This is a genomic window from Paraburkholderia sp. MM6662-R1 (assembly GCF_050436245.1).
In the GTDB taxonomy this organism is placed as follows: Bacteria; Pseudomonadota; Gammaproteobacteria; order Burkholderiales; family Burkholderiaceae; genus Paraburkholderia; species Paraburkholderia tuberum.
Window position 1 is genome coordinate 287,484 of record NZ_JBNDLV010000001.1, and the last position, 112,905, is coordinate 400,388.

112 protein-coding genes and 9 pseudogenes (2 of these 121 running past the window's edge) are annotated in these 112,905 nt (G+C 62.1%); 61 read left to right on the top strand and 60 right to left on the bottom strand.

The window, feature by feature from the left end; all coding sequences use genetic code 11:
* Positions 1-40: the start of a 2-oxoglutarate dehydrogenase E1 component gene (locus tag OKW39_RS01250; RefSeq protein WP_429561865.1), read on the bottom strand. 2,834 nt of this gene lie to the left of the window's left edge; only the first 40 of its 2,874 coding nucleotides appear in the window; the start codon lies at positions 38-40; its stop codon lies off the left edge, out of view.
* A 420-nt stretch (positions 41-460) separates the two neighbouring features.
* Between OKW39_RS01250 and OKW39_RS01255 the strand changes: the two genes are divergently transcribed.
* The 8 genes and pseudogenes from OKW39_RS01255 to OKW39_RS01290 all read left to right on the top strand — a co-directional run.
* On the top strand, positions 461-1,432 hold the full coding sequence (locus OKW39_RS01255) for a GlxA family transcriptional regulator (protein ID WP_090805106.1): 972 nt from the start codon (positions 461-463) through the stop codon (positions 1,430-1,432).
* A complete protein-coding gene (gene mug, locus OKW39_RS01260; protein ID WP_429334652.1) occupies positions 1,419-2,000 on the top strand; it encodes a G/U mismatch-specific DNA glycosylase in 582 nt (193 codons plus the stop codon). The genes OKW39_RS01255 and mug overlap by 14 nt, the downstream gene beginning before the upstream one ends.
* Before the next feature lie 348 nt (positions 2,001-2,348).
* Entirely contained in the window at positions 2,349-3,956 is a 1,608-nt protein-coding gene (locus OKW39_RS01265; RefSeq protein ID WP_429561866.1) for an MFS transporter, read from the top strand.
* A 12-nt stretch (positions 3,957-3,968) separates the two neighbouring features.
* Positions 3,969-5,045 (top strand): HlyD family secretion protein, encoded by a 1,077-nt coding sequence (locus OKW39_RS01270; protein ID WP_429334650.1) that lies wholly within the window; start codon positions 3,969-3,971, stop codon positions 5,043-5,045.
* A complete protein-coding gene (locus OKW39_RS01275; protein ID WP_429561867.1) occupies positions 5,042-6,565 on the top strand; it encodes an efflux transporter outer membrane subunit in 1,524 nt (507 codons plus the stop codon). The genes OKW39_RS01270 and OKW39_RS01275 overlap by 4 nt, the downstream gene beginning before the upstream one ends.
* A gap of 90 nt (positions 6,566-6,655) precedes the next feature.
* Positions 6,656-7,885, top strand: coding sequence for an MFS transporter (locus OKW39_RS01280; protein ID WP_090805793.1), 1,230 nt, complete (start codon positions 6,656-6,658; stop codon positions 7,883-7,885).
* Positions 7,886-7,933: 48 nt separating this feature from the next.
* Complete coding sequence (locus tag OKW39_RS01285; RefSeq protein ID WP_090805095.1) at positions 7,934-8,134, top strand: hypothetical protein; 201 nt, start codon at positions 7,934-7,936, stop codon at positions 8,132-8,134.
* Positions 8,135-8,255: 121 nt separating this feature from the next.
* A pseudogene (locus tag OKW39_RS01290) lies at positions 8,256-8,441 on the top strand (biosynthetic-type acetolactate synthase large subunit); the annotation flags it as partial.
* Positions 8,442-8,509: 68 nt separating this feature from the next.
* Here the strand turns inward: OKW39_RS01290 and OKW39_RS01295 are convergent.
* The 6 genes and pseudogenes from OKW39_RS01295 to OKW39_RS01320 form a co-directional block, all read right to left on the bottom strand.
* On the bottom strand, positions 8,510-8,974 hold the full coding sequence (locus OKW39_RS01295; protein ID WP_429561868.1) for a RidA family protein: 465 nt from the start codon (positions 8,972-8,974) through the stop codon (positions 8,510-8,512).
* A 141-nt stretch (positions 8,975-9,115) separates the two neighbouring features.
* A complete protein-coding gene (locus OKW39_RS01300) occupies positions 9,116-9,823 on the bottom strand; it encodes an SDR family NAD(P)-dependent oxidoreductase (protein WP_184043462.1) in 708 nt (235 codons plus the stop codon).
* Between the two features lie 153 nt (positions 9,824-9,976).
* On the bottom strand, positions 9,977-10,669 hold the full coding sequence (locus OKW39_RS01305; RefSeq protein WP_429561869.1) for an NnrU family protein: 693 nt from the start codon (positions 10,667-10,669) through the stop codon (positions 9,977-9,979).
* Between the two features lie 481 nt (positions 10,670-11,150).
* A pseudogene (locus OKW39_RS01310) lies at positions 11,151-11,282 on the bottom strand (ATP-binding protein); the annotation flags it as partial.
* A 179-nt stretch (positions 11,283-11,461) separates the two neighbouring features.
* Positions 11,462-11,872, bottom strand: a complete 411-nt coding sequence (locus OKW39_RS01315; RefSeq protein WP_429361055.1) for a hypothetical protein — start codon at positions 11,870-11,872, stop codon at positions 11,462-11,464.
* Positions 11,873-11,916: 44 nt separating this feature from the next.
* Positions 11,917-12,300, bottom strand: coding sequence for a hypothetical protein (locus OKW39_RS01320; RefSeq protein WP_429361056.1), 384 nt, complete (start codon positions 12,298-12,300; stop codon positions 11,917-11,919).
* 86 nt (positions 12,301-12,386) lie between these two features.
* Here OKW39_RS01320 and OKW39_RS01325 point away from each other — a divergent pair, with 86 nt between their 5' ends.
* Positions 12,387-13,199, top strand: coding sequence for an IclR family transcriptional regulator (locus tag OKW39_RS01325; protein ID WP_429336569.1), 813 nt, complete (start codon positions 12,387-12,389; stop codon positions 13,197-13,199).
* Positions 13,200-13,654: 455 nt separating this feature from the next.
* On the opposite strand, the gene OKW39_RS01330 is transcribed toward OKW39_RS01325, so the two are convergent.
* The 5 genes from OKW39_RS01330 to OKW39_RS01350 form a co-directional block, all read right to left on the bottom strand.
* The gene (locus tag OKW39_RS01330; protein ID WP_429561870.1) at positions 13,655-14,662 is read right to left on the bottom strand and encodes an alpha/beta fold hydrolase; all 1,008 of its coding nucleotides are present in this window, start codon (positions 14,660-14,662) and stop codon (positions 13,655-13,657) included.
* A 54-nt stretch (positions 14,663-14,716) separates the two neighbouring features.
* The gene (locus OKW39_RS01335) at positions 14,717-15,736 is read right to left on the bottom strand and encodes a Gfo/Idh/MocA family protein (protein ID WP_184003693.1); all 1,020 of its coding nucleotides are present in this window, start codon (positions 15,734-15,736) and stop codon (positions 14,717-14,719) included.
* Between the two features lie 172 nt (positions 15,737-15,908).
* Positions 15,909-16,811, bottom strand: a complete 903-nt coding sequence (locus OKW39_RS01340) for a shikimate dehydrogenase family protein (RefSeq protein ID WP_429561871.1) — start codon at positions 16,809-16,811, stop codon at positions 15,909-15,911.
* Between the two features lie 10 nt (positions 16,812-16,821).
* Positions 16,822-17,274 carry a cupin domain-containing protein gene (locus OKW39_RS01345; RefSeq protein ID WP_090805074.1) on the bottom strand — a complete coding sequence of 151 codons (453 nt, stop codon included), beginning with the start codon at positions 17,272-17,274 and terminating at the stop codon, positions 16,822-16,824.
* A 122-nt stretch (positions 17,275-17,396) separates the two neighbouring features.
* Positions 17,397-18,830, bottom strand: coding sequence for an MFS transporter (locus tag OKW39_RS01350; RefSeq protein WP_429561872.1), 1,434 nt, complete (start codon positions 18,828-18,830; stop codon positions 17,397-17,399).
* Between the two features lie 284 nt (positions 18,831-19,114).
* Here OKW39_RS01350 and OKW39_RS01355 point away from each other — a divergent pair, with 284 nt between their 5' ends.
* The 6 genes from OKW39_RS01355 (at position 19,115) to OKW39_RS01380 (ending at position 25,105) form a co-directional block, all read left to right on the top strand.
* The gene (locus tag OKW39_RS01355; protein WP_429561873.1) at positions 19,115-19,729 is read left to right on the top strand and encodes an IclR family transcriptional regulator; all 615 of its coding nucleotides are present in this window, start codon (positions 19,115-19,117) and stop codon (positions 19,727-19,729) included.
* Positions 19,726-20,538 (top strand): 2-keto-4-pentenoate hydratase, encoded by an 813-nt coding sequence (locus OKW39_RS01360; protein WP_429561874.1) that lies wholly within the window; start codon positions 19,726-19,728, stop codon positions 20,536-20,538. The genes OKW39_RS01355 and OKW39_RS01360 overlap by 4 nt, the downstream gene beginning before the upstream one ends.
* A 13-nt stretch (positions 20,539-20,551) precedes the next feature.
* Entirely contained in the window at positions 20,552-21,445 is an 894-nt protein-coding gene (locus OKW39_RS01365) for a fumarylacetoacetate hydrolase family protein (protein ID WP_429561875.1), read from the top strand.
* 28 nt (positions 21,446-21,473) lie between these two features.
* On the top strand, positions 21,474-22,169 hold the full coding sequence (locus OKW39_RS01370) for a hypothetical protein (protein WP_429561876.1): 696 nt from the start codon (positions 21,474-21,476) through the stop codon (positions 22,167-22,169).
* 96 nt (positions 22,170-22,265) lie between these two features.
* A complete protein-coding gene (locus tag OKW39_RS01375; protein ID WP_429561877.1) occupies positions 22,266-23,837 on the top strand; it encodes a UxaA family hydrolase in 1,572 nt (523 codons plus the stop codon).
* 80 nt (positions 23,838-23,917) lie between these two features.
* Positions 23,918-25,105 (top strand): fumarylacetoacetate hydrolase family protein, encoded by a 1,188-nt coding sequence (locus tag OKW39_RS01380; protein ID WP_429561878.1) that lies wholly within the window; start codon positions 23,918-23,920, stop codon positions 25,103-25,105.
* A gap of 185 nt (positions 25,106-25,290) precedes the next feature.
* Here the strand turns inward: OKW39_RS01380 and OKW39_RS01385 are convergent, their stop codons facing one another.
* Positions 25,291-26,037, bottom strand: a complete 747-nt coding sequence (locus OKW39_RS01385; protein WP_429561879.1) for an SDR family NAD(P)-dependent oxidoreductase — start codon at positions 26,035-26,037, stop codon at positions 25,291-25,293.
* Between the two features lie 176 nt (positions 26,038-26,213).
* Positions 26,214-26,339, bottom strand: a pseudogene (locus tag OKW39_RS01390) (IS30 family transposase); the annotation flags it as partial.
* Between the two features lie 79 nt (positions 26,340-26,418).
* Here OKW39_RS01390 and OKW39_RS01395 point away from each other — a divergent pair.
* The 3 genes and pseudogenes from OKW39_RS01395 to OKW39_RS01405 all read left to right on the top strand — a co-directional run bounded on the left by OKW39_RS01395 (position 26,419) and on the right by OKW39_RS01405 (position 28,313).
* A complete protein-coding gene (locus OKW39_RS01395; RefSeq protein WP_429561880.1) occupies positions 26,419-27,486 on the top strand; it encodes a diguanylate cyclase domain-containing protein in 1,068 nt (355 codons plus the stop codon).
* A gap of 27 nt (positions 27,487-27,513) precedes the next feature.
* A pseudogene (locus OKW39_RS01400) lies at positions 27,514-27,840 on the top strand (LysR family transcriptional regulator); the annotation flags it as partial.
* 122 nt (positions 27,841-27,962) lie between these two features.
* Positions 27,963-28,313, top strand: a complete 351-nt coding sequence (locus tag OKW39_RS01405; RefSeq protein ID WP_184066411.1) for an HPF/RaiA family ribosome-associated protein — start codon at positions 27,963-27,965, stop codon at positions 28,311-28,313.
* A 676-nt stretch (positions 28,314-28,989) separates the two neighbouring features.
* On the opposite strand, the gene nhaR is transcribed toward OKW39_RS01405, so the two are convergent.
* Positions 28,990-29,886, bottom strand: a complete 897-nt coding sequence (gene nhaR / locus OKW39_RS01410; RefSeq protein ID WP_429561881.1) for a transcriptional activator NhaR — start codon at positions 29,884-29,886, stop codon at positions 28,990-28,992.
* 147 nt (positions 29,887-30,033) lie between these two features.
* Here nhaR and OKW39_RS01415 point away from each other — a divergent pair, with 147 nt between their 5' ends.
* A complete protein-coding gene (locus OKW39_RS01415) occupies positions 30,034-30,525 on the top strand; it encodes a CBS domain-containing protein (RefSeq protein ID WP_429332190.1) in 492 nt (163 codons plus the stop codon).
* Positions 30,526-30,607: 82 nt separating this feature from the next.
* Complete coding sequence (locus OKW39_RS01420) at positions 30,608-31,573, top strand: Tim44 domain-containing protein (RefSeq protein WP_429561882.1); 966 nt, start codon at positions 30,608-30,610, stop codon at positions 31,571-31,573.
* Between the two features lie 568 nt (positions 31,574-32,141).
* On the opposite strand, the gene OKW39_RS01425 is transcribed toward OKW39_RS01420, so the two are convergent.
* On the bottom strand, positions 32,142-32,498 hold the full coding sequence (locus OKW39_RS01425) for a sensor histidine kinase (protein ID WP_429561883.1): 357 nt from the start codon (positions 32,496-32,498) through the stop codon (positions 32,142-32,144).
* The gene (locus OKW39_RS01430) at positions 32,488-33,366 is read right to left on the bottom strand and encodes a histidine kinase dimerization/phospho-acceptor domain-containing protein (protein ID WP_429561884.1); all 879 of its coding nucleotides are present in this window, start codon (positions 33,364-33,366) and stop codon (positions 32,488-32,490) included. Before OKW39_RS01430 ends, OKW39_RS01425 begins: the two co-directional genes overlap by 11 nt.
* 448 nt (positions 33,367-33,814) lie before the next feature.
* Between OKW39_RS01430 and OKW39_RS01435 the strand changes: the two genes are divergently transcribed.
* The 3 genes from OKW39_RS01435 to OKW39_RS01445 all read left to right on the top strand — a co-directional run bounded on the left by OKW39_RS01435 (position 33,815) and on the right by OKW39_RS01445 (position 37,604).
* A complete protein-coding gene (locus OKW39_RS01435; protein WP_090805041.1) occupies positions 33,815-34,078 on the top strand; it encodes a hypothetical protein in 264 nt (87 codons plus the stop codon).
* A gap of 703 nt (positions 34,079-34,781) precedes the next feature.
* A complete protein-coding gene (locus OKW39_RS01440) occupies positions 34,782-35,939 on the top strand; it encodes an iron-containing alcohol dehydrogenase (protein WP_429561885.1) in 1,158 nt (385 codons plus the stop codon).
* 153 nt (positions 35,940-36,092) lie between these two features.
* On the top strand, positions 36,093-37,604 hold the full coding sequence (locus OKW39_RS01445; RefSeq protein ID WP_090805035.1) for a CoA-acylating methylmalonate-semialdehyde dehydrogenase: 1,512 nt from the start codon (positions 36,093-36,095) through the stop codon (positions 37,602-37,604).
* 116 nt (positions 37,605-37,720) lie between these two features.
* Here the strand turns inward: OKW39_RS01445 and OKW39_RS01450 are convergent, their stop codons facing one another.
* From OKW39_RS01450 to gcvA, 7 genes are all read right to left on the bottom strand, one after another.
* Entirely contained in the window at positions 37,721-38,728 is a 1,008-nt protein-coding gene (locus OKW39_RS01450) for an MDR family oxidoreductase (RefSeq protein ID WP_429563436.1), read from the bottom strand.
* 145 nt (positions 38,729-38,873) lie between these two features.
* Complete coding sequence (locus tag OKW39_RS01455; protein WP_429561886.1) at positions 38,874-39,713, bottom strand: ABC transporter permease; 840 nt, start codon at positions 39,711-39,713, stop codon at positions 38,874-38,876.
* Between the two features lie 4 nt (positions 39,714-39,717).
* Positions 39,718-40,980: an ABC transporter permease gene (locus OKW39_RS01460; protein WP_429561887.1), complete on the bottom strand. Its 1,263-nt coding sequence runs from the start codon at positions 40,978-40,980 to the stop codon at positions 39,718-39,720.
* Positions 40,981-41,032: 52 nt separating this feature from the next.
* Complete coding sequence (locus OKW39_RS01465) at positions 41,033-42,070, bottom strand: polyamine ABC transporter substrate-binding protein (protein ID WP_429561888.1); 1,038 nt, start codon at positions 42,068-42,070, stop codon at positions 41,033-41,035.
* A gap of 39 nt (positions 42,071-42,109) precedes the next feature.
* Positions 42,110-43,201 carry an ABC transporter ATP-binding protein gene (locus OKW39_RS01470; RefSeq protein WP_090805787.1) on the bottom strand — a complete coding sequence of 364 codons (1,092 nt, stop codon included), beginning with the start codon at positions 43,199-43,201 and terminating at the stop codon, positions 42,110-42,112.
* A gap of 352 nt (positions 43,202-43,553) precedes the next feature.
* On the bottom strand, positions 43,554-46,052 hold the full coding sequence (locus OKW39_RS01475; protein WP_429561889.1) for a CoA transferase: 2,499 nt from the start codon (positions 46,050-46,052) through the stop codon (positions 43,554-43,556).
* A 287-nt stretch (positions 46,053-46,339) separates the two neighbouring features.
* The gene (gene gcvA, locus OKW39_RS01480; protein WP_090805019.1) at positions 46,340-47,248 is read right to left on the bottom strand and encodes a transcriptional regulator GcvA; all 909 of its coding nucleotides are present in this window, start codon (positions 47,246-47,248) and stop codon (positions 46,340-46,342) included.
* 333 nt (positions 47,249-47,581) lie between these two features.
* Here gcvA and OKW39_RS01485 point away from each other — a divergent pair, with 333 nt between their 5' ends.
* The 6 genes from OKW39_RS01485 to OKW39_RS01510 are packed head-to-tail and all read left to right on the top strand — an operon-like array spanning position 47,582 to position 52,405.
* Entirely contained in the window at positions 47,582-48,313 is a 732-nt protein-coding gene (locus OKW39_RS01485) for a succinate dehydrogenase/fumarate reductase iron-sulfur subunit (protein WP_090805017.1), read from the top strand.
* Entirely contained in the window at positions 48,310-48,642 is a 333-nt protein-coding gene (locus tag OKW39_RS01490) for a hypothetical protein (RefSeq protein ID WP_018422881.1), read from the top strand. The genes OKW39_RS01485 and OKW39_RS01490 overlap by 4 nt, the downstream gene beginning before the upstream one ends.
* Positions 48,639-49,058, top strand: coding sequence for a succinate dehydrogenase, cytochrome b556 subunit (sdhC, locus tag OKW39_RS01495; protein ID WP_090805014.1), 420 nt, complete (start codon positions 48,639-48,641; stop codon positions 49,056-49,058). Before OKW39_RS01490 ends, sdhC begins: the two co-directional genes overlap by 4 nt.
* A 29-nt stretch (positions 49,059-49,087) precedes the next feature.
* Positions 49,088-49,957 (top strand): fumarate hydratase, encoded by an 870-nt coding sequence (locus OKW39_RS01500; protein WP_184040191.1) that lies wholly within the window; start codon positions 49,088-49,090, stop codon positions 49,955-49,957.
* A gap of 46 nt (positions 49,958-50,003) precedes the next feature.
* Positions 50,004-50,615 (top strand): FumA C-terminus/TtdB family hydratase beta subunit, encoded by a 612-nt coding sequence (locus tag OKW39_RS01505; RefSeq protein WP_184043520.1) that lies wholly within the window; start codon positions 50,004-50,006, stop codon positions 50,613-50,615.
* A gap of 38 nt (positions 50,616-50,653) precedes the next feature.
* Positions 50,654-52,405 carry an L-aspartate oxidase gene (locus tag OKW39_RS01510; RefSeq protein ID WP_429561890.1) on the top strand — a complete coding sequence of 584 codons (1,752 nt, stop codon included), beginning with the start codon at positions 50,654-50,656 and terminating at the stop codon, positions 52,403-52,405.
* Here the strand turns inward: OKW39_RS01510 and OKW39_RS01515 are convergent.
* The 6 genes from OKW39_RS01515 to OKW39_RS01540 form a co-directional block, all read right to left on the bottom strand.
* Positions 52,345-53,253, bottom strand: a complete 909-nt coding sequence (locus OKW39_RS01515) for a LysR substrate-binding domain-containing protein (protein ID WP_429561891.1) — start codon at positions 53,251-53,253, stop codon at positions 52,345-52,347. The genes OKW39_RS01510 and OKW39_RS01515 overlap by 61 nt on opposite strands.
* Before the next feature lie 34 nt (positions 53,254-53,287).
* Positions 53,288-54,040 (bottom strand): sulfite exporter TauE/SafE family protein, encoded by a 753-nt coding sequence (locus OKW39_RS01520; protein WP_090805001.1) that lies wholly within the window; start codon positions 54,038-54,040, stop codon positions 53,288-53,290.
* Between the two features lie 28 nt (positions 54,041-54,068).
* The gene (locus tag OKW39_RS01525; RefSeq protein ID WP_018422888.1) at positions 54,069-54,989 is read right to left on the bottom strand and encodes an ABC transporter permease; all 921 of its coding nucleotides are present in this window, start codon (positions 54,987-54,989) and stop codon (positions 54,069-54,071) included.
* Entirely contained in the window at positions 54,982-55,791 is an 810-nt protein-coding gene (locus OKW39_RS01530; protein ID WP_244144794.1) for an ABC transporter ATP-binding protein, read from the bottom strand. The genes OKW39_RS01525 and OKW39_RS01530 overlap by 8 nt, the downstream gene beginning before the upstream one ends.
* 2 nt (positions 55,792-55,793) lie before the next feature.
* Positions 55,794-56,813, bottom strand: a complete 1,020-nt coding sequence (locus OKW39_RS01535) for an ABC transporter substrate-binding protein (protein ID WP_090804997.1) — start codon at positions 56,811-56,813, stop codon at positions 55,794-55,796.
* A gap of 477 nt (positions 56,814-57,290) precedes the next feature.
* Positions 57,291-58,076 carry a GntR family transcriptional regulator gene (locus OKW39_RS01540; RefSeq protein WP_090805784.1) on the bottom strand — a complete coding sequence of 262 codons (786 nt, stop codon included), beginning with the start codon at positions 58,074-58,076 and terminating at the stop codon, positions 57,291-57,293.
* A 254-nt stretch (positions 58,077-58,330) separates the two neighbouring features.
* On the opposite strand from OKW39_RS01540, the gene OKW39_RS01545 reads away from it, so the two are divergent.
* The 5 genes from OKW39_RS01545 (at position 58,331) to OKW39_RS01565 (ending at position 63,421) form a co-directional block, all read left to right on the top strand.
* Entirely contained in the window at positions 58,331-58,600 is a 270-nt protein-coding gene (locus tag OKW39_RS01545; RefSeq protein ID WP_429563437.1) for a UxaA family hydrolase, read from the top strand.
* Between the two features lie 83 nt (positions 58,601-58,683).
* Positions 58,684-59,859 (top strand): UxaA family hydrolase, encoded by a 1,176-nt coding sequence (locus OKW39_RS01550; protein ID WP_018422893.1) that lies wholly within the window; start codon positions 58,684-58,686, stop codon positions 59,857-59,859.
* A 231-nt stretch (positions 59,860-60,090) separates the two neighbouring features.
* Complete coding sequence (gene dctA, locus OKW39_RS01555) at positions 60,091-61,425, top strand: C4-dicarboxylate transporter DctA (RefSeq protein ID WP_429561892.1); 1,335 nt, start codon at positions 60,091-60,093, stop codon at positions 61,423-61,425.
* Positions 61,422-62,423 (top strand): hydroxyacid dehydrogenase, encoded by a 1,002-nt coding sequence (locus tag OKW39_RS01560; RefSeq protein ID WP_429561893.1) that lies wholly within the window; start codon positions 61,422-61,424, stop codon positions 62,421-62,423. The genes dctA and OKW39_RS01560 overlap by 4 nt, the downstream gene beginning before the upstream one ends.
* Positions 62,420-63,421, top strand: coding sequence for an Ldh family oxidoreductase (locus OKW39_RS01565; RefSeq protein ID WP_429561894.1), 1,002 nt, complete (start codon positions 62,420-62,422; stop codon positions 63,419-63,421). The genes OKW39_RS01560 and OKW39_RS01565 overlap by 4 nt, the downstream gene beginning before the upstream one ends.
* Positions 63,422-63,454: 33 nt before the next feature.
* On the opposite strand, the gene OKW39_RS01570 is transcribed toward OKW39_RS01565, so the two are convergent.
* Positions 63,455-64,501, bottom strand: coding sequence for a LacI family DNA-binding transcriptional regulator (locus OKW39_RS01570; RefSeq protein WP_429405879.1), 1,047 nt, complete (start codon positions 64,499-64,501; stop codon positions 63,455-63,457).
* Positions 64,502-64,699: 198 nt separating this feature from the next.
* Here OKW39_RS01570 and OKW39_RS01575 point away from each other — a divergent pair, with 198 nt between their 5' ends.
* The 7 genes from OKW39_RS01575 to OKW39_RS01605 all read left to right on the top strand — a co-directional run bounded on the left by OKW39_RS01575 (position 64,700) and on the right by OKW39_RS01605 (position 71,623).
* Positions 64,700-65,482 (top strand): ABC transporter permease, encoded by a 783-nt coding sequence (locus OKW39_RS01575; protein ID WP_429336548.1) that lies wholly within the window; start codon positions 64,700-64,702, stop codon positions 65,480-65,482.
* A gap of 18 nt (positions 65,483-65,500) precedes the next feature.
* Positions 65,501-66,388 carry an ABC transporter permease gene (locus OKW39_RS01580; protein WP_429561895.1) on the top strand — a complete coding sequence of 296 codons (888 nt, stop codon included), beginning with the start codon at positions 65,501-65,503 and terminating at the stop codon, positions 66,386-66,388.
* A 39-nt stretch (positions 66,389-66,427) separates the two neighbouring features.
* A complete protein-coding gene (locus OKW39_RS01585; protein ID WP_018422900.1) occupies positions 66,428-67,234 on the top strand; it encodes an ABC transporter ATP-binding protein in 807 nt (268 codons plus the stop codon).
* A gap of 65 nt (positions 67,235-67,299) precedes the next feature.
* Positions 67,300-68,358, top strand: coding sequence for an ABC transporter substrate-binding protein (locus OKW39_RS01590; RefSeq protein ID WP_090804983.1), 1,059 nt, complete (start codon positions 67,300-67,302; stop codon positions 68,356-68,358).
* A 100-nt stretch (positions 68,359-68,458) separates the two neighbouring features.
* Positions 68,459-69,772, top strand: coding sequence for a histidinol dehydrogenase (hisD, locus tag OKW39_RS01595; RefSeq protein ID WP_090805781.1), 1,314 nt, complete (start codon positions 68,459-68,461; stop codon positions 69,770-69,772).
* A 43-nt stretch (positions 69,773-69,815) separates the two neighbouring features.
* Positions 69,816-70,583, top strand: coding sequence for an SDR family NAD(P)-dependent oxidoreductase (locus OKW39_RS01600; protein ID WP_090804981.1), 768 nt, complete (start codon positions 69,816-69,818; stop codon positions 70,581-70,583).
* Positions 70,584-70,615: 32 nt separating this feature from the next.
* Positions 70,616-71,623: a galactitol-1-phosphate 5-dehydrogenase gene (locus OKW39_RS01605; protein ID WP_184066475.1), complete on the top strand. Its 1,008-nt coding sequence runs from the start codon at positions 70,616-70,618 to the stop codon at positions 71,621-71,623.
* Positions 71,624-71,712: 89 nt separating this feature from the next.
* On the opposite strand, the gene OKW39_RS01610 is transcribed toward OKW39_RS01605, so the two are convergent.
* From OKW39_RS01610 to OKW39_RS01640, 7 genes are all read right to left on the bottom strand, one after another.
* Positions 71,713-72,870 (bottom strand): fumarylacetoacetate hydrolase family protein, encoded by a 1,158-nt coding sequence (locus OKW39_RS01610; protein ID WP_429336544.1) that lies wholly within the window; start codon positions 72,868-72,870, stop codon positions 71,713-71,715.
* 46 nt (positions 72,871-72,916) lie between these two features.
* Positions 72,917-74,140: a glycoside hydrolase family 88 protein gene (locus tag OKW39_RS01615; RefSeq protein WP_429561896.1), complete on the bottom strand. Its 1,224-nt coding sequence runs from the start codon at positions 74,138-74,140 to the stop codon at positions 72,917-72,919.
* Positions 74,141-74,285: 145 nt separating this feature from the next.
* Positions 74,286-75,179: a helix-turn-helix domain-containing protein gene (locus OKW39_RS01620; protein WP_429561897.1), complete on the bottom strand. Its 894-nt coding sequence runs from the start codon at positions 75,177-75,179 to the stop codon at positions 74,286-74,288.
* A 162-nt stretch (positions 75,180-75,341) separates the two neighbouring features.
* Positions 75,342-75,785, bottom strand: a complete 444-nt coding sequence (locus OKW39_RS01625) for a MaoC family dehydratase (RefSeq protein ID WP_429361101.1) — start codon at positions 75,783-75,785, stop codon at positions 75,342-75,344.
* Positions 75,782-76,975 (bottom strand): CaiB/BaiF CoA transferase family protein, encoded by a 1,194-nt coding sequence (locus OKW39_RS01630; RefSeq protein WP_429561898.1) that lies wholly within the window; start codon positions 76,973-76,975, stop codon positions 75,782-75,784. The genes OKW39_RS01625 and OKW39_RS01630 overlap by 4 nt, the downstream gene beginning before the upstream one ends.
* Positions 76,976-77,019: 44 nt before the next feature.
* Entirely contained in the window at positions 77,020-78,165 is a 1,146-nt protein-coding gene (locus tag OKW39_RS01635; protein WP_429336540.1) for an acyl-CoA dehydrogenase family protein, read from the bottom strand.
* A gap of 48 nt (positions 78,166-78,213) precedes the next feature.
* Positions 78,214-78,975: a MaoC family dehydratase gene (locus OKW39_RS01640; protein WP_429561899.1), complete on the bottom strand. Its 762-nt coding sequence runs from the start codon at positions 78,973-78,975 to the stop codon at positions 78,214-78,216.
* Between OKW39_RS01640 and OKW39_RS01645 the strand changes: the two genes are divergently transcribed.
* From OKW39_RS01645 to OKW39_RS01670, 6 genes are all read left to right on the top strand, one after another.
* Complete coding sequence (locus OKW39_RS01645; RefSeq protein ID WP_429561900.1) at positions 78,966-79,997, top strand: TRAP transporter substrate-binding protein; 1,032 nt, start codon at positions 78,966-78,968, stop codon at positions 79,995-79,997. The two genes, OKW39_RS01640 and OKW39_RS01645, sit on opposite strands and share 10 nt — an antisense overlap.
* 12 nt (positions 79,998-80,009) lie before the next feature.
* Positions 80,010-80,543 (top strand): TRAP transporter small permease, encoded by a 534-nt coding sequence (locus OKW39_RS01650; RefSeq protein ID WP_429561901.1) that lies wholly within the window; start codon positions 80,010-80,012, stop codon positions 80,541-80,543.
* Between the two features lie 11 nt (positions 80,544-80,554).
* Positions 80,555-81,826 (top strand): TRAP transporter large permease, encoded by a 1,272-nt coding sequence (locus OKW39_RS01655; protein WP_090804962.1) that lies wholly within the window; start codon positions 80,555-80,557, stop codon positions 81,824-81,826.
* 20 nt (positions 81,827-81,846) lie between these two features.
* A complete protein-coding gene (locus tag OKW39_RS01660) occupies positions 81,847-82,680 on the top strand; it encodes an enoyl-CoA hydratase-related protein (RefSeq protein WP_429561902.1) in 834 nt (277 codons plus the stop codon).
* Positions 82,681-82,750: 70 nt separating this feature from the next.
* A complete protein-coding gene (locus OKW39_RS01665) occupies positions 82,751-84,097 on the top strand; it encodes a CaiB/BaiF CoA transferase family protein (RefSeq protein ID WP_429561903.1) in 1,347 nt (448 codons plus the stop codon).
* 66 nt (positions 84,098-84,163) lie between these two features.
* Positions 84,164-85,888: an FAD-binding protein gene (locus OKW39_RS01670; protein WP_429561904.1), complete on the top strand. Its 1,725-nt coding sequence runs from the start codon at positions 84,164-84,166 to the stop codon at positions 85,886-85,888.
* Between the two features lie 12 nt (positions 85,889-85,900).
* Here the strand turns inward: OKW39_RS01670 and OKW39_RS01675 are convergent, their stop codons facing one another.
* Complete coding sequence (locus tag OKW39_RS01675; protein ID WP_429561905.1) at positions 85,901-86,347, bottom strand: M24 family metallopeptidase; 447 nt, start codon at positions 86,345-86,347, stop codon at positions 85,901-85,903.
* A gap of 644 nt (positions 86,348-86,991) precedes the next feature.
* Here OKW39_RS01675 and OKW39_RS01680 point away from each other — a divergent pair.
* Positions 86,992-87,600, top strand: coding sequence for an NAD(P)H-dependent oxidoreductase (locus OKW39_RS01680; RefSeq protein WP_429561906.1), 609 nt, complete (start codon positions 86,992-86,994; stop codon positions 87,598-87,600).
* A gap of 23 nt (positions 87,601-87,623) precedes the next feature.
* The gene (locus OKW39_RS01685; RefSeq protein WP_429336532.1) at positions 87,624-87,782 is read left to right on the top strand and encodes a hypothetical protein; all 159 of its coding nucleotides are present in this window, start codon (positions 87,624-87,626) and stop codon (positions 87,780-87,782) included.
* A 153-nt stretch (positions 87,783-87,935) separates the two neighbouring features.
* Here OKW39_RS01685 and OKW39_RS01690 read toward each other — a convergent pair.
* Together OKW39_RS01690 and OKW39_RS01695 are read right to left on the bottom strand one after the other, a co-directional pair.
* A pseudogene (locus OKW39_RS01690) lies at positions 87,936-88,595 on the bottom strand (sensor histidine kinase); the annotation flags it as partial.
* Positions 88,495-89,181 carry a SagB/ThcOx family dehydrogenase gene (locus OKW39_RS01695; RefSeq protein ID WP_429561907.1) on the bottom strand — a complete coding sequence of 229 codons (687 nt, stop codon included), beginning with the start codon at positions 89,179-89,181 and terminating at the stop codon, positions 88,495-88,497. The gene OKW39_RS01695 and the pseudogene OKW39_RS01690, both read right to left, overlap by 101 nt.
* Before the next feature lie 466 nt (positions 89,182-89,647).
* Here OKW39_RS01695 and OKW39_RS01700 point away from each other — a divergent pair, with 466 nt between their 5' ends.
* Positions 89,648-91,435 (top strand): PHA/PHB synthase family protein, encoded by a 1,788-nt coding sequence (locus OKW39_RS01700; protein ID WP_429563438.1) that lies wholly within the window; start codon positions 89,648-89,650, stop codon positions 91,433-91,435.
* A gap of 118 nt (positions 91,436-91,553) precedes the next feature.
* On the opposite strand, the pseudogene OKW39_RS01705 reads toward OKW39_RS01700, so the two are convergent.
* Positions 91,554-91,667: pseudogene (locus OKW39_RS01705) on the bottom strand (AMP-binding enzyme); the annotation flags it as partial.
* A 269-nt stretch (positions 91,668-91,936) separates the two neighbouring features.
* Here OKW39_RS01705 and OKW39_RS01710 point away from each other — a divergent pair.
* Positions 91,937-92,450: pseudogene (locus tag OKW39_RS01710) on the top strand (ABC transporter permease); the annotation flags it as partial.
* A 175-nt stretch (positions 92,451-92,625) separates the two neighbouring features.
* Here OKW39_RS01710 and OKW39_RS01715 read toward each other — a convergent pair.
* From OKW39_RS01715 to OKW39_RS01730, 4 genes and pseudogenes are all read right to left on the bottom strand, one after another.
* Positions 92,626-93,111: a hypothetical protein gene (locus tag OKW39_RS01715; protein ID WP_244144785.1), complete on the bottom strand. Its 486-nt coding sequence runs from the start codon at positions 93,109-93,111 to the stop codon at positions 92,626-92,628.
* Positions 93,112-93,147: 36 nt separating this feature from the next.
* Complete coding sequence (locus OKW39_RS01720) at positions 93,148-93,522, bottom strand: DUF3564 domain-containing protein (RefSeq protein WP_090805779.1); 375 nt, start codon at positions 93,520-93,522, stop codon at positions 93,148-93,150.
* Between the two features lie 59 nt (positions 93,523-93,581).
* The gene (locus tag OKW39_RS01725) at positions 93,582-93,914 is read right to left on the bottom strand and encodes a c-type cytochrome (protein WP_429563439.1); all 333 of its coding nucleotides are present in this window, start codon (positions 93,912-93,914) and stop codon (positions 93,582-93,584) included.
* Between the two features lie 119 nt (positions 93,915-94,033).
* Positions 94,034-94,294 (bottom strand): annotated as a pseudogene (locus OKW39_RS01730) (nitroreductase family protein); the annotation flags it as partial.
* Between the two features lie 357 nt (positions 94,295-94,651).
* On the opposite strand from OKW39_RS01730, the gene OKW39_RS01735 reads away from it, so the two are divergent.
* Complete coding sequence (locus tag OKW39_RS01735; RefSeq protein WP_090804945.1) at positions 94,652-94,927, top strand: DUF1488 domain-containing protein; 276 nt, start codon at positions 94,652-94,654, stop codon at positions 94,925-94,927.
* A gap of 44 nt (positions 94,928-94,971) precedes the next feature.
* Here the strand turns inward: OKW39_RS01735 and OKW39_RS01740 are convergent.
* The 13 genes and pseudogenes from OKW39_RS01740 to OKW39_RS01800 all read right to left on the bottom strand — a co-directional run.
* A pseudogene (locus tag OKW39_RS01740) lies at positions 94,972-95,272 on the bottom strand (nitroreductase family protein); the annotation flags it as partial.
* 38 nt (positions 95,273-95,310) lie between these two features.
* Positions 95,311-96,093 carry a helix-turn-helix domain-containing protein gene (locus tag OKW39_RS01745; RefSeq protein WP_429361166.1) on the bottom strand — a complete coding sequence of 261 codons (783 nt, stop codon included), beginning with the start codon at positions 96,091-96,093 and terminating at the stop codon, positions 95,311-95,313.
* On the bottom strand, positions 96,086-96,517 hold the full coding sequence (locus OKW39_RS01750; protein ID WP_429361167.1) for a response regulator: 432 nt from the start codon (positions 96,515-96,517) through the stop codon (positions 96,086-96,088). The genes OKW39_RS01745 and OKW39_RS01750 overlap by 8 nt, the downstream gene beginning before the upstream one ends.
* A 189-nt stretch (positions 96,518-96,706) precedes the next feature.
* The gene (locus tag OKW39_RS01755; RefSeq protein WP_429561908.1) at positions 96,707-97,354 is read right to left on the bottom strand and encodes a response regulator; all 648 of its coding nucleotides are present in this window, start codon (positions 97,352-97,354) and stop codon (positions 96,707-96,709) included.
* Positions 97,351-98,724, bottom strand: coding sequence for a PAS domain-containing sensor histidine kinase (locus OKW39_RS01760; protein ID WP_429561909.1), 1,374 nt, complete (start codon positions 98,722-98,724; stop codon positions 97,351-97,353). The genes OKW39_RS01755 and OKW39_RS01760 overlap by 4 nt, the downstream gene beginning before the upstream one ends.
* A 232-nt stretch (positions 98,725-98,956) precedes the next feature.
* Positions 98,957-99,784 (bottom strand): universal stress protein, encoded by an 828-nt coding sequence (locus tag OKW39_RS01765; RefSeq protein ID WP_429361171.1) that lies wholly within the window; start codon positions 99,782-99,784, stop codon positions 98,957-98,959.
* Positions 99,781-100,287 (bottom strand): universal stress protein, encoded by a 507-nt coding sequence (locus OKW39_RS01770; RefSeq protein WP_429561910.1) that lies wholly within the window; start codon positions 100,285-100,287, stop codon positions 99,781-99,783. Before OKW39_RS01770 ends, OKW39_RS01765 begins: the two co-directional genes overlap by 4 nt.
* A 57-nt stretch (positions 100,288-100,344) precedes the next feature.
* Positions 100,345-101,181 carry a universal stress protein gene (locus tag OKW39_RS01775; protein WP_429561911.1) on the bottom strand — a complete coding sequence of 279 codons (837 nt, stop codon included), beginning with the start codon at positions 101,179-101,181 and terminating at the stop codon, positions 100,345-100,347.
* Positions 101,182-101,341: 160 nt separating this feature from the next.
* The gene (locus OKW39_RS01780) at positions 101,342-102,745 is read right to left on the bottom strand and encodes a bifunctional enoyl-CoA hydratase/phosphate acetyltransferase (protein ID WP_429561912.1); all 1,404 of its coding nucleotides are present in this window, start codon (positions 102,743-102,745) and stop codon (positions 101,342-101,344) included.
* A gap of 125 nt (positions 102,746-102,870) precedes the next feature.
* A complete protein-coding gene (locus OKW39_RS01785) occupies positions 102,871-103,110 on the bottom strand; it encodes a hypothetical protein (protein ID WP_090804932.1) in 240 nt (79 codons plus the stop codon).
* A 337-nt stretch (positions 103,111-103,447) separates the two neighbouring features.
* Positions 103,448-104,749: an NRAMP family divalent metal transporter gene (locus OKW39_RS01790; protein WP_429561913.1), complete on the bottom strand. Its 1,302-nt coding sequence runs from the start codon at positions 104,747-104,749 to the stop codon at positions 103,448-103,450.
* A gap of 12 nt (positions 104,750-104,761) precedes the next feature.
* Entirely contained in the window at positions 104,762-106,399 is a 1,638-nt protein-coding gene (locus OKW39_RS01795) for an oleate hydratase (RefSeq protein ID WP_429561914.1), read from the bottom strand.
* Positions 106,386-106,736, bottom strand: a complete 351-nt coding sequence (locus OKW39_RS01800) for a hypothetical protein (protein WP_429561915.1) — start codon at positions 106,734-106,736, stop codon at positions 106,386-106,388. The genes OKW39_RS01795 and OKW39_RS01800 overlap by 14 nt, the downstream gene beginning before the upstream one ends.
* A 5-nt stretch (positions 106,737-106,741) precedes the next feature.
* Here OKW39_RS01800 and OKW39_RS01805 point away from each other — a divergent pair, with 5 nt between their 5' ends.
* From OKW39_RS01805 to OKW39_RS01845, 9 genes are all read left to right on the top strand, one after another.
* Positions 106,742-107,221, top strand: coding sequence for a hypothetical protein (locus tag OKW39_RS01805; RefSeq protein WP_429561916.1), 480 nt, complete (start codon positions 106,742-106,744; stop codon positions 107,219-107,221).
* 57 nt (positions 107,222-107,278) lie between these two features.
* On the top strand, positions 107,279-107,749 hold the full coding sequence (locus OKW39_RS01810) for a universal stress protein (RefSeq protein WP_429561917.1): 471 nt from the start codon (positions 107,279-107,281) through the stop codon (positions 107,747-107,749).
* Positions 107,750-107,864: 115 nt separating this feature from the next.
* A complete protein-coding gene (locus tag OKW39_RS01815) occupies positions 107,865-108,611 on the top strand; it encodes a beta-ketoacyl-ACP reductase (RefSeq protein ID WP_429561918.1) in 747 nt (248 codons plus the stop codon).
* A 295-nt stretch (positions 108,612-108,906) separates the two neighbouring features.
* Entirely contained in the window at positions 108,907-109,338 is a 432-nt protein-coding gene (locus tag OKW39_RS01820; protein WP_429561919.1) for an Hsp20/alpha crystallin family protein, read from the top strand.
* Between the two features lie 74 nt (positions 109,339-109,412).
* The gene (locus tag OKW39_RS01825) at positions 109,413-110,063 is read left to right on the top strand and encodes a BON domain-containing protein (protein WP_429561920.1); all 651 of its coding nucleotides are present in this window, start codon (positions 109,413-109,415) and stop codon (positions 110,061-110,063) included.
* Positions 110,064-110,138: 75 nt separating this feature from the next.
* Positions 110,139-110,417: a UDP-glucose 4-epimerase gene (locus tag OKW39_RS01830; protein ID WP_429361188.1), complete on the top strand. Its 279-nt coding sequence runs from the start codon at positions 110,139-110,141 to the stop codon at positions 110,415-110,417.
* A 14-nt stretch (positions 110,418-110,431) separates the two neighbouring features.
* Entirely contained in the window at positions 110,432-111,127 is a 696-nt protein-coding gene (locus OKW39_RS01835) for a CBS domain-containing protein (protein WP_429561921.1), read from the top strand.
* Between the two features lie 133 nt (positions 111,128-111,260).
* A complete protein-coding gene (locus tag OKW39_RS01840; RefSeq protein WP_429561922.1) occupies positions 111,261-112,217 on the top strand; it encodes a DnaJ C-terminal domain-containing protein in 957 nt (318 codons plus the stop codon).
* Positions 112,214-112,534, top strand: coding sequence for a chaperone modulator CbpM (locus OKW39_RS01845; protein WP_090804910.1), 321 nt, complete (start codon positions 112,214-112,216; stop codon positions 112,532-112,534). The genes OKW39_RS01840 and OKW39_RS01845 overlap by 4 nt, the downstream gene beginning before the upstream one ends.
* A 33-nt stretch (positions 112,535-112,567) precedes the next feature.
* On the opposite strand, the gene OKW39_RS01850 is transcribed toward OKW39_RS01845, so the two are convergent.
* Positions 112,568-112,905, bottom strand: partial view of a hypothetical protein gene (locus tag OKW39_RS01850; protein ID WP_429561923.1) — the 3' portion only. Its footprint extends 175 nt past the window's final position; 338 of the gene's 513 nt are visible here — the last part of the coding sequence; the start codon falls outside the window, past its right edge — the gene reads right to left on this strand; it ends in the stop codon at positions 112,568-112,570.

The window sequence follows — 112,905 nt, forward strand, 5'->3', positions numbered from 1 at the left end:
TGCCCCCGAAGAGGAAAGAGCTCTGACGTTCCTTGAACATGATGAATCTGCCCTTGGTCGCTGTGCGGCCGTGAGGCGGCCACAACACATGGAGTGACGACTATCGCTGCTTGTAGTCGCCCACCGAACAGCCAGGCATCGACGCGCGTCACAAGCGCCGTCCTTGGCGGGAGACCTCCCGGCACGCCCGGGCGATATGCCCTGGCCGCGGTCGTGTAGACAGTCTAGTTAATCGATGCTGTGGCGGAAATGCGAGGATGGTTAGTTCTTCTGCCAACTAGTCGAAGTTTTGGGCCACGCCCGCGGTCCTGGCTTACCTCGTGTCGGGCATCGTTGTGGCGAGAGATTTGTTCCGCCCAGACACAATAGTTTTTCCAGCCGCTGACGGCATCAGCGGCCGATGATGCGGTAAGCTGCGCCACGGCATCGCAAACATAGTTCCCACCATGAAGGTCACGGCATGAAAGTCGCCATTGTTGTATTCGATGGTGTGCAGGCGCTGGATGTAGCGGGCCCACTCGATGTGTTTGCCGAGGCGAATACGTTTCTTCCCGAGCATCAGCGCTACGAGGTCACGCTGGTCGGACGCGAAGCGGGCACCGTGACCTGTTCGAATGGCATGCAACTGGCTGTTTCGTTTGGCTATGCCGACCGTGACATTCAATGGGACCTGCTGCTTGTCGCGGGCGGACCTCAGTTGCCCGATGCGCAGCCGTCGAATGAATTCCTGACGTGGTTGCAGAATCAGGCGCGCAGCGCGAGCCGCTTCGGCTCCGTATGCAATGGTGCATTCGTGCTCGCGCATGCGGGGCTGCTCGATGGCAAGGAGGTCACGACGCACTGGTCGGACGCGAATCGGCTGTCCAATGAATTTCCGCAAGCTAACGTGCAGCCGGATAGGATCTTCGTTCGCGACGGACGGCTTTTCACGTCAGCCGGCGTGACCGCGGGCATCGATCTGTGTCTGGCGCTCGTCGCCGAGGACTGGGGGCACGAACTCGCGGTGCGGGTCGCGAAGCGTCTGGTCGTGTATATCCAGCGCGAAGGCGGGCAGTCGCAGTACAGCCCCTATATCGGCGCGGGCAAGGACGAAGATCCGATCCTCCACAAGGTCTATCGATATGTGAGCGAGCATATTACCGAGACGCTGTCGATCGAGGAGCTTGCGAGCGCGGCCTCGGTGAGCCGCCGCACGTTGTCGCGGGTATTCGCGAAGCACGCGAAGATGACGCCCTCGGTATTCGTCGAGCAGGTGCGCGTCGATACGGCGAGAAAACTGCTCGAGGATACCGATGCTCCGCTGAAGACGGTCGCGTTCAATTGTGGCTTTCACAACGCCACGCACATGCGCACGACATTCTCGCGGCGGCTCAACGTCACGCCGAAGCAATATCGGATGCGATTCCGAGGGGAGGCGAGTGCGCAACAGTGAATTCACCGCGGAGCTGGCGGACGTGTCGTCGTTGACGAACGACGATTCGGCGCAATTCCTTCCCGACATTATTCAGCCCGGCTTGTCGATCCTCTTCTGCGGCATCAACCCGGGATTACGCGCGGCTTCGACAGGGCACCACTTTGAAGGCAGGGGCAACCGGTTCTGGAGAGTTCTCCATCTCGCCGATTTCACGGACGAGGTGTTTCGCCCCGAGAACGACCGGCAGCTGTTGAATTGTGGATATGGTCTGACCACGGCGGTCTTGCGTCCCACGGCTCGTGCGGACCAACTGTCGAAGGCGGAGATTCAAGCCGCCGCGGCGCAGTTCGAACTGAAGATTCGACACTACGCGCCGCGCTTCATCGCGTTTCTTGGCAAGGTGGCGCTCGCCGAAATGTCCGGCCAGCGTGATATCAAATGGGGCTTGCAAGCCCGTGATTTCGCCGGTGCGCGCGCATGGGTCCTGCCAAACCCAAGCGGCCTGAACCGAACGTTCAGCCTCGATGCACTCGTGAGCGCCTATCGTGAGCTCCGGTTTGCGGCGGAGCCGGCGCTTCCCGACTAGACGGCGGTTGTCGCCATACGCGCGCGTTGCCGCCGTTGCAGCGCGCTAAGCCTCGTCTCACGCTTTTGCCCGAGCCCATGCGGGTCGGCCCGTGACGAACCACGATGGTTCGTCACGATGCACGCTTTTCCGCCCATGCCGCGCGCGCGGCGCACAGCCGGTCGACTCAGCACGGCCTGGCCAATTTTCCGTACTGGATGGCCCAAAACCCGCCTAGCCGAAGCTTTAAGAAATCGCCCTGATCTCTGACAATTAAGCAATCGGTGAACAGCAACGAAGAGCGGTGAGCCGACAGCTGACTATCCACGTCGGGCAGTAGAGCTAACTAAACCAGAGCGGGTGAAACCTATGACGACTGAACCGGAAGCGCCGAGTATCCCGCGATCGCTGGAACGCAATCCTGTACGCGTGGTAGCGGCGCCGCCCCGGACGGCTCCTGCGCAGGTGACTTTTACGGCGCGTATTGCGCTCGGGCTCGTCGGCATGCTGTTCGCATCGTTGCTGGCGATCCTGAACGAGCAGGTCACCGCGGCCGCGATGGCCGATCTCCAGGGCGCGTTCCTGATCGGACATGACGACGGCACCTGGCTCACTTCGCTGTTCGAAGCAGCGAACGTCGCGACGATGGTGTTTGCGCCGTGGTTCGGCATCACGTTCACGCTGAAGCGGTTCACGATCGGCGCCGTACTCGCGACGATGTTCTTCGGCTTGCTGTGCCCGTTCGCCCCGAACCTGCCGACGCTGTACGTGTTGCGCATCCTGCAGGGAATCGCGGGCGGAAGTCTTCCGCCGATGCTGATCATCGTGGCGCTGCGCTATCTGCCGCCCAATCTCAAGCTGTATGGCCTCGCCGGCTATGCGCTGACAGCGACCTTCGGGCCGGCCCTCGGCACGCCGCTCGCCGCGTTGTGGACGGAGTTCGTCAACTGGCGCATGGCATTCTGGCAGACCGTTCCGCTCGGCGTGCTGTGCTGCATCGCGATTCAGCGGGGGCTTCCCGCGGACCCGATGAAGCTCGAGCGGTTTCGCTCGTTCGACTGGCTCGGCTTCGTGACCGGATTTCCCGCCATCGCGATGCTGGTGATCGGTCTTTTGCAGGGCGATCGTCTCGACTGGTTCGATTCGGGGTTCATTCGCGTGATGTTCGGCGCGGGGGCGCCGCTGCTCGTTGCATTTCTCGTCAACGAATGGTGTCAGCCGGTGCCGTTTTTCAAGCTTCAACTGCTTGCGCGCAGGAATTTCACGCATGGACTATCGACCTTGCTCGGCACCGTGATCCTGCTGGTGGGCATGGCGGCAATACCGGCCCAGTATCTCGCGATAGTCCATACGTACCGCCCGCTGCAGACCGCGCCGCTGTCGTTGTTTCTGGCCGTGCCGCTGTTGATCACGCTGCCGCTGACGGCCGCTTTGCTGAACACGCGCCGCGCCGATCACCGCTGGGTAATCGCCACGGGTCTCGCGCTGATGTTCGTGACCTGCGCGATGGGAAGCTTCATCACGACCGAGTGGATTCGCGACAATTTCTACCTGCTGCAATCGTTGCAGATCGTCGCGCAGCCGATGGTGATCATGTCGATCCTGATGGGCGTGACGACGGGGCTGCCGCCCACCGAGGGTCCGTTTGCTTCGGCGATGTTCAATTCCCTGAAGACGTTTTCCGCGGCGGTGGCGAGCGGGCTCATCGAAAGTGTGGGGACCGCGCGCGAGCATTTCCATTCGAGCATGCTGGTCGACCAGTTGGGCAACCGCCCACTGATGGCGAACCAGGGCGTCGGCGCGGACTACGGTCTGGGTCAGCTCGCGCACCGGATCCACGAACAGGCGGTCGTTCTGACTTCCGCCGATCTGTACCGCGTGATGGCGTGTGTCGCCGTTGCGCTTCTTCTGCTGGTTCCGGTGCTGCCGGTGCGCATCTATCCGCCGTGGAGCACGACGCCGCCTGCTTCGCATTGAGGAACGATTCCCATGTCATCGACTATGCCATCCCCATTGAAGACCTTTCGTGCTGCCGCGGTCATCGGCGTCGTCGGCCTCGCCGCATGGGGCTGTACGAGGCTGCTCGCGAGCCCGAATACCGAGTCCACCAACGACGCCTACGTCACCGCAGACTTCACGCTCGTCGCGCCGCGCGTCCCGGGCCAGATCACGGACGTACTGGTCAACGACAACGAGGACGTGAAAGCGGGCCAACTGCTCGTGCGCATCGATGACCGCGACTTTCGCGCGGCGTTGATGAGCGCCGAGGCGGAAGTGGTCGCGGCGAAGGCGTCGGTGGCGAACTTCGATGCGGAGATTACGCGGCAGCCGTCACTGGTCGAGCAGGCGCGCGCGACGCTGCGCGCCGACGACGCATCGACCGGTTTTGCGCGGGCCAACGCGTCGCGCTACCAGAATCTGTCCGACGCCGGCGCGGGGACGGCGCAGGAACAACAACGCGCTTCGAGCACGCTCGCTCAGCAGCTTGCGCAGCAGTCGCACGACCAGGCGGCTTTGCTGGCCACCGAGCAGAATCTGGACGTGCTGCGCACGCAGCGCGACAAGGCCGCGGGCGCGCTGGAACACGCCGAGGCGGTGCTCGAGCAGGCGAAGCTCAACCTCTCGTACACGGAGATCCGCGCGCCCGTCGACGGCAAAGTCGGCCGCCGTTCGGCGCGGGTCGGCGCATTCGTGACGCCCGGCGCGCCGGTCCTGGCGATCGTGCCGCTGTCGGACGCGTACGTGGTCGCCAACTTCCAGGAGAGCCAGATCAGCAATATGCGACCGGGCGAAAGCGTACGCGTGACGGTGGATAGCCTGGCCGGCGTAGTGATCCGCGGCCGTGTCGATAGCCTCGCGCCGGCGACCGGCGTCAGCTTTGCGCCGATCGCGCCCGACAACGCCACCGGCAACTTCACGAAGGTCGTGCAGCGGGTGCCCGTCAAGATCACGATCGATCGCGGCCAGGCGAGTGCATCGGCATTGAGTGTGGGCCTCTCGGTCGAAGCGGACGTCGTGGTGGGTCACAGTGGCGAAGCGACGGCCGAGGGAGCGGAAAAAGAATGAACACGAGCCAATACTCTGCGCGCGCGATCGTCGCGGCGCTTCTGACCTGTGTCGCGCTGACGGCGTGCACGGTGGGTCCGGATTTCGTACGTCCAGAGACGGCCACGCCGCAGGTCTTCGAGCGCACGCAAACCGCGCAGTCGCCGAGCCGGGCGATGGAAGCCCAGTTCGGTCCGGATTGGTGGACGCTGTTCAACGATCCGGTACTGAACCAGTTGGAAAAGCAGCTGGCCGACGCCAACCTCGACGTGGCCGCGGCCTCCGCGCGTTTGCTGCAAAGCCGGGCCGAGCGGCGCGTTGCCGGCGCCGCCGAATACCCGACGCTCGACGGCGCCGCCTCGTACAACCGCGAACGCGGCAGCGAAAACGGCATCCTGTCGCTGCTCGGCGTCACGCCGACGCAAAGTCAGCCGCAATCGGCTTCCGGCAGCGCGCCGCTCGGCGTGGCCCCGTTGCCGGGCTCGGCGGGCTCGCCCGCCTATAACCTGTATCAGGCCGGGTTCGATGCGTCGTGGGAGATCGATCTGTGGGGGCACGTGCGACGCAGCGTCGAAGCGGCGAGCGCGCTGTCCCAGGCCTCGTACGAGGACCGCAACGCGGTGCTGTTGAGCGCGCGCGCGGAACTGGCGCGCGACTATATCGAGCTGCGCCACACGCAGGATCTGCTGCAGATCGCGACACAGAACCTCGACATCGCCAACGATGTGCTGAAGCTCACGCGGGTTCGGGCGCATGAAGGCGTCACGACCGATCTCGACGTGTCGAACGCTGCCGCGCAGGTGGAAAACATCGAAAGCCTGATTCCGACGCTGGAGTCGCACTGCGAGACCACCATCAACGCGATCGGGCTGCTGCTCGGGCAGGAACCCGGTGCGCTGCGGCAGACGCTTGCCGAACCGCGCGAGGTGCCGGTGCTGCCCGCGCAGGTGCCGATCGGCTTTCCGTCCGAGCTCGTGCAGCGCCGGCCCGATATCCGCAAGGCGGAGGCGGACCTGCATGCTGCAACCGCGACCGTCGGCGTCGCGAAGGCCGATTTCTATCCACGCATCACGCTGAACGGCAGCGCGGGGTTTCAGAGTCTTCAATTGTCGAATCTCGCCAGCTGGGCGTCCGGGCAGTTCGTCGTTGGGCCTTCGATTTCGTTGCCGATATTCGAGGGAGGCCGTCTGAAGGGCACGCTTGAACTGCGTGAAGCACAACAACAGGAAGCCGCAATCGTCTACCGGCAGACGGTGCTACGCGCGTGGCGGGAAGTCGACGATTCGCTCGTCACCTACGACGCCGAACAACGCCGCCGCGATCGGCTCGCCACGGCCGTCAGCATGAACGAGCGCGCGCTAGCCGTTGCGCGGGAACGCTACAAGGCGGGCGCGCTCGACTATCTCGACGTACTGAACGTGCAGCGGCAATTGCTCGAAGCGCAGAGCAATCTGCAGAAGAGCAAAGCCACCGCCGCGACCAATCTGATCACGCTCTGTAAAGCGCTCGGAGGGGGATGGGAGTCGACCTACGGCGGATAACGGGCAACGGGCCGCTCGCCGTTCAAAACTGGAACCCGGATCGCGGCATGTCGCTGCGAATACCGGAGCGAACGAACAACAAGGAGCTGCATGCGCGACTCAACCCACTTAGCCGATAGTGCCGCCACGCCCGCATTCGCATCGCGCGGCAAGATCGTCATGATGGCGATCATCGCCGGCGCGGTGATCACCAACATTTACTGCACGCAGCCGATCCTGCCGCTGATCGCCGCGGGTCTGCGCGTCGACGTGACGACCGTCGATCTCGTCGCCGCCGCGGCACTGCTCGGTTTTTCGAGCGGGCTCGCGTTGCTGTTGCCGCTCGGCGACCGGTTCGATCGCCGCAAGCTCGTGCTGATCCAGATCGCGCTCGCCTGCGTGTTCGGCGTCGCCGCGGCCGTCGCGCCCGGCATCTGGGCGCTCGTCGCGGCGTCGTTCGGCCTCGGCATCGTGAGCTGCGTTCCGCAGCAGCTGGTGCCGTTCGCCGCCGTGATGTCGTTGCCAAGCGAGCGCGGGCGTAACGTCGGCACCGTCGTGAGCGGGATCATGGTCGGCATCCTGAGCGGCCGTACCATCGCCGGCGTGATCGGTACGGCGTATGGATGGCGCGCGGTGTACGTCGCCGAAGCGGCCTTCATGGTGCCGGTCTGGATCGCGGCCGCGGCCCTGCTGCCGCGCGGCGTGCCGTCGACGAATCTCTCCTATGGGCGCCTGCTCGCTTCGCTGTGGCCGCTCGCGAGGGACAATCGGCCGATCCGGGAATCGATGCTGATCCAGGCCTTGCTGTGGGCCTGCTTCAATGCGTTCTGGGTCAATCTCGCCGCGCTTCTCGCGAGCGGACCGTGGCATCTCGGCAGTGCATGGGCAGGCGGCTTCGGCGTGATCGGCGCGGCCGGCGCGTTCGCCGCTTCACTCGGCGGCAATGCGACCGATCGCATCGGATTCCGCAAGGTGATCGGCGCTAGTATCGGCATCGTCACGCTCGCGTATCTGCTGCTGTCGGGCGCGGCGAACTCGCTGACGCTGTTGATCGTGGGCGTGATCGTGCTCGATATCGGCGTGCAGTCCGGTCTCGTATCGAACCAGACCCGCGCGTTCGCGGTCGATCCGAAAGCGCAGGGCCGCATCAATAGTCTTTATATGACGGCCACCTTTTTCGGCGGTGCGCTCGGTGCGACGGTCAGCGGCTGGTTGATGACACGCTATTGCTGGACGGGCATCGTCGCGTTCGGTATCGCGCTCGGCATTCTCGCCGCCGCGATTCACTGGATCGGCACGCCTCGCGGGACGGTGGTCGAGGTTCAGGCGAGCCGGGATTGATCGCGAGCCGCCGCCTGGTTCGAACGTTGCTGACTGGGGAGGTGAAACATGAAGTTCTCGATGAAAACTGAAATCCGTGCAGATGATGTGACCAAGCTCGAGCATGCGATGAAGTCGGTCGATCCCGACGCGAAAGTCGAGGTCGACGTTGGCACGCAAAGCGTGAGCGTCGACTCGTGGCTGATGCCCGAGGAGTTTCTCGTCGCGTTCTACGACGACAACTACGAAGTGGCCGTCGAGGAGTGGTGACTCCAACGACGCCCGCTCGCGAATCGCGGCGGGCGGATCGCTGACGCCAGGCATGGGCCGCGGCGCGATTGCCGCCGCCATCCGAAGCCGCTTCGTCGTAACCGACCGCCGCGCCGACGAATCGCTCGCTGAACTGGAACAGAAACTCAGGGCGTTCATCGAATTCGCCGGACCGGCGTTCCTCGAAGTCATGATCGACCAGAACGCCGATGTGTTTCCCATGGTCGGGCCGGGACAAAGCTATGCGGAGATGATCACCGGGCCTTTCATCCCGTCTCGCGATCAGCGGGAGGCTGGCGGCAAGCACGTTTGGAGGCGTTTCGAGGCCCGCGCCGCCAAGCGGGAAGGGCGTGCGTCACGCCTGGCGCGCGTCGATCAGGCGGGCAGGATTTCGGCGATGACGACGATCACGACAGCGGCGTCGGCGGGACTCTGGCTATGCGAGAACGCTGAACGCGCATGTCCCGCTTTGTCGCCGAGCACGGCGGCGAACAGATCCGAAGCGCCGTCGACCACGGCAGGCTGCCCGTAGAAACCATCGGCGGAACTGACGTGCCCCTCGACGCGAACGATGTGATGCAGGCGCTCGAAACCGCCGAGATGACGCGAGATCTGCGCGAGTACGTTGAGCGCCGCGAGTTGGGCAGCCTTGCGGCCCTCTTCGAGCGTCAGGTTCTCGCCGACACGCCCCGAATAGACCATTTTGCCGTCGGACAGCGGCACCTGTCCCGAGATGAAAAGCAGGTTTCCGGCTTCGCTGACAGCCGTATAGCTGCCCAGCGGCTGCGGAGGCGAGGGCAGTTCGAGACCGAGTTCTGCGAGTTTCTGTTGGACGGACATGGTGGCGCTCCTTGAGTGTGGCGTCGAGCGCGCGAATCAGATCATGCGCGCAATGTGCGGACACCCGCACTGACGATCAATCGCGTCATGGGTGCGGGTGTGGGTCGGCTTGCCGGGCGAGTGCGGGTGACGCCAGACCATTTACTGGCCTGCGCTCTGGCCGCCGTCCACATGCAGGATCTCACCGGTCACGAACGGTGCGGAGTCGAGATAGAGGATCGCATTGACGATGTCGCTCATGTCGCCCATGCGCCCGACCGGGTGCATCCCGGCGAGCGTCGCGTGTGATTCGGCGGGATGCATCGGCGACTTGATGATGCCGGGCGACACCGCGTTGGCGCGGATACCGGCGCGCGCATATTCGATGGCGAGCGAACGCGTCGCGGCATTCAGGCCGCCCTTCGTCAACGACGCGAGCACCGACGGAACCTTGCTGTTCGCCTTTTCGGCGAGCGTCGTGGTAATGCTGACCACGTGACCGCTGCCGTGCTTCTGCATCGCGTCGATCGCGTACTGGGTAATGTAAAAGAAGCCGTTCAGGTTGACGTTCAGGATCGCCGCGTAGTCTTCGGCGGTGTACTGCGTGAACGGCTTCGCGATGAAGATTCCCGCGTTGTTGACGAGCGTATCGACACGTCCGAAGTGCTCGATGGCAGCGTCGACGACACGGCGGGCGCTAGCGGCGTCGCCGATGTCGCCGGCCACGGCGACATAGTCGGCCTCGACGGCCGGTGCGATGGAACGAGCCGTGGCGACGACACGATGCCCCTGCGCGCGGAAGGCTTTGACGGTTTCAGCGCCGATGCCTTGCGATGCGCCGGTGACGATGACGACTTTGGAAGTGCTCATGGTTTGTCTCACAGTGTGATTGATCCGGCCTGCTGGCCGTTCGAATCGATGGACCCGATGGAGGGCACTGTAGGCGCATCCGCCGCGAATTCGAACACACACCGTGGACAAAGAGTCTTGCGCCACGAGAACAAATCTCGTGGAACCGTGCGGCTAGAGCCAGCGCCAGATGCCCGCGGGCCAACCGGAGAGCGGGATATGCGCCCAGGTCGCGACGAGCCAGAAAACGACGCCGCCCACCAGCGCGTGCATGCCGAACCCGCCCAGCCGCGCGCGGTTGGCGGCGATCGCCGCGAACGGCAGATAGCTCGTCTTCGATTCCCATGCGGGCCACAGATCGGGTTGCAGCCGCCGTTTCTTGCGGTCCTGTAGCGCGGCACCGACCAGCGCGAGGATGATTATCGCCCCGGCAAGCACGATGTTCCGGGTGACCGGGAACACGGCGATATGGCACAGTCCCCAAAGCGCGAACGACCACATCATCGGGTGACGGGTCACTGCGTACACGCCGCGCGCCGCGTCGGGAAACGCGGTGGGCCGGCCGCCGGTGGGCAACGCCGGGTTGCGGATCAGGGAGCCCATCAGAAGGATCGACGCGATCAGCATGAGCACGGTCACAACTGCCCACAGCGCATTGCCTGCCGGCCATAGCGGCGCGGAGACGGGCGTCCTGTCGTAAGCCACGACCATCCAGCCGAACGTCAGTATCGCAATCAGCGAATAGACGCCCATGGCACCCCGTTCGCCGATTGCCCGGACCATACCCGCCCGCAGCGGATGGGACAGGAGAAAGTGGCTGGCGACAAAAGCGAATGCCGCCACGACGAGTGTGTCGATGCTTTCCATGGGCCCGGCTCCTCAAGTCAGATGATCGGTCGACCGCGTGCATTGCGAGAATACTACTTCGCGCGCCACGACGAATGCAGCGATCGCTTCGCGAGTTTCGATTGCCGCGCGCCGCAAAACCTTGATTGGCAGTGTCGTCGTCGCAATGGCCGGGACACTCGCCATCGCATCGACTGCGCAAGCGGGGCAATGGGCCGCCAACCATCCCCGGCGCGTCGAAGTGAACAACCGTCTTGCAACCAGAACAATCGCATCCGTCGAGAGGTTCAGGATGGGCAAATGTCGAGAGGCGAGGCTCGTAGTCTGCATAGCGTCAACGCACCCGAGTATTAGGGACGCCAAACGATTGCGACTGAATCAATGCTCCGGGAACGCAGCTGGTGCTATCTCGAGCGCGGTCGAGCCGCTTGCACAGGGCCGTTCGCGTCTCGTCGACAAGATGCCGGGCAATTTCCTGCATGCCGGGCTGATTCCGCTGATCCGCGTTATGAAGCAGCCGATCGAGAAGCACCGCCGTGAGCGTTGCCGCGTCGGCGAAGGTCCAGTCCGACTTGCCGAACCGCAGCTTGGTCATTATGAGACTGCCGGTTTCGTACCGTTTGGCGATTGTGTGAAGCGCGGAAGCTCTCTAGCCGCTGTTGCGGCGGATGGCGGGCGCGCGTGGTGCGGTCTTCCGCAAGCGGCGAAGAGCGGCCCCTTGGCGGCGGAGTTCAGGTCTGCGTTGAAATTTGACTCGCACAACAACTCGTCGCAAGGCGTAGCGGCGGGTAGAGCCGTTAGGCGGCAACGGACCTAGAAGGCATTGTCGACCGGTTCTGGTGCGCCGCCGTTGGCGACAGAGCGGTATCCTGCCTCGACGACAGCGATCGCATGCTCGGCCTCCCGCAACCCTGCAACGGGAGGACAACCATTCGCCAGATCGGCCCAGCTGCGCTTTAAGAACACCGAATAAAACTCGTCCGTGTTGTACTCCACCTTCGTGGCGCGCCCTTGCTGTTGGCCCCGCGCTTTGATGTAAAGCTGGTCGGCATAACCCCGGACGTAGGAGGAGGTATGCGAGATGGAAAACGCGAAGTCTCGCTGATCCTCCGCTGTCGATGGATACAGGTAACCCGTTTCAACCACGCCGATTTGTCCCGCAGCGTTTCGGCACGTGAACACGGCTTGCTCCTCGACGGTCACATCAGGTCGATACGTTCGCATCTGCGCCGAGACGTGGGTGATGGGGTTGTTTGTGAGGGATGAGATCAGGTCAATGAAATGCCCCCGACATTCAACGTGGACCCTCCACCTACGTGCCGTTTATCCAGCATCCAGCTGCACCCGCCGCGCTCATACCGAGCTATCGGGCCAACGATGAACCTGAACGCGAGATGCTGGAATCCCTCCGGCGTAAATCCATTCGCGGGCAAAAGACAGGCAGCCAGATCGCTCACGCGCATGATGAAGGGAACACTGACGTACACGCCGTGCTTCTCCGAGAGTTGCCGGACCCGGCGGACCTCCGGGAGATTGAGCCCGCAAGGCTTCTCGATGAGAAACGGAATGCCGCGGGTAATCAGCCGCTCGGCGAGTTCCGCCGTCTCCGATTGGCGCTTGCCGTGAGGCTCAAGCGGGGTGTTCAGTTTCATCACTCGTCTCCGTTTTGATTGACTTTCCGGTGTTGGTTGTCTATTGTGTGTAACACCGTTCCATTAAGAATCATGTTGCGTCAATTATGAGAGTTGTCAAGGGAGCAGTTGACCGGTCGCTGCAGGCGATCGAGTTGCTCGCACGTGAGGCGCGCTGGATGCGCATCTCCGATATCGCCGCCGAACTCGGGCTGGAGAAGGGCCCCGCGCATCGCGTACTCGCGCAACTGTGCGAGCAGGGCTGGGCGGAACAGGATGAACAGACCTCCCAGTACCGTCTGACCTTGAAGCTGTCCCTGCTCGGTCAGCGGTACCTGCATGGGCTTGGTCTGCCGGGTCTGGTGCAGCCGATCCTCGATGAGGTCGCGGGTCAGTGCCGCGAGCTGGTCCGGCTGACGGTGGTCAACGAAGGAACACTCGCGTGGCTGGCAGCGTCCCAGGGCGCGGCACCGGGCCTGATGTATTCGCCGTCCATGCATAGTCCCATCGTCTTGCATGCCACATCGGTTGGCAAGGCGTGGCTGGCTGGAATGCCGAACGACCAGGCGATCGAATACGCCCTGCGTGGTGGACTCGGAAAAGCGTCCGCCGCGGGCGCATGGACGCCGAAGGCCATTACCAGCGTCGAGCAGCTGATTCCCGAGTTGGAGCGGACCAGGCAGCGTGGCTATGGCCTTGTCGTCGAAGAGGCCGAGCCGGGTGTCGTCGCATTGGCGGTGCTGGTGCGTGCGCTGCCTGACGGTGCGGTGGTCGGCACCATGAGCATTGCCGGGCCGGTCACACGGCTTCAGCCGGAGCGTTACGAGGCCTTTTACGCGCTATTGCAGCAAGCGTCCGCGAAGCTGGGTGCCGTATGGCCGCGCCAGAGCGTCGGTGCGCATGTGAGTGAGGCGGCATGAACGCGCCGGGCGCAGCTCAGGCTCTCGAGCGACTCGGGCAATACTCGTGACCGACAACGCCAAAAGGGTTCAGCCATATTCGCAGACTTACAACCGGGTATCGGCTTGAACGATAGTCTGGGGCCCCAAGGCCGCCGACATTCAATGATCGCACCGGAGTTCATTTCGGACTGCGGAGCGGACGCTTCCATTCGTCCCGCTGCGCCTCTGTGGCGCAACGGGCCTTGGCGCCAGTTCGCTTGATCCACGAGCGGCAGAAACGAGCACCGCAGCGACAACACCATCGGGCGGACGCTCAAGGCGGACGCGAGGGCAGCGTATGCGTCACATCCCGCTGCCGCACGGCGACAGCAACAGCCCATCGCCGAACGGAACATGGTCGTTGCTCGAAAGACATGTTGTGTAGGTCCAGCTCAATAGCGAGGCGCCGGACGAAGGGGCGCCGTATTGTCCGGTCAGCACCTGGAGGCGCGGCGTGGGGCTGATTGCAGCAGTTCCTGCAACTCGGCTTTGTAGAAACGCGCCAGGCCGTTGGTACCGTGGCCGCACGTATCCTCGCTGGCAGGGATCAAAAGCAGCCGGCCGTGGCGCACATGCTGCATCGCGTGCTCCATCAGACCGGTCTCGGGCGGATAGCGTTCGTCATCGGCCGCGTTGATGGCGAGCACCATAGCCCGGATCTGCTCCAGGCCGGGTGCCGGGTTATAGCCGCGCGAGGCACCCCATTGATATAAGAAGTCGTTGGCATCCAACGTGAAAGGCTGGGCCAACAGGGTGTCCAGGAAGTTGTCGGCCAACTCCATTGTCGGAGCTGCTTTCTGGTAGGCCAGCGTTCCGCCGTTGGTGGCCAGCGCGAAGAACGCGCTGGCAATGCGCAAGGAGCGGGGCGGGCTGGCGTAATTGCCATCCAGGTACTCCGGGTCGTCGCGGACCATCTCGGTGAGCATGCGGCGCAGCATCCAGTTGCGGCCGGACATCTCGGTCGGTTGCGACGCCATTGGCACCAGCGCGTCCATGAAGTCCGGATATCGCACCGCCCAGATCCACGCGTGCATGCCGCCCATCGAGTTGCCGATCAGCAGGCGCAAGTGCCTGATGCCCAGGCCCTCGGTCAGGAGCCTGTACTGCGCGAGCACCATGTCGTCGTAGTTGTAAGCCGGGAACCGCGTGCGCAGCCCGTCCGACGGCCTGGACGATCCGCCGGCTCCAATTCCGTCCGGGAGGACGATGAAATAATTGTTGGCATCAAGCGGCTGTCCGGGCCCGAACAGCTCTCCCGCGAACGCGGGCGTCAGCATGCTGGCACCTGTGCCCGTCGTGCCGTGCAGGACCAGGACCGGCTCGCCGGACGGGTCGCCGATGGTTCGGTAGTGTAGCCGCACCTCCGGCATCACCTCCCCGGTGTGGAAACGGAAGTCTCGCGCGATCCAGTCGCCTTCCTTCGGTGCAGGATAATCGGCCAAAATTGCAATATCTCGTTAGCGGCATAGGCGTGCGACGCAATCCGATGGCCTGGATTACCCGGAAATCGGTTCAAGAGTCTGAAGCGCACCCCCCTGCCGAGCAGAAGCGTAGGCCGCATCCATGACCTGCATCATCGCCTCGGCGTCGCGCAAGGACGCGATCGGCCTTGCACCTGTGCGGCATTCACCAAGCACTCGCTTGACGAACAGTGGGTAGTAAATGTCGGTCTCTAACTGGAGACGGCGACTGCGAGTGCCGGCGGCAAGATTGTTCCGGTCCCGAATCTCGATCCGGTCGGGGCCCGATTTTGCGTACATGCGATCGGATGAAAGGGTGAAGGAGAATTCGCGCTGCTCGTCTTGAGTACTGGGAAAGCTGTATCCGGTCTCCACGAGCCCGATCACGCCGTCTTCGGTTTGCATTGTCAGCAACGAGTAATCCTCGACGGCGCCTCGATGCGTTCGGGAGTTCATGGTGGCGGAGACTCGCGCGACTTCTTTGCCGGTCAGTAATCTGAAGAGATCGATGAAGTGGGTTGCGACATTGATCGTGGATCCGCCTCCGGAAAACACAGGATCGAGTGCCCAACCTGCGCCTGCAGCTTCGTAACGACCAGGCGCACCTACAATGAAACGGAAAGACATGTAGTTAAAGTCCGACGGTATGCAATCCTCCGCATCTTCCAGTGCGCCGAGCAACTCGCTCATCCGGAAGATCAACGGTACGGCGCAATAAAGATTGGCTTCCTCGGTCAGTTTGCGCAGCCGCGTGACCTGCGACATGTTTACGCCGCAGGGTTTCTCCAGCGCGAACGGAATTTTTCGTTCGATCACCGCCTCCGCGAGCGTCGGCATTTCGGAATGCCGCCCAAACACAAACGCGAAATCGACATCCTCGCGCTCGAGCAACTCATACGCCGACGAGTACAACGTGCTCCCAAAGCGCGCGGCAATTGCCTGTCCTTTTACTTGCTCCGCATCTGAAACGGCTACCACCTGGATACCGGGCGCCTCGAGCGCATCGAGATAGAGTGGGACATGCCAATGGCTGGCCTCCAGCAATGCGACTTTCATGCGTGTTCTCCCTTCGCACCGTCGACGAATCGACTCCGTGCTTGCGCGATGCGCGCATTAAAGCTGGCCGCACATACCAATGTGGAAACGTTGAAACTGTTCATCGCATCTTCCCTCCATTCAAACTGGTAAAACTGTCGATTCCGGGCGCTTTCCCAGAGGCGTTAGGGCATTAACGACTTGCGTTCGTTGCAGGCGAGAAAAGCACGCCGTCGTCTGGTGCTGACCTGCCAGCAGGGTGGTAATCGAACCCAAGGAAGCGTAGGGCATGCACTGCCTGCCCTTCATGCATCGGCCCCCCGTCCTGGGTACGACAGCCGCGCGCATGCGCGGCGCGGCGAAGCTGCGTCGGCTCTGGCGCATTGATGATGTCTACGACGATGGTGCCGGGTGCGAGCCGCTCGGGATTTACCGGCATGGCGTCATTCGCGTTCATGCCGAGCGGTGTGGCATTGATCACGACTTCGAAACCGTGCGGGTCGGGAGGTCCGGAATGCGTGATGCAACCGGTTTCGGCAGCAACGGATTCCGCGAGCTCGCCAGCCCGCTGCTCGTCGACGTCGGATATGGTTAACGTTCGGGCGCCCGCCGCCGCGACTGCAAATGCGATAGCCCTGCCCGCGCCTCCGGCACCGACGAGAAGAACGGACTTATTCGCCGGTTGATTGCCTTCCCATTGCATGCCAAGCACACAGCCCACGCCATCGAATATGGCGCCGACCCAGCGTCCATCTTCGTTGCAACGTATCACGTTGAGTGCGCCGACCCTGGAAGCAGTGGGATGGAGTTCGTCGACAAAATCCAGCATCCGTTGCTTATGAGGCATTGTGACCAGCAGGCCGGAAAGATTGCGTAACGCTCGTGCGCCGGCGACGAATGCGGACAGGTCTTCCGCCTTGACCCAAAACGGAACGCAGACCGCGTCCGCGCGCTGTTCGATAAAAAGCTGGTTCAGCAGTTGCGGCGACTTGGCTGCCGTCAGCGGATCGCCCACTAACCCGTAAAGTCGCGTTCTTCCCGTGATATGTGGATGCATTGCGGCCTCATGTCCGATGTTGACGGAAGGTGCAGTCATAGCTTACTGCTCACTTCCAGGGTGCCGGGGCTTCGGCGAGATCCCATGTTCCGTAGACAGCGGGCTCGTTAATCTCGATGACTTCAAGGTCATCGGAGCGCCAGATCACATTGTGCGGAACGCCGGCGGGTTGCGAGAGGTCGTCCCCGGCATTGAGAGTCACATCGCCCTCGACGCCGGCGAAACGGAACGTCACCGATCCGCGCAGCACATACAGATAGTGCGCAGTCATGTCGTGCCAATGCCAGCCCGTGGCATCGGTGAACGGGGTCAGTGCGCGAATGTGCTTGGCGCCGATGCGACCGTTGGTCACCGCGGCGAGTCCGAGGTCGCGATACTCGGAGTCCGCGCGCAGCCCTTCCTTGTTCCAGACCGCTGCGGATGCGCTCACACGTGCGAACGGAGTCAGGGATTGCGCGAGTTCGCGCGGGCCATCGTAACGTGGCGTACCTTGGTTGTGCATGTGTCTTTCTCCTGTGTGGCATCAGATATTGGCGAGTGCCGCAGCCGCGTGTTCCTGCCCGGCTCGTCCGAACAGCGTAAGTTGCGCCGGGCGGTCGCTGCCGATATGGCCCTTGTTTTCGGCTACGAGCGCAGTTGGTTCGTCAGATCCTGTGAGCCGGCTGTTCCGGTCGCCTCACGCAACATCTCGGCGCGCAGACGATCGTAGTCGCCTTTCGGTACCGGAACCGCGTTGCGGTCGCCGAGATCGTGGAGCCGGACCCGGTACGTCTCGCGCGTGGTAAAGGCGGCGATCGCGGCCACGACACAGATGCCGAATGTCAGGGCTCCGATCTTCAGTGGAATATTCGCGGAGCCGGGGGGCGCGACCGCGACGAAGAATGCCGGGAGCAGCGCGGAAAGCGTCGTCCCGACGTTCTGTCCAATGGCCATCCCGGACACGCGCACGCGCGTGTGGAACAGTTCGGAGAACAGGCTCGGGAATACGCCGTTGAAGCCCTGATAGGCGATGCCCCACATGAGCACCGAGAGAACCATCGCCAGCCACACGTTATGGATGCTGATAGCGTACAGATACACGAACGAGAGCAGTCCAGCGCTGAGCGTGCCGACAAGGACTGGCGGCCTGCGACCAATCCTGTCTGAGAGGTTGCCGACGAAGGGAATCAGGATCACTGCGCAGATATTGCCCAGAACAGGGATCCACAGATACATGCCGGGAGGGAAGCCGATGCCGTACGCCGGCTGAACCGCGTAGGCGGTGCCGAAGACCGCGGCGACAAGGGCGATGACGGCGGTAAGCGCCATGCAGACCACGCGCACGACATCGTCCCAGCTCTGCCGGAGCACTTCGACGACTGGCGAAGCGGGAATTTCGCCGTGCACGCGCTCCTCGGCGAACGCCGGGGTCTCATCGACTTTGCGGCGAATGACGTAGCCCGCGATGAGAACGACGATGCTGAGCAGGAACGGAATCCGCCAGCCCCAGGAGGCGAACTGGTCCCTGGGCATGAAATGCGCGAGAGGCAGGAAGATCGCTGCCGCCATGAGCTGTCCGGCCTGCACCCCCTGGAGGGTAAAGCTCGCGAAGTAGCCGCGCCGGCCGAACGGTGCGTGCTCGAGAATCATTGAACTGGCGCCGGAGAGCTCCCCGGCCACCGCGAAGCCCTGGATGAGGCGAAGAACCACGAGCAGCACCGGCGCCCAGATGCCGACCTGCTTATAGGTTGGCAGGACCCCGACGGCCATCGTTGAAAAGCCCATGAGGAACATGCAGAGGAGCAGCACCGTCTTGCGGCCGTGGCGGTCGCCCCAGTGGCCGAGGACGACGGCGCCCACCGGGCGGGCGATATAGCCGACACCGAAGGTTGCCAGTGAGGCGATGATGGCGACCGTTGGATTATCAGACGGAAAGAAGAGCTGCGGGAACACCAGCGACGCCGCAGTCGCGTAAATGAAGAAGTCGTAGTACTCCAGCGCCGAGCCGATCCAGCCGCTGGCCGCGGCTATCTTCGACTGGCGCTTGCCGTGAGGCTTAACCCGGGTATTCCGATTCATGCTTGTCTCCATCGTGATTGACTTTCCGGTGCTGTTTGTCTATTGTTGTAACATCGTTCCATTAAGAATCATGTTACGTCAATTATGAGAGTTGTCAAGGGAGCAGTTGACCGGTCGCTACAGGCGATCGAGTTGCTCGCACGTGAGGCGCGCTGGATGCGCATCTCCGATATCGCCGCCGAACTCGGGCTGGAGAGAAGGGCCCCGCGCATCGCGTACTCGCGCAACTGTGCGAGCAGGGCTGGGCGGAACAGGATGAACAGACCTCCCAGTACCGTCTGACCTTGAAGCTGTCCCTGCTCGGTCAGCGGTACCTGCATGGGCTTGGTCTGCCGGGTCTGGTGCAGCCGATCCTCGATGAGGTCGCGGGTCAGTGCCGCGAGCTGGTCCGGCTGACGGTGGTCAACGAAGGAACACTCGCGTGGCTGGCAGCGTCCCAGGGCGCGGCACCGGGCCTGATGTATTCGCCGTCCATGCATAGTCCCATCGTCTTGCATGCCACATCGGTTGGCAAGGCGTGGCTGGCTGGAATGCCGAACGACCAGGCGATCGAATACGCCCTGCGTGGTGGACTCGGAAAAGCGTCCGCCGCGGGCGCATGGACGCCGAAGGCCATTACCAGCGTCGAGCAGCTGATTCCCGAGTTGGAGCGGACCAGGCAGCGTGGCTATGGCCTTGTCGTCGAAGAGGCCGAGCCGGGTGTCGTCGCATTGGCGGTGCTGGTGCGTGCGCTGCCTGACGGTGCGGTGGTCGGCACCATGAGCATTGCCGGGCCGGTCACACGGCTTCAGCCGGAGCGTTACGAGGCCTTTTACGCGCTATTGCAGCAAGCGTCCGCGAAGCTGGGTGCCGTATGGCCGCGCCAGAGCGTCGGTGCGCATGTGAGTGAGGCGGCATGAACGCGCCGGGCGCAGATCAGGCTCTCGAGCGACTCACCGCGTTGGATGAGCAGGCAGCACGTGTCCTCGTCGCGGCGCGCCGGCAAGGCACGCTCGTGGAGCGCCTTCCCATCGAGCTGCGGCCCGCGAATCTGGACGAGGGTTTTGCGATCCGGCAACAGGTGGGCGATCAGCTCGGCCGGCAGGCTGGCGCGTGGAAATGTGCGCTGCCGCCGGCGGGCAAACTTATCGCTGCGCCAATCTACGACGCCGTCATTCATCGAGGCGCCCAATGCCGCATTCGCGCCATGCCTGGGCATTCCTGGGTAAGGGCAGAGCCTGAACTCGCCTGTTTGCTGGCTCGCGATCTGCCGCCACGGCGCGAAGCCTATGGCGAAGCCGAGGTGCTCGACGCTCTCGGGAATGTTCACCTCGCGCTCGAACTGCTGGGCAGTCGCTATGCGCATCCGGAATCGCTGACGTTTCCTGAATTGCTGGCAGACGGTCTGTTCAATGCCGGTCTTGTCATTGGGCCACGCGTTGAGTTGCGCGATGGCGCGACGCCGGCCGATCTCCCGGTCGAATTCACCGTCAGTCTGACTCGCGCCGGACACGACACGATCAGTTTTGCTGGCCGCCACCCTGATCGCAGCGTGCTCGCGCCGATCGTGTGGCTCGTCAATTTTCTCCGCGTCCGCGGCCTTGGATTGCATGCCGGCCAGGCAGTGATCACGGGCTCTTACGCGGGCGTGCTCGAGTTGCCGATTGGTTGTGAGTTGCATATCGGCTTCGGTGATCTCGGCACGTTGCCGATACTTTTTTTGTCTTGATAGGAGTCTTCAAATGCGTCTCGTCCGTTTCGGCCAGCCTGGTCAGGAGCATCCCGGTGTCATCGATTCGAGCGGCGTGATCCGCGATCTGACCGGTGTCGTCGACGACATCGACGGAACGACTGTTTCGCCTGCCGCCCTTGCGAAGCTGAGCGAACTCGATCTGAATCGCCTGCCCGTCGTGGAAGCGGGCACGCGCCTGGGCCCCTGTATCGGCAATGTCCGTAACCTCGTGTGCATTGGTCTGAACTACACCGACCATGCCGCCGAAACCGATACGCCGATCCCGCGGGAACCCGTCGTGTTCAACAAGCATACGGGTTCGATCAGCGGTCCGAACGATCCGGTTATCTTGCCGGCAGACGCGCAAAAGCTGGATTGGGAGGTCGAACTGGGCGTGGTGATCGGCAAACCCGCCTGGCAGATCGACGAAGCTACCGCGCTCGATCATGTGGCGGGTTACTGCCTTGCCAATGACGTTTCCGAACGCGCGCATCAGCTCGAACGCGAAGGCCAGTGGACCAAGGGCAAAAGCGGCTTCTCTTTTGCGCCGCTCGGCCCGTGGCTCGTAACGCGTGATGAAGTGCCCGACCCGCAGGTGCTCGACCTGTGGCTCGACGTCAACGGCACACGTCGTCAGACGGGCAACACACGCACGATGATCTTTAACGTCGCGCATATCGTGGCGTATCTCAGCCGCTTCATGCCACTGATGGCTGGCGACGTCATTATTACCGGGACGCCTCCCGGTGTCGGCCTCGGTCAGAAGCCGCCCGTCTTTCTGAAAGCGGGCGACACCATGAGCCTCGGCGGCAGCGGACTCGGCGAGCAGAGCCAGAAGGTCGTGCGGTATGCGGATTCGCTTGGCACGGCATGGGGCCGCGGCGAATATCCGTTGGCACGATAAAACGATTCGATCTGTAGAAGGAGGAGATATGAGCCTTGCTGGAACGGGCGTCGTCGCAATCTGGCATGACCTGCTGCCGGAAGCGAAGGATGAATTCTACGAGTGGCACAACCGCGAGCACATGCCGGAACGCGCCGGGATTCCCGGGTTCAGGCGCGGGCGGCGCTACATTGCGCTGGATGCGGGCCCCGAGTACTTCAATCTGTATGAAGCCGACACCGTGGAGGTGCTCGGCGCGCAGGACTACCTGCTTCGGCTCAATTCGCCGACGCCGTGGACGAAGCAGGTCGTCGCCTCGTTTCGCAGCGTGGCCCGCTCGATCTGCCATGTGGCGTATTCGGAAGGTGTTGGGCAGGGAGTCAATCTCATGACGGTGCGCTTCGACGTGCCTTCCGCGGCGCGGGCCGATGTCGTGAAGGGATTGCGTCAACGGGTCTTGCCGCCGCTCGCCGACCGGCCCGGGATCACGGGCGTGCACCTGTGTCTGGCCGATGAGGCCGTCAGCAAGGTCGAAACTGCTGAGAAGAAGGCGCGTTCGGAAGGCACCCAGGTGCCGACATGGATCGTGATGATCGAAGGATGCCGTGCCGACTATGTCCGCACAACAGTGGACGCTTTCCTTGCCGGGCTCGCTGCTTTGCCAGGGGCCGCTGCGGTTGCGCCGGACTCCACGCTCTATCAACTCGAGTACACGCGCTGCAAGACGCCGTGGAGCGCTGGCTGAAACGTCGTTTGAACACGGCTGCAACCCGCGTCACGCGACGCCGCGCAGCCGGCCCTGAAACTGTCGTTACGCATTGAGAAACGAAGGAGTAGTTCCATGTCGTCCCCTGTTGCGAGCAAGTCCGTCGCATCGACCGCGGTCAGACCGGTTCGCGTCATTCGACTCAACCCCGTTGACGATGTCGTCATCGCCCTCGATCAGCTCATGTCCGGCACGGTGCTGGATGAGGAAGCGGTGACGGTCTCGGGATTGATCCCGCCCGGTCACAAAGTGGCGACACGTGACATCGGTGAAGGTGAAGCGGTGCACCGTTATGGCCAGATCATCGGCTTTGCGAGTCAGCCGATCCGCGCGGGGCAGCACGTTCACACCCATAATCTCGCGATGGGCGAATTCGCCCGTGACTACGCGTTCAGTCAGGGCGTACGTGCCACTGTCCCGTCAACTGAATCGGCGACATTTCGCGGCATTGTGCGTGAAGACGGCCGTGTGGCAACGCGCAATTACATCGGCATCCTTACCTCGGTGAACTGCTCCGCCACGGTCGCGCGAGCCATTTCCGACTATTTCCGCCGTGACATTCATCCTGAAGCGTTGGCCGCGTTTCCGAACGTCGATGGCGTCGTCGCGCTCACCCATGGTTCGGGTTGCGCTATTGACTCCGAAGGCGACGGCCTCGCGATCCTCCAGCGCACACTTGGCGGCTATGCGTGCCATCCTAACTTCGCGAGCGTGCTGGTTATCGGCCTGGGCTGTGAAACGAATCAGATTTCGCGGCTGCTCGAAACCCAGGGGCTCAGGGAACACGACCGCTTGCGAACCTTCACGATTCAGGACACCGGTGGCACGACCCTGACTATTGCAAAAGGTATCGAACTGGTTCGGCAGATGTTGCCCGACGCGAATGACGTTAAGCGGGAAACGGTTTCGGCAAGTCATCTCACCATTGGCCTTCAATGCGGTGGGTCGGACGGATATTCGGGCGTCACGGCCAATCCTGTGCTGGGTGCAGCCGTCGATTTGCTCGTGCGGCGCGGCGGTACCGCGATTCTCTCGGAGACGCCGGAGATTTATGGCGCCGAGCACTTATTGACCCGCCGCGCGGTAACGCCCCAAGTGGGACAGAAACTGGTCGATCGCATCAGGTGGTGGGAAGCATACGCGCAGCGGCAAGGGGCGCAGATCAACAACAATCCGTCGGCGGGCAATAAGGCCGGCGGTTTGACGACCGTCCTCGAGAAATCGTTGGGCGGCATCGCAAAGGCAGGCTCCACGAACCTCGTCGAGGTGTACGAATACGCTCAGCTGGTTAAGGCGCGCGGTCTCGTGTTCATGGACACGCCTGGCTACGATCCGGTGTCGGCGACCGGCCAGGTTGCCGGCGGTGCGAACCTGATCTGCTTTACGACGGGACGCGGTTCGGCTTACGGCTGCGCGCCCTCGCCATCGGTAAAGCTCGCGACAAACACCGCACTGTGGCAACGTCAGTCCGACGATATGGACCTGAACTGCGGAGAAGTGCTGGAAGGCAGCACAACGATCGAGCAACTTGGCGCAGTGCTGTTCCAACTGCTGCTCGACGTGGCCTCCGGGAAACGCTCTCGTAGCGAGCAGCACGGTTACGGGCAAAACGAATTCGTGCCTTGGCAAATCAGCGCAATCATGTGAGCCGCTGTTGTCCGGCACAAGTAGAGCGTGCACCGCACTGATGCTCAGCAATAACCCATACCAGGTTGGAAAAGGATTAGATGCCATTGAATGACCGATCCGCGTTGCCTGACGATCTGGAGCAGGGGGTGCTCGTGGGGCGCGCGTGGTGCCCCGATATCGGCGCGCCGTGTCCTGTTGCCGTTATCGGTGGCGAACTGGTGGATGTGTCGTCGTTCGCGCTGACGACCAGCACGCTGCTTGAGCAGCCAGGAATCGGCCTTCGGCTGAAGGAGGCCGCTGCGAACCTGCCGAGACTTGCGACACTGGACCTGGTTCTTGCCAATTCCGCCTTCGATCGGCGCGATCCGTCGACTCCTTGGCTCATCGCGCCATGTGACCTTCAGGCGGTCAAGGCGAGCGGTGTGACGTTCGTCGAAAGCCTTCTGGAGCGGGTGATCGAGGAGCGCTCGGGAGGCGACGCGAGCCGGGCCGACGAAGTGCGCGCGCGTGTCATGTCAGTACTGGGCGATCGGCTCGCAAGCGTTCGCCCGGGGTCTGCCGAAGCCGAAGCGGTGCGCCACGTACTTATTCAGGAAGGAATGTGGTCGCAGTATCTGGAAGTCGGCATCGGTCCCGATGCGGAAATTTTCACGAAAGCGCAGCCCATGTCCGCCGTCGGTACCGGCAGCGAAATCGGAATTCATGAAAATTCGCAGTGGAATAACCCGGAGCCTGAAATCGTGCTGGCGGTGACCAGCCGGGCGGAAATCGTCGGCGCCGCGCTTGGGAACGACGTCAATCTCCGGGATTTCGAAGGCCGGAGTGCGCTGCTGCTCGGTAAGGCGAAGGACAACAACGCGTCAGCTTCGATTGGCCCGTTCATTCGCCTCTTCGACAGTAGATTCGGTCTCGATGATGTTCGGGCTGCGGAGCTTTCGCTACGCGTGGAAGGAACAGATGGATATGTTCTGACAGGGGCGAGCTCCATGAAACGCATCAGCCGGGACCCGACAGAACTCGTTGCGCAAGCGATGGGCTCTCACCATCAATACCCGGACGGAATGATGCTGTATCTCGGGACGTTGTTTGCACCGACCGCGGATCGTAGCGTGCCAGGGCAAGGATTCACGCATCAGATCGGCGATACGGTGACGATATCGAGCCCGCGATTCGGTGCGCTCATCAACACGGTCAACCATTCGCATCGCATTGCGCCCTGGAAGTTTGGGGTCGGCGCACTGCTCGCCAGCATTCTTCGTGGGCATACCGGGAAAGCGGAGTCGTAGTCGCTCCATTGCCCGTGGGTCCGTTGATATTTCATTGACTATCAGCGGACCGGAGGCTGTCAACGCAGTTGTCGCGTCACTTCAAGCAACCTGCTTTAAACGCATCCTCAAACTGGACCGTTGCGGCTGCGTGGTCCAAGCGGTGCCCATATCGGATCTTGCCCGCGCGCGATGCGGCCAAGGATCTATATGAAGCTTGCGCCTCCGTTGACGGGGATCGTTTGGCCCGTGATGAATGCGTTGCCGACGACCATCAGCACGACCTCCGCGACCTCGCTCGCTTCGCCCAAGCGCCCGACGGGCAGCCTTTCTGCGACATTGGACGCCTTAAGCGGTCCAGCCATTTCGGTGTCGATCGGTCCCGGTGCAACGGCGTTGACGGTGATCCCTTCGCGGGCGAGCCGTGCCGCATAGCCGCGCGTCAAGCCTTCGAGCCCGGCTTTCGATGCGTTGTAGTGAACGCCAACCAAGCCGGGGCCGCGGGCGGCGGCCGACGAGACGTTGACGATGCGGCCCCAGCGCCTCGCGCGCATGCCGGGCAGCACTGCCTGCGCGCAGAGAAACGCCGATTTCAGATTGACGGCGAGCGTTCGATCGAACTCCGCTTCCACAAGATCATCGATGTCGACGATCGTCGCGGTGCCCGCGTTGTTCACGAGCACGTCGATCAGGCCGAGGCGGTTTTCCACCTCGACGATCATCGCTTCGACGTCGTCTCCGACCGATACGTCGGCGCATACCGCTATCGCGCGGCCTCCGGCGCGTTCGATTTCCGCGACGACGTCGGCCGCGTCGTTCTCGCGTTGCCGATAGTTGACGGCGACTGCTGCGCCGGCTGAGGCAAGCGCGATCGAAATGGCGCGTCCGATTCCGCGCGAGCCGCCGGTCACCAAGGCGACGCGATCGTTTAAGTTGAGCGAATGAGCTGGCATCGTGGAACTCCTCGGTTGGGGGGGGGGCAGAACCGGTTGCGGCCTCGTCTGCGAGGCGTGGTGTCGCCGAGCGAGGCGTTGCCGGAAAGCATCCTAGTTTGCCCCCTTCAAAGCGTCTTCGCCGGAAAGTCGCCCTCTTGCTTTCATCGATCTTTCGGCCGTTCTGGCTTGCGGATTCAACCGGTCGATGCAACAGTTTGATGAAATCGCTCAGCTGGTGCGTCGAAGTTTAGTGTTTTCCGAGGGCGTTCATTGAGCCGCCTTGCTACTGCATTAAGCCGGGCCTGTGAGTAGACGGAGAGAGCGGCAAGAAGCATTGGTCGCCGGCAAAAGCGATAGAATGCCCGCTCTGCAAAAGACAATATTGACGGGGTACACGGCATGGAGCGGCCGGGCGCGCAGCGTTGGCATGAGCAAACGTTTCCAGGTGTCTTTCGCGGACGACCTGAGAAGGAGCAGGCGCTCCTCCGGATATGCCTGGGCACGGTCGTGTTGATCGGCTATATCGCCGTCGCCGCGCTCCAACGCACGGCCGCCGCGTATGACACTCTGGGCGTTGTTTTCGCATACGTGGTATTCGGCGTGGCGACATACGTAGCCGCGACCGCCGCGACAGTTCGGCCGCGCCTTCGATTGACGCTCACCACCATTGCAGACCAGGCGCTTGTCATGACTGCCTTGGCGCTCGGCGGGCGCGTGGCGCTGCCCTTGCTCTGGGTCGTGTTCTGGTTCCTTGTGGGTGCCGGTTGCCGCCACGGCAAGCGGCCGTTGCTACTTTCATGTGCAGTTGCGCTTGCAGGCGTCGTGATTTTGATGCACGTCGAGCCGTGGTGGAGAGAAAACCTCGCGGTGGGATTGGGCATCATGCTCAGCATCGCGGCGACTTCCGTGTACTTGATGGCCCTCGTGCATCGGCTCGAACGGCAGGCTGCGACGGACCCTCTGACAGGACTCAGCAACCGCACTCGCCTCGAGCAGGCGATCGCCAAAGCGACTGCGGCGCGAGACGACGATAAAGGACAGTCTGTCTTGCTGTTCATCGATCTCGACGGCTTCAAGTACGTCAATGACGCTTATGGGCATGCGGTGGGTGATGAACTGTTGCAGTGCTTCGCCAACGGTCTGCAGACACGCATTCGCCGCGGCGATACGGTTGCCCGCCTGGGAGGCGACGAGTTCGCGGTGCTCGCCCGCCATGTGCATGGCAAGGTCGGCGCGCGCGCGATTGCCGACGGTATTCACGACATCCTTCATGGGCTTCGAGAGATCGGCGGTCATCCCGTCGCCGTATCGGCCAGCATTGGCGTGCGCATGCTCGGTACCAATAGCGCGGACGAACGTCTTGATGTACACGCCCTGATGCGCCAGGCCGATAGCGCGATGTATCGCGCCAAAGCGAACGGGACGGACAAAACCTCATTCTTCGATGAGACGGGTGCCGGCGCGTAAGCGGACAGGGTTCCCCGCGGTGCCCTGCTCGTGCTGTCCAGCCAGCCCGCGCCGCACAACTCGAATCTGCGTCTATCCAGCGAGCGCCTGATCGCTTCGCCGATCGACTGGTACGGGCCGGCCGCCGTGGTGCAAAAAACGCATGTCGATCATTTTCCGCAATGCCTCGCGTCGCGCGGCATGGGCGTGTTTGCGCTCGCGGCGTTAGGCGCCGAGCGCAACGATCCCATGCATCACGGCTTGCGCTGGCTCGGCCGCTCGCCGGAAGTGAAGGAGGAAATACACGCAATCGTGTCGCGGCGCGGGCGGCATCATCCTTCGACGCAAAAGGTGTTGAGTGCGGCGCATGCGTGAGCGCGCTCGTGATCACGAAAAAGAAGGTTCGGTTTTTCCGAAGCTGCATTTCCGTTATTTCTGCTTTTTCCTCGACGCCTTCTCACCGTACTCTTGAGCCGTACCCACGAAGGAGGTGTCTCATGCAAGTCCTGTTCAAGTCCCGCGACCGTGAAGCCGTCCGTCTGCGCAGCTTCGCGCGCCAACGCATCCGGTTCGTTTTTCGCCGCATGGACTGGCTGATTTCGAAGGCGACCGTCAGCATGTCGGACATCAACGGCCCGCGCGGCGGACTCGACAAACGCTGCCAGGTGCAGGTGCAGACGCCCGATGCGACGCCCGTCGTCGTGACCTCGATCGCAAGAGACTGGCGCGGCGCACTCGATCTCGCGCTGGCCCGCGCGGCGCGTTCGATCATCCGCAGGCAGCAGGCGCGCATTGCGACTCGGGGTCCCCGTGATTTTGATGCCGTTTACCGGGGTAGCGGCCTCTAGGCGCGACAAGGCCTAGCGGACTGCCCCTAAGACAATGCCGCTCGATTCGTTCTGGAAGGCTCGGATAGCAACGCACCGCTGGGCGCTACCTATTACCGAAGCTTGGCGGCCGCCGGGTAATTCGCTTCCTGGCATTGCCATATCGGGCCCCTCAGTCGGTTGCAACCGGCGAACGCGGCGACGAATTGCCGGGACGTCGCCGCGATAAAGGCGAGATCGATTGTGCGACTGCAGTCAATACCCGCGAAACAGCGTACTGCCGGCTTTCCACCAACATCCGTTGGTAAAGTAGTGAACGAACGACCGCAGTACTTCAGGAAGAGACGGTGGCAAGAGCTGTTGTCGAATGACATAAAGGGTCGATGGGCGAGCTTTGCACGGTTCCATTTCTCGGCTCGCAAGGCGCGATCGGCCCAATGGAACTATCGCATTGCGATCATCGTCAGCGCAGCTGTATCGCGGACGACGCCGGCGCCTTAGTCGGGTTCCGCCTGCTGGCATTCCGCCTGATACCAACGCCACCGTTTTGCTGGAGCCTATTCATTTATCGCCGCTGCTCAATTCGTGGTGCTCATGCGAGTGCGTGGCCATCCGGCCGGGTGCGGCCATCGCCACCCACCGGCACGTGCTCTCACGAGGACATTCGAACGTCGCGTTCACATCGGAAACGGCCCCGCTAAACGTTGAACAGTTCGCTACGCGCCGCGTCCATGATCATCGCGACAGCCGGGTGGCTGATGTGGCGCTCGATAGAGATTGCGAAAAATTCCTCGACGATCGAATTGATCTGCCCGACTATCGTCAGGTTGTGCTCTGTCTGCAACTGGCTTTCGAGCACGGTTGGCGCGAACAGCAGGCCGCGGCCTTCGCGGCCGAATGCCATGGTCATCGCTCCGTCGTCGAACTCGCCGACGATGCGCGGCGAAATGGCGTGCGAGGCGAGCCAGTGATCCAGCTTGCGCCGCACGGCGGATTCCGTGCCGGGCAGTAGCACAGGCAGCTTGTCGAGCGACATCGGGAAGCGTTTTTTGCTGCCTTGAATCAGCGCCTGGGTTCCGAAGCAGCTTAGCGTCGAACGTCCGAGGCGGTGATTGAACGCCTTGATGTTGACGTCGACGGGAATGGGGGCGTCCGCGATGATCAGATCGAGGCGGTGCACGGCCAGTTGCGCGAGCAGCGCGTGCAGTTTGCCTTCGTGACAGATCATGCGCAGCGACGCCGACGCGCTCAGCGCGGGTTCCAGCAGCCGGTACGCAATCGCCTTGGGGACCGAATCCGCGATCCCGACGCGAAACCGCGTTTGCGCACCGGCTTCGCTTTCGCGCCGCACAGCGCTTTCGAGTTCCGAACCTAACGAAAATATCTCGTCGGCGTAATCGAGCGCGAGGCGCCCCGCATCGGTCAGTTCGAGCGTGCGGCCGGTTTTCCTGAACAGCTTCTTATCCAGCGCCTCTTCGAGAAGCTTGATCTGGCCACTGAGCGTTTGCGGCGTGATGTGCAACTGCTCGCCCGCGCGCACGATGCCGCCCGCACGAGCCGCGACCCAGAAGTAATAGAGATGCTTGAAATTCACGAACCCTCCATCGATTACGGAAAGATACGTTTTTCTCGAAGTATCAACAATAAAAATACGAATTTTATGTTGGCATGGGTTCAGTTAGATTGAAACCTCGCCCCGAAGCGTCGGCGGGCGTTTCATGACAGCTGACAGAGGTGACATATGGCATCGGTTGCAGAATTGCTGCGTGCGAAAGCTTCCCGGACAGTGTGGTCGATCGAGGCATCCGCTTCGGTTTACGACGCGATATCGATCATGGCTCACAGGGAGGTTGGAGCGCTCATCGCCGCGCACGACGGGCGCATAGCCGGCATCGTGACGGAGCGCGATTACGCCCGGAAGATCGTTCTGATGGAACGCTCGTCAACGAATACGCCTGTGCGCGACATCATGTCGACGGCGGTGCGTTATGTCAGTCCGGAGCAGACGACGGACGAGTGCATGGCGATCATGACAGAACATCAGATTCGCCATCTGCCTGTGATCAGCGCAGGGCAGGTGACAGGAATGGTGTCGATCGGCGACCTGATCAAGAACCTGATTTCCGAGCAGGAACACACCATCCGGCAACTGGAGCACTACATCCACGGCAACGGTTTTCACGCCGCTTTTGATGGATCGAAGGCACAACCAGCGGCGAGCTTGCGTAGCTAAAAATATTACTGTTCGTAATGTATTTGCGCGCGCAAATGGAGCGCGTTGCGGGCAGTTTCGCGACTCATCGAAAGAGGTTTTTATGTACACGCAAATCATCAACGAATTACGACGTGCTGCCGGTGCAGTCACGCGCGGGACGGCCGCGCTCGGTCTGGCGGGACTGCTGGCGCTGGGCGCCGTGGCGTCGAACGACGCCGAGGCGAAGCGCGTAGGCGGGAGTCAAAGCATCGGGCGGCAGTCGCAGACGGCGTCGCCGTCTGGACAAGCGCAGCGAAGCCAACAGGCACAGCCGGCACAACAGGCCGCGCAGGCGCCTGCTGCGGCAGCGGGTAACCGCTGGATGGGCCCGCTGGCTGGTCTCGCTGCGGGCCTTGGGATTGCAGCATTACTGTCGTCGTTTGGCCTGGGCGAAGGGCTGGCGCAGATGCTGTCGAATGCGTTGCTGATCGGGGCGGTGATTTTCGCCGGCGTGATGCTATTCCGCTTTATCGCCAACCGGCGTCGTCCGGATCTTGCCTATGGACACGGTCCCGTGAACCGCCAGCAAACGAACGGCTCACGGTTTCTGAATCAGATCCCGCAAGCGCGGCCTGAAGCGAACTTGCGGGGCAGGCCGAACGCGGCGATGGGTTCGACGGGAGCAGCGGACACGGAGAGGACAACGGGACTACCACTCGAGCAAGATCAGGCGGCGTTTCTTGTATCGGCAAAGACCTTGTTCATGCGCCTTCAAGGCGCATGGGACCGGAACGAGCAGGGTGACCTGTTCGAATTGACGACGCCGGAGATGTTCGCGCAAATCAAGCGGGACCTCGAAGCGCGGGGTCGCCAGGTGAGTCATACGGAAGTCACGCAACTTGACGCGGAAGTGCTTGGCACAGAACGCAATGCGGATGAAACGCTGGTTAGCGTTCGCTTTTACGGTCAAATGCGGGAAGACGATGCGCCGACTGCCCAGCCGTTCCAGGAAGTCTGGAACATGGTCAGCGACGCACGTGGCAACCAGGCGTGGCGACTGGCCGGCATTCAGCAAATTGACGGATGAGAGCGTAGTTGAAACCGGCAGCGGCCTGCTGCCGGTTACTCGTGAGGGTCGTGCGTGCCGCGGAACTACCTGAGACCAACCTTTCGCCAGCGGCCGTGCGTGAGAAAGTCGAGCGCCACTTGCGGAGCGGCAAACGCTGGGCGCATGAGGCGATAGTCGGCCATCTCCGGCCGTTCGCCCGCACCAACAAATGGACACTCAAACGGCCGCTCCACCCAGGAAGCGGCCTACCTGGGTCCGTTGATCAATCGATCAATCGCATGGACATCACGAGGGTGGATGCGGTACCGATGCGCTCTGTCCGAGCGCGGAAAGAGCGCGACTGCCAGCGCCGAAGCACCGAAGCACGCCCAAACGGCCCGCGTACGTCGAGCCTATCTGCGACCTCTTCGTTTCCGGGAGCAGGAGACATCTCAGCGCCCGGTTGATCGATCGATTCCACAAGCTCCCGATGGGGCGACTCTAGCAGTCGGCTCGGGATAACGGCGACACTGCGCCGCGATGAGTTACCGCCGCGCGCACAGAAGTACTCCATCGGGGCGACGGGAACCGCAGCCGCGTCGGCCGCTTAGCCGATGGCGGTGGCCGCCGGAATCGTGAAGTAGAAGCGAGCACCGCCATGGGCGGATGCGTTGTCCGCCGCGATGCGCCCGTGGTGGGATTCGAGGATCGAGCGGCAAATGGGCAAGCCCAAGCCCATGCCGTTTTCCTTGGTCGTGAAGAAGCTCTCGAAGAGGCGGTCGACGTGCTCGGGGGCGATGCCCGGCCCGCTGTCCTCGATAGCGCAGCACAGGGTGGAGGCATCCCGCACGGTGGTCGTGATGGTGATCTTGCGCTCCGGGCTTCCCGCTTGCTCCATCGCCTGCATGGCGTTGACGAGGAGGTTGACGATCACTTGTTGGAGCTGGATGCGGTCAGCGAGCACCTTCAACCCTCCCACAGCAAACTGGTTGCGATACCGTGACGCCGCGTGACCGGATTTCAGGACGTAGAAACACAAGGGCTTCATCGATGAGCTCGTCAAGCGACACCAGCTTGTGCTCGGGCACTCGCCGGACCGCCATCTCGCGAATGCGGACAAGGATGTCCACACAACGCCGCGCGTCGGCTGTGATGCGCGCGCTCGCTTCGAGCGCCTGCGCTATGTTGGGCACTTGCCGGTCGATCCAGTGTCGACCGGCTTCGTTATTCGTGCAGATAGCGGCGAGCGGCTGCTTCAGCTCGTGGGCGATTGAGGCGGTCAGTTCGCCCAGCGTCGAGACGCGCGCGGCATGTGCAAGGTCCGCCTGCACCTCCCTAAGCGCTGCCTCGGCACGCTCACGGGCGGCGACTTCCGCCAGCAGCGCTTCACGCGCTTCCAACTTCTTGCTCAGGCCGACTCCAATGTGGACAAAGCCTCCGGTCACTATTAGCACGCTGATGGTGATACAGCGGTTAGTCCAGTCAATCCAGTCGAAATGTGGGTGCCCTACCGGTGTGTTTCCCGCAGCAAAACCGACCACCGTCAGCACCGCCGTGACCGCAGTACCGCCCCACAACCATCGAGCGGACCGAGTCCAGGCCAGGGCCACAATTACACATACATAGAAAATCGCAGGATTGATGTCGCCTGGCGAGTAGTAGTCCACGCCAAAGATGAGCATGGTTAATACGCCGGCCAGGGCCTTGACCCGTGCAGGGGGGAGACCCTGAAGCAGGCCCCATTTTGTTCTCGCTCGACCAAAAGAACGGGGCTCGCGCCCGATGATTTCTGTGACCTGATGAACGCGGGATCTCGTCGCCTCCTTGATCACGGTTTTCGCTCCTTCGGATTAGGGAGTGCAAGTGCCGCACCTCGATGGCTCAATCATAGGTCACCTACCGCCAGGTTTCGGTTGTGGTAGGCGTTAGCTGTCACGCAGAGCGAACGCCCGGAGCTGACCGGGTCGAGGCCGGTCTCCACCCCGATCATGCTCGATAACGGCCATTCGCCGGCGCCGTGCTACCAGCCGGAATGGCGCTGTACGTTGTCGGCCGGCATGAAGGCGCGGATGACCGTTGAACATTGGAAGCTGCCATTGAGGTGTACAAGGGTCCAGCGGCCGGATCGGGGCGATGCCGGCCTCTCGTTGCCACGCACGCCGCTCGCTCAACATACGCAATCACCGATCCAGGCACGACGCCGACAGCCACGTCGGTCCCGCCGATGCCCGGCCTTTCTGGCCTAAGATATTTCAAAGGAGCATCCGTGCGAGGGGCATCATGAAAGCACTTATCGTTGCTGCGACATTGACGGCTGGCTGTTCCCTCGCCTACGCGCAGACTTACCCGCAGGAAGCGCTGGCTGACCAAAGCATGGGGGCCTATAGAGCGCAATTGGAAGCGCAGAAGCAACAGATCGAACTCCAGAACGAACAACTCCAATTACTGAAACAACAGCGCGACCTGGATTTGCTGAGGCAGCAGCGCGAACTGAATTCGCTGAGACAACAGCGCCAATTCGACTTGCTCAGACAGAAGCGCTAGATCGCTTTGAGGCGCGGCACCCGCCTCAAGATCCGGCTTGGCAACGGCCATTGCAGCGCCGAACGCTCAGTCTGTGTGGCGCCACTGGAGGGCATCAGGCGTTGAAGTCCTATACGCAAGAAAGGCGTTCCTGCTCGCACCAGCCGAACGTCGCGACCGACATCGTGTTCGAAGCGGGGAAGAACTGCTTGTCATATCGATCGAGGGCGGCGGGGCGGATCAGCGCAAATGTCCCCGCCGAAGGTCGCTCTCGCGCGCGGCGACCGCTCACATGACGTGGACGAGATTAATGTAACTGCTTCTTCAGATCGCTCAGTTCGGCGGGGACGGGCAAAAATAGCCTTCCACCTCGCCCCGACGGCCATAGCCATAAGTAAAGCGGACCCATCATCGGCTTTTTTATTGCTTTACCCGCTCCTCGTTCTACCCGACAGTCACCTCAGCGCGCCGCCACGGCAGCTTGCAGCCGAAACGCGATTGATCAGTGCTGACGGCTACCTACGACAATGATGACCTGCATTGCAGAAAATCTGCGGGTCCGGGAGACGAGACGATGAGTCATGTGGAAGCTCCCAATAGCGAAGATATCGATGTCTGGTTATCTAAATTATCAGAAAGACCAGGCATCGAGATGAAGACTTCAATTAATGATTAGATCCCGGATTGCTTTTTATATTTAACCGACATTCATACTGGATTCGATATGTCTAACCATGTGATTTTGCCGCGCATCCTCCAGGTCGGCGCCAACGCCAGCGAGACAGTTCCCACGGTTCTGGCGACTCTCGGCTGCAGTCGACCTCTGATCATCACCGACAAGATGATGGTGCAGCTGGGCTATGCCGGGCGCATTCAGGAAAATCTCGCCGCCAATGGCATGACAGCCGAAATTTTCGCTGATACGGTCCCCGAGCCCACGGTTGACTCGATTCGAGCTGGCGTGGAGAAGGCTCGCGCAGGAGACTACGACAGTATCATTGCACTGGGCGGCGGCAGTCCGATCGACAGCGCCAAGGCGATTGGCATTCTTGCCAAGCATGGCGGAGAAATGCGCGACTATAAATTTCCGCGCGTTGTTACCGAAGTTGGGTTGCCCATTATCGCGGTGCCCACCACTGCGGGAACCGGCTCGGAAGTGACCCGTTTCACGATCATCACTGACCAGCAGAACGACGAAAAAATGCTCTGTGTGGGCATCGGCTTCATGCCCGTGGCAGCCTTGGTCGACTATAACCTGACCCTCAGCCTGCCGCCGCGCGTCACCGCCGATACGGGTATTGATGCGCTGACCCACGCGATCGAAGCCTACGTCAGCCAGAAAGCCAACCTGTACAGCGACAGTCAGGCCCTGGCGGCCATGCGCTTGATTGGCCCCAATCTGCGTAAAGCCTATCGATCCGGCCAGGATACGGGCGCCCGCGAAGCCCTGATGCTCGGTTCGACGCTCGCGGGTGTGGCGTTCTCCGCTGCATCCGTGGCGCTGGTACACGGCATGAGTCGACCGATCGGCGCTTTTTTCCACGTTCCCCATGGCCTGTCCAACGCCATGCTGCTGCCCAGTGTGACCGCGTTCTCGATCCCGGCGGCGGAAGAACGCTACGCTGATTGCGCTCGTGCCATGGGCGTGGCCGACAGCCAGGACAGTACGCAGGCCGCCAACGTCAGGTTGCTCGCTGAATTGCGGTCGATCAACGATGACCTTCAGGTGCCGACGCCCGAACAATTTGGTATCGACCGCGAGCGCTTCTTCAGCTTAATGCCGACCATGGCACAGCAGGCTCTGGCCTCTGGCTCGCCTGGCAATAACCCACGCGTGCCCTCGGTCGCGGAAATGGTCGAGCTCTACCGCGGTCTCTGGTAAGCGAATTCCCCCTCAAAAAACCGCATCTGATCTGTCGAAGTGACGGTCATTCAGATGCAACAACAACTCTTGCCATCGGGAGGCAAAACCCTATTCCCATCGCCCGTTTTTGTGGCACTTAGAACCTGTTCCAATCCCAGCAAGGAGTATGAAATGCAGCCCTTCAACGACGACGCAGACGTGGTTCACTTCATCAACGGTCGCCGCGTGCCTGGCTCAGGCACTCGAAAGCAGCCGATATTCAACCCCGCGACCGGTTCTCCGGCACGCATGCTGCACCTCGGCGACGCGTCCGACGTAAGTGCCGCCGTAGCGTCGGGGAAACAGGCGTTCCAGGGATGGAGTAATACGCCACCCATCCGTCGCGCGCGCGTCATGCGCCGCTTTCTCGAACTGATGAACCAGCACAAGGACGAACTGGCAGCGATCATGACCGCCGAGCACGGAAAAGTGTTCAGCGATGCGCAAGGCGAAGTGGCACGGGGCATCGATGTGATCGAGTTTGCCTGCGGCATTCCGCAATTGCTGAAGGGTGACCATACGGAACAGGTGTCGACCGACATCGACAACTGGACGACCCGGCAACCGCTCGGCGTTGTCGCGGGAATCACGCCTTTCAACTTTCCGTGCATGGTTCCTTGCTGGATGTTTCCGATCGCGATTGCCGCAGGCAATGCGTTCATTCTGAAGCCCAGCGAGCGTGATCCCTCAGCGTCGCTCTACATGGCCCGCTTGCTGCAGGAAGCCGGGTTGCCTGACGGAGTGTTCAACGTCGTGCAAGGGGACAAGATAGTCGTGGATGCTCTGCTCGAACATCCTGACGTAAAAGCGATCAGTTTCGTCGGTTCGACGCCGATTGCCAACTACATCTACGAGACGGGGGCAAAGCACGGAAAACGGATCCAGGCGCTTGGCGGAGCGAAGAATCACATGGTTGTGATGCCCGACGCTGACATTGATCAAGCCGTCGACGCTTTGGTCGGCGCAGGCTACGGCTCCGCGGGGGAACGGTGCATGGCGATCTCGGTCGCAGTCCTCGTAGGCGACGTTGCGGACAAGCTGATTCCGCGGCTCGCTGATCGAGCACGCTCCGTAATAGTAAAGAACGGCACGGAGCCCGACGCCGAGATGGGGCCGATCGTCACACGTCAGGCGCTGGAACGCATTGAAAACTACATCGCGATTGGCGTCGAAGAAGGCGCGTCGCTGGTTGTCGATGGACGTGGCCTCAAAGTTCCGGGGCACGAGGAAGGCTTTTTTACCGGTGCCACGTTGTTCGACCACGTCACGCCGGAGATGCGAATCTATCAAGAGGAAATCTTCGGACCGGTGCTGTCCTGCGTCCGTGCGAAGGACTTTACAGAGGCCGTCGACCTGGTCAACGCGCACGAATTCGGCAATGGCGTCGCCTGTTACACTCGCGACGGACACATAGCGCGCGAGTTTGGCCGGAGAATTGAGGTTGGAATGGTTGGCATCAACGTACCGATTCCGGTACCGATGGCGTGGCACGGATTTGGCGGCTGGAAGCGTAGCTTGTTCGGTGACACGCACGCGTATGGAGAAGAAGGCGTCCGGTTCTATACGCGTCAGAAGTCAATCATGCAACGCTGGCCGGAGAGTATCGAGCAAGGTGCCGAATTCGCGATGCCGACGGCGAGGTAGTCTTTCCACTGCAAAACCCGCTACAGCTCCCGTGCTGCCACATCCCGGCACGGGAGAGCACACCACCACCGGTCCTGAAGTCGCAGACCTTCAAAGCCGATCTGAATCGCCCGACATCATGCGCTACGGCAAATGTCGACAACCGTGCGACCGCTCAGCTTTCCATCCATCATTTGCACCGCTGCCTCCGGCACGTCGTGCAACGCTATCCGGTGCGTGAGTTCGGCGAGCTTTGCTCGATCCAGATCCGCAGCGAGCCGATTCCACGCTATCTGACGATGAGCGATCGGACACATAACCGAGTCGATGCCCAACAGTTTTATACCGCGCAGAATGAAAGGCGCAACGTTCGCCGGGAACTCCATGCCTTGCGCGAGACCGCATGCCGTTACGGCGCCGCCATATTTCGTCTGTGCGCATGCGTTGGCAAGCGTATGCGAGCCGACAGAATCCACCACCGCCGCCCAGCGCTCTTTCTGCAACGGCTTGCCGGCTGCCGACAGCGAGTCCCGATCGACCACATCGGCGGCGCCGATACGCTTCAGAAAATGCGCCTGCTCCGGCTTGCCCGTCGATGCCACGACCGTAAATCCCCAACTGCTCAATAGCGAGATTGCCACGCTGCCCACACCGCCGCTCGCGCCGGTCACGAGGACTTCACCGTCGGCCGGCTTGACACCGGCCTGTTCCAGCGCAAGGCAGGATAGCATCGCCGTGTAACCGGCCGTCCCGATTGCCATGCTTTCGGCCGTTGATAGTCCCTGCGGTACCGCAATCAGCCAGTCGGCCTTCAGGCGGGCTTTCTCTGCGAGGCACCCCCAGTGTGTTTCGCCGAGGCCCCATCCGTTGACGAGGACAATATCTCCCGCTTTCCAGCGAGAATCTGTCGATGTCACCACCTCGCCGGCGCCATCGATACCCGCGACCATTGGCCAGGCGCGTACGACCGGACCGCGGTTCGTGACCGCTAGCGCGTCCTTGTAGTTAAGCGTCGAGTGCGCGATACGAATGAGCACTTCGCCGGCTGCGAGGGGATGCTCGTCGAGGGTTCGGTCATCGAGGCTGGTAACCCCGGCCGAAAAACCGTTGTCATTCTGCTGCAGATAAAGGGCTGAAAAAGCCATGCTTGACCTCTTTGACGGTAAACGCAGGCGGTCAGGCATGGCGAAGTGATACATCCGGACAACATAAACCATGCAAGGATGTACCACTGCGCCATGCCTGACGGCTTCCACGGGCATAAGGCGACAGGTGCCGCGGCAAGCAATGTCACGTCGCTATCTGTCGCGCCGCGCTTCTGGACCTCAGCCACTCCATCGTCACCAGAAGCAGGCTCGAAAATACAATCAGAATTGTCGCAAGGGCAGCAATCGTCGGCGTAATGTTTTCCCGGAGGCCGATGAACATCTGCAACGGCAATGTACCTTGTGTCGGACCCGCGATGAACATCGTGATGACGACATCATCGAGCGACGTGGCGAATGCAAACAGGGCTCCAGAAATAACGCCCGGCGCAATGATGGGCAGGGTGACGGAGAAGAACGTCGTGACGGGCGACGCACCGAGGCTCAGGCTCGCGCGCACGTAATTCTGGTTGAACCCGGCAAGGGTGGCGTTGACAGTGACCACCACGAATGGAGCAGCGATAGCGGTATGACCCAAAATCAGACCAAGGTACGACCCGGCTAAGCCCCACTTCGCAAAGAACAGATACATCCCGACGGCAGTGACGATCACCGGCACGATCATCGGCGAGATCAAAATGCCGATCAGCGCGCCCTTGCCTTTGAACGTCGCCTTGTTGAGGCCCAACGCGGCCAACGTCCCGAGGACAGTGGCCGAGATCGTGGCAAGCGGGGTTACGATGAAGCTGTTTTTTCCGGCACGAAGCCAGTCAATCGAAGTAAACAGATTGTGGTACCACTTGAACGAAAACTTGTGTATCGGATAGACCAGGAATGTATTGTCCGTGAAAGAAAGCGGGATGATCACCAGTATCGGCAAGACCAGAAAAAGCAGGATCATGACATTGGTCGATCGCAAAAAGTAGTGCCACGCGATCTCGGGAGCCGATGTATAAGGTGCAAAACGCGATACGGTCGTTTTCATGGTCCTAACCTACCTTCAGTTCGTTGCCAACGATCTTTCGATAAACACCGAAAAGTATCAACGTCACGAGAAGCAGAACCGCTCCCAGTGCGCACGCCATCCCCCAGTTCAAGGCCACATTCGTGAAATAGGCGATGTAGTAGCTCACCATCTGGTCGCCGGCTCCGCCCAGCAATGCCGGAGTAATGTAGTAGCCCAAAGCCGTGATGAATACCAGCAGTCCGCCGGCGCCGACTCCTGGCAGCGTTTGCGGAAAGTAGACCTTCCAGAACGCGCCGAACGGGTGACTACCCAGCGAGATCGCTGCCTTCGTATAGCTGGCCGGCACTGATTTCATGACGCTGTACAGCGGCAGAATCATGAACGGCAGGAGGATATGAGTCATCGAGATCAGCACCCCCGTCCGGTTGAACAGCAGTGTCAATGGAGACGATATCAGGTCCAGCGACAGCAACGCCTTGTTGACGAGGCCCGATCCTTGAAGGATGACAATCCAGGCGGAGATCCGCACGAGGATCGAAGTCCAGAAGGGAAGGAGCACCAGGATCATCAGCAGATTTGCCTTACCCGCCGGCAGACTGGAGATCCAGTATGCCAGGGGGTAGCCGAGGAGCAGCGCGGCGAGCGTTACCAGGCCGCTAATCACGAACGTTCGCTTGAATACCTCCCGATATGCCGAGGCGCCTGGATCAACCGGAACGATGTCACCGGCAGAATTGCGACGGTAGTCCATCGTCGCGAGGAGATACTGGCTTGTGTATCGGGATGAATCTTTAGCGATTACCTGCCAGTAACCGGGATCTTCCCAACGCCTGTCGATTTCGATCAGCTTTTGTCGAACCTCGTGCGCAGGCAGCGCCGAATCATCGTCGCCGAACGGAAGTGCGCTGGAAGTCTTGTAAAACAGCGAACGGAAACCCTCCTTCTGCCCGTTCAGTCGACCGGCAGCGGTACCCGAACTGTTGTTCCCGCCGTTGCGCTCGATATCCAGCATCAGCCCGCGAAAAGCGTCATCCGGAACTGCCGATTTCCGATCCCAGTTTCGCAGCGCCGCCGTCGTGTCTGGCAACGCGTCAACGACTTCCGGACTCTGAATAGACCGCGAAATCATGGATGCAACGGGCATCACGAATACCAGAAGAATGAAAATAGCAAGAGGAGCGACCAGCGCCAGCGCCGCCATTTGCTTACGTAAATTCACGTTCCTAAGCGATCGCTTGAGCTCACGCAAATGCCAATCCTGCTGCTGAGTAGTTACCGCGCTCATGTCTCTCTCCTTCGCGTACCCATGCGTTCGAGCGATGGGTACGCGATTCGCGTTATTTCGCTGCCCACGCGGTGAAACGCTGTTCTAGCGCATCACCGTGGTCGGTCCAGAACTCTACGTCGTTGGGGATAGCGGTTTTGCCGTTCTTCGGCGAGTTAGGCAGGTTTTCAAGAGTGGCTGCATCGAGCAACTTTAAAGCGTTCTTGTTGGTTGGCCCGTACGGAATGTGCCGCGCGAACGCAGCTTGAGCCTGAGGTTCGAGCACGTAGGCAATGTACTTCTCGGCTGCATCCTTATTTTTCGAGCCCTTCGGAATCACGAAAAAGTCCAGCTCATAGATGCTTTGGTCCCACGAGATACCCAGGTTCTTGTTCCCTGCCCGCATTGCGGCGTCGATGCGGCCGTTATACGCGGTGGACATCGAAACGTCACCGGCGACCAGGAACTGCGGCGGCTGTGCGCCAGCCTCCCACCACTGAATGTGTGGCTTGAGCTCGTCCATCTTCTTGAACGCCCGATTGACGCCAGCCTCCGTGCCCAGCACGGTGTACACGTCTTTTGCCGGAACGCCATCTGCCATCAGTGCGAACTCGAGGTTATAACGCGCCTCCTTCTTCATGCCACGTTTGCCAGGAAATTTCTTGACGTCCCAAAAATCCTTCCAGCCCTGTGGCGTGCCCTTCGTCAGCGTCGGGTTGTATGCGAGCACGGTCGACCACACGAATGTGCCGGCAGCGCAGGGAGTCACCGATCCAGGCACCAGATCACCCTTTTTCGCGATTTTCGACCAATCGAGCTTCTCGAAGAGTCCGTCCTGACAGCCGCGTCCGATGTCTGCCGACTCGACTTCAACGACATCCCACGTGACATCTTTGGCGTCGACCATCGCTTTGACTTTGGCCATTTCGCCCGTGTACTCAATCGCAATCGTCGGAATACCGCTCGCTTTCGAGAACGGTTCAACCCAGGCAGCCTTCTCGGCGTTCCCCACGGCGCCACCGTAATTGACCGTCGTAAGGCCATCGGCCAATGCGAAAGCGGAACAACACATCATGGCAGCCACGCCGACCGTATTTCTAAAGAACCTCATTTCGTTCTCCTTGGCACAAGGTGATTTCGCTACGCGTGGTCAATTAAAGACTCTCAGATGATCTTCATGAAACGACAACGCGATTCGATTTCCCGGTTGGACATGGGCCGCCCCGTCCTGCCCGAGCGGAACCTTCACGAAACACTCTGTTTCTCCGGGGCAGCGGCAGCGTAGCCGGACGTGATCGCCGAAGTAGATCATCCCAAGCGTTTCGCTGTTGATGACATTGCGCTGCTGTTCGGATTGCCGTCCAATCGAAAGCCGCTCGGGACGGATCACCCCTGTGGCGTGGCTACCCACATTGAGCCCGGCAACATTCAGCGCACGTACGGTCGTACCGTCTGCAATGCGCAACTCGCAATAATTACCATCCCGGCTTACGACGGTGCCTTCCACCCGGTTACTGTCACCAATGAAGTTGGCTACAAACAGATTCCTCGGCGATTCGTAGAGCGAGTCGACCCGGTCGAGCTGTTGGATCACCCCCTGATCAAAGACCGCTACTCGATCAGACATCGTGAGCGCCTCACCTTGATCGTGTGTGACGTACACAAAGGTCAGGCCAAGAGATTCGTGCAATGCCTTGAGCTCTATCTGCATGTGCTCGCGCAGCTGTTTGTCCAGCGCGCCAAGCGGTTCGTCCATCAGCACAAGCTTTGGGTTGAACACCAACGCACGCGCAAGCGCCACTCGCTGTTGCTGACCGCCTGAGAGCTGACCTGGCATTCGCTTACCCAGCTTTTCCATGTGGACCATCTCGAGCGCCCGCTTGACGCGCGCGGCCCGCTCGTCTGGCGGCATCTTGCGAACCTTGAGGGGATACTCGAGGTTCTGTCCGACGGTCAGGTGTGGAAAGAGTGCATAGTTCTGAAATACCATTCCAATGTCGCGTTTATGCGGTGGAATACGATTAAGTAACTGACCATCCAGCCAGATTTCTCCATCGGTTGGGTATTCAAACCCGGCGAGCATCATGAGACAGGTGGTCTTTCCCGAGCCGGACGGACCAAGCAAAGTGAGAAACTCCCCCTTCTGGATGTCGAGATTCAGGTCTTTGACGACGAGTGTTTCTCCGTCGTATGTCTTCCGAACATTGCGGAAGCTCACAAATGTGTTGCCCTGGTCTTGCATGATCGTTACCCTCAATGTCTTTCGGTGCGGAAGGCACCTGGCAGCGCAGGCGGTAGTGCTGTGTCTGCAGATCGGCTGCGGCGACAGGGAGGCGCGCAGGGTACCTCCTTCCCCGTGCCTCGCCATGGGCGTTTTCGCGCCATGTGCTGCGTAGCTCGATTGAGGTTCTCGATAACGATTTCTGCGCCTCGCCGGGTGTTTTCGGTACCCGGGAGCTTGCGGTGTCGTACGTGCATCTTCGTCTCCAATCTTATAAATATTCGAACACCCCTTCGCTACAGCCTTTTTTCTTCTAGGGTGCTTGCTGCTATCGGCCGCGATTTGTTCCGGCTTGCCCGCAACGGTGATGTGTTCAGCTGGGCAAGTACTCTTCGCACCAGCTTTCGCCGACCGCCCCTCGCGCAATCAACGTCGCAATCTGGGTATCGCTGTAGCCCATCTTGCGCAGAACCCCTCGGGTCGAGGCACCAAACTTTTCTGCTGGCGCCAGTGCGCGGATCGGAGCAACGTGCGGGCGAATCGCAAAAGGATCGAGTTGGATGACGCGTCGTCCACTCGGATGCTCGGCATACACACTGAATGAATAGCTGGCGTTATCGATACCCGGACGATTGTCTGCAGGGCGGCTGTAGCGTTGGCGCAAGTTGTCGATATTGTCCGGAATGGCTGCCGCCACATTGGCCGCTTGCAACCGCGTCTGCCAGGTTTCGGCGGAGGCCGTGGCGAACGCGGAACTGAGAAACGCTGCGGGATCTGCCGCGTCGCGGATGCCCGTCAGCCCCTCTACGGCGTTTAGCTTGTCCAGTTCCTTTTCGCTGGCGTCCACATACAACCAGTCATCCGCGGCCCGAAAGAAGCGTGACAGGTTGCCAAAGCCCTGGGCGCTACGGCCGGAAGGCTCATCGAACGGGGCCCGCCGTGGGTAGTCGTAGCAGAAGGGAATCTGCACCAGGTTGCCGAGCGATGCCAGGGAGGTCCGGGCGCGGCTGATCTGGCCGGTTCTGGCTTTGCGATATAACGCGGCGGCAACGCCGAGCGCTGCAGCGAACCCGCAATTCACGTCAATGGTTCCGACGTGAGCGTGTTCCTCTGGCGTTGCCATGCCGCCGCCGAAGCGCAGCATGATGCCGGTGCTGGCCTGGATCAAGTCGTCGTAACCGAGATAATCGGTCCGCGGGCCGCGACGCGGTCCCCCAAAGCAATCCAGTTGACAGAAGATCACGCCAGGGTTGACGGCCTGGAGACTGGTTTCGTCAAGACCCAAAGGTGCCAGTTGACGATCCGGTGCATTCATCACGATCACATCGACCGAACGAACCAATTGGTTAAACACCTCGCGTCCGTCAGGGTGGTTCAGGTCGACCAGGACGCTTTGCTTGCCGCGGCCCGAAGACATGCCAAAGACCACCGTGTTCCAGGGATCATAGTTGGGCGTTACGGGGTCGAGCTTGATAACCTCGGCGCCGAACCGGCCGAGGTAGGAGGTCGAATGCGGACCCGCGATGACATTGGTCAGATCGAGGACACGCACACCGTCAAGCCAGCCGCCAACATGCTGTTCAGATGGGGGCGGCAGTGCCGTGGGCGCGCACTTATCCAGGATGGCCAGGGCTTCTTTGAGACTCACCGTGCGGCGTGAATCGGGCGAGAGCATCAAGTCGGCACTGTCTTCCAGCCAAGCGATCGCGCCGGGCTGTTTCATGTTGCCGTACTGGTGGTCGTCGACATCGACCACCAGACCCGCGGCGTTGGCGTGCTCGTCATGCAACCATTCTTGAGTCGATCGGTGGGGCGCACCGGGAAACCGGCCTTCGCCGAAAATTTTTTCCCACTCGGTCGCTGTCTTGGTCAGGAACACCTCCTTCATGCGTGCCGAAATGCGCCGGGCCCAATGGTCAGGCAACGGGTAGACACCGAGTGAGGCGTCCCCCTCCCACTGAGAGATAGGAAGGTAGGGGTCGCTCACTGTCGGCAGCCCGGCAGATAGCATTTCCTCGTACAACCCCATCGCCTGAAGGCAACGCCTGGCGTGCGAGCGGTGTGACGGGCATACCGCATAGAACTTGCGACCGTCCGCGCACTCGTAGGTGCGGTAAAAGGGGTCGAGATATTCTTGCAGTTCTTCGTAGCTGAGGTTCATCGGAAGATTTTCCGACCGCCGCCGCTCAATTTCCTTTTCGCGCAAGGTCTTGTAGCGTTCGGGATAACCGTCGATCTTGATCGAGTTGTAAGACAGCCCCTCCATCACCGCCGCGGCCAGAGGCACCTCGATTTGATCACCCACTCCCGTGCGCTCCCGCGCTTGCAGAGCGAGTGCCACCGCGGAGACAGCCAGCATGGTGCCGTAGGACGAGGCTAGCGGCAGCGGCGAAAAGCTCGGGTTTATTCCCATCAGTACGCGGTTCTGACCCATATCGGTGAATACCCCGGAGGCCGACGCAATAATCGGCTCGAGGGCGCGCCAGTGACGACGCAACTGGTCGTTGCTGGCGAAGCCAGGGATGGACAGCGTAATGAGCTCGGGCCTTTGACGACGCAGCTCCGCGAAGTCCAGGCCCAACCGGGTCATGACGCCCGGCCGGAAGTTCTCGATCACGATATCGGCACGCGCGATGAATGCCATGGCCGCCTCGAGCCCCTGCGCGGACTTCAGGTCAAGCTGCAAGCAATACTTGTTGCGGTTCAGTACGGCATTGGCCGGGCTGTCCCAAAGCGGCCCAGCAGGGGGATCGATGTGAATGACGGTGGCGCCGAGATCCGCCAGGATCATCGCCACGGCCGGGCCGGCGATGTACTGGCCAAAGTCGATGACTTTCACGCCGCTAAAAGGCAGTTGATCATGCTTTCCCATGGCTCACCGACTCATCTCCAGGACCTGCAGATCTTCCGAAACGCAGGTCGTCATTGTGGTGGGTCGCCGCCAGCACCAATCAACCGCATTTCGAATGCGAGGCGAGGGGCCTTGGCGACGAACTGGGGATCACTGTCGGATACAACGGGGAGCCGGTAAAGCAATAAAAAAAACGAGGATGGGGCTATTTTATTTATGGCTGAGGCCGGCGGAGTGAACACGCAGGAAAATGACCAGTCGATCACTGGCAGCCCGGCGAAATGGACGTGCGATGTCAACCTGCCTGCTCAGTTCCGCGCACGCCCCTCCTGAGCCTTCGCACTCAACCAGGCCACGAACGCCGCGGCATCAGGGTTGACGATGCTGTGAGGAGAATAGACCAGGTAGAAAGCTTCACTGGTCGTAAGCCGGGATTTGAAAGGCGCTATCAGTTGCCCGGTGTCCAGCATCGACTGGACCAGCGACGAGCGCGCCAAGGCCACCCCTTGACCAAGCTCGGCCATTCTCAAAGCAGAGATCAAGGTATCGAACTGCATTCCCTTCGAAGAGTCGACCTGTCCCGCGCCTGCTTTCTTCAACCAGTATCCCCAGCCCTCCTCGTAGCCCAGGACGTGGAGTAGTTCGTGGTAACGGAGATCCTTCGGAGTAGCCAGTGGTGCCTGTTCGGAGGGCAAGAATGGGGCGCAGACCGGCAGCAACGTATCCCAGGTCAGCCGCTCGGCCTTGAGTCCCGTCCATTCTCCATGTCCATAGCGGATTTCCATATCGGCTTCGACGTCGGTCACGCTCGAATCGCCCCCCCATATGTTGCTGGTGATACGCAGATTGACCTCGGGGTGGCGTTCACGAAAGTCGGGTAAGCGCATTGCCAGCCAATGGGTAAAAAACACCAGGCTGACCCGAACGGTAAGGACTCTGCCGTGACCTTGCCCGAAGATCTCTTCAGTTGCGGCCGCCAGTCGCTCTACGGCCTCGTGGACAACCGGCAAATAGGCTAGCCCGGCCTCAGTGAGCTCGAGTCCTCTTGGCAAGCGCTTAAAGAGGACTGCCCCCAACTGCGACTCGAGTCCCTTCACCTGTTGGCTTACCGCCGCCTGGGTCAGGCTCAACTCTGTCGCCGCATGGGTGAAACTGAGATGCCGGGCAGAGGATTCAAATGCGCGCAACCAGTTAAGCGGAGGTAATCGTTTTCTCATTCTGCAGACCGTTTGACTAAAGCTGTCCGACTTCGTGGATTAGTTGCGTCTTGCGGCAACTCAGGATCCATTAGACCCGCGGACGCGGCGGCGTTCCCAGGCGTCGACGAGTGCGTACGCACTCCAGTTGGGCAATCGAACATATGTTAGCGCGGAATTTCGAGCGCTCTGAAATGACAAGCCTGGTGGGGCGGTTTCAAGAGCGTTCTCACAGGCACTCACACGCCCGCGAGCATAAAAAAACCTTGAGCTTGCAACAAGAATCTTTGGCTTTGACGGGCGGCGCGCGCCCCTTAGACTGGCTTCGCAATCATTCGAACCTCAACGGTCACGATGCGAACCACTCCCCCGCAACTCAAGGTCGACGTCTGGCGCGGTAACGACGAAGGCAGCTTTCAGCGCTTCGACGTGCCGCGCATGGAAAGTCAGACCGTGCTCGACGTGGTGATCCACATCCAGCGCCATCTGGATGCGACGCTCTCCTATCGCTTTGCGTGCCGGGTCGGCATGTGCGGTTCATGCGCAATGACCGTGAACGGCCGCGCGCGATGGACCTGCCGCACGCACGTCACCAAAGTCATGAAGCACGCCGGTGACGTGCTCGAAATCGCGCCTCTCAATCACCTGCCCGTCATCAAGGATCTGGCGACGGATATGACCGCCTTCTTCGACAAATGGCGCGACGCGAAGGGCTATTTCAAGGGCGAGCACACGCGTAACGAACCTGCCGCTTGCGTCGATCCCGCCTCCGCCGAACGCAAGGCGGCCGACGCGGGGATTGAATGCATTGGCTGTGGTGTCTGTTATGCGAGCTGCGACGTGGTCGCATGGAACCCCGACTATCTCGGACCCGCCGCGCTCAATCGTGCGTGGACGCTCGTCAACGACGTACGCGACATCCAGCAGCAAACCCGCGTCGCAGCCGTCTCCAACGACGCAGGCTGTCATTCGTGCCATACGCTCGGCTCGTGTACCGAACGGTGTCCCAAGTCGCTGCAGCCGACGGCCAGCATTGCTGGCCTGAAGCGGCTTCGCGGCCATGCGCCGAAAGGAGAACCGCGATGATGAGCGGCTGGCAGTTGCAGCGCCTGTCGGCGATGGTGCTGACCTTATGCGTGGCCGTCCATCTTGTCACCATGATTATCGTCGTGCATGGCGGGCTGAGCGCGGCGAACGTGATCGCGCGTCTGCACGGCAATACGGCGTGGGCGGTGTTCTATTCAGTGTTCGTGCTTGCGTCGTCCGCGCATGTGCCTGTCGGCTTGAGAAGGATCGCCGAGGAGTGGCTCGGCTGGCGCGGGCGCAGCGTCGGGGTGGCGAGCGTGATCGTCGGCATTGCGTTGGCGATTGCCGGTCTGCGCGCGGTCTTCGCGCTGGTAGGAGGGCCGCAATGAGCGACATGGCACGCGCAGCGAAACCAGCAACAGACACGAACCACGCGGGACACCGCACCCCTGGCCGGCGCGCCGACTCGCGCGCGCGCAACCATCCCGCGTGGTGGGCCTTTCTTGTGCACCGTCTGTCCGGACTCGCGCTCGCCTTCTTTCTGCCGCTGCACTTCTGGGCGCTCGGCACCGCTTTGCACGGCGCAGCATCGTTCGAGTCGTTTCTCGCCGTGACGAGGCAACCCGCCTTCGTATTCGCCGAGTGGGGCCTCGTCACGTTGCTGGCCGCGCATCTGTTCGGCGGCGTGCGCATTCTGCTCATCGAATACCGGCCATGGAGCGGTTTGCGCAAGAACCTGATCGCGGCGACAGCGGGCGGCGCATTGGTCATCGGGCTGGCGTTTGCGCTGTCGCTCACGTCGTGAACGCACGGTCCCCCGACGGAGATTCATCAATGGACATGCAGCAGATCGAAGAGGTCGCGAAGCAGTTGTACATACGCGCGCTGAAGCATTTGCCGCCCGACATCAAGGACGGTATCGCGCGCCTCGAACGCGCTGAAACCGACGACACCGCGCGCCGCGTGCTGGGCACAATGCGCACCAATATCGCGATTGCCGAAGATCAGGACAACCTGCTGTGCCAGGACACCGGGCTGCCGATCTACAACGTGACGATCGGCACGGGCCTCGCGCTCGACGGCGTCGCGTTGAAAGCAGCGATCCGGCGCGGCTGCGAACGGGCCACGCGCGAGCATCCATTGCGCTCGTCGGTCGTGCATCCGCTGACGCGGAACAACGAACATTCGTCTTGCGGCGTGCTGATGCCCGCGATCCATATCGACTTCGACTCGACAGCCGACACGCTCGTGATCGAAATGATTCCGAAGGGCAGCGGTTCGGAAAACAACTCGTTTCTGAAAATGGCGATTCCGGCGGAAGGTGTCGACGCGATCAAACGCTTCGTGATCGACTGCGTGGTCGATGCGGGCGGCAAGACGTGTCCGCCGACGATTGTAGGCGTGGGCATCGGCGGTACCTCGGATCTGTGCGTGTGGCTCGCCAAGCGTGCCGCGACGCGCGCGCTCGGTACGCATTGCGACGATCCGGCGGCGGCCGCGCTGGAGGAGGAACTGTCGGCCGCGGTGAACCGCCTGGGCGTAGGCCCGCAGGGGCTCGGCGGCGACGCGACATCGTTCGCGGTCCACCTCGAACTGGCGGCGACGCATATCACGATGAATCCGGTTGCCGTGAACATGCAGTGTCATTCGGCCCGCCGCGCGCGCGCCACGCTGACGCCGGCGGGCGTCGAGTACGGCTACTGACACGCGGGCTGTCCGCATCGGCACGCACACCGTCAAGGAACGATCGATGACTCATCACACGCTGTCCATGCCCGCTAGCGAAGCGCAGATTCGCGCGTTGCGCACGGGCGATACCGTTACGTTGACAGGCACGCTGTTCGGCATCCGCGACGCCACGCAGATCCATATGTTCGACCGTGGCCGCACGACTCGCTTCGATCTGCGCGGCCATGCGGTGATTCACACCGCGCCGAACGTGCGCAAGGTGCCACGCTCGGACGCACATCCGGCGGGCTACGAGCCCGTCTGCGTCGGCACGACGACGTCCGCACGCATGGAGCGCTTCACCGCGGCGCTGATGGCGCAGTACGGCGTGCGCATCGTGATCGGCAAGGGCGGGCTCGGGCAGGCGTCGAGCGATGCGTTCGCAAAATACGGCGGCGTGTATCTCGCGATCGTCGGCGGCACGGCGGCGCTGGAGACGACATGGATCGAACAGATCGAAGACGTCGATCTCGACGACCTGAACCCCGAATCGCTATGGCGCTTCAGGATCGGCGAATTCGGCCCGCTGCTCGTCGCGATGGATAGTCACGGCGGCAGCGTCTACACGAAGGTCCAGCAGAGCACGCGTGAGCGGCGCGAAGCGGTGCTCGCGTCGCTGGGCATCAGAAGCTGAACGAACGAACGCAGCGTCGTTCATCACGGGAACCGACCATGAAGCACGTGGATACCGACATCCTGATTCTCGGCAGCGGCGGCGCGGGCCTGTTTGCCGCGCTGCATGCGCAGGCCGACGCGCCGCAGTTGCGCATCACGATCGCCGTGAAAGGATTGCTCGGCAAATGCGGCTGTACGCGCATGGTGCAGGGCGGCTATAACGTCGCGCTGGCACAGGGCGATTCGATCGAACGTCACTTCATGGATACGATCGAAGGCGGCAAATGGCTGTCGAACCAGGAACTCGCGTGGACGCTGGTGACACGCGCGGTCGAGCGGATCAACGAACTCGAAAACGAACTGGGCTGCTTCTTCGACCGCAACCCGGACGGCACGCTGAAGCAGAAGGCATTCGCCGGGCAAACCTTCGACCGCACGGTGCACAAGGGCGATCAGACTGGCATCGAGATCATCAACCGGCTTGCCGAACAGGTGTGGGCGCGCGGGATCGAGCGGCTCGAAGAACATCGCGCGGTGGAATTCATCGAGTCCGAAGACGGCAGCGCACTGGCCGGCGTGCTGATGATCGACATTCGCAGCGGCGAATTCGTCTTCGTGCGCGCGAAGGCCGTGCTGCTCGCGACGGGCGGCGGCCCCACGATGTACAAGTACCACACGCCGAGCGCAGACAAGAGTTGCGACGGCATGGCGATGGCGCTGCGTGCCGGCCTCACGTTGCGCGACATGGAGATGGTGCAGTTCCACCCGACGGGCTTGCTGGCGGGCACTCATACGCGCATGACGGGCACCGTGCTCGAAGAAGGGCTGCGCGGCGCGGGCGGCTATCTGCTGACGGGCGACGGCGAGCGCTTTATGCACCGCTACGATCCGCGCGGCGAGCGCGCGACGCGCGACATCGTCTCGCGCAGCATTTACCGTGAACTGCGCGCGGGCAACACGACGCCGAACGGCGGCGTCTATCTGCGCATGGATCATCTCGGGCCCGACAGCGTGCGCCAGCGTTTCAAGGGCATGGTCGAACGCTGCGCGGATTGCGGCTTCGATCTGGCGGGCGGCCAGGTCGAAGTGGTGCCGACCGCGCACTACATGATGGGCGGCGTGCTGTTCGAGACCGACTGTTCGACGACGCTGCCGGGCCTCTTCGTCGCGGGCGAGGATGCGGGCGGCGTGCACGGCGCGAACCGGCTGGGCGGCAACGGCGTCGCGAATTCGACGGTGTTCGGCGGCATTGCGGGTGAGACGCTCGCGCGCTGGGTGCCGCGCCATGGGCGCCTCGCCACCGCCGATGCCAGTCAGATCGAGCGCGCCATCGAACGTTGCACGCGGCCGCTCGGCCAGCCTGCGTGCGATCTCGAATCGATACGCGACGACCTGTACGAGTTGATGTGGCGCGACGTCGGCATCCTGCGCGACGAGCAGGGCTTGCTGCGCGCGAGAAGCACATTGATCGACATCGGCGAACGGCTGGACCGCACGGGTGTCGATGGACGCGATCTGCGCTTCAACCTGTCGTGGCACGACTGGATGAACCTGCACAACCTGACGCTCGTTAGCCGCGCGATCACCGAGTCGGCGTTGCTGCGCGAGAATTCGCGCGGCGCGCATTTCCGCGAAGACTTTCCCGACGCCGGAGATCTGGACACATCCGAGTATGTATGCCTGCGGCTTGAGCAGAACGCCTTCGAAACCAGCCGCCGGCGCGTGCAGTTCACGCGCGTGAAGCCTGGTCAGTCGCTGCTCGACGAATCATTGCCACTGGCGGAAACGTCGGCCGCCGTCGTGAAGTGACGCTTCACGGCAGCCGTGAACGCTTCGCGTCCGTGTTCGCGCCGTTCCAGCAGGCCGACGCGGCGCGGCGCGATCCGCTCGGGCAACTCGGTCACGCGCAGCCCTGATTCGTGATTCCAGTTCGCATTCGCGAGACGCGGCACTACCGAAACGCCGAAACCGCGCTTCACCATTTCGCAGATCGATTCGAGCGAGTTCAGCTCCATGATGTCGTGCACGGAAGCGTCGAGGCCGCGCAGCGCGTCGTCGATCAGCATGCCTGTCCACGTCTGCCGGTCGAAACGGATGAACGGCTCACGAAGCAGCGTGTCGACTTGCGCGCGCGGATTGTCAGCCGACGAGATCAGCACCATCGGCTCGTGATACAGCACCGTCCACTTCAACGCGGCGGGAAAGCCGGTGGGCGACTGCGTGACGATGGCGGCGTCGAGTTCTCCGTTCTCCACGCGTAGCGTGAAGTCACTCGACAGGCCCGTGAAAAGCTTCAGTTCGAGGCGCGGGTAGCGGCGTTTCAGATTCAGCATCGCATCGGCGAACGCGCCCATCAGCGACGACACCAGTGCGCCGACCCGCACGACGCCCGCCAGTTCGTCGCGGCCCGCCGTGGCCAGAATCCGCCGATAGTTGGCGACCAGCGTTTCGGCGAGCGGCACGATCGTGCGTCCCTGTTCGCTCAATGCGACCGAGCGCGCGCTCCGTTCGAACAGCACGATGTCGAGATCGCGTTCCAGTGAACGCATCTGCAGGCTCACGGCGGCCTGTGTGAGACACACTTCGTCGGCGGCTGCGGCGAAAGAGCCGTGGCGCGCGACGGACAGAAACGTGACGAAATAGCGAATCGCACTCATGACGCTCACTCCGCTTGACGTTGCCGCATCGGCATTACTTTATCGCGTGAACAAGCGATGAGCCCAGCAGCGCCACGCCCGAAGCGAACAGCAGCGCAAGCAGCACCCGCCGAAACGCGGTGTCCGACAGACGCCGATAAAGCCGTGAGCCGAGCCACGCAAACAGCAGCGACGACGGCAGCATCCAGCCGAAGAGTACTAGCGTCTGCTTGCCGATCAGGCCCGTCAGTGCATACGTGACGAGCGTCAGCGATTGCATCGCGATGAAAAAGCTTTGGCAGATCGCGCGCTGCGTATCTTTGTTGTGACCGCGCAGCATGCACCATATGGTCGGTGCCGGACCGACGAGCCCCGCAATGCCGCCCAGAATGCCGCCGACCACGCCGACGCCGCCGTCCGCCCAGGCACCGCCTGCCGTCACCGTCGGCAGATCTTTCGCGGCGAGCATCACGCCGCAATAGACGATCATCAGCAGACCGGCGCCGATCCGAAAGCCGACGGGATCGATGAACGGCAGCAGCGTCGCGCCGATCGGCACGCCGACGATGCCTCCTGCGATGAACGGACCGATGATCTTCGGCCGTATCTGCGAGCGCACCGTATGCACGGTTAGCATCTGTCCGACCAGCGAGCCGACCACCAGCATCGGCCCGATCGCTTGCGGCGGCAGCGCCCATGCCCAGAACACCATCGCGACGAGACCGAACGCAAATCCCGCCAGCCCCGACACGAAGCCCGCGACCGCGCTGCCTCCAATCACCAGCAGCGCGATGTCGGCGCTTAGCAACGAGCCTCCCGTGCGTGCGCGCCATGCTTCACGACTGCATGCCCCAGCGTTGCACGGTGTGGCGTTCGAGTACGCGGAAGATCAGGTTCTCGACGGCGAGGCCAATCAGAATCACCGTGAACAGACCCGCGAACACGTTCGCGATGTCGAGCAGGTTCTTGTTTTCGTAGATGAACCAGCCGAGGCCGCCGGAACCCGAACTCACGCCGAACACGAGTTCCGCCGCGATCAGCGTGCGCCACGCGAAGGCCCAGCCGATCTTCAGGCCGGTCAGAATGCTCGGGAACGCAGCGGGCACCAGAATCGCGGCGACGTAGCGCCCGCCGCGCAAGCCATAGTTGCGCCCGACCATTTTCAGCGTGTTGCTCACCGACAGAAAGCCCGAGTGCGTATTCAACGCGACCGACCATGTCACCGAATGCACGAGCACGAAGATCAGGCTGCCGTTGCCGAGCCCGAACCAGATCAGCGCGAGCGGCAGCAGCGCGATGGCGGGCAGCGGGTTGAGCATCGAGGTCATCGTTTCGAGAAAGTCCGTGCCGATGCGCGAGGTGATCGCGGCGGCCGTCAGCAACGCGGCCAGCAGCAGACCGCAGCCGTAGCCGAGCAGCAATACGTGGATCGACGCCCATGCCTTGCCGGGCAGTTCGCCGTTTGCGATGCTCGTGCAGAACGCGTCGACGGTCGCGCTGAAAGTGGGAAACAGCAACGGATTGTTGAGCCAGCGTCCGTAGCCTTCCCAGACCAGCGCGAGCAGCGCGAGGATCAGGAACTTGCGCAGCCAGCTCTGGTTGTACAGGCGCTCGAACAGTGACAGCGGCTTTTCGACGACGCTGAAATGCTGTGCATCGCTGGGTTCGCGAATGATCTCGCCGCGCGGCGCGCGCGTGATCATGTCGTCACGGGGCGGATGGACGGATGCGGAACCGTGTGCGGTAGCGTCAGACATTTTCTGCCTCGTGGATTTCGTCTTCGAACAGCATGTGCTGGATGCGTTTTTCGAGCGTGGCAGCGGATTCGCCTGCCGCCGCCGTATCGAGTTCTGCCTTGACCTGCCCCGGGTGCGGCGACAGCAACAGAATCCGGCTGCCGACCTTGATCGCTTCCGGAATCGAATGCGTGACGAATAGCACGGTGAAGCGCGTTTCCTGCCATAGCGTCAGCAGTTCGTCCTGCATCTTGCGGCGCGTGAGCGCATCGAGTGCGGCGAACGGCTCGTCCATCAGCAGGATGTCCGGTTCCATCGCCATGCCGCGCGCAATCGCCACGCGCTGCTTCATGCCGCCCGATAACGTATGCGGATGGCTGTCCGAGAATTTCGTGAGGTTGACCTTGTCGATGTAATGCATCGCGCGCTGTTCCGCTTCGCGCGCCGACAGCCGGTGCGAAGCGAGCAGCGGAAACATCACGTTCTGCTTGACCGTCTTCCACGGCAGCAACTGGTCGAATTCCTGAAAGACCATCATCCGGTCGGGGCCCGGCTTCGTCACCGTCTTGCCCTTCAGCGTGATCGAACCTTCCGTCGGCAGCAGATAGCCGCCGACGCTCTTGAGCAACGTCGACTTCCCGCAACCCGATGGCCCAAGCAAAACGAAACGGTCGCCTTCGAATACCTGAAAGTCGACGCGATACGTTGCCATCACGAGATGCCGCGGCGTCTTGTATTGCAGCGTTACGCCGGCGACATCCAGTAACGGCATGCCGCTCGGCGAGGATGTGGCGCGGGTGGCTCCAGCACGCGTGCGATGCATGATCAACTCCCTTGAAGCGATTGGGCGGTCGGAAAGAACATGTCCTTCCACGAGGCGGGTTTGGTCTTGATCAGGCCCGTGCGTGCCATGAAATCCGCGTATTTGAGCGTGTTTTCGGGCGTGGTCGTGAAGGCGACATCGGGCGACGAAATCATTTTTTCGATGTCGGCGACATTGCTCTTGTCCTTGCTGATGCGCAGGTAGGCGAGTGCGGCCGCGTGCTTGTCCCTGGTGATCTGCGCTTCGGCATCGTCGAGCGCGGCCATGAAGGCTTGCACGAGTTTCGGATTCTGTTGATAGAACTTCGTCATGCACCAGACCAGATTGAATGTCGACTTGCCGCCCAGAACGTCATACGAATTCACAACGGTGCGCACGCCAGGGTGGGCCAATTCCTGTTCCTGAAACGGCGGCGAGCCGAAATGCGCGGTCACTTCGCTATTGCCCGACAGCAGCGCCTGCTGCGCATCGGGATGAGCCAGCGAGACAGTGTATTTATCGAGCTGCCCCTGGTTGCCTGCGCCGAAGGCCTTTTCCGCGGCCATTTGCAACGTGATTGCCTGGATCGACACCTTCGCTGCGGGCAGCGCGATCTTGTCCTTGCCGGTGAAGTCTTTCAACGTTTTCACCGTCGGATTGTTGGTGTTCAACAGCAGCGGCATCGAATTGATCGCCGACAGCGCCTTGACCTCGACGGGCGTGCCGCGCGTACGGGCCCACAGCAGCACAAGCGGCGCGACGCCGCCTGACGCGATCTGCAACGAATCGGACAGCAGCGCGTCGTTCATCACGTTGCCGCCCGCGAATTCGACCCATGACACTTTCAGATTCGGCACGCCCAGTTGCGCGGCGTGCTTTTCGATCAGCTTCTGATCCTGCATCAGCATCAGCGGCAAATAGCTGACGCCGTATTGGCGCGCGATCCGGATCTCCGACAGTTCGGCGCGGGCGGGCGCACTGGTGAGAGCTGCGCCGAGAGCGAGCAGCGTTGAGAGAAATACGGCAACTTTACGAAGGCTCATCGCTGGACACTCCTTGCGACAGGAACGGCACGGCCAATCTGTTGAAATGCGACACCGGATAAACCGGATGGGTGGGGGCTGCGTGTGCTTATTCGGTCTCGCGTGGCTGCGGCCGGCGCAACGCATGCGTCACGCGGCAAGGCGCGACATGAAGGACATGAGCGGGATGACGATGAGGCGGGGTACGCATCGTGAGTGTCTCCTTGTTGCCGGCCTGCTCGCGACAAAACGGTTTGCGCGACGCGGCCGGAATCAGGTTCACAGATGGTGTGTTGTGGGCAACCGGATCGCGCGTGAAATGCCTTGCTTCGGTGACCGTGGCATTCAGCGAATTCAGTGCCGTGTGATTTAACTCATCTGTATGAGTAGCGAGTGTAGGTGATCGTGCTGTTGATTGCAAATGCGGGAAAACGTGACATGTGCGGCGCGCGGCCGGCGGCTTTTGGCGCTGCGCACCGCGCTTGGCTTCTGGCCTTGTCAGAGCGGCTCTTCGTGCGATGCCGAAGCACCGACGTATTCGTAGCGTGCGGTGTTCGCATGCGAGATCCGCACTTCGACGGGCGCCTGATGATACGAATACGCGACGCGCCGCACTTCAAGAAGCGGTGTGCCGTGCGGCACTTCCAGCAGCTTGCTTTCGAGTTCATTGGCTACCGCGACGCGCACGCGTTCCTCGGTGCCGAGCACGTTGATGTTGAACGCATCCTGATAGAAGTTGTACAGCGTGCTCGGCCGGCTGCGCAGCGCGGCTTCCGTCAGGCCCGGAAAACGCGCCTCGGGTACGGTGATGTTGTCGATCATCACCGTTTCGCCATGCAGCGCCAGACGGTTGATGAACGTGAACACGCGCGCGCCCGTTTCGACTTTCAGCAGCGTCGCGATATCGCGCGTAGCCTTGGCCTTCCTGAACTGCACGAGCGTTACGCTCGGGTAGGTCTTGTCGCCGTCCTGGCGGACGATGCGGAAGAAGCGGAAGAAATGACGATCACGCTGGTGTTGCGCGACGAAAGTACCGAGCCCCTGATGGCGCACCAGAATGTTGTCGGCCACCAGTTCGTCGATTGCCTTGCGCAGCGTGCCGATCGATACGCCGAAGCGTTCGGCCAGCCGCTTTTCCGAAGGAATCGTTTCGCCGCCCTTCCATTCGTGCGCGGCCAGCGCGGCCAGCATCGCATTCTTCACTTCCTTGTAGCGCGTGCCGCCGATTGCCGGCGTGGCGGCCGCACCGTTCGGTAGATTGATACCCGTCGTCAACGTATTCATCGTTCTCATCCTGTCGTTGCATCTTCATTGCTGCTGTCTTTCAATTGATTCTACTTCATACGGTTCATCAAACACATATAGATGATCTGGTTGACATATGCAAATGTGCCGCCTAAGATGGGTTCACGCAGGCGAACCAAACCGTACCAACAGACTGGAGACAACTGATGAGCCACACCGCAGCAGGTGCACCGCAACAACCCGGTGAAGGATCTTCCGCCAGCCCTTCGTCAGACCGCAAAACGATTCATATCGTGCTGCACGAAGCGAAAGACACCGTCGGTGTGGCGGTTGTCGAAGGCATCAAGGCGGGGGCCCAATTGAACGCGTGGATCATGGACGACGACGAGCTCGTGACGATCTCGGCGAAACAGAACATTCCGATCGGTCACAAGGTGGCGCTAAAAGACATGGCGGTCGGCGACACGGTGTTCAAGTACGGCGTGGACATCGGCAAGGTCGTTGCGCCGATCCGCGCGGGTGAACATGCGCATGTTCACAACATCAAGACGAAGCGCTGGTAACCGGCGCGAGGATCGACCAGCTCGCGCATCGACATTGCGAGCGAGCTTCCCCACTCAACAGAGCCAGATCGAAGAGAGCCACCATGAGCGTGATTGACCAGAACACCACTTTCCGCGGGTTTCGCCGTTCCAATGGACGCGTCGGCGTGCGTAACCATGTGATCATCCTGCCCGTCGACGATTTGTCGAACGCCGCCGCGCTGGCCGTCGAAACGGCCATCAAAGGCACGATGGCGCTACCGCATCCATACGGCCGCCTGCAGTTCGGCGCCGACCTCGATCTGCATTTCCGCACGCTGATCGGCGCCGGCTGCAACCCGAATGTCGCGGCGGTGGTCGTGATCGGGATCGAGGAAGGCTGGACCAAACGCGTCGTAGACGGCATTGCGAAGTCAGGCAAGCCTGTGATGGGCTTCGGCATCGAACTGCATGGCGATCACGATACGATCATGCGTGCCTCGAAAACCGCGAAAGAGATGGTGCAGTACGCCACGTCGCTCGATCGCGAAGAATGCCCGATTTCGGACCTGTGGGTATCCACGAAGTGCGGCGAATCCGATACCACGTCCGGCTGCGGCGCGAACCCGACTGTCGGCAATGCGTTCGACAAGCTCTATGGGTTGGGCACGACGCTCGTCTTCGGCGAGACGTCCGAACTCACGGGCGGCGAGCAGATCGTTGCCGCGCGTTGCGCGAACGACCAGGTGCGCGAGCGCTTCCAGTTCATGTTCGACCGCTATCAGGACATGATCAACCGCTGGAAGACCGACGATCTGTCGGAGTCGCAGCCGACCAAAGGCAACATCGCGGGCGGCCTGACGACCATCGAAGAAAAAGCGCTGGGCAATATCCAGAAGATCGGCAAGAAGTGCAGAGTCGACGGCGTGCTCGACAAGGCCGAGGAACCGACGGGGCCGGGCTTGTGGTTCATGGATTCGTCGTCAGCCGCGGCCGAGATGGTGACGCTGTGCGCCGCGTCGGGCTTTGCCGTGCATTTCTTCCCGACCGGGCAGGGCAACGTGATCGGCAATCCGATCGTGCCTGTCATCAAGATTTGCGCGAACCCGCGTACGGTGCGCACGATGAGCGAGCATATCGACGTGGATGTGTCGGGACTTTTGCAGCGCGAACAGAATCTCGATCAGGCTGGCGACAAGCTGCTGGAATCGATGCTGCGCACCGCGAACGGGCGCTTTACGTCGGCGGAAGCGCTGGGCCACCGCGAGTTCGTGTTGACGCGCCTGTTCGAAAGCGCGTAATTTCTCCGGGCCCGTCCTCGCGACGGGCCGCGCTCGCTGCATAGCGCATGAATCCTGATCGCGCAGGCAGCTGCGATGACAGTTAGCTTCGCGTCAGCTTCGGATCCCCTGTATTCAATGGAGTTTTCGCAGCAGCGCGCGCACGCGTGACGTCTCGGGCCCGAGAAGCCCGGCACGCGCCGCACGGCGCTGTTCCATTTTCCAGCAGCAGCGAGTGGAGGAGACACCATCTTGCGCGTGCTAAAACATCTTTACGTGCAGGTTCTGATCGGACTTGCGGCAGGCATTCTCGTCGGTTATTTCTGGCCGGATCTCGGCGTCCAGATGAAGCCGTTCGGTGATACCTTTATCCGGCTCATCAAGATGCTGATCACGCTGGTGATCTTCTGTACCGTCTCCGTCGGCATCGCGCGGATGGAGAATCTCAAGCAGGTCGGGCGCGTCGGCCTCAAAACCATCGTGTACTTCGAAGCGGTGACGACGGTGGCGCTCGTCATCGGCCTTGTCGTCGCCAATCTGCTGCACCCCGGCTCCGGGCTGAACATCGATCCGAAGACGCTCGATACGCATGCAGTCAGCCATTACGTGACGGAAGTTCACGCGCAGTCGAACACCAGCTTCCTCGAAGAGATCGTGCCGAATTCGGTCGTGGGCGCGTTCGCGCGGGGCGATCTGTTGCAGGTGTTGCTGTTCTCGGTGTTGTTCGGCATCGCGCTATCGATCATGTCGCGGCGCAGCCGCTTCCTGTCGCGCGTGATCGAACAGAGCGGCGAAGCGCTGATGCGGATCGTCGAAATGATCATGCGCCTGGCTCCCCTTGGCGCGTTCGGCGCGATGGCGTTCACAGTCGGAAAATATGGCATTTCGACGTTGCAGCAACTCGGTCTGTTGATCGTGTGCTTCTATCTGACGAGCTTTCTCTTCATCGCCCTGGTGCTGGGCACGATCTGCCGCTGGGCGGGCGTGGGGTTGTGGCCGCTGCTCAAGTATCTGCGTGAGGAACTGCTGATCGTATTGGGCACGTCTACAACGGAATCGGTGTTGCCTCGTTTGATGGAAAAGCTCGAACGGCTTGGGTGTCCGAAGCCGGTAGTCGGGCTCGTGCTGCCGACGGGCTATTCGTTCAACCTCGACGGCGCCGCGATCTATCTGACGATGACCTCGCTCTTCATCGCGCAGGCCACCAATACCCATCTCACGCTACTGCAACAGATCGGGCTGCTGGCGATATTGATGGTGACGTCAAAGGGCGGCGCGGGCGTGGCGGGTGCGGCGCTGGTCGCACTGACGGCGACACTGTCGACGCACAACATCATTCCGGTTGCGGGCATTACGCTGATACTCGGTATCGATCGCGTGCTCAACGAGGTTCGCGCGATCGTGAACATGATCGGCAATGCGGTGGCGACGATTGTCGTCGCCCGCTGGGAAGGCGCATTCGATGTGCAGGCCGCGCGCAAACTGCTGGCCGCGCCGCCGGAAGTTCAACGCGGCGAGCCGCAAGCGAACGCAAGCGATGTCAACGACATGGCGCCGCCCGCGTATGCACAGGAGCGCTCGAAGTGAGCACGAACCTGAATACCAATCCGCGCGCGACGCGCAAGAAGATCGTCATCAGCGAATTCATCGACGCTTGCGCAGTCGCAGCGCTCAGCGAGCACTTCGACGTGCATGCCGATGCGTCGCTCGTCGATCAACCCGTTGCGTTGAACGCGTTGCTGGCCGATGCCGACGCGCTGATCGTGCGCAATCGCACGCAGGTAAGGGCCGCGCTGCTCGATGCCGCGCCGCGTCTGAGCGTAGTGGGGCGTCTGGGCGTCGGGCTCGACAACATCGATCTGGACGCATGCGCGCAACGCAACGTATTGGTGTTCCCGGCGACGGGTGCGAATGCACGCGCGGTGGCCGAGTACGTGCTCGCCACGGCACTGATGCTGCTGCGCGGTGCATACCGTTCGAGCATGGAGGTCGCGGCGGGCAAATGGCCGCGCGCGGCGCTTTCGAATGGCCGCGAAGCGGCGGGTAGCACGCTTGCCGTCATCGGCTTCGGCGGCATCGGGCAACTCGTTGCGCAGCTCGCGCGCGCGCTGGGCATGCAGGTGCTCGCCTACGATCCGCTGCAGCCGGCCGACGCGGCGTGCTGGGCCGCGACCGGCGCGCGCCGCGTGAGCATCGACGAAGCGTTGCGTGCCGCCGATGTGATCACGCTGCATGTGCCGCTCGTCGACAGCACGCGCAATCTGCTCGGCGCATCGCAACTCGCGGCGCTGAAGCGCCACGCGATTATCGTCAACACGTCGCGCGGCGGGATCGTCGATGAAGCGGCGCTTGCCTTGGCGTTGCGCGAAGGCCGCATTGGCGGCGCGGCGCTCGACGTTTTCAACGATGAGCCGCTCGCCGCCCGTTCCCCGCTGGCCGACGCACCAAACCTCATTCTCACGCCGCACATTGCGGGGCTGACCATGCAGTCGAACGAACGTGTCAGCACGCTCGTTGCGGCGCGCGTGACGGAGGCCCTGCTTGCGCAGCGTGATTCACACGTAACCGAAGGAATTTCACGATGACGCGAGTCTCAGCCGACGAACTGCTAGAACTTGCGACGCGCGCCGTCCGCAACGCGGGCGCAACGCCGGAGACCGCGACGGCCACGGCCCGCGCGTTGGTGTATGCGGACTCGTGCGGGTTGTCGTCGCACGGTGTTTCGCGTTTGCCGATGTACGTCGCGCAGTTGCGCAACGGGCGCGTCGATCCGCAGGCGAAGCCCTCCATTGTTGCGACGCGCAACGCCGCCGTGCTCGTCGATGCCGCCGATGGCATGGCGTTTCCCGCCTGCGCGCTTGCTGTCGAGACCTTGATCGGCCGTGCGCGCGAACACGGCAGCGCAGTGGCGAGCGTGACCCGCAGCCATCATTTCGGCGTCGGCGCATATCACCTGGAGGCGATCGGCGCGGCGGGCATGGTGGGCCTTGCGTTCAGCAATTCCCCGGCGGCGATGCCCGCGTGGGGCGGGCGTCATGCGCTATTCGGCACCAATCCCATTGCCGCCGTGTTTCCGCGCCGCAATGGCGACGCATTGATGGTCGACCTGTCGCTGTCGCAAGTGGCGCGCGGCAAGATCATGGTTGCGGCGCGCGATGGCAAGCCCATACCGTCCGGCTGGGCGACCGCCCGCGACGGTACGCCGACCACCGACGCCAGGGCGGCGCTCGACGGCATGATGCTGCCGTTCGGCGGCGCGAAAGGCGCGATGCTCGCGCTGATGGTCGAACTGCTGGCGGCGGCGCTGGCGGGCGCGAACTTCGGCTATGAAGCGGGCTCGTTCCTGACCGAGGAGGGGGCACGCTCGCGGATCGGCCATCTGTTCTGGGCCATCGATCCGGGCGCGCTGGCAGGCAATGAGATGTACGTAGAACGGGTCGAGGCGCTTGTCGCGGCGATGTTGCAGGATGCGGATGTCCGTTTGCCAGGGCAACGGCGGCATGCGTTGGCCGACGCGGCAAGCCGCGATGGAATCGAGATTCCCGATGCGTTGCTCACACAGTTGCAGACCTTGGTCGCGTGATGCGCGAATGCGCCGAAAGGAACCAGGCGCACTTCACGCGGGCGCCGGGCCGCTCGTGCCACGCACGATCAGTTCGATCGGCAGACACTCGCGCTGCGGCGGCACGCCGTCCGAGAGCCAGCGCAGCAGTGCGCGCGCGACGCGTTCGCCGAGTTCGTAAGTGGGCAACAGCACGGTAGTGAGACCTGGTGTGATCTGCGAGACGATGGGCAGATTGTCGCAACCGACAATCGATAACTGCTGCGGCACGGCGATACCGGCCGATTGCGCTTCGAACAGGCAACCCAGCGCGAGCACGTCATTGCCGCAGAAAATGGCGCTTGGAGCAGGGCGCAATTGCGTCAGTAGCTTGAGCCCGGCGCGACCGCCTTCGAAGCCGAACGGCTGTTCGATGATGTTCGCATCAGGCAGGCGGATATCGTGCTGTGCAAGGGTTCGCCGGAAGCCTTCGATCCGCTGACGCGCGCGGTCGTTATGGCGCGTGAAGCCCGAGATCACGCCGAAGCGGCGATGACCGAGTTCGAGCAGATGTTCAGCGGCCAGTTGCCCGATCAACTGGTTGTCGAAGCCAATCGACGGCGGTGTATCTGCGTCGCCGCTGCCGGCTGCGCCGGGGCGCTCGGCGTGCGACCAGGTCAGCAGCAGCGCGACGTGGCTCGCGCGAATCAGTTCATAGGTTTGCGGCGCATGGTCGGTGCCGACCAGAACGATTGCGTCGACAGCACGTTCCAGCAGCGCGCGCACGACTTCGATTTCCGCGGACAGGTTGTACTCGTGCGCGGAGATCAGCAACTGATAGCCGGAATTCGACAGTGTGGTTTGCAAGCCTTGCACCGCACGCGCGAAGATCGCGTTGTCGAGCGTCGGCACGATTGCGCCGACCATTCGCGCACGGCCCAGCGCAAGCGCGCGCGCCGCGCCGTCGGGCACATATCCCAGCGTGGCGATCGCATCACGGATGCGCGCGCGCGTGTCCGCTTTCACCATGTCGGGGTTGGAGAGAGCGCGCGACACAGTTGCCGTCGAGACGCCGGCGAGTGTGGCGACATCGCTGATACGGGCGCGTGGCAAGGTATTCATTGCGGCAGATCAGACCGGTTTGGATAGGCTCAATTGATTGTAGTGCCCGATTGCAAGCGAACGACAGTACAACATCATTCGAATCGGTATAAATCCCGATGTGACCCGTGATCATAGCGTCTATATTCAAATGCAAGCGGTTACATTTCATTGCGCGGCGCGTTGCATTTCACGCCCGCTGAACAGGCAGGAGACAATGTGTTCCCCGCATTCCGTTCACCGCGCTTCCTGTGCAGCATCGGTACGCTCGCAGCAACGCTCGCCGCGTGGTACGTGCTGACGGCTCTCACAGGCATCGTCGCAGCGTCGAGATTCCCCACTCCGTTCGATACCTGGCAGGCGCTTGCCCAGGTGGTGACGGTCGGTTATGCCGACGGCCGTCTCGACCAGCACATCGTGCAGAGCGTGAAGCTCGTTCTATACGGCTTCGCGACGGCGGCGGTGACGGGCGTGCCGCTCGGCCTATGGATGGGCTACTCGGCGCGTGCGCAAGCGTTCTTCAACCCGATCTTTCTGCTGTTGCGACCCATTCCGCCGCTCGCGTGGATTCCGCTCGCGATCGTCTGGCTTGGACTCGGCGACTCCGCGAAGGTGATGGTGATCTGGTTCGCGGCGTTCGTGCCATGCGTGATCAACAGTTTCGCGGGCGTGCGCAATCTCGACGTGCCGATGCTCGAAGCCGCCGAGATGCTGGGTTTGCGGCGTTCGCGCTTCGTGCTGGAAGTGATGATTCCCGGCGCGCTGCCGATGATTTTCACAGGCTTGCGCCTGTCATTGCAGGCTTCATGGACGACGCTCGTGGCGGGCGAACTGATCGGTTCGGTCAAAGGTCTCGGGCATCTGCTGACGCAAGGCTCGCTCGACATCTATCCGGCGATGATCGTCGTTGCGATGCTGACGGTCGCGCTGTGTGGATGGTTGATGACGCTCGCGCTTGGGCAAATCGAACGGCAACTCATGCCTTGGAGAGCGAACAGATGAAACCGGGTCATCTGCGCGGTGTCGCGCATCCTGACATCGAGGTCCGTCGGCGTCGATCGCGAGTCCGGCAGTGCGGCACGCACGTTGCGCCAGCGCAAGATGGTCAGCGAGCCTGGGCGTGCTGTGGCTCGACGCAACGTGCCGCTCTGGACGCTGAATGCCGCGGGGCTGATCGCATTCTTCGGCATCTGGTGGCTGGCATCGGCAGCAGAACTCGTCCCCGCGATCTTTCTACCGACGCCGCTTGCAGTCGTTCACAAGTTTGCCGATCTGCTCACGCATCCGTTTGTCGGTTACACGCTCGAAGTGCATCTGTGGTCGAGCTTGCAGCGCTATCTGATGGGCTTTTTGCTGGCCGTCGCGCTGGGCGTGCCGCTCGGTCTGATGATGGGCTGGTTCCGCTGGCTCGACTACTGCGTGACGCCGCTGTTCGAAACCGTGCGTTTCATCGCGCCGATTGCATGGGTGCCGTTTGCCGCGTTGTGGTTCGGCACGGGCATCGGTGGCCCGGTGCTGATCATTTTTGCGGGTGCGTTTCCGCCGTGCGTCGTCAATGCTTATCGCGGTGCGCAGCAGGTCGACGCCAGGCTGCTCGAAGCGGCGCGCATGCTCGGCGCGTCGAACCGGATGATCGTCTGCGAAGTGCTGCTGCCAGGCGCGTTGCCGTCGGTGATCGCAGGTGTGCGCGTCGCGGCGGGACTGGGCTGGATGTCGCTGGTCGGCGCCGAACTGATCGTCGCGTCGAGCGGCATTGGCTACATGATGGTCAAGGGACAAGCGGCAATCGACACGGCGACGGTGATGAGCGCGATGATCGCAATCGGTATGGTGGGCGCGGCAATCGACCTGCTGCTTGGACGCATCGAAGCGTACGCGATGCGCAACCGGCGCGTCGCCCGGCATTAGCGCCGTGGCTTCACTCTCTCAACCGTGACGGAGCGCACGATGAGCATGATTCGTTTCAATGACGTGTCCCGCATGTTCAGGCGCGACAAGGCGAGCGTCGTCGCGCTGGAACACGTCGAACTGGAAATCGCCGACAAGGAATTCGTTGCGATCGTCGGGCCGTCGGGCTGTGGCAAGACGACGTGTCTGCGGATGGTCGCGGGTCTCGAGTTTCCGACGTCGGGCAGCGTGACGGTGGCGGGCCGCAAGGTGACACGGCCAGGACCCGATCGCGCCGTCGTCTTTCAGCAGTTCGCGCTGTTCCCATGGAAGACAGTGTGGGACAACATCGATCTCGGCTTGCGCGCGAAGGGCATGGCCGCCGACGCAAGACGCGAAACGATCGAGCGCTATCTGTCGCTGATGAATCTGCGCGGCTACGAGCAGGCGTATCCGCATCAACTATCGGGCGGCATGCAGCAGCGCGTCGCGATCGCGCGCGCGTATGCGCTCGACCCCGGCGTGCTGCTGATGGACGAGCCGTTCGGCGCGCTCGATGCCCAAACCCGGGTCGTCATGCAGGAAGAACTGGTGCGGCTCACGCGCGTGAATCCGCGCACGGTGCTGTTCATCACGCACGCGGTCGAAGAGTCGGTGTATCTCGCGGATCGCGTCGTCGTGATGACGGGCCGGCCGGGGCGCGTGAAAGAAGTGATCGATGTGAAGTCCGTGCGCGAGCAGCATGGCTGGGACGCGTGCAAGCGGATCGAAGACGTGATGGATCTCGAATCGTTCGTCCGGTTGCGCACGCATATCTGGAAGTCGTTGCGCGACGAACACGGCGCTGTCGAACGTGTCGCTGCATGAAGCTGCATAAAACTGCCACCGGTTCCAACGGCTGAGTGCAATACCCCATAAAACAGGAGACCAACATGAAACGTCTGCGTGCGATCCCTTTCATTGCGTTGCTCTGCGCGGGCAGTGCGGCGTTGCCGGGCACGGTGTGGTCCGCCGATCTCACTCCGATCAGGGTCAGCTATCAGCCCGCGCTGTATTGGGCGTTGCCGTTCTATGTCGCAACCGAAAAAGGGTGGTGGGCGGAGGTCGGATTGAAGCCCGAGTTTTCGGTGTTTCCCGCCGGCGTGCCGCAGATTGCGGCGGCGGCGTCGAAATCCTGGGACGTGGGCGGCACGGGTTCCGTGCCGGCCGTGCTCGGCTACCAGCGCTTCGGCATTCAGGTGATCGGCCTGACAAACGACGAATCGCAGGGCAACGTTCTGATGGCGAGCAAGGCGCGTTATGACGCGGTGCGCCGCAATCCGGCGTCGCTGAAAGGCCAAACCATCGTGTTGACGTCCAACTCGACGGGTGATTACGCGGTACAGGCATGCCTGAAAAAGTATGGGCTGACGAAGGCTGACGTGACGCTCAAGAACATGGGCCAGGCCGAGATCATTTCCGCTGTGTCGTCGGGCAATGCTGATTACGCGGGCGTGTGGGCGCCGTATGACTACACGCTCGAAGAGAAGGCGGGCGCGCGCGTGTTGTGCTCCGGTAAGGACGGCGGCGCATCGGTGCCCGGCGCGCTCGTCACGCGTGGCGAATTCGAGAAGCAGCATCCCGATGAGGTGGCAAAGTTTCTCGCCGTCTATCTGCATGCATGGGCGTGGATGAAGGCGCACCCTGACCAGGCCGTCGCGATGATGAAGAAGTTTTACCAGGAGGGCGGCGTCAACATCAGCGACGATTCGATGCGCAAGGAATTCGCTACGCGCCCGACCTTCGACCTGAAGCAGCAACTCGCCGCGATGGACCGCACGAAAGGCGCATCGCAGGCCGACGATTCGTTCACGAAGATCGCGCAGTTCATGCATGCATCGGGCGCGCTCGCGTCCGTCCCCGAAGCAAAAGACTATATCGACGACAGCGCGATGAAGCGTGTGTTGGACGACCCTAAACTCGCGGCGTTCGCAATGGACGGCAGCAAATGACGCGCGGTCGCGATCGCGCAAAAAGGCCACGGTGTGGCCTTTTAAAAGCCCCTCGCTGCAAGCGCTTGCATTATTTTTAACATCGATGAAGGAGAAGGCGATGAGCGTGACTTACCTGAAGAAAGCAGCCAAGACGCCGGAAACCGAGACCGCGACGGCGCAACAGGTCGTCGGTGAAATGCTTGCGCAGATTCAGGCGCATGGCGAAGACGCCGCGCGTGCGTATGCGAAGAAACTCGATAACTGGGACGGTCCGATCATCGTCTGCGCCGATGAGATCGAACGGCGTGCGCTCGAAGTGCCCGCGCACGTGAAGGCCGATATCGATTTCGCCGCGCAACAGGTATTCGACTTCGCGCTCGCACAGCGGCGCTCGATTGGGGATTTCTCGGTCGAACTGTATCCAGGCGTGACGGCAGGGCAAAAAGTGGTGCCCGTCAACGTGGTCGGCTGTTATGCGCCTGCTGGCAGGTACGCGCATATCGCGTCGGCATACATGGGCGTTGCGACTGCCAAGGCAGCGGGCGTGAAGACGGTGATTGCCTGTTCGAGCCCGTTTCGCGGAGGCGGCATCCATCCGTATGTGCTGTATGCGTTCAAGGCGGCAGGCGCCGATGTCGTGATGACGCTGGGAGGCGTGCAGGCGATTGCGTCGATGGCGTATGGGCTTTTTACCGGCAAGCAGGCGGACGTTGTGGTGGGGCCGGGCAACAAGTTCGTCGCGGAGGCGAAGCGCGCGCTCTTTGGCAAGGTTGGGATCGACGTCTTCGCGGGGCCGTCGGAAGTTGCGGTGATCGCCGACGCCAGTGCCGACCCGGCGATGGTCGCGAGCGATCTGGTCGGCCAGGCCGAGCATGGCCACGAGTCGCCGGCATGGTTGTTCACGACGTCGAAGGCGCTCGCCGACGAGGTCATTGAGCGGGTTCCGCAACTCATCGATGCGTTGCCGCCGACCGCACGCGATGCCGCAGGCGCCGCGTGGCGCGACTACGGCGAAGTGATCCTGTGCGACACGCGAGAGGAAGTGGTGGACGTGTCTGACCGCTATGCATCGGAACACCTCGAAGTGCAGGCTGCCGATCTGGACTGGTGGCTCGAACATCTGACGTGCTACGGCTCGCTCTTTCTCGGCGAAGAAACGACGGTCGCATTCGGCGACAAGGCGAGCGGTCCGAATCACGTTCTGCCCACCAAGGGCGCAGCGCGCTATTCAGGGGGGCTCTCGGTGCACAAGTTCGTGAAGACGCTGACGTGGCAGCGCATGACGCGCGATGCGGCGAAGCGCATTGGCGAAGTGACGGCGCGTATCTCGCGGCTCGAAGGCATGGAAGCCCACGCCCGTACCGCTGACGACCGCTTGCAGAAGTACTTTCCCGACGAAGCATTCGTGCGTGGCGAACCGGTACAGGTATGAACGCCATCGGCATGTGCAATCGGTACGACGAAGGAGGACACCGTTGAATATCGCTCGACTATTCGACCTGAATGGCAGAACCGCGCTCGTGACCGGCGGCAACTCGGGCATCGGCGAAGCGATGGCGCGCGCGCTGGGCGGGGCGGGTGCGCGCGTCGTGCTGGTGGCGCGGCGAAGTGATGCGCTCGACGAAGCGGCAATGCGGCTGCGGGACGACGGAATTGATGCGCACATGCACGCATGCGATCTGAGCGACGCGCATGCGGCGCGCGCCTGCGCGCTCGATGCAGCGGCACAGCACGGCCAGATTGACATTCTCGTCAACGCGGCGGGCGTCAATCTGCGTCAACCATTCGATGAAGTGACGCCGCAAGCGTGGCAACAGCAGCTCGCACTGCATCTTGGCGCGCCGTTCTTCATGACGCAGGCGCTCGCACCCTCGATGAAGGCGCGCGGACATGGTCGCATCATCAACATCGCGTCGCTGCAGTCATACCGTGCATTCAACGATAGCGCGCCATACGGCGCGGCGAAGGGCGGTGTCGTGCAATTGACGCGTGCTATCGCGCAGGCGTGGTCACGCTACGGCATCACGTGCAACGCGATTGGGCCGGGCTTTTTCCCCACTGCGCTGACGGCTCCCGTTTTCAACGACGCGCGCGTCGCGGACATGCACGCGCAGAACACGTGCATCGGACGCAATGGACAACTCGACGATCTGTATGGCGTCACGGTGTTTCTTGCGAGTGACGCGTCCGCGTACGTCACGGGCCAGACCATCATGGTCGACGGCGGGTACACCGCGCGGTAGGCGGTAACGCAATTGCACGACGGAGAACGCTTGTGAAAGCACTTGTCTACACGCAGCCCAATGAGGTCCAGTTGCTGGATCGGCCCGAACCGCTGGCAGCCGACGGCGAGGTGATACTCAGGATCGATGCGGTCGGTATTTGCGGCTCCGATATGCATGCATTCCACGGCCACGATCCGCGACGCAAACCCGGCCTCATTCTCGGTCATGAGTTCGCCGGCACGATCGTGGAGACGCGCGCACCGCATCTGATGAAAGGCTTGCGCGTCACGGGCAATCCGTTGATCACCTGCGGGCACTGTGAATATTGTGTGCAGGGGCGCGACAATCTGTGCGCGAACCGGACGATGGTCGGCATGACGCGTCCGGGTGCATTTGCACAATATATGTCGTTGCCTGCGGGATGCGTTGTCGAAATTCCGCAGGAGATGCCCGCAACGCACGCCGCGGTGACCGAGCCGGCTGCTACGGCGCTGCATGCGCTGAATCTGTCGATGCGCGCGCTGCAAAGACCGTTGCCGGAAACCCGCGCGCTGGTCATTGGCGGCGGGGCGATTGGATTGCTGTCGGCGTTGCTACTGAAATCGTATGGCTGCCGGTCGGTGGAAATGGCGGAGGTCAATCCGCTGCGTCGACGATCGGCGGAGCAGCATGCGCAGTGCGAGACATGGGATCCGTTGGACGCGCCGGCGCCTGAAAGCCGGTTTGAGTTCGTGATCGATGCCGTGGGTGCAAAGCCGACACGCGCGCTCGCGTTATCGTCGGTGAAGCCTGGCGGCGTCGTGATGCACATCGGCCTCCAGGATTGGGCAAGCGAAATCGATATGCGCAAGCTGACGCTCGCTGAAATCACGCTGCTGGGTACGTACACCTATACGATGGCGGATCTTCGCGCGACGGTTTCGGCGTTGCACGAAGGCGCGTTCGGTTCGCTGGATTGGCTCGACGTGCGGCCGCTCGACGCCGGAAGCCAGGCGTTCGACGATTTGCAGAACGGCAGGACGGCGTCAGGGAAAGTCGTCCTGACGCCGGGCTTCTAAATTTAGTATCCCGTTCCGCTGATTCGCGAACAAAGTCTTTGTAGCTTGGCGAGGCTGGAATCAGCGGAGGCGGTCCACGTGAATGGTACCTACGCCATGGCGCGGGTAAGCGCCCGCCGTTTTGCAAGGGTCTCGTAAAGAGCGCGTACGCCGAATCGCCAGGGCGCGATTTCGGTTGACGACTGCACGGTGTTGACAAGTGCGCCGAGCTCCGGTGTTGCAATCGTCACCTTGTCCCCGAGGTGATGCGTGAAGCCGCTGCCCGGAGCATGCCGGTCTTCGATTGGAGAGAACATCGTGCCGAGGAACAGCATGAAGCCGTCTGGATACTGGTGATGCGGCCCGGCAGTCTGGGCCACAAGTTCCTCTGGGTCACGGCTGATCTCGCGCATGTGGCTCACGCCTTCGAGAATAAATCCGTCGTCCGCGCCTTCTATCCTGAGCGACACGCTGGCCGCCCGCACCGAGTCCATGGTGAAGCGTTCATCGAACAACCGAATAAAAGGACCGATCGCGCATGAGCCGTTGTTGTCTTTCGCTTTGCCGAGCAGCAACGCACTGCGGCCCTCGATGTCGCGGAGGTTGACGTCGTTGCCGAGGGTTGCGCCGACGATCGTTCCGCGGCTGTTTACCGCCAGCACAATTTCTGGCTCGGGATTGTTCCAGCGGGAGGCCGGGTGCAGCCCAACGTCCGCGCCGTAGCCGACCGCCGACATCGGTTGAGACTTGGTGAACACCTCTGCGTCCGGCCCAATGCCGACCTCCATATATTGCGACCATGCGCCGCGCCGTTCCAGTTCCCGCTTCAGACAGTCGGCAGCTGCCGTGCCGGGGCGAATCCTGGAGAGATCAGTGCCGATCAGTTGCGCGATCGTCGCCCGGACCATGTCGGCTTGAGTCGCGTCGCCGTTGGCCTGTTCTTCAATGACCCGTTCGAGCAGGCTCACGGCAAAGGTCACGCCGCATGCCTTGATGGCCTGAAGATCGCACGGCGCCAGCAATGCGCGGCCGATGTTCTCGACGGGACCGAGCGCCTCGCCCTCGACGTGATGCGCAAACTCGACGAGGTCCACGTGCTCGAACAGATCGGAGGTCGTCGGCGCCGACGCCGTGATGTCGAAGGCCTGACCGGCGCGAACAACGACGACCGACGGCCCGTCTATCGGCGCGTTTCGCCAGATGCGTCCCACCAGCAGGGCATCGGATAGGTCAGTAGGTACAAAATGCGGAAGATCGTTCGATATCATGGACGGCCTGGCTAGCGAGAGTTGGGAACCGCGAGGGAGATACGCTTCAAGCGAGCGATACGCGTCGCGGGTCGGCCGGCCGAAGCCTGCCTGGCAGCATCACGCGACTCAGTGCTTCCGCGAAGAAGAAATCGCCGAACATCGTCGCGCCATCGACGCCTTCATTGTGCGGCTTCGAATAGCAGGAATTCCTCAAAAGTCCCCGCTGCGCAGCTTCGTAGGCAAACTCGTCACGACATAGAGCTTCGAGCATCGCGAGTCCGTGTTCGCGCCAGCGAAGCGCATCAGCAGGGTCGGGATGCAGACGGCCCATCTCGATCAGCGCTGACGCCATCACCGCTGCTGCGGCAGTGTCCTTGATTTCCGCGTCCGCGCCAGTGGCGTCGAAATCCCACGGTGGCACAGCACGTCCATCGAGCCGGCGCAGATAGTACGCCGCTAGCCGCCCGGCAAGGTCTAGCCAGTTGCGCTTGCCGGTTTCACGCGCCGTGTTCACGTAGCCATAGACGGCCCACGCCTGGCCCCGGCTCCACGCCGATTCGTCGAATGCGCCTTGAAACGTGTAGCCGCGCTGGCGCGCACCGGTTGTCACGTCGTACTCCACCGCGTGATAAGTCGAATCGTCGGGGCGGATAAACGCCTTGGCGGTCATGACGGAGTGCGCTTCGGCGGCGAGGCGATAACTGCCGTCCCCGGAATGGTTCGCCGCCCAGTAAAGCAATGATAGATTAGCCATCGTGTCGATAGCCGAGGCGCTGCGTCCGCGCGGATCGTCAAGCGGACCCCAGGAAGCGAGATAGGCGCCGCTGCGCGTGGTGACAAGACGCGCGCGCAGTTTGTCCGCGGCTTCCATCGCAATGTGCGCGTACCACGAGTCGCGGGTGATTTCGTAGCCCGGGACGGCGCTGCTGTCGAAGATAAAGCCGATGTCGTGCGTGTTAGGATCCTGCGCGCGCTGCGCGACGAGACGCATGCGCTCGCGGGCCCACGAGAGGTATTTGTCGTTGCCGGTGTGCAAATACGACGTCAGCAAAAGTCCGACCCAGAACCCACAAAACCAATTGCCGTGGCTCCACGCTGAACCGCTGTAGCCTGCGGACAGCGACGCCGGAAGCCGGACCCACTTTCCGTCGGGCGCTGTGATCTGGGGGAATTCGACGCCGAGCGTCGGCTCGTCCTCTGCAACTTTGGTCGCAATGCGATCGAGGATATCGGTGAAGAGGGCGGACCGGTCAGAGGACAGTCCTTGGTCTTGGTACGAAGCATTCACGCCTTTGTCTCCTGATGATTTTCGCGTTTCCCGAGTGACGGGGGCACGCAAATTCTAGGAGCGCGGCGGTTCCAGCGGTTAGGACGAAGCGCGGCTTATATTGGACTTTCCTACGTCGCACCCGGACGCCTATCGTCCCACTGCTTCAAATGCTCAGTTTCTCCAGGCTGCGGCGGAAGTCGATTGGCGAGCGGCCCGTGTGCTTGCGGAAACATCGGCTGAAGTAGGCCGGGTCGTCGAAGGCAAGCTGTGTTGCGATCTCCGCCACATTGACCTCCGAATGCAGCAACAGACGCTTCGCTTCCAGCATCACGCGTTCACGAATCAGCTTGGCCGCCGTGCTGCCGAGCGCCTGGCGCGTCGCATCGTTCAGCGCGCGTTCTGTGACGTTCAGCAGGCATGCGTAGCGAGCGACGTCGTGGACCGTGGTGAAATGTTTTTCCAGCAGGCTTTTGAAGCGTCGCGACAACAGCACGCTACGCGACGAATTGACGTCGGTCACGGCGTCGCCGCCCAGGCGCACGGACTTGATTAGCAGAACGCGCAGATACGACCAGATGACGTCCTCGTAGCCTGCCTGTTCACCCTGATATTCCGCATCGATTCCATCCAGCACATGATGAAGGTCCTGAGCTTGTGCGTCGCTCATATAAACCGTGTTCGGAATTCGCTCGAAATCGTAGACCGGAATTTCCGTCTGCGAATGGCGGTTCTGCACCTTGAAGGCGAAAAATTCGGACGAGAAACTGATCGCGTGGCCGACTGTATCTTCGGACAACGCGAAGTCGTGGATCTGGCCCGGCGCCATGAAGAACAGCGTATTGGGCCGCACCTCGTAGCGAATCGAGTCGATGATGTGGTGACCGCTGCCCGACACGACCCAGACGATGTGATAGAACTCGTGCCGATGAGGATAGGGCAACGTCGATTTCATATCTTCGAGGGGTGCGAAATGAAAGTCGATCGACTTGATTCGCGACCCATATTCATAGTTGGCGATCTTGAAGACCGGCAACTGACAACCACAACCTCTAAGCATTTAATTTGTCTCCTGCATCCAGCTCACTCCTTGGCTAAATCAAGCGTGCTGTTTCTCCTTCGCCGGTCGGCATCGAACGTAGTGTAATTGTAAATAGCAAATCGGCGTGACGGCTGTTGTCGAAAACCCGCAAAGGTTTGGCCTCGCCTGCCGATTGTCAGATCATTGGAAACGCAACTCCTTCAGCGCCGACAGTCCGGTCAGCACCGGCTTGCCGTCCTGATTGCGAACCATGGTGTCCATCACGAGGATGCGCTTGGCGGGTTTCTTCTCGACTACGGTCACATGGATCCTGATCGTGTCGTCGATGAAGACGGGTCCGAGAAAGCGCAACTCCTGCCCGACGTAGACGAAGCCGGGACCGGTCAACCCGGTATGGGTCGTCGACACCAATGCCGCGGTCAGCAGGCCGTGCGCCACGCGCTGGCCGAATGGCGTGCGTGCCGCGAAGTGCTGATCCATGTGTAAGGGGTTGAGGTCGCCCGACAGATGGCCGAAAGCGTTCACGTCACTTTCCGCGATGGTACGCACGAGTACCTGGCAGCGGCCAATCTGGATATCGTCAAAGCGCAGCATCTCGTGGCACTGATTCAGATGAGTGTTCATGCAGTTCTCCGCCCGGTCAGCGCCGCGCCCGCTTCGACCAGCGTATCGATTTCGTCCGGCTCGTAGCCCAGTTCGGCGAGCACCTCGCGGGTGTGTTCGCCTTGCCGCGGCGGCTGACGGGTGAGCGGTGGTGCTGCGCCGTCGTATCGAACCGGATGCGCGAGCAAACGAATCGGCCCGGCCTGCGGATGCTCGACCTCCATGATGATGCGGTTGTGCGCCACTTGCGGGTCGGCCTCGACCTGACGGTAGTCGTTCACGGGCGCGTACCAGATGTCGTGCTCATCGAAGGTCGTCATCCAGTCGGCCGTCGTGCGCGCGGTCAGCGCGTCATAAACGATGCGGTTCAATTCGTCGCGGCGGCGCACGTTGTCCTTTGGGTGCGAAAACCCGGCCAGCACGGGCTGAGACAAGGCCGCCGCCAGCTTCTCAGTGGGCGTGAGCGAAACGGCGATCCAGCCGTCGAGAGTCCGGTAAACCCCATAGGGCGACGGATGGAACCGGCTGCCGGTCGGCGGGTTCGTGCGCGGCCAGAGTGGTCCCTTGTTCAGGTAGTAGGTGAACGGCTCGATCTGAAGATCGAGCGCCGCGTTGAGCAGGTTGCTTTCGACCAGCGTGCCTTTGCCGGTGCGTTCACGCGCCTGCAAGGCCGCGACCACGCCGAAGGCCGCCAACGCCGCCGCGTGCTGGTCGACGATCGCGGATCCGACTGGCGTGGGCGGGGAATCGGCCTCGCCGGAGAGCATCGTCATGCCACTGATGGCCTGCAGCAGCAGGTCCTGCCCTGGCCGCTTGAGATACGGTCCCGATGACCCGTAGCCGGTGCACGAACAGTACACGAGCCGCGGGTTGATCTCGCGGACATCGTCGTAACCGAAGCCCATGCGCTGCAGGACGCCTGGCCGGTAGTTTTCGATCAGGACATCGGCTTCCTTGATCAGCCGCCCGACGATCTCTCGCGCGCGCTCGTCGCGCAGATCCAGCGAGATGCTGCGCTGATTGCGGTTGCCGAGCAGAAAAAACATGCTCACACCTTCGACATACGCATCGAAGCCGGTCCAACTGCGCTCGAACGCGCCGCCCGGCGGTTCGATCTTGATCACGTCCGCGCCGACGTCGGCCAACATCTGCACGGCGGCGGGGCCCTGCAAGAAGTGAGTAAAACTTAACACCTTGATGCCTTCCAGCATGACTTGTCTCCCGAGCGCGTGTCCGTATCTGTTTGACTGAGGGTTCAGGCAAGCAGGTTTCGCGAGATGATCATTCTCTGAATCTCCGAGGTGCCCTCGACGATCTCCAGCACCTTGGCGTCGCCGAATGCGCGCGACACTGGGTACTCGCTCATCACGCCGTAACCGCCATGTATCTGCAACGCCTGATGAGCCGCCTCCATCGCGCGCTCGGTGGCGAAGAGCTTGGCCATCGACGCCTGCTGATCGAAGCGAACGCCTGCATCTTTGAGCGCGGCGGCATCGTAAAGCATCAGTCGCGCGGCGTGCGCGTGGGCCGCCATGTCAGCGATCTTGAACTGCAGCGACTGGAACTCGGCGATCGGCTTGCCGAATGCGCGCCGCTCCTTCATGTACGCGATCGACCGATCCAGTGAACCCTGCAGGATGCCTAGCGCGAGCGCGCCGATCAGGATTCGGCCCGTGCTGATCTGGGCGAGCGTCTGTCGCAAGCCCGCACCGCGTTCGCCGAGCAGGTTGGCGGCCGGGATCGTGCAGCGCTCGAAGAACAACTCGTAGGTGCTCGATGCGCGCCAGCCGATCTTGCGCAGTTTGCGTCCGTAGCTGAAACCGGGGGTGCCGTTGGGCACGATGAAGTTAGAAATTTCCTTGCGGCCGTCGGGGCGCGTTCCCGTTACCGCGGCGATGACGACCGGCCCGGTCACTTCCGTGCCGGAATTGCTAATGAAGGTCTTCGATCCATCGATGATGTATTGGTCGCCTTCCAGCGTCGCACGCGTCGCGATGTTGGCCGCGTCGGAACCCGCGTTGGGCTCCGATAATCCGATCGCGCCGACTTTGCGGCCGTCGAGGATAGGGCGCAAATAACGATCCTTTTGCTCATCGGTGCCATAGTTGGAAAGCAGGCTTGCGACCGTCGAATTGGCCATTAGAGAGTTGGCGATTGCGCAATCTACCCGTGCGAGTTCCTCTAACACGATTACATAGGAAAGCCATTCGCCACCGCCGCCACCCCAACTCTCCGGATAAGGCAGGCCGGCGAAGCCGAGCTCGCCGGCACGCTTCCAGATGTCGTAAGGAAAGGCTTCCGCTTCCCAAAGCTCTTCCGAGACAGGAGCGATTTCGTTTTCCGCGAAACGGCGCACGGCGTCGCGTATCGCGGTGTGTTGTTCGTTTAACCAATGCGGCATGTTCGACTCTGTGAAAAAGCGGGAGATGGGTTGAAGCCGGGGGCTGCGTTACAGCACCTTCAGATAGGTATCGCCAGATGCGACCAGCGTGCCGTCCTGGCGCGTGACGTCTGCTCTGAACACGCAAATGTTGCGATCGTCGTCCTTCTCGCGCAGCGTAAGCCGGGCGGTGACCGTGTCGCCGATGAATACCGGCGCATTGAACGTGATGTCGTAGCGATAAGAAACCGCACCGGGGCTCGGCGCCTTTTGTGCCATATAGCCCATCACGGTCGATAAGAAGCCGACCGACAGACATCCTTGCGCAATGCGCTTCTCGAAGCGCGTGGTTTTGGCGAATTCCTCGTTCAAATGCACCGCATAGAAATCGCCGACGATCCCGGCGAAGCCGTAGATATCGAATTCAGTTACGGTCTTGGCGAAATCGGCAGTGTCGCCGACCGCGTAACAATCCATGTGCGGGCGTTTGGCCATGGTGGTTCTGGAAGTGAGAGTCGGTTGCGGAGCCGGCCTGTTCTTTGTTGATTGGGGCCGGCGGGTGTGACTCAAATTTAATGAGTGCGGGTTGCTGACCGTTAGGACGGTTTGGGCGAATGCTTGGACTTTTTTGACTGCATGCGCCGGATAAATCGCCAGGCAGTCTGGCAAACGCGTGCTATCGAAGACGCCGTAAAAAAGTACAAGAAATCGGGCGGCGGGTCCTAACGCCCGTTGCGTGCACTCACGAATACTTGGAGCGCCTGCAGACGGATCGGCCTGACGCGGCGCGAAAATTACATTCCAGTACGGAAGGAGACGAAATGAAATCATTCTTCAGCGCGCGCCGCGCATGGCGCACCATGATGGTGGGTACGCTGCTCGCAGCGGGCGTCGTTGTCGCCAGCGTTGCCCGTGCGGACGAGCCGATCGTCATGAAGCTGGGCCACACCCTCGCCCCGGACAACCACTATCAGCTGACTGCCCAGGTGTTCGCGAAGGAGGTCGCGCAGCGAACCCACGGCAAGGTCAAGATCGAAATCTTTCCGCAGTCACAGCTCGGCGGCGAAGTGCAGATGGCGCAAGCGCTGCGCACCGGCACCCAGGAGCTCATGATTTCCGCACAGGCGCCGATCGGAAACACGATCAAGCAGTGGCAGATCTTCGATACGCCTTATCTCTTCAGCAGCATCGACGACGCCAACCGGGTTCTGCAAGGACCGGTCGGCCGCAAGTTCCTCGACATGATGCCGGCGGTCAACATGATCGGCTTGACGTGGCTGTCGGTGGGCGAACGCAATTTGTTCACGGCTAAAAAGCCCGTCGGCTCGCTCGATGACATGAAGGATATGAAAGTTCGAGTGATGCAGAGTCGCGGCTATATCGCGGGCTATAAGGCACTGGGCGCAAATCCGACGCCGCTGCCTTATAACCAGTTATTTCTGGCGCTTTCGCAAGGCCTGGTCGACGGCGGCGATACGTCACCGGAGCAGTTCATCCAGGACAAATTTTCCGATGTCGCGAAGCATTACTACCTGACCCACGTGAACTACCTGCCCGTGGTGCTGGCAATCAGCAAGAGCGCCTGGACGCGTCTTTCGCCTGACGAGCAGCAGGCGTTTCATGCCGCTGCCGCCGTCGCCGCGGACTATGACATGAAAGAATACAAGCACGAGTACGACGACGCGCTCGCAACGATGAAGAAGAATGGCACCCAGGTGACCGAGATAAACACGGTGCCGTGGGCCGCCGCGACCGCAAGGGCGCGCGAGGGCCTGCTCAGCGACATTCCCGATGGCCAGGCGCTTTATCAGGAAATCAAGGCGGCCGACAAGTCCGCTGTCGCTTCGAAATGAAGGGAGAGTGCCATGGAAAAGCTTGCCCGTAATCTCCTGTTTATCGATGAGCTGGTCCTGAAGATCACGCTGTTCCTATGCGGTGGACTACTTCTCATGATGGTGTTCGTCGCTGGCCTCGGGGTGGTCTTCCGCTTCATCCTGCACAACTCGCTGTCGTGGTCCGACGAGTTCGCGGCTTATCTGTTCGTGTGGCTCACGTGCCTCGGTGCGGCGGCAGGAGCCAAGCTGCGGGTTCATCCGGAGGTGCGGGTACTGGCCGACCGTTGTCCGCCCGCCTTCGCGCAGACACTGGCGGACCTTACCGACTGCGTAGTCCTCGCGCTCGGCGTGGTCTTCCTTATGTACGGTGGCGACATGCTGGAGCTGATGGGCACCGAAACTGCGACCTCTCTGCCGATCTCAATGGTGTACCCATATCTCTCGATTCCCGTCTGCGGCGCGTTGCTGGTCTTTCATTCCGCGGTGCGAATCGCGGTTTCTCATCTCGCGCCCGGCGCGCAAACGAGGCAGTCTCTGTTGCAGGGCGTCTCCGAACATATCTGAGGTGAATCAACATGTGGGCACTCGCTCTAGGCGCCGGGTTCCTCGGCTTGGGTGTACCGGTGGCCATTTGCATCGGCATTGCGGCGACGATTGCATTGACGCTGAATGGAACCCCGCTGCTGGTGATTCCGCAGCAGCTGTTTTCGAACCTGAATAACGTCGGCCTGCTGGCCATCCCGTTCTTCATGTTGACAGGCGCAATCATGGATGCGGGCGGCGTCTCGCGCCGGATCATCGACTTTTCGCAGGCGCTTGTCGGCTTCATGCGCGGCGGCATCGGACAGGTGACGATCGTTGCGAGTATGTTCTTCGCCGACCTCTCCGGTTCGGCGACTGCGGATACCGCAGCGATCGGCTCGGTCATGATCCCCGGGATGGTCAAGCAGGGATATTCACGCGCGTTCGCAGTCGCGCTGCAGTCGGCAGCGGGCTCACTCGGATTGCTGTCGCCCGTGTCGATGAGCATGCTGGTGTACGCCTACACCGCCAACGTTTCGGTCGGAACGATGTTCGTCGCGGGGATAGTGCCGATGCTGCTGGTGGTCGTTTCCTTCATGCTCGTGAACTACCTGACTGCCGTGCGCCAGAACTATACGGCGGTCGAAGCGTTTTCCGCCAGGCGGCTGTGGACGACTTTCAGACAGGCGATCTGGGCATTGCTGACGCCCGTGATCATTCTGGGCGGGATCCTTGGCGGCGTCTTCACGCCGGTAGAAGCAGGCGTCGTCGCGGCGTTCTATGTGACGCTGGTGAGCGCCTTCATCTTCAAGTCGCTCAAGCTGTCGCAGTTCGGGGAAATACTCACGCGCACGGCCATCAATACCACGCGGGTATCGTTTCTTCTCGGGCTCGCGTTCGTGCTCGGCCGTTATCTGATTGAGGCGCAAATTCCGTTACACGTCGCCAACAGCTTCCTGGCCGTGACGACCAGCGCGTTCGTGTTGCTGATCCTGATCAATCTCTTCCTGCTGGTAGCCCATACCGTACTCGAAACGATCTCGAGTATTGCGGTGGTGATCCCTGTGTTCCTGCCGCTCGTCGTGCAAATGCATATCGACCCGGTGGTGTTCGGCGTCATCGTACTGGTCAACTCAGCCATCGGCATCAACCTGCCGCCGATCGGTTTTTGCCTCTTTACGGCTGCGTCCATCGGCGGCGTGTCCGTCGAAAAAGCGACTCGGGCGATCCTGCCGTTCATCTTCGCGCTGGCGGTCGACCTGCTGCTGATCATCGTCTTCCCGCATATCCCACGTTTCCTGCCGAACTTGCTGGCAATCAAATAACACGAGAACGGAGGCTCATCATGAACACGACTCACGTCGAGCGAAGCGGCGCGGCGCCGGTCCCGCTGGCCGCATTCGAGGACCTGAAGTACCTGAAGCTCGAACAACCACTTCGCTTCGTCTGGTTGATCACGTTGAATCATCACGACAAGCGCAATGCGCTGTGTGTGCCGCTGCTGGTGGAACTGGCGCGCGTGCTCGCGGCAGCCGAAGTCAGCGACGAAGTCAGGGCTGTCGTGCTCACCGGCGGCGAGGGTTTCTTCAGCGCCGGTGCGGATATTGCCGACATGGCGGCACGCGGGGTCGCAGCGTATGCGGACCCGGTGCGCCTCGCGAGCTGGAAGGCGATTGAAACCTTTCCGAAGCCGCTGATCGCCGCGGTCAACGGCTTCGCCATCGGTGGTGGCCACGAGCTGGTGATGCTGGCCGATATCGTCGTCGCGGCGGACGACGCGACCTTCTCGCAGCGAGAGATCGTCATCGGCGCCCTTCCGGGCGATGGCGCGACCCAGCGCCTGCCGCAGGTGCTCGGCAAGACACTGGCGATGAAACTCGTGCTTACCGGCGAGCCGCTGACGGCAGCCGAGGCCGAGCGCCACGGACTTGTGACCGAGGTCGTCGCGCCGGCACGCAGCATCGCACGCGCCGTCGAGATCGCGTCGCTGATCGCCGCCCGCGCGCCGCTCGCGGTCCGACTGGCCAAGCGCGCCGTGCTCGATTCGTTCGAGACCAACCTTCAACAAGGCCTGCAGTGCGAGCATCAGGCGAATCTCGACGTGTTCAAGACCGAGGATCGCGCCGAAGGCCACCGCGCATTCGTCGAAAAGCGGCCGCCGCGCTTCAAAGGTCGCTGACCATTGGTGCCTCGCGCATGCGCCTCTCGACGCGATCGGCAACGCTTTCCTTTAGTTCTGACCGGCATCGATGCAGATATCCACGCCGCGGTCTTCCGAATGTTCAGGGCGAACGCGGAGTTCAGTAGAACCCTGTTCCACCTCACCCCGACAGCCGGACTCACGACGTAACGGAGATTATATGAACGGGCTGAATGGTATCCGCATTCTCAGCTTCAATCATTTTCTGATGGGGCCTTTGGGCGTGCAGCACCTCGCCGATTGCGGGGCCGACGTCATATCGGTCGAACCCGTCGACGGCGCATTTCAGCGCAAGTGGGGCGGCGCGAACCGCGCCATCGATGGGCAGACGATGCTGCTTTTGATGGGTAATCGCAATAAGCGCAGTCTGGCTTTGAATCTCAAGGACCCGCGGGCGATCGATATCGTCATGAGCTTGCTGCCTCAAGTCGACGTGGTCGCCGAGAATTACCGTCCCGGTGTGATGGAACAGCTGGGATTGGGTTACGAGGCACTAAAGACAGTCAAGCCGGACATCATCTATGCGTCCGGCTCGGGATTCGGTCCGGATGGACCCTATGCCAGCCGGCCGGGGCAGGACCTGATCATTCAGGCCATGTCGGGTATCGCGACAATCACCGGAAGCCGGGAGGACGGTCCACGCGCGGTGGGCGTGTCTGTCGTGGATCATCACGGCGCTGCGCTGTATGCGAACGGTATCCTGACGGCACTGCTCAACCGCGAGCGTACGGGCGAGGGCTGCCGGGTCGACGTAAGCTTGCTGGCGGCTGCGCTCGATTTGCAACAGGAGTCTCTCACGTGTTTTCTGAACGGCGACGGCCATGACGACGTGCGACAGGCGGGGCGTGTATCAGGTTGGTACTTCCCCGCACCGTACGGCATATATGCCACTGCGGACGGTTTCATCGCATTGTCGCTGAGTCCTCTCGACATCATCTATCAGATCCTCGAGATCCCGGAAAAGAAACGGATTCCCGCGAAGCGCGCATTCGACGAGCAGCAGGAAATCTCCGACCGGCTTGCGCGCCGGCTTGCGCAGGACACGACGGCACACTGGTTGCCACTATTCGAACGGCATCATGTCTGGCACACGCGCGTCAACGACTATGCGCAGGTGGTCGCCGATCCGCAGGTGCGCCACTTGAAGAGCTTCGAGACAGTCGAGGGTGCAACCGGCACCCCAGTGACGCTCGTCAATCACCCGGTGCGCTACGACGGCAGCGCGCCAGCTATCCGTATGCCGCCGCCACGGTTGGGCGCGCACACGATCGACATCTTGTCAGGGGTGGGAATGAACCGGCCGATGATCGACTCGCTGCTGGCGGACGGCGTAATCGGCGTTGCCGAGGACGCCGAGGCCGTTGCGGCGGCCGCGGCAAAAGGCGGAGTCGCGTGAAGCGGGGTTGAAGCCAGCCATGCGGCGAGCGTGCCGTACGCGTCGATGAAAACAGGGGAAGCAGGCATGAGTGACAGGTGCAGGGAAGTCAGTACGGATGTGCTGGTCGTTGGCAGCGGCGGCGCTGCGCTGCGGGCCGCGCTCGAGGCGGATTCCAGCGGCGCTGACGTGCTGGTCGTGATCAAAGGGGAATTTCGCAAAAGCGGCGCGACGTTTCATAGCGTAGCTGAAGTAGGCGCCTTCAATGTGCCGGACGGAGCAGGGGATCACAGCGATAATCCTGATGTTTTTCTCGCCGATATCCTGCACGCCGCTCAAGGCATGGCGGACCCGCGCTTGAGCGCGATTCTCGCGAACGAAGCGCATGAGTCTCTGCGCTACCTCGAACGATACGGCGTAAAGTTTGAGCGCGAGGACAACCACTACCTGGTTTTTCGCGCATGCTTTTCTTCCAAACCGCGCTCGCATGTGATTCATGAGCACTTCAAACCAATCGTGAAATCGCTGGGGACCGAAGCGTCCCGGCGCGGCATCAAGGTCATGGACCGGTTGATGATCGTCGACCTGCTGTCGCAGGACGGCGAATGTCTCGGCGCATACGCGATCGATTCGGATGGAAACCCGATGCTGATCCGTGCCAAGTCGACGATTCTTACCACTGGGGGTGCAAGTCAGCTGTTCGCCCAAAACCTGTATCCATCGGACATTACCGGCGACGGCTATGCAATGGCTTATCGCGCGGGCGCGCGACTGGTCAACATGGAGTTCATGCAGGCCGGTGTGAGCGTGCTGACGCCTTTCGTCAACCTGTTCGGCAACTACCTGTGGGACGCGCACCCGAATCTCACCGACCGCGATGGCAGGGCGTTCGTCCCTGACTATCTGCCGACGGGGCTGGCTCAGGAAGACGTCATTCGGCAAAAAGAGCGGCACTTTCCGTTCAGCTCGAGCGACATCTCACGCTACGTCGAAATTTCGATTCAGAAGGCACTCAACGATGGCCGCGGCACGGCTGAAGGAGGCGTGTTTCTCGACTTCGCCGGATGCGATCTCGAATCGATACTGGCCGACAAGAGCCGCAGCATTGCAAGGATGTGGCCGCTAACCTGCCAATGGTATAAGGAGCACGGCGTCGACCTTTATCGGGACCGAGTGCAGATCACCTGTTCCGCGCATGCGATCAACGGCGGTTTATATATAGACGAAAACGCACAGTCCAATCTGAAGGGTCTGTTCGCTGCGGGTGAGGTGGCAGCGGGTCCACATGGCGCAGACCGTCTCGGCGGCAATATGGCCCTGACGTGCCAGGTCTTCGGCCGCCGGGCGGGCCTCGCCGCGGCCGAACGCGCGAAAAAGATGACGCACCGCGCGATGACCGGGGCCTTGGACGACAATCGCACGGTCGCCACGCAATTCCGCCGAAATGGCAGGCACACGCTGGACGAACTGAAAGCACGGATTCAGCAGTGTGCAAACCGGTATTTGCTGATCGTGCGCGAGGAAGCCGGGCTTCGGACCTTCAGGCGTGTCTGCAGGGAGACGCGAAACCAGTTGTTTCACGACACGGTGATCGGCACGCCGGCTGAGCTCATGCGGGGCATCGAATTGGCGAACTTGATCCAGGTCGGTGAATTGATGGCTTCGGCGTCGCTTGTCAGGCGCGAGAGCCGGGGTGGTCATTACCGCGAAGACTTTCCCGAGCGTAACGCGGACTTCGCCTGCAACATATTCCTCGAGCGCAACGTGCCTGAAGGTCTGTGGTTAGGGCGGCTGGCGGATCTGTCGTCGTGAGTCGGTAGCGAGCTAATCACCTTGCGCGGTTCGATCAGGGGGTCTGAACTGGTCGAGCGTTTCGACGCCGCCCGAGGTCAACCGCACGATACGTTCCGTGCGCAAACCGCCGACGTTCGGCACCGTGATGGTCGCCTTCATGGTAAAGACCATGTTTTCCTGCAGCACGGTCCTGTTGCCCGGCCCGATCCACGGCGCTTCTTCTTCCGGGTCCATGCCGGTGCCGTGACCGGTGCCAGGGCCGCGCGCTTCGCTCGGATTCGCCGGACCGTAGGTGAAACCGCGTCCGCCATCGGCCACGTACCCACGATAACGCGCACCGATGTCGGTCATGATCCGGCGACGGGGTTGCTGAGCCTGGTGTGCGCGTTTTTCCTCGCCGAGACTTTCAAGCGGGATCTGTCCGCGGAGCCGGAAGATGAAGCGGCCACCGCGCTGGGTGCGCATGCGTGCTCGCATTCGCCGCGTCCTTTGTCGCGCTGAGCGCTGGTGTTCTCCATCGCATTGCTCCGTCGTTACGATGGCTACACCTTCGCACCGCGTACGTGCGTTCAAGACCGGAAGCGCTGAGGATGGTGACCGCCAGTACCTGTCGCGTGGACTCTTTCCAGCTGACTCTGATCGTGGTTCTTGGCAGCACACTCGGCGGAAAAGCTCTCCAGAACGCCACGAAGTGAGTAGATGTTTTTGATGTTCATCAACGTTGTCGCGACCTGACGCGGGTTTCAGCCGATGCCGCGGTTCTATGTTTAGTTCGATTGACACCAACCGGCTCGACGTACCCGACAGCGACGCCGTGGCCCACGTTGCCGAGCCCATTTATGCGGCTCTCGCGCGCGGCGTGCAGCGGGAGCTCGCGGGCGATCCCTATCACGGTCGAGGACGGCGTGGCGACGCTGGGCAGCACGATGTGGTTGCTGCGCGACCGGCGTGCGGCGCGTGGTCGGCAGGCCGGTTGTCGAATGAGCCGGAGCGCTGGGCACGTTCAGGGCAATCCCCACATTGTTGACGTGTATCAATCGGGTGGCTGCCGGGACGCGCACGATGATCCCGTCCGTGCGCAATAGCGCCCGCGCGGCGCGTTTTTGAAAGGAGCCCCTGCCATGCAGAAACACCTGATCGTGGTCACGCATCCGGTGGAAGACAGCTTCACCATGAGCGTGACGCGCGCCTACCTTGGGGAACTGATCCGCATAGGCCATGACGTGCGCGTTCACGACCTGTACCGGATGGGGTTCGATCCCGTGCTTTCCGCGCAGGAATTGACCGAGGGAAGCGACGCGCGCCTTCGCATGGCCGACGTCTTGATCGCGCAGAAAGACGTGCTCGCGGCGGATGTCATGACTGTCGTCTATCCCCTCTGGTGGATGGCGATGCCTGCGATGATGAAAGGCTACATCGACCGCGTGTTCAGCCGAGGTTTCGCGTATGAGACGCAACCGGGCGGCGTGCACGGCCTGCTGTCCGGACGCCGCGCCGTCGTGGTGACCGTCTCCGCCGCACCGTTGGCCTCTTTTGTGGCGGACGGCCGATGGCAAGCGCTGCAGCTGCTGCAGGATACACACGTTTTCCGCGCATCCGGTTTCGACCTGATCGGGCACCTGCATTTCGACGAAGTCGGTCCGGCCATGCCTCCTGCCATGGCCGCCACTCATTTCGCGCAGGTGCGTGAATTCGTTCGCGGGCATTTCGCTTCGGTGCCGGCGGCGTGAATTACAAATGAAACGAACCCGCGGTGGGGCGCTTCAAGTGTTCACCAGCGCGCCAGATCGACGACGGCACGGCCGCGTTGACCTGCAAGGTTGCCTCGCACGGCGAGCGGCGGCTCGTCTACGGAGCGGCCAAAGCGGCGCCGGGCGTGCGCACGCTCGTCAGTCTGCCGAACGTCGAATGAAACGCCCCACGGGCGCGCTGGGCGCCCGTGCAGCGCAACGCTCACTGGCCACGCGTGGCCGTGATGCAGGGAGCACTGCCATGTATCGCTTCTTTCGCAGATTCGAACGGCTGGCGTTCGGTATCGTGGCGGCGTCGGCCATCGTATGCGAGCTTACCTTTGTCCTTTGCCCTCGACCATCGCAAGCGGCAATGAGAGGGATAACGCAAAGCCCTGCTCAGGGGCAGTCCGAATCCGTAGTTCGCCGCCGAGCGCTACGGCACGCTCGCGCATGCCCAACAAGCCGAACGAATTCCTTGCGGGTCGCCTATCGCTCAAGCACCCTCGACCATTGTCTATGATGCTGACGATACAGTTCGGCCCGTCTCGCACGATTTTGAGCGTCACTTCGGTCGCGCCTGAATGGCGTGCGACGTTGGTCATCGCTTCCTGGACGACTCGGAACACCGCAGACGCGCTCTCGCCATTGAAATCGATGTCGTCCGCGCCGATGTGACGGATGACGCGTACACCATGCCGCGCCGAGAACTGGTCGCTGAACCATTCGATGGCCGGGATCAGGCCGAGATCGTCCAGCATCGCGGGACGCAGGTCCGCGGCAATTCGCCTCACGGACCCAACGAGCTGATCGATCAACGCGTATATGGTGCCCAGATCCGCATCGGCCAATGCCGTCATGGCGGCCTCGGCGCGGTTTTCGATTCTGGCGACCTCAATTTTCAATGCAGCCAGTTGCTGGCCGAGATCGTCGTGCAGCTCGCGCGCGATACGGGTTTTTTCCTCCTCGCGAACGTGCTGGATATTCGCCGAGAGGTGCGTCGCTCAGCGAGCGATGATTGATCCAACCCCGTACGACGCATCCGAGTCCGGCTGAAGCGCAATACAGCGAAACGTTCTGTGCCATCGCGCCCGCCGCGACGGCGGAAAAAATATCGCGCTGCTGAGGCGGCATCGTCAGCAGGCGCGACATGTTGACGACATACACGAGATCGAGCGGTGCGTCGCCGACAAAATCCTGGTATCCCGTCATATTGCGCGCGTCGCTCTCGCGTTTGAGTACGAGCCGATGGTTTGGCGCGTCATAGCGATAGACTCCGTTCGGCAGCACCGCATAAAGGTCGATTTCATTGAAGGCATGGGCCGACGGCGCCGTGCGGCCGCCTGTCGCCGGACGGTTGACGCCGTCCGACGCCCATAGCAGCGCACCAAGCGTCGCGGGCATCAAGGGTGTGTCGGAAAATTCGCGGGTGCTGGCGCGCAGCGCGAGCGCTTTCATCAGCGGCACGCCGCCGGCCATGTCAGGCTTGGGCAGCGTGATCACGGCAGGCGTTTCGCCGCGGGTACGAGAGGGGGCGCGTCCGGGCGCCGGTTCATAGGACAGCAGTTGCATATCGGTCATGATCGACTCCGTTCAAGGTCAGCGCCGGTGCATGCGCAGGTGAACCGCGCACGCGTTTTCACCATAGCCGCGCTGAACGCCTGTGCTTTGATGCGTGTCAACTGAGCCTTCTCGCCGCGCATGAATCGTACGGCGCTCATGGTTGCCCGGTTCTCGTTGATGCAAATCAACCCGCATCGCAGCCGCGTACGTAGTCTCACTGCTGGTATCAGGGATGCCCGACAGTTGTTCAACGTGCGTCCGCGGTGCCCGGCACGCCGACCAGACGCAGTCGCAACCGGTTGAGCGCTGCTGCGCTTCGATGGCGAAGGGACGTGCCCCGCGCCCGCTCTGGCTCGCATGGCGGCTAGCGCCATTGAGCGCGGATTCGGCCATCAGGCGCGGCATTCATACACGATGACCTCGACAAGGATGAGCGAACGTGAGCGTAGACGATCCGACTGAATTCCCCCATGCGCCGCAAGCTATGAAGCGCTCTCCATCTCAGACGACTACCCTGGCCGGTGCCAACCAACTGTCCGGGGCGCGGGACGGCCATGGCGCGCCCGTGCCTGCACTTTCGCGCAACGAACTGGACCTGGCCGCGCACGCGGCGGTCGCGGCGCTGACAGGCGGTTTGTCGCCGGCTTCGATATTCATGGCGGCCCAAGACTGGGCACTGCACATGATGCTCTCGCCCGGTAAGGCACTCGACCTGGTGAACCGGTGCGCGATGGCGTATAGCGAGCTGACAGAACACATACAGGTCGCGCCTACGGCTCATTGGCACGCCGAGCCGGTGAGCGAGGACCCTCGGTTCTCTGCCGATTCATGGTCGCGGTGGCCTTACTGGCTATATCGGGATGCCTTCCTGCAAGTCCAGCAATGGTGGGAAGCGGCGACCACGGCGATACCGGGCGTCGAACGGCATCATGAGGAACTGGTGCGCTTCCTCGTGCGCCAATGGCTGGACGCATGCTCACCCAGCAACTGCATCGCAACCAATCCCGCGATACAGACGGCGGCGTGGCGAAGCGGCGGACTGAATTTCGTGGTGGGCATGCAGCACTGGCTCGAGGACCTGCGCGAGCTTGCCGGCGCGGCGAAAGACGACCTGGCATCCCCTTCGCATGCGTGGCTGCCCGGAAAAGACGTGGCCATTACCCCGGGCAAGGTAGTGTGGCGCAACGCTTTGTGCGAGTTGATTCAGTACGCGCCTGCAACAGCCACCGTGGCGCGCGAACCGCTCCTGATCGTCCCGTCGTGGATCATGAAGTACTACATTCTCGATCTTCAGCCGCACAATTCCCTGATTCACTATCTCGTGGACGCTGGCTACACGGTGCACACAATATCGTGGCGCAACCCGCCCGCAGCGTTTCGTGACGTCGGACTCGACGACTACCTGCGCGACGGTTTGTTTGCCGCGCTGGCTCAGGTCCGTCTACGTCATGCACAGCCGGTGCATGCCGTCGGCTATTGCCTTGGGGGCACGCTCCTCGCGATGGCGGCTGCAGCGCTGTTTCGCGATGGAAGAGGGCACGAACTGAAGACGGTGACGCTCCTTGCGGCGCAAACGGACTTTGCTGAGCCGGGCGAACTGGGCCTGTTCATCGATGCGAGTGAACTTGCCGCGCTCGACGCATTGATGTGGCACCAGGGCTATCTGGACGGACGGCAGATGTCGAGCGCTTTCCAGCTGTTGAATGCGCGCGATCTGATCTGGTCGAGGATGATGAGCGAATACCTGCTCGGACGGCGCTCGAAGCCCAACGACCTGATGGCGTGGAACGCCGACACCACGCGCCTGCCTTATCGCATGCACAGCGAGTACCTCACGCGGTTATTCCTGAACAACGATCTTGCCGAGGGACGCTACTGCGTCGATGGCCGGCCGGTCGCCTTGTCCGACATCGAAGCGCCGACCTTTGTCGTCGGGACGGAGCGGGACCACGTGTCACCCTGGCGCTCGGTCTACATGCTGCATCTGCTGACGCATAATCCGTTGACTTTCCTGCTGACGGCAGGCGGACATAATGCGGGAATCGTGTCCGAGCCCGGCCATGTGGGCCGTTACTACCGATGTGTAACCCGTCCTCGCGGAGCGCCTTACCGCAGCCGCCGCGATTTTCTCGCCCAGACCACACCTGTCGAGGGGTCGTGGTGGCTCTGCTGGAACCAGTGGCTACGCGAGCAGTCGAGCGGGGAGGTGGCTGCCCGTGCAGTCGACGGCGCCCTCTGCGACGCGCCGGGAACCTATGTCTTCGAAAAATAGGTGAAATTCATATGAATGAGGCCGATAGGCTCGCTAATCTGCGGCTTTCATGCGTCTCGATTGCCGTCGGCCGAGATGGGGCGACGCGATGAACGACGAGTTGCGATCAGACGCGTCAGTCCGGGCCGTTCGGCCGCGCCGTCTTGAGCACCATGAACGCCACGATCGCTTCCCCGAAGGTATCGTCGGGACGGCCGACCACTGCGGCCTCGGCCACCGCGACGCACGCTGACGGGCGCACTGCAACATTTCCCCGGCCGGATGTCGCCGCGCCTGCCGTCACGTGGCACTGACCACGCAAAGCAACCGATGCTTGACGCGTATCAATTGCAATAGCGCTATCGGGTCGATGATGGATTCGTCGCGACGGCTCGCAAGCCGACACGCGCTCAGACATCGCGTGCGTCAACTGACGGAGGAAGGACATCATGGTCCGCGCAGAACCGAGAATCATCGTCGCCGCAGTGGCCATTTTCACAGCGTTGGCCGGGATTGGAGGAGGGCATGCCGGACTACGTCCTCGACGCGGTACGCAGCACCGACGGCGTCAAATACGCGGTGCCGCTGTATTCGGGCGGCGCGCTGGTCAAGCTGCGCGACGGCACTTATCAGGCCGTCACGGTGATCGGACTCGACGACGCCAGCCTGTTCGGCTGGCCGATCATGAAGCAGGGCAAGATCGAAGACATCTATGCCGAGAACGGCTTCATCGCGATCGACGATCGCCGAGTTAGTGAAGCTGAAGAACCCCACGCTCGGCACGGATTTCGAGCTGAACGATCATCGCGGCGTGGTGGTCGGCATCGCGACTGTCGCGAGCAGCGGCCTGTTCGGCACACCCACGCTCTACACCACTTACAAGCGTGCTATCACCTACATCCCCACGACCCGCTACACCACCTCGTACAGCCTCGTCGAGCCGAAGTCGCCAGCCGATATCGCGCATATCAAGCAAGTGGTGAAATCGCTCGGCTACGTCGCATACACGAAAGCCGAGTTCATGGCGCGCATCGCGTGGCTACAGGGCGTGGCGCAACGGCTGCAGGATACGGTCGCGTTATATGCGGCGCTGGGTGGGGGATGGGAGAGCGGGCAATGACCGGGCAAGTTTTCGAGTGAGAGTTCGCGGGCATGGCGCCGGGAGGGCGATGCGTGGAGGGCGCGGGATCGAGGCCCGCGCAGCGTGCGCCTCAGACGTTGCTCGCCTTAGGTGCGGAAGCCGTCGACGCCGGCGCGTCACCCGGCTGGTCCCGCTCGCAACGTTCGAGCCGCAACGCGCCCCAGCCGAGCGGAGCAAACACGCGGCCGCCAGCAAGCTCGACCTGCTCGACAAACGATTCGAGCGTCACGCCAGCCATGATGTGAATCGGCGCGTTGCTGATGAGATCCTGCGTGCGCAGCCACGGAGCGTCGCCCCGATTGATCTCGATGACGCTGCGCGTCTTGCCGTCGTAGCCCGCATCGGGCGGATACAAGGGACCGTCGAAGGCGACCGTCAGAATCTGCTGCGGCATGTCAGCGTAGGGGACGCCGGCATGTTGTTCATACGGCACCTGTTCCCAGCCGTCGCCCCATTGCTGATCGAGTGGCACACGCGTGAAATAGGCCCACGGGGCGCGCACGAAACAGAGTCCATACGCGTGCCGTACGCCGTCCAGATCCGCGGTCAATCCCATGAGCGCACCTCGTTGTCGTGACGGTTCAAATAAGGTTCAGGCAGTGTCGTCATCCGCGAAAATGCCATTTTCAGGCTCCGCGCCCTCGTGGTCGACACATTGAATGTGCCAGTGGCCGCTCATCAGCGTCCTGCCTGCATTGGCGCACCATTGCGCACGCCCGGCCTCACCTTCGAACGGGCCGCCGGACACGTTCAGATCAAGCCCCTCAAGCACACAGCAGGGCACCGAATCGTGCGGGCCGCACACGAGTGTATTGCCGCAGTCGACTTGCAGCGTGCCCCATTCGGGCAGTTCGAGGCCCAGGTGCCCCTCGCGCGACCATTGACGCGTTTCGTTGTCGAGCCACAGGATGGCGAATGCCATCCGATTGACACGGTCGAATGTGTCGAGGTGGATGGTCAGGCGCATGATTTTCTCCATCTGTACCAAGTGCGTCCGCAGTAAGCGGCTAGTCGGTTCGTTGCTGTTCATTGACTCAGGACCCACTGGATCAGCGTGTGGGCGCCTTCGGGCGTAAGCGGTCCACCGCGATCTGGCGGCAGCGGCATGGCCATGTCGCCCCAATGCGCCTTGCCGCCGACCCGCAGTTTGTGTTCGAGCATCACCTGCGCATTCGGCTCGTTGCGATAACGTTCCGCGATCTGCTGGAACGAAGGGGCGAGAAACGGCGCGTCGCGGGTATGGCAGAACATGCAATGCTGTTGATCGACGAGGGCGGTCGGCTCGGACTGCGCGAACGCCGCGCCGCTTGCTGTCAGCAGGAGCCCGACTACATGCGCGGCCAGGTACGGCGGAAACATGGCTTTCACGAGACGCACTCCACCAAAGGTTGCAGGCTCAGTCTACGTTTGACGACGCGGTTGCAATTGACTCACGTCAAGCCGACGTTTGCCCGCGCTCCATCGAGCGTTTCCGTGAGTCATCGGGCGTCGCCGGCGCCAGCGGATAAATCAAAGTGGCCCACCGTTTGAGCGAGCACCGGAACGCTGTCGCGCGGCAGGCGCATTTCGATACTCAGCGCACTGCGGTTGAGCCAGCCGCGCGCCGTGACAGCGAGTCCTGCGGCCGCGCAGAAGAGATAGACGTTCTGCACGATCGCGCCGGCGCTCGCCGACGCAAAAGGTTTGCGCTGCGACGGTGCGATGTCGTGCATGCGTGCAAGATCGGCGACGTACACCAGAATCGTGTCGTCCAGCAAGTCGGCAGCGAAGCGGCGCGTTAGATGTTTCATGAACACGTCGTCCTCGTGCAAGCCGGAACCGCAAACGGCACCCCGTCATCGTGTACCACCGCGGCATTTAATGATTGACTCAAATCAACCGGCTTTCGCGAACATGGGGCTGTTCGAGGCCTGCCGTCAGGTGATGTCACCCGCTTGATCCGAGTCAGCCAGGATCGCCACCAAAAAATTGGCGACGTTTCAAGCGGGTCTATTCTGAACACATCGGAGCGCCGAGCGTGGCCGCACTCTGGTTATCCGCGCCGCTTCCGTCGGCTTTGTTCAAGCCACGTACTTTCACTCTCACAGGTACCGGCCATGCATATCCATTTCCCGCAGGAACGTCCCGAGTACTGCGCGCGCGATCTCGTCGTCGCCTTTCCGGCGGAGGTCGACGGTGAGCGCGTGCAGTGCGCCATTACCGCGGAGGCGCTGGAAGACCACTTCGGCGCGCCGTCGTTGCGTGAAGACGATCTGATCGAAGCGTTCGATACACACCGGCTGCCCATCGAGGCCGCCGCGCGAAATTTGCTGAAAGAAGTGGGCGCGAAGCCGGTCATGATGCACAGCGGCTACTTTCGCTTCCGCGATTGAAGCCGCGCGGCCGGGTCGCTGATCGGCCCTTTGACTGCGCCGCTCTACGACACCACTTCGGCAAGTGGGCGCCGCGACGAATGCCGCACGGCGCCGCCACGGCCAACCCCGATCAGCAGTTGCGGGACGGCGTCCAGATTGAGCGCGGCGCGCAGGCGCTCGCGCAGCGAAGCCACTTCGATCGGTTGATTCAGGTAGGAAGCCGTCATGCCTTCGGAGGCGGCGGTGAGCAGCACCCGTTCGAGCGCCTGCCCGGCCGCGAGCCATGCGGCCGCGTCAGCCGTGCCGGTGCCGATGCACAGCAGCAATGGGCGAGCCGGCGACGAGTGTCTGATGCGCTGAGGCGGGCTTGACTCCGATCAAACGGCGGCGAGCGCGCGCGGCTACACGCGGGCGAGACCTTCCCTGTCGAGAATCCTGATCTGCTTGCCGTGGGTGTCGAGCAGGCCGTCCCTCTGAAACTTCGATAGCATGCGGCTGACGGTTTCGAGTTTCATCCCGAGGTAGCTGCCGATCTCTTCCCGCGTCATGCGCAGATGAAATTCCGCCTGCGAATAACCGCGCGACTTGAGCTTGCCCGACAGGTTCAGCAGGAACGTCGCGACCCGCTGGTCCGCGGACATCGTGCCGAGCAGCATCATCAGCGTCGCCTCGCGCACGATCTCGCCGCCCATCAGCCTGTGCACATGCTGCTGCAATGCCTTGACGTCGCGGCACATGGCTTCGAGCAAATGGAACGGGATGATGCAGACCTTGCTGTCCTCGATGGCGAGCCCATCGCAGCTATGCTTGCCTGAACCGATGCCGTCGAGACCCAGCACATCGCCCGCAAGATGAAACCCGGTGACCTGTTCACGGCCGTCGCGATGCATCACGACGGTCTTGAACGAGCCCGCGCGAACTGCGTAGATGCTCTGGAACGAATCGCCTGCGCGAAACAGGGATTCGCCATTTTTGATCGTGCGCGAAGGGCAGATCAGCGCGTCGACCCGTTCGGTCTCTGTCGCCGTCAGACCTTCCGGCAAGCAGGAAGCACGCATCGCGCAACTCGGGCAGTTGGCGCCGCCGTGCTTCGGCCGGGCCGGTGCGAATCCGGGATCTTTCAGCGCGTGCAGCGGAATCTGCGCGATGGTCCGGGTCTGGGAATATTCGGCAACGTCAGACATGATGGGCTCCGAGATGGTAGAGACCGCGCGCGCAATGCTCGTGGGCAATTCGCTCGATGGTGTTGCATGCAAGATCGAATTCACTGGTCTTGTCGAAGAAGTACTGCGCGCCGTTGGCGACGCACGCCTGCCTGAACCACGTGCCCGAATGATTCGTGAGTACGATCGTGATCACGGTGGACATGCTCTGCGCGAGGTTGCGCAGCAGGTCGATGCCGCTGCCGCCGCTCAGATGTAAATCCATCACCACGACGTCGGCTGCTGTCGCGCCGATGCCGTCCAGTGCCGCACCGGGTTCCTCCGCTTCACCGACGATCTCGACGCCTTCGATCGCACCGAAACGCGCGGCGATCCGTTTCCTGATCGAAATCGCGTCGTCCACGAGGAACACGCGTACGGCCGGGTGTGACGGGCTTGTGTTCATGGCTCGAAGTATCGGCCGCGTCATCTCAAAATAAAATCAGCGGGGAACGAGCTTCGGGTAGGCGAGCGGGAAGTGTTGTAGGAAATTTCCTACACACACTCTGTGACGGCAAAGCAGCCGCGCGAGGAGCCACGGATGTGACGGGGGTCACGACGGAGCGGACCCAGTGACAGCGGCGCCGTGACGGCGCTAGATTTCGTCGTCTTCCCCGAGCAGCTTGTGGCGCAGCGCGTAGCGCACCAGCGCGGCTTCGTGCGGCATCTGCATTTTCTCGAGAATGCGGGTTTTATAGGTGCTTACCGTCTTGCTGCTGACACATAATTCGGTGGCAATTTCCGTGAGGGTTTGTCCTGCGGCGATGCGCCGGAAAACGTCGAATTCGCGATCCGACAGGCGCTGGTGGGGCAGTGTGTCAGCGGGCTCGTTCAGGCTTTGCGCGAAGCGCTCGGCCATCGCGAGACTGACATAGATGCCGCCGGAGGCGACCTTGCTCACCGCCGAGGCCAGTTCCGCGCTCGCGCTCTCCTTGGTGAGATAGCCCGATGCACCGGCTTTGAAAGCACGCACGGCGTACTGTTGCTCCGCATGCATGGTGAGTACGAGAATGCGCAGCGCCGGCATCTCGTCCTTGATCTGCTTGATCAACTCGACGCCGTTGCGCCCCGGCATCGACAGATCCAGCACCAGCACATCGGCCGGGTGCGAGCGAACCAGAGCAATCGTACTGACGCTGTCGCTGGCTTCTCCGGCCACTTCGAAGCCGTTTGTGTTTTGCAAAATATGTCGCAGGCCATCGCGCACGAGCGCGTGATCGTCGGCTATCAGCACGCGAATCATGTTAGCGTCTCCTGCTGTTGCACGGCCGCGGCCGGGAACGTGACGGTCAGTGAAAAGCCCTTGCCGCTGGACGTCTGTATTTCGACGGTGCCGCCTAGCATATGCGCACGTTCGCGGATCCCGAGCAGCCCGAACGATTTTTCGGCGCGCGCGTCCGAACGGCCCACACCATGACCGTTGTCCGCCACTCGCACAATGCAGGCGTCCTCTTCGCGGCGCACCGTCAGCGTGACGAGCGTGGCTTGCGCGTGGCGGGTGACGTTGGTGAGCGCCTCCTGCACGATGCGGAATAGTGTGGTTGCGCCTGCCGGCGTAAAGGGTGTGTCGCCGACTTCGATGTCACGTTTCACCTCGATGCCGTAGCGGTTCGTAAAGTCGTTGGCGAGCCATTCGATGGCCGGGATCAGGCCGAGATCGTCGAGCATGACCGGGCGCAGGTCGGCCGCGATCCGGCGCACCGACGCGACCGTCGCGTCGATCAGCCGTCGCATGTCGCTGAGTTGCCGCAGAATCCCGGACTCGGCGGTGGCTTCGAGCGCCTGTTCGACCGATGAAAGGTCCATTTTCAGTGCGGTCAACTGCTGGCCGAGGTCGTCGTGCAATTCGCGGGCAATACGGGTTTTTTCGTCCTCGCGAACCATCTGCAGATTGGCCGACAGTTCGCGCAATTCCTCGCGCGATTTGCGCTGCGCGTTCTCCGCTTTGACCCGTTCCGTGATGTCGCGCAGCATGACTGTGTACAGCTTGCTGTCACCGTCGGCCACCTGGGAAATCGACGCTTCGATCGGAAATTCTTCGCCGTTGCTGCGCAGCCCGAATAGCACGCGCTGCTGTTTGCCCATCTGGCGGTCGGCCACGCCCGTGACGCCGAACTGGTCGACATGCCGCTCGTGCGCCGCGCGAAAACGTTCCGGAATGAAGCGCGACAGCGAAGCGCCGAGCGCGTCCGCCGCGCTGCAGCCGAATACCTGTTCGGCCATCGGGTTGAAGATGACAATCTTCTGTCGTTCATCGACGGTGATGATGCCTTCCATCGACGAGCGGATGATCGCCATCATGCGTGCCTCGTTGACGCTCGACTGGCTTCGCGCCTCGCTAGTCAAGGTCGAGACGCCGCGTGCGCGGGCAAGCAGAAAGGCCACGACGGCGAACAGACAGGCAGCGGCGATGCATGCCGTCAGCAAGCTGGTTTCCCGGAGCGGGGCTTCGCGCAGCGACCATTGCGCCAGCCAGCGCCAGATGCCGAGCGCCAGTGTGAGCCCGACCACGAAGGCGAGCGCGCCGACGAGCACAGGGTGTCGTACATAGGTCGCGACTCGCGACCGCGAGGACGGCCCGGGCGCGAAGGGCGTTTTGTCGCGAAGGGGCATGCGCGCCTCGATGGATAACGGATAACTCACGACGCCGGCCGACGGCAGCCTTTGCGATGGGCGACAGACCATGCTGCGCTGTTTATTTTGCGCGATTCGCACGGATCATGCCAGTAGCTGCAGGCGATGACGCGAAGCGCAGTGCCTGAAAGAGGGTGGTCGAAGCCAGACGCCCGGCGCTTGATCCGCATCACGCGTATTTCGGGTTTGAAACCGCAGAATCCGTTTCGAATCAGTGCGACATCAGCACCGGCACGGTCATCGACTGCAGCATGGTTCGCGTAACGCCGCCGAGCAACCTTTCCTGAACGCGCGCATGCCCGTACGCGCCCATCACCAGTAGATCGATATGACGGTCGGCAAGCATGTTCAACAGCAGCGCGCCGGTCGATACACCGTCCACTCCGGGCGTCCCGGCGAATCCCGCCTCGATGCCGTGCCGCGCGAGCCAGGCGGCGACGTCGATGCCGGCCGGTTCACCGCTCTGCGAATGGCGCTGCACCGTCATCACGGTGACGAATTTCGCTTTCTTTAGCACCGGCAGTGCATCGGCCACGGATCGCGCGCTTTCGCGGCTGCCGTCCCACGCAATCAACACGTTTTGCCCGAACGACCGGACGGCTCCGGCGTAAGGCAGTACGATGGCCGGGCGGCCCGCACTCATGACCACGTCCTCCACAAAATGGCGGGCGATATAGGACGAAGGCTCCTTCGGATCGGACTGACCGAGAATCAGAAGGTCCGCGTGGCGAGCGTGCAAAGCCGCTGTTTCGACCGCATCACCGGCTGGCGCGCGCCATTCAACGCTCAGGCCGGCGCGCTCGCCGGCCGCCAGGAAGCGTGCGTGGGCGTCCTTCAGATTGGCGTCGCGTTGCGCTTCCTGCGCAGCCACCCAGGCGCCTTCTCCATCCAAAAAGATCGGTCGCGCGAGTTCCTGGCACACCACGTACAAGCCGATCAGATGCGCTTCGTACCGGCGGGCCAGGTCGAGCGCGAATTCGGTGCGCGCGGCGCTATACGGACTGTCGTCCAGATGCACGAGCAGGGTTTTGCAGTTCATGATTGCTCCTTGGCAGCTTCGGCCGTTGGCGATTGTTCGCCTGTAGCCGGGTTCATGCAGTGCGCGGAGATCAGAAGCACCGGGCACTGCGCGATGCGCAGAAAGCGTTCGGCGACGCTGCCGAGCACCATCCGCCGGAAACCTCGGCGCCCATGGGTGCCTATCACCACCACGTCGGCCTTGAACTCGGCAGCGGCGCGCTGGATGCATTGCGCGACGTCGTCGGCGACCGGATCCGCCTCGACGATGCGCGGTGAGCCCGCCACGCCGGCGCGGCGCATGCGCGCGGCGGCGGCGTCGGTCACATGCGCGCCTTCTTCGAGAAGCGCGTCGCGGACATAAGAGGGATCGTAAGAGGGCACGTCATACGTCATGAGCGGGACGTTCACGACATACAACGGCTGCAATTGCGCGCCGGCTTCGTGTGCAAGTTGCAAGGCGGCGTCGAGCGCATGACTCGACGTTTCACTGCCGTCGACCGCAACCAGAATCTGCTTGTACATGGCGAACTCCCCTTAAGGAGGCGGCTTAGGGCCGCGCCTGCAGAGCGCCTGCGATTGTCAGTGCGACATCAGCACCGGCACGGTCATCGACTGCAGCACCGTGCGGGTTGCGCCGCCCATCACCAGTTCTTGCCAGCGGGCATGGCCGTAGGCTCCCATCACGAGGAGGTCCGCACCGAGCCCGGCTGCTTCCGATAACAGGGTGTCGCCAACCGACGCGGCCGGACCGGCTTCGACGTCCTTGACTTCGACCTTGATGCCGTGCCGCGCAATCACCGCTGCGATGTCGGCGCCCGGAAGACGGGAGCCCGTTTCCCTGCGAGCGCCGTTGACCGCGACGATCGTGGTGAGCCGCGCTGTGCGCATGAACGGCAGCGCGTCATGCACGGCACGGGTGGCTTCGCGGCTGCCGTCCCAGCCGACCATCACATGGCCGCCGGGGGAAGTGACGCTGCTGGCGTTCGGCACCAGCAGCACCGGCCGGCCCGCGGACATGACCAGGTTTTCGGGGAAATAGTTGCCGACGTACGACTCCGGATCATCCGGATCGTCCTGGCCGGCGATGATCAGATCCGCGCAGCGTCCCCGGTGCGGCACCGCGAGACTGGCTGACTGATCGACGGCGACCCACTCGCCCGCCACCCCGGCCCGGCTCAGCTCCGCATGGAAGAGGCGTTCGAGCGCGCCGCGCCGCTCGGCGCGCAGCTGCTCATGCGTCGCGTAGTAGCTGGCGGTGCCGGCCATCACGTACAGCGAGCGCGGATCGGGACTGAACAGGGCGAATACGCCGGTCAGATGGGCACCGAAGTGCTTCGCGAGGCGCAGCGCGATTTCGAGCCGCGGATGCGCGCGCCGGCTCGTATCCAGATGAACGACGATGGTTTTGTAGCTCATTGCGAAGCTCCCGGAAAGTGAATGGGCGGCGCCCGACCATGTGAACTGAGTCTATGAGCCGATGGCGCTGCGGCGTTGATTCAGATCAACCGTGCGACTGGTGGGGCGGGGACAGTGGAACCTGAAGACGACGGGGCGCGCCGGTCCGCAAACGCCCCGTTCACGGGCGCCCTGAGCCTGCCAGCGCACGTTCCGCCGTCAGCTTGGCGAGTGCGGCGGATGCGAGCCTTACGCGCACGCTGTCGGCACGGCTCGTGAGGATGATCGGCAGCCGCGCGCCGAGCACGAGACCAGCCGCGTCGGCGCCGGCGAAGTACATGAGCTGTTTGGCGAGCAGGTTGCCGGCTTCCAGATCTGGCGCCAGCAGGATGTCCGCCTGACCGGCCACGGGCGAATCGATCTGCTTGATTTTCGCGGCCGCCAGGCTGATTGCATTGTCGAAGGCGAGCGGGCCGTCCACTAGCGCGCCCGTGATCTGACCGCGCGCGGCCATGACGGTCAGCGCGGCAGCGTCGAGCGTGGTCGGCATGCGCGAGTTGACCGTTTCGATCGCGCCGAGGACCGCGACCCGCGGGAGTTCGATGCCCAGCACGTGCAACAGGTCGATGGCGTTCTGGCAGATATCGCGCTTATGGTCGAGCGATGGCGTGATATTGACCACGGCGTCGGTGACCACCAGCGGCTTCGAATAGGCCGGCACGTCCATCGCATAGACATGGCTGATGCGCCGCGAAGTGCGTAAGCCGGATGTCCGTGCGACGACCGCGCCGAGCAGTTCGTCCGTGTGCAGACTGCCTTTCATCAACGCGGCGACCCGGCCGGTCGCGCCCATTTCCACGGCACGCGCAGCCGCCGCATGACTGTGCTCGACCGCTTCGATCGGCACACCCGCGAGGCTGAGATTGGCGGCCTCGGCAGCGGCGCGGATTTTGGCTTCGGGGCCGATCAGCACCGGTTCGATCAGGCCTTCGTCGCGGGCTTCGATCGCTGCCAGGATGGCTTCTTCCGAGCAGGGATGAACGATCGCCGTGCGCAATGCGGGACGCACGCGAGCCTGCCGCATAAACGCGTCGTAGCGGTCGTGACGTCGCAAGGCGACCTCGGCATTCGCTGTGCATGGCCACACTACCGGCATCGACGGTGCAACGACCGTTGCCGTGCCGAGCAGCACGCTGTCGCCTCTCTGGTTCGTGCAACAGATGTCGAGCAGGACGATGCGTCCGTCACTGCGCTTTTCCTTCACCTTGACCATCGCGGTGATGGTGTCCCCCGCTGAGACAGGATGACGGAACTGCAGGGTCTGGCCGAGGCAGATCGTGCCGGGGCCGGGCAGCCGCTTGCCGAGCAGCGCGGAAATCAGCGCGGCGGTCCACATGCCGTGTACGACTCCATGGCCGGACAGCGCGCCCGCGGCGATCGCCGCATCTTCATGCGCGGGATCGAGATCGCCCGATACGGCCGCAAACAGATCGATATCGTTCTGCAGGGCCACGCGTACGAGCGACGCCGACTCGCCGATTTCGATTTCGCCGAAAGTGCGGTTGCGCAAAAGGTTGTCGTTCACGATGGCTCCGACACGACACGATGCCGTGTGAGTTTCAGGTACGTCGATTAAGTCATGCCGAGGCTCCGGTGAGTTGATCTGCATCATCTGTTTCGGAGACGCGGCTGCTGGCGTCCTGCATTCCGTCAGACCGGCGCACGCTGACCGACGGTATCGCACAGCGCTTCGGCGAAGCGTTTGAACGCATGCAGCGAGCCCCCGATGCTCTGGTATTTTTCGCGGCCGATCTGTCCGTCGAGCGTAATCAGCAGCCCCGACTCGCGCGCGAGCGCGAGGATGGCATCGAATTCAGGGATCGCGTTGCGCGCGTCCTGTGATGGTTCCGCCGATGTCGCGGCGCGGGCGAAAAAGGCTGTGTCCGACATGGCCGGTCTCCTTACGGGTCTACCTCGGCACGCGCACCGGGCGCATCGCGAGGGCAATCGATTCGGGCTGTCACGGATCCAGTATGGGTCGGCACCCGGCCGGTACAAATCAGGTGGCACCGAGCTTCAGGTAGGACGTTCTGCATGCTTGTCAGGTTTTTCCTACGCAACGATGCGCCGTCATGACGGCCAGGTTCGTCGCTTGATATGGATCATGAGAATTCGCTCAACCGCGCCTATGCTCGTGGCATGCGCTGCGAATCCAGCATGCGAATGCACAACCGCATCGCACGTTCACTGTGACCGTGTCGCGGCGTGCTTTTTCCTGCTTTTTCTCTTACCCGGGAATAAACATCAGCAGCGCGGCCACGCCCATCACCAAGGTGGCGATCGCGCCGAGCACGATCAGCGGTTTGCTGGCCGTGAACGCGCCCATCACCGATTTCCTCGACACGAGGATCATCAAGACTACCAACAACGGCACCGCCACCACGCCGTTGATGACCGCGCTCCAGAACAGCGCCTTCATCGGGCTGATCGGCGAATACTGGATCACGAGCGCGGCCAGCACGCTGACGGCGATGATCGCGTAGAAACCGCGTGCGTCGCGCACCTTGCGCTCGAGCCCCTCATGCCAGCCCATCGCTTCGGATAGCGCATACGCGCCTGAACCCGCCAGCACCGGCACGCCGATCAGACCGACGCCGAGGATGCCCGCCGCGAACAGGAGGTAAGCGAAGTCGCCGGCGAGCGGTCGCAACGCGCTCGCGGCCTGTGCCGCCGTGGTGATATCGGTCACGCCGGCCTCGTGCAGCGTCACGGCGGTCGCCAGCATGATAAAAAAGGCGGTGAGGTCGGAATAGAACATGCCGGACCATGTGTCCCAGCGAATCCGTTGCAGCTCGCGGGGCGCCGCGCCGGCATCCATGATGAGCGCGGCATCACCGCGATGGGCGTGCAGGTCTTCTACTTCTTCGGAAGCCTGCCAGAAAAAGAGGTACGGGCTGATGGTGGTGCCGAACACGCCGACGACCATCGCCGCCGCGTTGCCGTTCAGCGTCAGATGCGGCCACAGCATGCGCCAGCCCACTTCGCGCCAGGGCACCTGAACGGTCAACAGCACGACGGCATAGGCGAGCAGCGAGACCGTCAGCCACTTCAGAAAGAACACGTACCGATGGTACGGCACGAAAACCTGCAGCAGCAGCGTGCCGAACACGAAGCAGGCCGTCATCAGGTGCCGGTCGACGCCGCTCACCAGTTCCGCCACTTCGCCCATCGCGGCAACATCGGCGGCGATGTTCAGCACGTTCGCGACCAGCAGCAACGACACGACGCCCATCAGCACGACAGGTGGGAACGCGCTCTTGATGTTGGCGGCGAGCCCTTTGCCGGTCACCCGGCCGAGGTTCGCGCACATCGACTGAACCGCGGCCATCAACGGAAAGGCGAGCGGCATCGTCCATAGCATGTTCAGGCCGAACTGCGCGCCAGCCTGCGAATAAGTGGCGATGCCGCTCGGATCGTCATCGGCGACGCCCGTGATGAGGCCCGGACCGACATGGGCCAGCGGATGCTCCTTCAGACGCGCGAGCAGCGTCCGCAGGCTTTTGGTATGCCGCAAACTGTCGACTTCCACCCGATCACCTCGCTAATGGTCCCGCAGCGTCGCGAATGCCTTGTAGACGATCCGCGGGTCATGCTGCCCCTTGTAGACAGCCGGTGCGGCCCGATCGAGCCCGAGCAGTGCATACACCGCGTTCTGCGCCGAGCGCACCGAGTATTCGACGGTGAACACGACGTCGTCGGGCAACTCGCAGAACTGCCCGATGAAGGCGAGATTGCGCCATTCGTCAGGTACCACGGCAGGCCGGTCGCCGCGACGGCGCGGCAGGAACTGGCTCGTGATGAACGGCATCATGCAGGGAATGCAAACCGCGTGCTCGAGGATTCGGGCCGACTCCGACTGCATCTTCAGATGACCCACGATCTCCGTCAGGATCTCGCGACCGGTGCAGGCCTGCATCGGCTTGTCGACGAAATCGCCTGGCTGATCGACTCGCAAGCCGTACCCCCAGAACACCTGCACGTCCGCCGGCTGACCGATGAAATGCGGCTGATGCGGCAGCACGATAGACACGAGCCAGTTCGACTCCGGAAAAGTAATCAGGCCGCCTTCGCCGGGCACATTGCCGGTCAGATCGCGGATCAGCCGGAACAGCGTCGGGTCGCGCAGCGTCACCGTGAAGGAGAGCCACTTCGACGCGTCGACATGATCGGCGAAGATGGACGGATGACCGAATTCCGGCCGGCCCGCGGCGATGTTTTTCCACAGGCTCCAGGCCCCCGTTGCGTCGACCGTATCCAGCGGCGCGGGACGGTCCATGCCGCCCAGGCTGGAGGCGGCCGTCATCGAGCCGAGCGTGACGATCACCTTGTCGGCGGGATCGACCGGCAGATCGAAGCGCCCGTGCGCCGTTTCGCCCACTATTGCGCTGACCCGGTTCAGTGGGCCCGTTTCGTCGAAGCGAAGCTCGGTGACCCGGGTGTCCTGCCGGAATGCCACGCCGTGGTCGTCGAGCCAGCGGCGCAGCGGCCGGATCATCGAATCGTACTGGTTATAGACCGTGCGCATGATGCTGTGCAACTGATTGAAACCGGTGGACATATGCGCGAAACGCAGCAGATAGCGGCGGAATTCGACCGCGCTATGCCACGGCTGGAATGCGAACGTCGTGCACCACATGAGCCAGAAATTGGTTTCGAAGAAGGAGGTGTCGAAGTGATCGGCAATCCGGCTAGCGCCGAGCATCGCTTCCGGTTCGATCGACAGGCGGCCGAGCGTCACCAGATGCTTTTCATCGAGCCCGTAGGCCGGCGCGTCTTCGCGTTTGCCCGCGCGCACGAGCCGCGCTCGCGACGAGGTTCGCATGGTTTCGTTCCAGTCGAAGATTTCCTGCGTCACGCTTTTAGTGCCGTCCAGTGTGGGGATCGACGAGAAGAGGTCATACGTGCACAGATACTTGCTTTCGAGCATGCGCCCGCCGCGCGCGACATAGCCGCTTTCGGGATTGCCCGCACCATCCAGGCTGCCGCCCAGCTTGTCGAGCGCTTCGAAAATGGTGATGTCGCAGCCGCGCACGTGGCCGTCGCGGATCAGGAAGGCAGCGGCCGCCAACGAGGCGATGCCGCCGCCGACAAGATAGAACTTGCCGTTCTCTGCGGCATGGCCGTCACGGTCGACGTCGGCGCGCGGCGCATGTGCGTGAATCGGATCAGAGTTTTGCACGTTGTTTTCCCTTTCGAGGTTCGCTGCAATCGAACTGCAGCCGGACCGCCCTGCCGCGCAGAGCGGGCGTTGTTCCAACATACGCGAGGCTCGGGTGATCCGATTGAGTTGGATCAAGCAACGATCGCGGCGGCGCGCTCGGGCGGGCGTCGAACTCAGGTTGATTCGCAAAGGCGACGCGGGCGGCGCTGCGACCACCGCGGCGTTGATCGCGGCCATCGCCCGGCGCATCGGTGCGAATGCCAGCAGTGGTCCCCACAGCGGCAGCGCCGCGCCGACCAGCAAAAACGATGGTCCGATCAGGAAAGGCCGGCATCCCCTCGATGTCTTGACGCAAGTCAAGTGGCTCAAACCGTCCCAGCCGATGATCCAATCATCCCGCCGGTTGCGTCTCGTCAACTCGCCCCCGCCACTGCGGCGGGTGAATTCGCTAAGGAACCTGCGCGAAAACGCTGGACGCCTGGGAGAGGGCACATGGGAGTCGGCATGCAAATCGTCTATCTCGGCTTTGCCGGGACGTCGCAAATCGAAGCTGAGGCGGCTTCGCAACTGGTGCGCCTGGAGCGGTTCAGCAGATCCATCGCGGGTTGTGATCTGGTGATCGAATCGGTCCATGCCGCGCTTCCTGACCATCGGGCCAACGTGCAGCCAGGCGATGCGCGCGGTCGGCTGTTCGAGGCCCGGCTCGACCTGATCATGCGCAGCGGCGAACTCGTCCCGATCAAACGTTGTGTCGACGCCAACGCGCAAGCAGCGATCCAGGCGGCATTCAATTCCGCCGAGGAGCAACTGGCGTGCAATCCGGTGCGTAGCCGGTCCTGATCATCGCAACGAGTCGTGCGACGGCAGCGCTTTTTAATGCCCTACGAGGAGCAAGTCATGTACCAAAACATTCTGGTTGCCGTGGATGGCAGCGAGGCGTCGAAACGCGCGGTTAGTGAGGCTACCCGCATGGCCAAGCTGGCGCATGCGAAGCTGACCGCAGTGTATGCGATCGACCAGTCGGCGGCCTTTACTTACGCGGGCGCGTGCGACCCGCATCTGTTGACCGATGCCGAGCGCCAGGTCGGACGAAGCCTGCTGGACGACGCACTCGCGAAAATGGAAGTCCTCGACGTGGCCGGCGATTCTGAAATCATCGAAACCCAGGGCATCGCCGAAGACATCGCGAGTTGCATCGCACGCTGTGTCGAGCGGCGCGGCGCGGATCTGGTGGTGATGGGTACGCATGGCCGGCGCGGCATGCGGCGCATGGTGCTCGGCAGCGTCGCCGAGCGTTTCGTGCGGCATTCGCCGTGCCCCGTGCTGCTGGTTCGGGAAAGCGCCGCCGACGCCCGAGCATCGTCCTGACTATCAGACGATGCTGCGCGACTACATGGCGGCTACCACGAATCTCTGGCAACAGGGGCTCGTTTCGGCGCCCCGGCACCAAACCGCTTGCGCTTTGCGCAATCAGGAGAACAGCATGTCAACTAAGCGCATTGCCTTCATCACTGGCGGTATGGGCGGACTGGGCGCCGCCATTAGCCGACGCCTTCACGATGCCGGCATGGTGGTCGCCATGTCGCATTCGGAACGCAACGATCACGTCGCCACCTGGCTGGTGCGCGAGCGCGACGCCGGCCGCCGTTTTCATGCCTACGAAGCCGACGTGACCCGTTTCGATTCGTGCGCGCATTGCGCGGAACGCGTGCTCGACGAATTCGGCGCGGTCGACGTTCTCGTCAACAATGCCGGCATCACGCGCGATTCGAGCTTTGCGAAAATGAACAAGGACGACTGGGATGCGGTACTACGCACCGATCTCGACTCGCTGTTCAATATGACCAAGCCCTTGCTCGGCGGGATGGTCGCGCAACGCTTCGGGCGCATCGTGAATATCGGCTCGGTGAACGGCGCGCGCGGCGCCTTCGGCCAGACCAACTACGCGGCGGCGAAAGCGGGGATTCATGGCTTCACGATGTCGCTGGCGCTGGAGGTTGCGAAACATGGCGTGACGGTCAACACCGTCTCGCCCGGTTACCTCGCGACCGCGATGACCGCGGCCGTGCCGAAGGATGTGATGGAGACGAAGATCTTGCCGCAGATTCCGGTTGGCCGCCTCGGGCAACCCGACGAAGTGGCCGCGCTAGTGGCGTTCCTCTGTTCGGACGACGCAGGTTTCGTCACCGGCGCGAACTTCGCCATCAACGGTGGGATGCATATGGGCTGAAGCGGCGCGGCGAACGTTTCGAGCGGGCGGCGACCGACGACTATCGCTTGATACATGTCAATCCATGTGGCGCGAGACGGCCTAAAGTCGGTCGTATGGCAGGCCAGTTTCCCTCAACGGAGTTAGCACATACGGGCGGCCGGGTTCTGGGCAACAAGATTGATGGCACCCAGGCCGAGTACGTGCGCATTGCGCACGCCGAGACGAGCCGCGCGTTGCGCGGACGCATGCGCACCCGCGCCGTTAACCCAGCCCCCTATCCATGACCGTAATGGATGATTCAAGGAGTGACACGATGAGCAACTTGACCCGTTTTGACCCGTTTGCAATCGAACCGATGTCGGATCTCTTTCAGGGCCTGTTCCGCCCACTGCGCGGTGGCGCGGGCGGGGAGGCGCCGCTTGCCGATATCAAGCTCGATGTGACGGAGAGCGATACCCAGTACACCGTGAAAGCCGAACTGCCCGGCGTCGAGAAAGACGATATCGACGTGAAGATCGACAGCAATCTCGTATCGATCAGCGCCAAGGTCGAGCGTAAGCAGGAGCTGAAGGAGGGCGAACGCGTGGTTCGTCGCGAACGCTATTCGGGCGCCGTCAGCCGTTCGTTCTCGCTGCAAAGCGAGATCGATGAAGCCACTGCAACGGCGCAGTACAAGGACGGCGTGCTGTCGCTGACGCTGCCCAAGAAAGCGGCCTCCGCGCGCAAACGCCTGCCGATCAGCTGACTGGCGCGGCGCCCGGCGCGCCGCTGTACGCCCCGGCACAGCGGCAACCCTTGCATGCCAACAAGGAGCAGGCAATGAAGTCAGACATTGAATTACAGCAGCAGGTCGAAGAAGAGCTGGCTTGGGATCCGGCCGTCAGCGTCACGGACATCGGCGTCGAAGTATGCGACCGTGTCGTCACGCTGTCCGGCCACCCGGTCAGCTACGCGGAAAAAGTCGCGGCGGAAAAGGCGGCGCAACGTGTCGCGGGCGTGAAGGCCGTCGTCGTGGAAATGGATGTTCGCCTGCTGCATACGGATGTGCGCACCGACGAAGACATCGCCAAAGCCGTTCGCACGATCCTGCGCTGGACCGTCGGGCTGAGCGAAGAGTCGGTCAAGGTGCAGGTCGAAAAGGGCTGGGTGACACTAAGCGGCGAAGTCGACAATGCCTATCAGAGTCATGTCGCGACCCGCACCATTTCGCATATGCGTGGCGTGACGGGCGTATCGAACGTGATCCGTATCGTTAGCGACGCGGCCGCGCAGGATATCGGCGTGCAAATCAGCCAGGCCCTGCAGCGTCACACGGACCGTGAAGCGAAGCATATCGCGATCAAGGCACACGAAGGCACCGTGACGTTGACGGGCAAGCTCGATTCGGCGGCGGCGCGCTCGGCTGTGCGCGGGGCCGCGTGGTCGGCACCGGGCGTGCATGCGGTCATCGACAATCTGACCGTGGGCTAGCTTGCGGCGTGGCGGCCGGCGCGCATTTGCGTGCGCCCGCGTCACTTCATCTGGGTGAAACATCAGGAGCGACTCATGACGCTTTCCGGAAAAGTTGGCGACGGCCATTGGTCGGTATCGGTCGTGACGCATCCGACGACGGGCGGTTTCAACTGCTCGATACAGCTCAGTCACACGACACCGGAAGGCGTCTTCACCCACGAGTTCACGCACAGCAGCGTACTTCCGAGCGAACGCGAAGCCGTGCTCGCCGGGCTGCGCGAGGGGATGGTGTGGGTGCAACTGAAGATGTCAAAGACGTTGTCGCTTCAGGCGGCAGACCAAGCTCAACTCAAACCACACTCAACGCAATAGTCAGGAGACTTGCCATGCGTGCTTTCGACATAATGACCCGTAACGTGGTATCCGTCAGGCCCGACATGACGGTGCGCGAAGTCGCGAGGATGTTCGTGGAAAAGAGAATCAGTGGCGCGCCGGTAGTCGATGCGGCCGACGCTATCGTCGGCATGATCAGCGAAGGCGATCTGCTTCGACGCGTCGAGCTCGACACCGATAAACCCGTGCGTTCGTCATGGCTCGACCTGTTCTCCGCGAGCGACGACGCTCGCAACTATGTGAAGTCGCATGGACTGAAAGTCGAAGACGTGATGTCGCGCGAGGTCGTCTCCGTGGACGAAGACACGCCGATCAGCGACGTCGCCACACTTCTCGAAACGCAGCATATCAAACGCGTGCCCGTGACCAGGGCCGGCAAGATGAGCGGCATTATCAGCCGAGCCAATCTGATTCAGGCATTGGCCAGTCTCCCGGAGGAGCCTGCGCGCGACGCCGGCGCCGCCGTCACGGACCGGGAGATTCGTGCGATGTTGATGGGCGAGTTGGCCGGCCACAAGTGGGCATTCGCAGGACGCAACATCGTCGTGAGCGACGGCGTGATCCATCTCTGGGGCGTCTTCCACTCGGCGGAGTCCATCCAGGCGGTTCGCGTGGCAGCCGAGAGCATCCCCGGCGTGAAGGGCGTCGACGACCATACGGAGCCGTATCCGGTCATGCCGGGTATTTGAACGGCCGGCCGTCGGCGAGAGAGCTGCCGCGGCTCTGCTGGGCTGTCCGGATTGGTATAAAGTGAACCGGGCGCCGCCACTGGCGCGTTGGACCCATATTGCCGCCCCCGTTCCTCATCGGTCAGCCTCCAAAATGAAATACAGGGACTATTACGAGATCCTGGGTCTCGAACGCAGCGCTTCTCAGGAAGACGTCAAGCGTTCGTATCGTAAGCTCGCGCGCAAATATCATCCTGACGTCAGCAAGCATGACGATGCGGAAGACCGCTTCAAGGAGTTGGGCGAGGCCTACGAGGTGCTCAAGGACCCCGAGAAGCGCGCCGCCTACGATCGCATGGGCGACAAATGGCGCGACGGTCAGGATTTCCAGCCGCCGCCTAACTGGGACGAAGGGTTCGAATTCCGCGGCGCGGGCAGTCAGCCGGGTGCGCAGACCGACTTCCATGAATTTTTCGAGTCGATGTTCGGCGGCGCGCGCGGCGCGCATGCGCGTGCGGGGCCCAAGGCGTTCAACGTGCGAGGCGAAGATCATCACGCGAAAGTGCTGATCGATCTCGAAGACGCGTATCGCGGCGCGCAGCGTTCGATTTCGCTGCAAGTGCCGGTGATCGATGCGCAAGGCCATGTCGCACTGGAATCGCGCACGCTCGACATATCGATTCCGAAAGGGATACGCGCGGGCCAGCATCTTCGGCTAGGCGGTCAGGGCGGCGCGGGTGCCACGCCCGCGGACGCTGGCGACCTCTACCTGGAAATCGGGTTTCGCGAACATCCCCGCTTTCGCGTCGACGGCCGCGACGTATCGCTCGAATTGCCGGTCGCGCCGTGGGAAGCCGCGCTGGGCGCGAAGATCGCGGTGCCGACGCCGGATGGTATGGTCGAGATGACTATACCGCGGGGTTCCGCCGGCGGCCGACGCCTGAGACTCAGAGGCAAGGGGATCCCCGCCAATCCGCCTGGCGATCTCTACGTGATACTGAACATCGTTCTGCCGCCGGCGGACAGCGAAACGGCGAAGGCCGCTTACGAATCGATGCAACGGGCCTTCAACTTCGATCCGCGCGCGCACTTTTATGGAGGATCATCGTGAAAGAGACCAGGACGACGACCTGCCTGCAAGGACAGGTTGTCGACGAGAGTGTCGAGTTTACGCTCGTCGAATTAAGTCGGGCGAGCGGGGCATCGGAAGAGGAATTGAGGCTTTGGGTCTCCGAAGGCGTGTTCGAACCCAAGGGGGATCAACCGCAGGAATGGCGTTTCAGTGGTGCGGCGTTTCGGCGCGTACGGACCGCACAGCGGCTCGCACGCGATCTTCAAATCAACCCTCCTGGCATCGCGCTCGCCCTCGATCTGCTCGACGAAATCGATGCGCTGCGCGCGCGTGTCAATCGTCTTCGTGCTGGTTAGACGCTGGTGCGCGATGTGCGCTGCGGCGTCGCGTCAGGCTACGCGCAGTGCGTCGTCTTTCGCCGGCCGCGCTGACGCGTCGGTGGGAGATAGCACCGGCAAGGAGGCCTGTACTGCCTCGGCAATGGCAAGCGAGAGTCTGTAGCGACAGAGGTCGCTGGGTCGGCCGGTAGGGTCGTAGGTGCTGTAGGCCAAACTGGATGTGCCATCGTCCGAGTAGTCGCCGGTGTCCGCTACGAGCAGGCTGATCAGAACTTTACCCGGTTTCGTGCCGTCGCCTGGCAAGCACAGTTGAATCCTTGCAAAGAGATCGGGACTGTCGCCAGATCGGTCCAGCACGTGTTCATATACGGGCAGCAAGGTGACGCCGT

Excerpts from the sequence above, each read along its gene's own strand:
- OKW39_RS01720 (WP_090805779.1), bottom strand. The coding sequence starts at position 93,522 with ATGCGCCTGACCATCCACCTCGACACATTCGACCGTGTCAATCGGATG.
- OKW39_RS01255 (WP_090805106.1), top strand. The coding sequence starts at position 461 with ATGAAAGTCGCCATTGTTGTATTCGATGGTGTGCAGGCGCTGGATGTA.
- OKW39_RS01760 (WP_429561909.1), bottom strand. The coding sequence starts at position 98,724 with ATGCCCCTTCGCGACAAAACGCCCTTCGCGCCCGGGCCGTCCTCGCGG.
- OKW39_RS01665 (WP_429561903.1), top strand. The coding sequence starts at position 82,751 with ATGCAGATATCCACGCCGCGGTCTTCCGAATGTTCAGGGCGAACGCGG.
- OKW39_RS01660 (WP_429561902.1), top strand. The coding sequence starts at position 81,847 with ATGAACACGACTCACGTCGAGCGAAGCGGCGCGGCGCCGGTCCCGCTG.
- OKW39_RS01680 (WP_429561906.1), top strand. The coding sequence starts at position 86,992 with ATGCAGAAACACCTGATCGTGGTCACGCATCCGGTGGAAGACAGCTTC.
- OKW39_RS01630 (WP_429561898.1), bottom strand. The coding sequence starts at position 76,975 with ATGCTGGAAGGCATCAAGGTGTTAAGTTTTACTCACTTCTTGCAGGGC.
- OKW39_RS01635 (WP_429336540.1), bottom strand. The coding sequence starts at position 78,165 with ATGCCGCATTGGTTAAACGAACAACACACCGCGATACGCGACGCCGTG.
- OKW39_RS01335 (WP_184003693.1), bottom strand. The coding sequence starts at position 15,736 with ATGAAAGTCGCATTGCTGGAGGCCAGCCATTGGCATGTCCCACTCTAT.
- OKW39_RS01350 (WP_429561872.1), bottom strand. The coding sequence starts at position 18,830 with ATGAATCGGAATACCCGGGTTAAGCCTCACGGCAAGCGCCAGTCGAAG.
- OKW39_RS01285 (WP_090805095.1), top strand. The coding sequence starts at position 7,934 with ATGAAGTTCTCGATGAAAACTGAAATCCGTGCAGATGATGTGACCAAG.
- OKW39_RS01645 (WP_429561900.1), top strand. The coding sequence starts at position 78,966 with ATGAAATCATTCTTCAGCGCGCGCCGCGCATGGCGCACCATGATGGTG.
- OKW39_RS01490 (WP_018422881.1), top strand. The coding sequence starts at position 48,310 with ATGATGAGCGGCTGGCAGTTGCAGCGCCTGTCGGCGATGGTGCTGACC.
- OKW39_RS01420 (WP_429561882.1), top strand. The coding sequence starts at position 30,608 with ATGTACACGCAAATCATCAACGAATTACGACGTGCTGCCGGTGCAGTC.
- OKW39_RS01435 (WP_090805041.1), top strand. The coding sequence starts at position 33,815 with ATGAAAGCACTTATCGTTGCTGCGACATTGACGGCTGGCTGTTCCCTC.
- OKW39_RS01620 (WP_429561897.1), bottom strand. The coding sequence starts at position 75,179 with ATGCTTAGAGGTTGTGGTTGTCAGTTGCCGGTCTTCAAGATCGCCAAC.
- OKW39_RS01415 (WP_429332190.1), top strand. The coding sequence starts at position 30,034 with ATGGCATCGGTTGCAGAATTGCTGCGTGCGAAAGCTTCCCGGACAGTG.
- OKW39_RS01675 (WP_429561905.1), bottom strand. The coding sequence starts at position 86,347 with ATGCGAGCACGCATGCGCACCCAGCGCGGTGGCCGCTTCATCTTCCGG.
- OKW39_RS01380 (WP_429561878.1), top strand. The coding sequence starts at position 23,918 with ATGCCATTGAATGACCGATCCGCGTTGCCTGACGATCTGGAGCAGGGG.
- OKW39_RS01765 (WP_429361171.1), bottom strand. The coding sequence starts at position 99,784 with ATGAACTGCAAAACCCTGCTCGTGCATCTGGACGACAGTCCGTATAGC.
- OKW39_RS01650 (WP_429561901.1), top strand. The coding sequence starts at position 80,010 with ATGGAAAAGCTTGCCCGTAATCTCCTGTTTATCGATGAGCTGGTCCTG.
- OKW39_RS01715 (WP_244144785.1), bottom strand. The coding sequence starts at position 93,111 with ATGGGATTGACCGCGGATCTGGACGGCGTACGGCACGCGTATGGACTC.
- OKW39_RS01695 (WP_429561907.1), bottom strand. The coding sequence starts at position 89,181 with ATGACCGATATGCAACTGCTGTCCTATGAACCGGCGCCCGGACGCGCC.
- OKW39_RS01345 (WP_090805074.1), bottom strand. The coding sequence starts at position 17,274 with ATGCACAACCAAGGTACGCCACGTTACGATGGCCCGCGCGAACTCGCG.
- OKW39_RS01370 (WP_429561876.1), top strand. The coding sequence starts at position 21,474 with ATGAGCCTTGCTGGAACGGGCGTCGTCGCAATCTGGCATGACCTGCTG.
- OKW39_RS01500 (WP_184040191.1), top strand. The coding sequence starts at position 49,088 with ATGGACATGCAGCAGATCGAAGAGGTCGCGAAGCAGTTGTACATACGC.
- OKW39_RS01655 (WP_090804962.1), top strand. The coding sequence starts at position 80,555 with ATGTGGGCACTCGCTCTAGGCGCCGGGTTCCTCGGCTTGGGTGTACCG.
- OKW39_RS01610 (WP_429336544.1), bottom strand. The coding sequence starts at position 72,870 with ATGATATCGAACGATCTTCCGCATTTTGTACCTACTGACCTATCCGAT.
- OKW39_RS01405 (WP_184066411.1), top strand. The coding sequence starts at position 27,963 with ATGCAAGTCCTGTTCAAGTCCCGCGACCGTGAAGCCGTCCGTCTGCGC.
- OKW39_RS01670 (WP_429561904.1), top strand. The coding sequence starts at position 84,164 with ATGAGTGACAGGTGCAGGGAAGTCAGTACGGATGTGCTGGTCGTTGGC.
- sdhC (WP_090805014.1), top strand. The coding sequence starts at position 48,639 with ATGAGCGACATGGCACGCGCAGCGAAACCAGCAACAGACACGAACCAC.
- OKW39_RS01395 (WP_429561880.1), top strand. The coding sequence starts at position 26,419 with ATGGAGCGGCCGGGCGCGCAGCGTTGGCATGAGCAAACGTTTCCAGGT.
- OKW39_RS01700 (WP_429563438.1), top strand. The coding sequence starts at position 89,648 with ATGAAGCGCTCTCCATCTCAGACGACTACCCTGGCCGGTGCCAACCAA.
- OKW39_RS01280 (WP_090805793.1), top strand. The coding sequence starts at position 6,656 with ATGCGCGACTCAACCCACTTAGCCGATAGTGCCGCCACGCCCGCATTC.
- OKW39_RS01460 (WP_429561887.1), bottom strand. The coding sequence starts at position 40,980 with ATGAGCGCGGTAACTACTCAGCAGCAGGATTGGCATTTGCGTGAGCTC.
- OKW39_RS01840 (WP_429561922.1), top strand. The coding sequence starts at position 111,261 with ATGAAATACAGGGACTATTACGAGATCCTGGGTCTCGAACGCAGCGCT.
- OKW39_RS01295 (WP_429561868.1), bottom strand. The coding sequence starts at position 8,974 with ATGTCCGTCCAACAGAAACTCGCAGAACTCGGTCTCGAACTGCCCTCG.
- OKW39_RS01810 (WP_429561917.1), top strand. The coding sequence starts at position 107,279 with ATGTACCAAAACATTCTGGTTGCCGTGGATGGCAGCGAGGCGTCGAAA.
- OKW39_RS01515 (WP_429561891.1), bottom strand. The coding sequence starts at position 53,253 with ATGAGTGCGATTCGCTATTTCGTCACGTTTCTGTCCGTCGCGCGCCAC.
- OKW39_RS01530 (WP_244144794.1), bottom strand. The coding sequence starts at position 55,791 with ATGCATCGCACGCGTGCTGGAGCCACCCGCGCCACATCCTCGCCGAGC.
- OKW39_RS01775 (WP_429561911.1), bottom strand. The coding sequence starts at position 101,181 with ATGAGCTACAAAACCATCGTCGTTCATCTGGATACGAGCCGGCGCGCG.
- OKW39_RS01830 (WP_429361188.1), top strand. The coding sequence starts at position 110,139 with ATGACGCTTTCCGGAAAAGTTGGCGACGGCCATTGGTCGGTATCGGTC.
- OKW39_RS01525 (WP_018422888.1), bottom strand. The coding sequence starts at position 54,989 with ATGTCTGACGCTACCGCACACGGTTCCGCATCCGTCCATCCGCCCCGT.
- OKW39_RS01315 (WP_429361055.1), bottom strand. The coding sequence starts at position 11,872 with ATGCGAACGTATCGACCTGATGTGACCGTCGAGGAGCAAGCCGTGTTC.
- OKW39_RS01450 (WP_429563436.1), bottom strand. The coding sequence starts at position 38,728 with ATGGCTTTTTCAGCCCTTTATCTGCAGCAGAATGACAACGGTTTTTCG.
- OKW39_RS01785 (WP_090804932.1), bottom strand. The coding sequence starts at position 103,110 with ATGTCGGACACAGCCTTTTTCGCCCGCGCCGCGACATCGGCGGAACCA.
- hisD (WP_090805781.1), top strand. The coding sequence starts at position 68,459 with ATGAGCGTGACTTACCTGAAGAAAGCAGCCAAGACGCCGGAAACCGAG.
- OKW39_RS01535 (WP_090804997.1), bottom strand. The coding sequence starts at position 56,813 with ATGAGCCTTCGTAAAGTTGCCGTATTTCTCTCAACGCTGCTCGCTCTC.
- OKW39_RS01300 (WP_184043462.1), bottom strand. The coding sequence starts at position 9,823 with ATGAGCACTTCCAAAGTCGTCATCGTCACCGGCGCATCGCAAGGCATC.
- OKW39_RS01440 (WP_429561885.1), top strand. The coding sequence starts at position 34,782 with ATGTCTAACCATGTGATTTTGCCGCGCATCCTCCAGGTCGGCGCCAAC.
- OKW39_RS01745 (WP_429361166.1), bottom strand. The coding sequence starts at position 96,093 with ATGTCTGACGTTGCCGAATATTCCCAGACCCGGACCATCGCGCAGATT.
- OKW39_RS01585 (WP_018422900.1), top strand. The coding sequence starts at position 66,428 with ATGAGCATGATTCGTTTCAATGACGTGTCCCGCATGTTCAGGCGCGAC.
- OKW39_RS01320 (WP_429361056.1), bottom strand. The coding sequence starts at position 12,300 with ATGAAACTGAACACCCCGCTTGAGCCTCACGGCAAGCGCCAATCGGAG.
- OKW39_RS01825 (WP_429561920.1), top strand. The coding sequence starts at position 109,413 with ATGAAGTCAGACATTGAATTACAGCAGCAGGTCGAAGAAGAGCTGGCT.
- OKW39_RS01385 (WP_429561879.1), bottom strand. The coding sequence starts at position 26,037 with ATGCCAGCTCATTCGCTCAACTTAAACGATCGCGTCGCCTTGGTGACC.
- OKW39_RS01755 (WP_429561908.1), bottom strand. The coding sequence starts at position 97,354 with ATGATTCGCGTGCTGATAGCCGACGATCACGCGCTCGTGCGCGATGGC.
- OKW39_RS01270 (WP_429334650.1), top strand. The coding sequence starts at position 3,969 with ATGTCATCGACTATGCCATCCCCATTGAAGACCTTTCGTGCTGCCGCG.
- OKW39_RS01735 (WP_090804945.1), top strand. The coding sequence starts at position 94,652 with ATGCATATCCATTTCCCGCAGGAACGTCCCGAGTACTGCGCGCGCGAT.
- OKW39_RS01470 (WP_090805787.1), bottom strand. The coding sequence starts at position 43,201 with ATGCAAGACCAGGGCAACACATTTGTGAGCTTCCGCAATGTTCGGAAG.
- OKW39_RS01570 (WP_429405879.1), bottom strand. The coding sequence starts at position 64,501 with ATGAATACCTTGCCACGCGCCCGTATCAGCGATGTCGCCACACTCGCC.
- OKW39_RS01815 (WP_429561918.1), top strand. The coding sequence starts at position 107,865 with ATGTCAACTAAGCGCATTGCCTTCATCACTGGCGGTATGGGCGGACTG.
- OKW39_RS01360 (WP_429561874.1), top strand. The coding sequence starts at position 19,726 with ATGAACGCGCCGGGCGCAGATCAGGCTCTCGAGCGACTCACCGCGTTG.
- OKW39_RS01340 (WP_429561871.1), bottom strand. The coding sequence starts at position 16,811 with ATGACTGCACCTTCCGTCAACATCGGACATGAGGCCGCAATGCATCCA.
- gcvA (WP_090805019.1), bottom strand. The coding sequence starts at position 47,248 with ATGAGAAAACGATTACCTCCGCTTAACTGGTTGCGCGCATTTGAATCC.
- OKW39_RS01465 (WP_429561888.1), bottom strand. The coding sequence starts at position 42,070 with ATGAGGTTCTTTAGAAATACGGTCGGCGTGGCTGCCATGATGTGTTGT.
- OKW39_RS01305 (WP_429561869.1), bottom strand. The coding sequence starts at position 10,669 with ATGGAAAGCATCGACACACTCGTCGTGGCGGCATTCGCTTTTGTCGCC.
- OKW39_RS01475 (WP_429561889.1), bottom strand. The coding sequence starts at position 46,052 with ATGGGAAAGCATGATCAACTGCCTTTTAGCGGCGTGAAAGTCATCGAC.
- OKW39_RS01625 (WP_429361101.1), bottom strand. The coding sequence starts at position 75,785 with ATGAACACTCATCTGAATCAGTGCCACGAGATGCTGCGCTTTGACGAT.
- OKW39_RS01275 (WP_429561867.1), top strand. The coding sequence starts at position 5,042 with ATGAACACGAGCCAATACTCTGCGCGCGCGATCGTCGCGGCGCTTCTG.
- OKW39_RS01505 (WP_184043520.1), top strand. The coding sequence starts at position 50,004 with ATGACTCATCACACGCTGTCCATGCCCGCTAGCGAAGCGCAGATTCGC.
- OKW39_RS01565 (WP_429561894.1), top strand. The coding sequence starts at position 62,420 with ATGACGCGAGTCTCAGCCGACGAACTGCTAGAACTTGCGACGCGCGCC.
- OKW39_RS01835 (WP_429561921.1), top strand. The coding sequence starts at position 110,432 with ATGCGTGCTTTCGACATAATGACCCGTAACGTGGTATCCGTCAGGCCC.
- OKW39_RS01550 (WP_018422893.1), top strand. The coding sequence starts at position 58,684 with ATGAGCGTGATTGACCAGAACACCACTTTCCGCGGGTTTCGCCGTTCC.
- OKW39_RS01820 (WP_429561919.1), top strand. The coding sequence starts at position 108,907 with ATGAGCAACTTGACCCGTTTTGACCCGTTTGCAATCGAACCGATGTCG.
- OKW39_RS01540 (WP_090805784.1), bottom strand. The coding sequence starts at position 58,076 with ATGAATACGTTGACGACGGGTATCAATCTACCGAACGGTGCGGCCGCC.
- OKW39_RS01365 (WP_429561875.1), top strand. The coding sequence starts at position 20,552 with ATGCGTCTCGTCCGTTTCGGCCAGCCTGGTCAGGAGCATCCCGGTGTC.
- OKW39_RS01750 (WP_429361167.1), bottom strand. The coding sequence starts at position 96,517 with ATGAACACAAGCCCGTCACACCCGGCCGTACGCGTGTTCCTCGTGGAC.
- OKW39_RS01640 (WP_429561899.1), bottom strand. The coding sequence starts at position 78,975 with ATGATTTCATTTCGTCTCCTTCCGTACTGGAATGTAATTTTCGCGCCG.
- OKW39_RS01725 (WP_429563439.1), bottom strand. The coding sequence starts at position 93,914 with ATGTTTCCGCCGTACCTGGCCGCGCATGTAGTCGGGCTCCTGCTGACA.
- OKW39_RS01375 (WP_429561877.1), top strand. The coding sequence starts at position 22,266 with ATGTCGTCCCCTGTTGCGAGCAAGTCCGTCGCATCGACCGCGGTCAGA.
- OKW39_RS01510 (WP_429561890.1), top strand. The coding sequence starts at position 50,654 with ATGAAGCACGTGGATACCGACATCCTGATTCTCGGCAGCGGCGGCGCG.
- OKW39_RS01445 (WP_090805035.1), top strand. The coding sequence starts at position 36,093 with ATGCAGCCCTTCAACGACGACGCAGACGTGGTTCACTTCATCAACGGT.
- OKW39_RS01770 (WP_429561910.1), bottom strand. The coding sequence starts at position 100,287 with ATGTACAAGCAGATTCTGGTTGCGGTCGACGGCAGTGAAACGTCGAGT.
- OKW39_RS01325 (WP_429336569.1), top strand. The coding sequence starts at position 12,387 with ATGAGAGTTGTCAAGGGAGCAGTTGACCGGTCGCTGCAGGCGATCGAG.
- OKW39_RS01265 (WP_429561866.1), top strand. The coding sequence starts at position 2,349 with ATGACGACTGAACCGGAAGCGCCGAGTATCCCGCGATCGCTGGAACGC.
- OKW39_RS01485 (WP_090805017.1), top strand. The coding sequence starts at position 47,582 with ATGCGAACCACTCCCCCGCAACTCAAGGTCGACGTCTGGCGCGGTAAC.
- OKW39_RS01590 (WP_090804983.1), top strand. The coding sequence starts at position 67,300 with ATGAAACGTCTGCGTGCGATCCCTTTCATTGCGTTGCTCTGCGCGGGC.
- OKW39_RS01455 (WP_429561886.1), bottom strand. The coding sequence starts at position 39,713 with ATGAAAACGACCGTATCGCGTTTTGCACCTTATACATCGGCTCCCGAG.